At 72.5% G+C, this 89,076-nt stretch carries 79 protein-coding genes and 1 pseudogene (1 of these 80 running past the window's edge); 20 read left to right on the forward strand and 60 right to left on the reverse strand.

Annotated elements, in window-relative coordinates; all coding sequences use genetic code 11:
- The 5 genes from ACZ4E1_RS27765 to argH all read right to left on the reverse strand — a co-directional run.
- Positions 1-1,548, reverse strand: the beginning of a protein-coding gene (locus tag ACZ4E1_RS27765) for a DUF5682 family protein (RefSeq protein ID WP_467544188.1). Its footprint begins 2,283 nt before the window's first position; only the first 1,548 of its 3,831 coding nucleotides appear in the window; it begins with the start codon at positions 1,546-1,548; its stop codon lies off the left edge, out of view.
- A 5-nt stretch (positions 1,549-1,553) separates the two neighbouring features.
- Entirely contained in the window at positions 1,554-2,735 is a 1,182-nt protein-coding gene (locus ACZ4E1_RS27770; protein WP_467544191.1) for an ATP-binding protein, read from the reverse strand.
- Between the two features lie 63 nt (positions 2,736-2,798).
- Positions 2,799-7,862, reverse strand: coding sequence for a hypothetical protein (locus ACZ4E1_RS27775; RefSeq protein WP_467544195.1), 5,064 nt, complete (start codon positions 7,860-7,862; stop codon positions 2,799-2,801).
- Positions 7,859-8,716, reverse strand: coding sequence for a DUF4132 domain-containing protein (locus ACZ4E1_RS27780; protein ID WP_467544198.1), 858 nt, complete (start codon positions 8,714-8,716; stop codon positions 7,859-7,861). Before ACZ4E1_RS27780 ends, ACZ4E1_RS27775 begins: the two co-directional genes overlap by 4 nt.
- Positions 8,717-8,837: 121 nt before the next feature.
- Positions 8,838-10,265 carry an argininosuccinate lyase gene (gene argH, locus ACZ4E1_RS27785; RefSeq protein WP_467544201.1) on the reverse strand — a complete coding sequence of 476 codons (1,428 nt, stop codon included), beginning with the start codon at positions 10,263-10,265 and terminating at the stop codon, positions 8,838-8,840.
- Between the two features lie 129 nt (positions 10,266-10,394).
- Here argH and ACZ4E1_RS27790 point away from each other — a divergent pair, with 129 nt between their 5' ends.
- The 3 genes from ACZ4E1_RS27790 to ACZ4E1_RS27800 all read left to right on the forward strand — a co-directional run bounded on the left by ACZ4E1_RS27790 (position 10,395) and on the right by ACZ4E1_RS27800 (position 12,793).
- Complete coding sequence (locus ACZ4E1_RS27790) at positions 10,395-10,982, forward strand: pyridoxamine 5'-phosphate oxidase family protein (RefSeq protein ID WP_467544204.1); 588 nt, start codon at positions 10,395-10,397, stop codon at positions 10,980-10,982.
- A 3-nt stretch (positions 10,983-10,985) separates the two neighbouring features.
- Positions 10,986-11,708, forward strand: a complete 723-nt coding sequence (locus ACZ4E1_RS27795) for a L,D-transpeptidase family protein (protein WP_467544207.1) — start codon at positions 10,986-10,988, stop codon at positions 11,706-11,708.
- 104 nt (positions 11,709-11,812) lie between these two features.
- Positions 11,813-12,793, forward strand: coding sequence for a bile acid:sodium symporter family protein (locus ACZ4E1_RS27800; protein WP_467544211.1), 981 nt, complete (start codon positions 11,813-11,815; stop codon positions 12,791-12,793).
- Positions 12,794-12,824: 31 nt separating this feature from the next.
- On the opposite strand, the gene ACZ4E1_RS27805 is transcribed toward ACZ4E1_RS27800, so the two are convergent.
- Genes ACZ4E1_RS27805 through argC form a run of 5 tightly spaced genes read right to left on the reverse strand, consistent with a single transcriptional unit; the run spans position 12,825 to position 17,751 of the window.
- Positions 12,825-13,394, reverse strand: a complete 570-nt coding sequence (locus ACZ4E1_RS27805; protein WP_223206201.1) for an arginine repressor — start codon at positions 13,392-13,394, stop codon at positions 12,825-12,827.
- Between the two features lie 16 nt (positions 13,395-13,410).
- Positions 13,411-14,610 carry an acetylornithine transaminase gene (locus ACZ4E1_RS27810; RefSeq protein WP_467544215.1) on the reverse strand — a complete coding sequence of 400 codons (1,200 nt, stop codon included), beginning with the start codon at positions 14,608-14,610 and terminating at the stop codon, positions 13,411-13,413.
- A complete protein-coding gene (gene argB / locus ACZ4E1_RS27815) occupies positions 14,607-15,578 on the reverse strand; it encodes an acetylglutamate kinase (RefSeq protein WP_467544216.1) in 972 nt (323 codons plus the stop codon). Before argB ends, ACZ4E1_RS27810 begins: the two co-directional genes overlap by 4 nt.
- Positions 15,575-16,726 carry a bifunctional glutamate N-acetyltransferase/amino-acid acetyltransferase ArgJ gene (gene argJ, locus ACZ4E1_RS27820; protein ID WP_467544218.1) on the reverse strand — a complete coding sequence of 384 codons (1,152 nt, stop codon included), beginning with the start codon at positions 16,724-16,726 and terminating at the stop codon, positions 15,575-15,577. The genes argB and argJ overlap by 4 nt, the downstream gene beginning before the upstream one ends.
- The gene (argC, locus tag ACZ4E1_RS27825; RefSeq protein ID WP_467544222.1) at positions 16,723-17,751 is read right to left on the reverse strand and encodes an N-acetyl-gamma-glutamyl-phosphate reductase; all 1,029 of its coding nucleotides are present in this window, start codon (positions 17,749-17,751) and stop codon (positions 16,723-16,725) included. Before argC ends, argJ begins: the two co-directional genes overlap by 4 nt.
- Positions 17,752-17,938: 187 nt before the next feature.
- Between argC and ACZ4E1_RS27830 the strand changes: the two genes are divergently transcribed.
- Positions 17,939-20,215 (forward strand): protein kinase domain-containing protein, encoded by a 2,277-nt coding sequence (locus tag ACZ4E1_RS27830; protein WP_467544225.1) that lies wholly within the window; start codon positions 17,939-17,941, stop codon positions 20,213-20,215.
- A gap of 212 nt (positions 20,216-20,427) precedes the next feature.
- Positions 20,428-20,901: a DUF6314 family protein gene (locus ACZ4E1_RS27835; RefSeq protein WP_467544228.1), complete on the forward strand. Its 474-nt coding sequence runs from the start codon at positions 20,428-20,430 to the stop codon at positions 20,899-20,901.
- Here ACZ4E1_RS27835 and ACZ4E1_RS27840 read toward each other — a convergent pair.
- Complete coding sequence (locus ACZ4E1_RS27840) at positions 20,849-21,427, reverse strand: histidine phosphatase family protein (protein WP_399128474.1); 579 nt, start codon at positions 21,425-21,427, stop codon at positions 20,849-20,851. The genes ACZ4E1_RS27835 and ACZ4E1_RS27840 overlap by 53 nt on opposite strands.
- 48 nt (positions 21,428-21,475) lie before the next feature.
- Complete coding sequence (locus tag ACZ4E1_RS27845; protein ID WP_467544231.1) at positions 21,476-22,903, reverse strand: aminotransferase-like domain-containing protein; 1,428 nt, start codon at positions 22,901-22,903, stop codon at positions 21,476-21,478.
- Between ACZ4E1_RS27845 and ACZ4E1_RS27850 the strand changes: the two genes are divergently transcribed.
- The 4 genes from ACZ4E1_RS27850 to ACZ4E1_RS27865 all read left to right on the forward strand — a co-directional run bounded on the left by ACZ4E1_RS27850 (position 22,902) and on the right by ACZ4E1_RS27865 (position 25,690).
- Positions 22,902-23,885, forward strand: a complete 984-nt coding sequence (locus ACZ4E1_RS27850; protein WP_467544233.1) for a DMT family transporter — start codon at positions 22,902-22,904, stop codon at positions 23,883-23,885. The genes ACZ4E1_RS27845 and ACZ4E1_RS27850 overlap by 2 nt on opposite strands.
- Before the next feature lie 38 nt (positions 23,886-23,923).
- The gene (locus tag ACZ4E1_RS27855; protein ID WP_467544236.1) at positions 23,924-24,118 is read left to right on the forward strand and encodes a DUF1918 domain-containing protein; all 195 of its coding nucleotides are present in this window, start codon (positions 23,924-23,926) and stop codon (positions 24,116-24,118) included.
- A 241-nt stretch (positions 24,119-24,359) separates the two neighbouring features.
- Entirely contained in the window at positions 24,360-25,220 is an 861-nt protein-coding gene (locus tag ACZ4E1_RS27860; RefSeq protein ID WP_467544238.1) for a 3-hydroxybutyryl-CoA dehydrogenase, read from the forward strand.
- Positions 25,221-25,432: 212 nt separating this feature from the next.
- Positions 25,433-25,690: a hypothetical protein gene (locus tag ACZ4E1_RS27865; RefSeq protein ID WP_467544240.1), complete on the forward strand. Its 258-nt coding sequence runs from the start codon at positions 25,433-25,435 to the stop codon at positions 25,688-25,690.
- Between the two features lie 15 nt (positions 25,691-25,705).
- On the opposite strand, the gene ACZ4E1_RS27870 is transcribed toward ACZ4E1_RS27865, so the two are convergent.
- From ACZ4E1_RS27870 to infC, 9 genes are all read right to left on the reverse strand, one after another.
- The gene (locus tag ACZ4E1_RS27870) at positions 25,706-26,233 is read right to left on the reverse strand and encodes an NUDIX hydrolase (RefSeq protein WP_467544243.1); all 528 of its coding nucleotides are present in this window, start codon (positions 26,231-26,233) and stop codon (positions 25,706-25,708) included.
- A 94-nt stretch (positions 26,234-26,327) separates the two neighbouring features.
- A complete protein-coding gene (locus ACZ4E1_RS27875; protein ID WP_467544247.1) occupies positions 26,328-27,668 on the reverse strand; it encodes a transcriptional regulator in 1,341 nt (446 codons plus the stop codon).
- A 343-nt stretch (positions 27,669-28,011) separates the two neighbouring features.
- Positions 28,012-30,525 (reverse strand): phenylalanine--tRNA ligase subunit beta, encoded by a 2,514-nt coding sequence (pheT, locus tag ACZ4E1_RS27880; protein WP_467544249.1) that lies wholly within the window; start codon positions 30,523-30,525, stop codon positions 28,012-28,014.
- Positions 30,525-31,661, reverse strand: coding sequence for a phenylalanine--tRNA ligase subunit alpha (gene pheS, locus ACZ4E1_RS27885; protein ID WP_467544251.1), 1,137 nt, complete (start codon positions 31,659-31,661; stop codon positions 30,525-30,527). The genes pheT and pheS overlap by 1 nt, the downstream gene beginning before the upstream one ends.
- A gap of 153 nt (positions 31,662-31,814) precedes the next feature.
- The gene (locus tag ACZ4E1_RS27890) at positions 31,815-32,903 is read right to left on the reverse strand and encodes a sensor histidine kinase (protein ID WP_467544253.1); all 1,089 of its coding nucleotides are present in this window, start codon (positions 32,901-32,903) and stop codon (positions 31,815-31,817) included.
- A gap of 55 nt (positions 32,904-32,958) precedes the next feature.
- The gene (locus tag ACZ4E1_RS27895) at positions 32,959-33,798 is read right to left on the reverse strand and encodes a TrmH family RNA methyltransferase (RefSeq protein ID WP_467544256.1); all 840 of its coding nucleotides are present in this window, start codon (positions 33,796-33,798) and stop codon (positions 32,959-32,961) included.
- 175 nt (positions 33,799-33,973) lie between these two features.
- A complete protein-coding gene (rplT, locus tag ACZ4E1_RS27900) occupies positions 33,974-34,360 on the reverse strand; it encodes a 50S ribosomal protein L20 (protein ID WP_017241732.1) in 387 nt (128 codons plus the stop codon).
- A 98-nt stretch (positions 34,361-34,458) separates the two neighbouring features.
- The gene (gene rpmI / locus ACZ4E1_RS27905) at positions 34,459-34,653 is read right to left on the reverse strand and encodes a 50S ribosomal protein L35 (RefSeq protein WP_003977225.1); all 195 of its coding nucleotides are present in this window, start codon (positions 34,651-34,653) and stop codon (positions 34,459-34,461) included.
- Positions 34,654-34,776: 123 nt separating this feature from the next.
- On the reverse strand, positions 34,777-35,469 hold the full coding sequence (infC, locus tag ACZ4E1_RS27910; protein WP_467544260.1) for a translation initiation factor IF-3: 693 nt from the start codon (positions 35,467-35,469) through the stop codon (positions 34,777-34,779).
- 367 nt (positions 35,470-35,836) lie between these two features.
- On the opposite strand from infC, the gene ACZ4E1_RS27915 reads away from it, so the two are divergent.
- Positions 35,837-36,214: a DUF1844 domain-containing protein gene (locus ACZ4E1_RS27915; protein WP_188339929.1), complete on the forward strand. Its 378-nt coding sequence runs from the start codon at positions 35,837-35,839 to the stop codon at positions 36,212-36,214.
- A 25-nt stretch (positions 36,215-36,239) separates the two neighbouring features.
- Here ACZ4E1_RS27915 and ACZ4E1_RS27920 read toward each other — a convergent pair whose 3' ends face one another.
- Positions 36,240-36,980: an SseB family protein gene (locus ACZ4E1_RS27920; RefSeq protein ID WP_467544264.1), complete on the reverse strand. Its 741-nt coding sequence runs from the start codon at positions 36,978-36,980 to the stop codon at positions 36,240-36,242.
- Between the two features lie 77 nt (positions 36,981-37,057).
- On the opposite strand from ACZ4E1_RS27920, the gene ACZ4E1_RS27925 reads away from it, so the two are divergent.
- Positions 37,058-37,777 carry a serine hydrolase gene (locus ACZ4E1_RS27925; protein ID WP_467544267.1) on the forward strand — a complete coding sequence of 240 codons (720 nt, stop codon included), beginning with the start codon at positions 37,058-37,060 and terminating at the stop codon, positions 37,775-37,777.
- Here the strand turns inward: ACZ4E1_RS27925 and mycP are convergent.
- Complete coding sequence (gene mycP, locus ACZ4E1_RS27930; RefSeq protein WP_467544269.1) at positions 37,761-38,927, reverse strand: type VII secretion-associated serine protease mycosin; 1,167 nt, start codon at positions 38,925-38,927, stop codon at positions 37,761-37,763. The genes ACZ4E1_RS27925 and mycP overlap by 17 nt on opposite strands.
- The gene (locus tag ACZ4E1_RS27935) at positions 38,924-40,117 is read right to left on the reverse strand and encodes a hypothetical protein (RefSeq protein ID WP_467544271.1); all 1,194 of its coding nucleotides are present in this window, start codon (positions 40,115-40,117) and stop codon (positions 38,924-38,926) included. The genes mycP and ACZ4E1_RS27935 overlap by 4 nt, the downstream gene beginning before the upstream one ends.
- Before the next feature lie 202 nt (positions 40,118-40,319).
- Between ACZ4E1_RS27935 and ACZ4E1_RS27940 the strand changes: the two genes are divergently transcribed.
- Positions 40,320-41,522, forward strand: coding sequence for an amino acid deaminase/aldolase (locus ACZ4E1_RS27940; protein WP_467544274.1), 1,203 nt, complete (start codon positions 40,320-40,322; stop codon positions 41,520-41,522).
- A 12-nt stretch (positions 41,523-41,534) separates the two neighbouring features.
- Here the strand turns inward: ACZ4E1_RS27940 and ACZ4E1_RS27945 are convergent, their stop codons facing one another.
- The 5 genes from ACZ4E1_RS27945 to ACZ4E1_RS27965 form a co-directional block, all read right to left on the reverse strand.
- Positions 41,535-42,461, reverse strand: a complete 927-nt coding sequence (locus ACZ4E1_RS27945; protein WP_467544276.1) for a DUF2510 domain-containing protein — start codon at positions 42,459-42,461, stop codon at positions 41,535-41,537.
- Positions 42,462-42,490: 29 nt separating this feature from the next.
- Entirely contained in the window at positions 42,491-43,801 is a 1,311-nt protein-coding gene (locus ACZ4E1_RS27950) for an HAD family hydrolase (protein WP_467544278.1), read from the reverse strand.
- Between the two features lie 67 nt (positions 43,802-43,868).
- Positions 43,869-44,651: a 3-oxoacyl-ACP reductase gene (locus ACZ4E1_RS27955; RefSeq protein ID WP_467544280.1), complete on the reverse strand. Its 783-nt coding sequence runs from the start codon at positions 44,649-44,651 to the stop codon at positions 43,869-43,871.
- A gap of 7 nt (positions 44,652-44,658) precedes the next feature.
- Complete coding sequence (locus tag ACZ4E1_RS27960; RefSeq protein ID WP_467544283.1) at positions 44,659-46,035, reverse strand: aldehyde dehydrogenase family protein; 1,377 nt, start codon at positions 46,033-46,035, stop codon at positions 44,659-44,661.
- Between the two features lie 2 nt (positions 46,036-46,037).
- Positions 46,038-47,402 (reverse strand): glutamine synthetase family protein, encoded by a 1,365-nt coding sequence (locus ACZ4E1_RS27965; RefSeq protein ID WP_467544286.1) that lies wholly within the window; start codon positions 47,400-47,402, stop codon positions 46,038-46,040.
- An 87-nt stretch (positions 47,403-47,489) separates the two neighbouring features.
- On the opposite strand from ACZ4E1_RS27965, the gene ACZ4E1_RS27970 reads away from it, so the two are divergent.
- Both ACZ4E1_RS27970 and ACZ4E1_RS27975 read left to right on the forward strand, forming a co-directional pair.
- Positions 47,490-48,206 carry a FadR/GntR family transcriptional regulator gene (locus ACZ4E1_RS27970; RefSeq protein WP_467544289.1) on the forward strand — a complete coding sequence of 239 codons (717 nt, stop codon included), beginning with the start codon at positions 47,490-47,492 and terminating at the stop codon, positions 48,204-48,206.
- Between the two features lie 153 nt (positions 48,207-48,359).
- The gene (locus ACZ4E1_RS27975; protein ID WP_467544291.1) at positions 48,360-49,058 is read left to right on the forward strand and encodes a gamma-glutamyl-gamma-aminobutyrate hydrolase family protein; all 699 of its coding nucleotides are present in this window, start codon (positions 48,360-48,362) and stop codon (positions 49,056-49,058) included.
- A 560-nt stretch (positions 49,059-49,618) separates the two neighbouring features.
- Here the strand turns inward: ACZ4E1_RS27975 and ACZ4E1_RS27980 are convergent.
- On the reverse strand, positions 49,619-50,623 hold the full coding sequence (locus tag ACZ4E1_RS27980; protein ID WP_467544293.1) for a LysR family transcriptional regulator: 1,005 nt from the start codon (positions 50,621-50,623) through the stop codon (positions 49,619-49,621).
- A 70-nt stretch (positions 50,624-50,693) separates the two neighbouring features.
- On the opposite strand from ACZ4E1_RS27980, the gene ACZ4E1_RS27985 reads away from it, so the two are divergent.
- Entirely contained in the window at positions 50,694-51,806 is a 1,113-nt protein-coding gene (locus ACZ4E1_RS27985; protein ID WP_467544295.1) for a TDT family transporter, read from the forward strand.
- 138 nt (positions 51,807-51,944) lie between these two features.
- Here the strand turns inward: ACZ4E1_RS27985 and ACZ4E1_RS27990 are convergent, their stop codons facing one another.
- The 4 genes from ACZ4E1_RS27990 to ACZ4E1_RS28005 form a co-directional block, all read right to left on the reverse strand.
- Positions 51,945-52,655, reverse strand: coding sequence for a helical backbone metal receptor (locus ACZ4E1_RS27990; protein WP_467544297.1), 711 nt, complete (start codon positions 52,653-52,655; stop codon positions 51,945-51,947).
- Positions 52,656-52,663: 8 nt separating this feature from the next.
- Complete coding sequence (locus ACZ4E1_RS27995) at positions 52,664-53,266, reverse strand: helix-turn-helix domain-containing protein (RefSeq protein WP_467544299.1); 603 nt, start codon at positions 53,264-53,266, stop codon at positions 52,664-52,666.
- Positions 53,267-53,456: 190 nt separating this feature from the next.
- A complete protein-coding gene (locus ACZ4E1_RS28000; protein ID WP_467544302.1) occupies positions 53,457-56,069 on the reverse strand; it encodes an ABC transporter permease/substrate binding protein in 2,613 nt (870 codons plus the stop codon).
- On the reverse strand, positions 56,062-57,210 hold the full coding sequence (locus tag ACZ4E1_RS28005; protein ID WP_467544305.1) for a quaternary amine ABC transporter ATP-binding protein: 1,149 nt from the start codon (positions 57,208-57,210) through the stop codon (positions 56,062-56,064). The genes ACZ4E1_RS28000 and ACZ4E1_RS28005 overlap by 8 nt, the downstream gene beginning before the upstream one ends.
- A 247-nt stretch (positions 57,211-57,457) precedes the next feature.
- Between ACZ4E1_RS28005 and ACZ4E1_RS28010 the strand changes: the two genes are divergently transcribed.
- From ACZ4E1_RS28010 to ACZ4E1_RS28020, 3 genes are all read left to right on the forward strand, one after another.
- The gene (locus tag ACZ4E1_RS28010; RefSeq protein WP_467544378.1) at positions 57,458-58,408 is read left to right on the forward strand and encodes a 5'-3' exonuclease; all 951 of its coding nucleotides are present in this window, start codon (positions 57,458-57,460) and stop codon (positions 58,406-58,408) included.
- Positions 58,409-58,459: 51 nt separating this feature from the next.
- Positions 58,460-59,302, forward strand: coding sequence for a siderophore-interacting protein (locus ACZ4E1_RS28015; protein WP_467544307.1), 843 nt, complete (start codon positions 58,460-58,462; stop codon positions 59,300-59,302).
- Between the two features lie 434 nt (positions 59,303-59,736).
- Positions 59,737-60,717 (forward strand): RluA family pseudouridine synthase, encoded by a 981-nt coding sequence (locus ACZ4E1_RS28020; RefSeq protein ID WP_467544309.1) that lies wholly within the window; start codon positions 59,737-59,739, stop codon positions 60,715-60,717.
- Here ACZ4E1_RS28020 and ACZ4E1_RS28025 read toward each other — a convergent pair.
- From ACZ4E1_RS28025 to ACZ4E1_RS28105, 17 genes are all read right to left on the reverse strand, one after another.
- On the reverse strand, positions 60,711-62,240 hold the full coding sequence (locus ACZ4E1_RS28025; RefSeq protein WP_467544312.1) for a cytochrome P450: 1,530 nt from the start codon (positions 62,238-62,240) through the stop codon (positions 60,711-60,713). The two genes, ACZ4E1_RS28020 and ACZ4E1_RS28025, sit on opposite strands and share 7 nt — an antisense overlap.
- A 61-nt stretch (positions 62,241-62,301) precedes the next feature.
- Positions 62,302-62,952, reverse strand: a complete 651-nt coding sequence (locus tag ACZ4E1_RS28030; protein WP_467544315.1) for a GTP-binding protein — start codon at positions 62,950-62,952, stop codon at positions 62,302-62,304.
- Positions 62,933-63,340 (reverse strand): DUF742 domain-containing protein, encoded by a 408-nt coding sequence (locus tag ACZ4E1_RS28035; RefSeq protein ID WP_467544317.1) that lies wholly within the window; start codon positions 63,338-63,340, stop codon positions 62,933-62,935. The genes ACZ4E1_RS28030 and ACZ4E1_RS28035 overlap by 20 nt, the downstream gene beginning before the upstream one ends.
- Complete coding sequence (locus tag ACZ4E1_RS28040; RefSeq protein ID WP_188339907.1) at positions 63,337-63,744, reverse strand: roadblock/LC7 domain-containing protein; 408 nt, start codon at positions 63,742-63,744, stop codon at positions 63,337-63,339. Before ACZ4E1_RS28040 ends, ACZ4E1_RS28035 begins: the two co-directional genes overlap by 4 nt.
- Positions 63,741-65,345 (reverse strand): sensor histidine kinase, encoded by a 1,605-nt coding sequence (locus ACZ4E1_RS28045; protein ID WP_467544321.1) that lies wholly within the window; start codon positions 65,343-65,345, stop codon positions 63,741-63,743. The genes ACZ4E1_RS28040 and ACZ4E1_RS28045 overlap by 4 nt, the downstream gene beginning before the upstream one ends.
- Before the next feature lie 354 nt (positions 65,346-65,699).
- The gene (locus ACZ4E1_RS28050) at positions 65,700-68,507 is read right to left on the reverse strand and encodes a DEAD/DEAH box helicase (RefSeq protein ID WP_467544322.1); all 2,808 of its coding nucleotides are present in this window, start codon (positions 68,505-68,507) and stop codon (positions 65,700-65,702) included.
- Between the two features lie 50 nt (positions 68,508-68,557).
- Entirely contained in the window at positions 68,558-69,466 is a 909-nt protein-coding gene (locus ACZ4E1_RS28055; RefSeq protein ID WP_467544325.1) for a diacylglycerol kinase, read from the reverse strand.
- Positions 69,467-69,508: 42 nt separating this feature from the next.
- Complete coding sequence (gene tatC / locus ACZ4E1_RS28060; RefSeq protein ID WP_467544326.1) at positions 69,509-70,477, reverse strand: twin-arginine translocase subunit TatC; 969 nt, start codon at positions 70,475-70,477, stop codon at positions 69,509-69,511.
- Between the two features lie 51 nt (positions 70,478-70,528).
- On the reverse strand, positions 70,529-70,825 hold the full coding sequence (gene tatA, locus ACZ4E1_RS28065) for a Sec-independent protein translocase subunit TatA (RefSeq protein ID WP_384619931.1): 297 nt from the start codon (positions 70,823-70,825) through the stop codon (positions 70,529-70,531).
- A 282-nt stretch (positions 70,826-71,107) separates the two neighbouring features.
- Positions 71,108-71,305: a G protein-coupled receptor family protein gene (locus ACZ4E1_RS28070; protein WP_188339901.1), complete on the reverse strand. Its 198-nt coding sequence runs from the start codon at positions 71,303-71,305 to the stop codon at positions 71,108-71,110.
- A gap of 9 nt (positions 71,306-71,314) precedes the next feature.
- The gene (locus ACZ4E1_RS28075; protein WP_467544380.1) at positions 71,315-71,560 is read right to left on the reverse strand and encodes a hypothetical protein; all 246 of its coding nucleotides are present in this window, start codon (positions 71,558-71,560) and stop codon (positions 71,315-71,317) included.
- 115 nt (positions 71,561-71,675) lie between these two features.
- The gene (locus ACZ4E1_RS28080) at positions 71,676-72,638 is read right to left on the reverse strand and encodes a helix-turn-helix transcriptional regulator (protein WP_467544327.1); all 963 of its coding nucleotides are present in this window, start codon (positions 72,636-72,638) and stop codon (positions 71,676-71,678) included.
- A gap of 14 nt (positions 72,639-72,652) precedes the next feature.
- Positions 72,653-73,606, reverse strand: coding sequence for a helix-turn-helix transcriptional regulator (locus ACZ4E1_RS28085; protein WP_399128429.1), 954 nt, complete (start codon positions 73,604-73,606; stop codon positions 72,653-72,655).
- A gap of 200 nt (positions 73,607-73,806) precedes the next feature.
- A complete protein-coding gene (locus ACZ4E1_RS28090; protein WP_161305184.1) occupies positions 73,807-74,181 on the reverse strand; it encodes an FKBP-type peptidyl-prolyl cis-trans isomerase in 375 nt (124 codons plus the stop codon).
- A gap of 64 nt (positions 74,182-74,245) precedes the next feature.
- Positions 74,246-75,274: an FKBP-type peptidyl-prolyl cis-trans isomerase gene (locus ACZ4E1_RS28095; RefSeq protein ID WP_467544330.1), complete on the reverse strand. Its 1,029-nt coding sequence runs from the start codon at positions 75,272-75,274 to the stop codon at positions 74,246-74,248.
- 152 nt (positions 75,275-75,426) lie between these two features.
- Positions 75,427-76,788, reverse strand: coding sequence for a Pup--protein ligase (gene pafA, locus ACZ4E1_RS28100; RefSeq protein WP_399128425.1), 1,362 nt, complete (start codon positions 76,786-76,788; stop codon positions 75,427-75,429).
- A 9-nt stretch (positions 76,789-76,797) separates the two neighbouring features.
- Positions 76,798-78,057 carry an MFS transporter gene (locus tag ACZ4E1_RS28105; protein ID WP_467544331.1) on the reverse strand — a complete coding sequence of 420 codons (1,260 nt, stop codon included), beginning with the start codon at positions 78,055-78,057 and terminating at the stop codon, positions 76,798-76,800.
- 140 nt (positions 78,058-78,197) lie between these two features.
- On the opposite strand from ACZ4E1_RS28105, the gene ACZ4E1_RS28110 reads away from it, so the two are divergent.
- The gene (locus ACZ4E1_RS28110) at positions 78,198-79,238 is read left to right on the forward strand and encodes a LacI family DNA-binding transcriptional regulator (protein ID WP_467544333.1); all 1,041 of its coding nucleotides are present in this window, start codon (positions 78,198-78,200) and stop codon (positions 79,236-79,238) included.
- Positions 79,239-79,298: 60 nt separating this feature from the next.
- Here ACZ4E1_RS28110 and prcA read toward each other — a convergent pair whose 3' ends face one another.
- The 6 genes and pseudogenes from prcA to arc all read right to left on the reverse strand — a co-directional run bounded on the left by prcA (position 79,299) and on the right by arc (position 85,117).
- Positions 79,299-80,081, reverse strand: a complete 783-nt coding sequence (gene prcA / locus ACZ4E1_RS28115) for a proteasome subunit alpha (protein ID WP_467544335.1) — start codon at positions 80,079-80,081, stop codon at positions 79,299-79,301.
- 46 nt (positions 80,082-80,127) lie between these two features.
- Complete coding sequence (prcB, locus tag ACZ4E1_RS28120; RefSeq protein WP_467544337.1) at positions 80,128-80,973, reverse strand: proteasome subunit beta; 846 nt, start codon at positions 80,971-80,973, stop codon at positions 80,128-80,130.
- A pseudogene (locus tag ACZ4E1_RS28125) lies at positions 80,925-81,116 on the reverse strand (endonuclease domain-containing protein); the annotation flags it as partial. The gene prcB and the pseudogene ACZ4E1_RS28125, both read right to left, overlap by 49 nt.
- 110 nt (positions 81,117-81,226) lie before the next feature.
- Positions 81,227-81,445, reverse strand: a complete 219-nt coding sequence (locus ACZ4E1_RS28130) for a ubiquitin-like protein Pup (protein ID WP_031108679.1) — start codon at positions 81,443-81,445, stop codon at positions 81,227-81,229.
- Between the two features lie 134 nt (positions 81,446-81,579).
- Positions 81,580-83,091: a depupylase/deamidase Dop gene (gene dop, locus ACZ4E1_RS28135; protein WP_467544339.1), complete on the reverse strand. Its 1,512-nt coding sequence runs from the start codon at positions 83,089-83,091 to the stop codon at positions 81,580-81,582.
- 259 nt (positions 83,092-83,350) lie between these two features.
- Complete coding sequence (gene arc, locus ACZ4E1_RS28140) at positions 83,351-85,117, reverse strand: proteasome ATPase (protein ID WP_467544340.1); 1,767 nt, start codon at positions 85,115-85,117, stop codon at positions 83,351-83,353.
- A 265-nt stretch (positions 85,118-85,382) separates the two neighbouring features.
- Here arc and ACZ4E1_RS28145 point away from each other — a divergent pair, with 265 nt between their 5' ends.
- Positions 85,383-85,697: a ferredoxin gene (locus ACZ4E1_RS28145; RefSeq protein ID WP_467544342.1), complete on the forward strand. Its 315-nt coding sequence runs from the start codon at positions 85,383-85,385 to the stop codon at positions 85,695-85,697.
- Between the two features lie 75 nt (positions 85,698-85,772).
- On the opposite strand, the gene ACZ4E1_RS28150 is transcribed toward ACZ4E1_RS28145, so the two are convergent.
- The 3 genes from ACZ4E1_RS28150 to ACZ4E1_RS28160 all read right to left on the reverse strand — a co-directional run.
- Positions 85,773-86,351, reverse strand: coding sequence for a hypothetical protein (locus ACZ4E1_RS28150; RefSeq protein ID WP_467544344.1), 579 nt, complete (start codon positions 86,349-86,351; stop codon positions 85,773-85,775).
- 217 nt (positions 86,352-86,568) lie between these two features.
- Positions 86,569-87,474 carry a tRNA (adenine-N1)-methyltransferase gene (locus ACZ4E1_RS28155; protein WP_467544347.1) on the reverse strand — a complete coding sequence of 302 codons (906 nt, stop codon included), beginning with the start codon at positions 87,472-87,474 and terminating at the stop codon, positions 86,569-86,571.
- Between the two features lie 58 nt (positions 87,475-87,532).
- On the reverse strand, positions 87,533-89,076 hold a 1,544-nt coding region (locus tag ACZ4E1_RS28160; RefSeq protein ID WP_467544349.1), incomplete at its 5' end, for a site-2 protease family protein.

The following is an 89,076-nucleotide window of genomic DNA, read 5'->3' on the forward strand; positions in this document are numbered from 1 at the left end:
CGGGCCGGGCAGTCCCAGTTCGGCCGCCTCCCGCTCGACGGCGGGTCCGAGTCCGCCGCGGGGCGCGGCGGGGGTGGGCCGGCCGGTGCGCTCGCCGACGAGCACGCGCTCCATCGCGCGGGCCACGGCGCGGCCCCTCCCGAGGGGTTCGCCCTGGGCGAGCACGGTCTGGAGCGCCTCGACGAGTTCACCGCGGCCGGGCGCGCGCAGCCCGCGCAGGGCGGCGAGGTCCCCGGCGACCCGGGCCACCTCGCGCGCGTCGGCCGGACCGCTCGGGTGCCCCTGGGCGCGGAGGTCGGCGCTGACGGCGACGGCGGCCCGCACCACGGCCTCACGCAGCGCGTCCGGGTCCCCGGCCGCGTCCAGCACCCGGTGCTGCCACTCCGGGTCCCGGATGCCGGCCGGGTAGCCGGACCGGGCGTCGAGCAGCGGATAGGTGTACGGGATGAGGCTGACGGTGCTGCCGGGGCCCGCGGGGGGCGCGGCCTGCGGGGCACTGCCCGATCCTGCCGCGGCGGGCGAGGCCGTGCCGGGGGCGTCGGCGGAGCGCCGTGGGTCCTGCGGTGCGGCACCTGGATCGCTGTCGGCTGCCTCCGGTACGACGCCCGGGCCACTGTCGACCGCCTGCGGTGCGACACCCGAACCGCTGTCCGCCGCCCCCGGCGCGATGGCGGCCGGGCCCTCGCCGGATTCCGGTGCGGCGGCCGGGGCGTCGGGCGCGTGCGGCGCGACTGCCGCGCCGACGACCGACCCCCGTGCGCCACCCGCGCCGTCCTCGGCCGCATCCCGTTCGGCACCCGGCGCCTCCGTGCCCAGGGCCGCCCCCGTCAAGGCCGCCGCATGGAACGAGCCGATCACCGCCGCCGCCCGGCGTCCGTCCCGGGTCGCCTCGCGCAGGCGGGCCCGCATCCAGGACTCGCGGGCGAGGTCGAGCGGGTCGATGCCGGGGCCGTCGGCCGCGTCACGGCGCAGGGCCCAGCCCGTGAGCAGGGCGGCGCGGCGCAGTTCCTCGGGGGTGGCGCCGGGGGCCGGGGCCTCCACGAGGCGGTCCCACAGGTCGTCGCCGTCGCGTCCGGTCAGCCGGTCGCGCAGGGCGTGCCGGAGGCCCGGGCCCGAGGCGGCCGGGCCGTGCTGCCGAGGTTCGCGCCAGGCCCGGTCGGCGAGCGGCAGGTCGCAGGCGAGCACGGGCACGCCCGCGTCCCGGGCCCAGCGCAGCGCCGCCAGTTCGGGCGAGAAGTCGGCGAAGGGGTAGAACGCCGGGCCCCGCCGGTCCGCCGCCGCGTCCGCCCCGGGCTCCGGCTCCGGGACCGCCGCGAGGGCTACGGGCGCGACGGTCTCCTCGTCGGCCAGCCAGCCCAGGAAGTCCTGGGTCTCCGCGGGCAGTTCGACGAGCAGCACGTCGGGCCGCGCCGCGTCGAGCAGCCGGGGCACGGCGGCGGCGAGCGACGGCGCGTGGTGCCGTACGCCGATCAGGTACGGGCCGTCGGGCGCGGTGAGCGCCGCGACGGCCTCGTCCGGGGCCTGCGGCAGCGGCGGCGGGGTGGTCATGCGGGTCAGCCCTCCAGCACCGGACGCAGGTCCCACAGGGTGCGCCAGGTGGCGGAGCCCTCTTCGGCGCGGCGGCGCACGGCCCCGTCCCAGTAGCCGAGCAGCCGGGCCGCGTCCGCCGGGTCGTCCTTGCGCACGACGCCGGTGAGGTGGCCGGGCAGCAGCGCGAGGGGGTCCCGGTCGCCGGGGAAGTAGGCCGTGGCGAGGCCCAGGGCGGTGGCCACGGAGACGGCCTCGGCGGTGCTCATGACGGTGGAGGGCCGCTCGATCTCCCAGCCCTCGGCCGAACGTCCGGTGCGCAGTTCACGGAAGGCGGTCACGAGGATGTCGAGGACCGTGTCGTCGAGCCGGTACTCGGCGCCGGAACGCTCCACGGCGGCCCTGGACTGGCTGCGCACCAGGTCCAGTTCGGCCTCGAAGTCGCCAATGGGACCGACGGTCTCGAAGTTGAACCGGCGCTTGAGCGCGGCGGACATCTCGGAGACGCCCTTGTCGCGGAGGTTGGCCGTCGCGATGACGTTGAACCCCGGGGCCGCGTGCGCCTGGGAGTCCTCGGTGCCGGCGAGCTCGGGCACGGCGACGCGGCGCTCGGAGAGCAGCGAGATCAACGCGTCCTGCACCTCGGGCAGACAGCGGGTGACCTCCTCGACCCGGGCGATCGCGCCGCGGCGCATCGCGGTGAGGACCGGCGAGGGCACGAGCGCCTTCGGGCTGGGGCCCTGCGCGAGCAGCAGCGCGTAGTTCCAGCCGTACTTGAGCTGGTCCTCGGTCGTGCCGGCGGTGCCCTGGACGGTGAGGGCGCTGGTCCCGCTGACGCCCGCCGCGAGCAGCTCGGACAGCATCGACTTGGCGGTGCCGGGCTCACCGACGAGGAGCAGCCCGCGCTCGCCCGCGAGGGTCACCACGCACCGCTCCACGAGCGCCCGTTCGCCGACGAACTTGCGGCGGATCGTCATGCGCCGCGGCGTCCCCTCGGGCACGGCGGCGCCCTCGGGCAGGCTCAGCGGCTGGTCGCTGCCCATGGCGAAGGTGACGACCGCGCGGGGCGTCAGCGCCCAGCCGGGCGGCCGGGGCCCCGCGTCGTGGGCCGCGAGGAACGCCAGCTCCGCCGCGTACAGCTCCTCGGGCGGCACGATCTGGCGGGCCGGTGCGGCGCCGGTCGCCGTGCTCGTCTCGGTGATGGTCATGACCCCGTCTTTCTCACTGTCGTTCTGTCGTTCGAACTGCGCGTCCTGTGGCCGTCCGCGCGGTCAGCCACGCTTGCGGCCCTTGCTGGTGGCGCGGGTGGTCAGCTCCTCGTACGCGGGGACGTCGCCGGAGCGGACCCGCTGCCAGGCGACGGCGAACAGCTCCGGCACGGGCAGCATCGGGACCGCTCTGCTGTCGCCCGGCACCGGGTACAGACCGCTCTTCCACGCCTCCACCGGCAGGGCCGGGGCCTTGTGCGCGAGCCAGCCGCCGGGCAGGAACAGGGCCCGGCCGGCCCGGGCGCGCTTGGCCTCGACGACGAGGTCGGTCGCGGCGAGTTCGGCGCGGGCCTTCTTCAGACGGGCGGGCTTCCAGCCGGTCCAGCGGGCCACGTTGCGGTCCGTGGGGTCGGGCAGGGCGAGCAGCTGGAGGTAGAGGGCCGCGGTGTCGGCGCCGATGCCGTGGGCCTCGGCCACCTCGGCGACGAGCTCGGGCACGCTGCGGGTCGGGTCCTGCGCGTGGCCCTCGAAGCCGCCGTCGGCCGCGAGGGTGCGGGCGAGTTCGTCACCGCGCACGGCCGCGATCCGGCGGACGAAGAGGGCGGCGGAGGGCCGGGCGATGCCCTCGGCCAGGCCGACCGCCGGGTCGTCGGACCCGGTGAGCCCGGCGGGGCGCAGCAGCGTGCCCTCGTTCTCCGCGTACCAAGGGTGGAGGACGAACGCGGTGCCGGCGCGGGTCATACCGTCCGCTTCCGCGCCGCCCGCCTCGGGCATCCCGTAGGCCTTGCGCAGCCGGGCCGCGGTCGTGCGGCGGCCCTCGGCGGCCCAGGACAGATCGGCGTCCAGGAGCAGTGCGGGGTCGGCGAGGCGCTCGCGCAATGCGGAGAGCCCCTCGGGCAGCCGGGCGCGCAGCGGGTGCCCGTACGGGAGTCCGTAGGCGAGGGCGGCGAGGCCCTCGACGGCGCCCGTGAGGGTGCGGCGGTTCGGCACCGCGGACGGGTCGTCGGCGCGCAGCCGCCCGTTCTCGTCCAGGCGCTGGGTGGTGGTGCGGGTCAGCCAGGCCTGCCGGGCGGGGTTGAGGACGGCCTCGGTGGCGGGGAGGTCGGGGACGTCGGCGTCGCCGCCCTCCGGCAGCCGCACGAGGGTGCCGAACCGCTCGGTCCACGCCGCGTGCGCGGCGTCCACGTCGAGGCCGGTGCGCCACAGGGCGCCGAGGTCCTCGGGCAGCAGGGCGGCGGCGACCTCGCAGCGCTCGTCGAGGGGCAGGGCACGCAGCCGCTCCTCGCCGTCCTCGATCTGGGCGCGGGTGAAGCCGGTCAGCTCGCGGCACTCGGCCATGTCCATGGTGGTGACGGTGCCCATGGGCCGGCCCGTGAGCAGCAGCGCGGCCTGGGCGGGTCCGCAGCCGGGGGCGGCGGCGAGCCGGTCGACGGCCTGCGCGTCCCACGACGCGGGCCCGTTCGCCCGTACCAGCATGGCGAGTTCGGTGAGACGCTCAGAAGTCACGCCCGCGCTGACGGGGGTGGCGGCGTGCACGGTGAAGTGGCCGACGGCCCCGAAGGCGCCGGACGGGTCGTGGTCCAGTGCCCGCCAGGCCAGGAACTGCCCGCGGTCCTCCCCGTACAGGGACTCGGCCTCCAGGAAGACGAGGGTGCGCGCGCCCTGGCGGTGCACCTCGCCGCGGCGCTGGGGCGATCCGTTCTTGCCGGGCAGGGGCTCGCGGAGCCGGACGACGCGCAGCGTGCTGCCGCCCGCGCCGAGCGGGCCGGCCGCGACGGCCTCGAACAGGTGGAGCAGCGCGGCCCGTTCGCCCTCGAACAGGGACGGGGCGGCGGCGCGGGTGGCGAACACCGGCAGCCGGTCCAGAAGCTGGGGCCAGCCGCTGCCGGTGGTGGGGACGGTGCCCGGGTCCCGGGTCCAGCCCTCGGCGAGCGGGCGGGTGTCGGGGTGCGGTGCGGGGCCGTGTGCCGGGGTGCCGGCGAGCACGTCGTTGACGGCCTTGATGTGGCGCAGCACGGTCGGCTCGTCGCCCGACCAGTAGCCGGTGACGGTGTGGCCGAGGGCGGCGCGGACGGCGCTCAGCAGGGTGCTGTCGCCGCCGTGCTCCGGCGAGAACTCCGCGTACATGGCCTGCGGCGGGCGCGGCGCCGCCGGGCCGTTCGGCTCGGCCGGCTCGGGGTCGGTGTACCGCCGGGCGGTGGCGCGCAGGCCGACCGGGACCAGGGCGACCGAGGTGACGCCGGCGAGCAGCGCGGGGTCGGTGATGCCGGGCAGGGCGCGGGCGACGGCGGCGGTGGTCGCGGCGGTGAGTTCCTGCCGGTCCTGGGCGCGCTGCTCCTCGCTGCGTGTACCGCTGGTGGCGGCGATGTGCGCGTCGATGATGTCGGCGAGGGTGTCGACCAGGGAGGCGGCGAGCTCGTCCGTGCAGTCCCGCAGCGCCTTGGATCCGGCCTCGTCGCGGACGCGCAGCAGGTGCCAGAACGGCAGCGGCGGTACGAGCACGGTGCCGGCGGCGAACCGGCCGCCCGCGTTCCCGGGCTGCGCGGTGAGGAGCGGACCGGCGGCCTGGGTCGCGCCCTCCTCGTAGAGGGCGGCCAGGCCGCCCTGGCGGGCGAGCACGGGCGCGCTGCCGGGCAGGCGCAGGGCGCCGACCGGGACGGCGCCCAGGCCGTCGGGGAGGCTGACCGTGGTGCCGTCGGGGGTGCCTGCGGTGAGGGTGTCGCCGTCGGCGCGGACCCAGTGGCCGAGGACGGTGCCGTCGGTGCCGAGCGGGGTCTGCTCCGTACCGGGCTGCATCGGCAGCAGTTCGCAGTCGGCGGGACGCAGGGTGCTGCCGTCGCGCACGGCGGCGGCGAAGGTGGCGGGCAGCGAGGCACGGCCGACCGCTCCGGTCGCCGCGTCGTACTCGATCCAGGACGACCCCGCGCTGGTGGTGCGCAGCCGCCAGTGGCCGATGCCGTCGCCGATGACGCGCTCTTCCTCGGTGAGCTGGGTGTCACCGGCGTGCAGCGGACGGCGTCCGGCGGTGCGGCCACCCGTGGGCAGCGGCAGGCTGGCGCCGCGCTCGCGGTGGTGGAAGAAGACGGTGTGCGGGGCGGAGAGGGCGAAGACGTCGCCGGGGCGCGAGGTCCAGTAGGCACGGTCGCGGCCGTCCTCGCGCCACATGACGAGGAGGTCGCCGTCGACGTAGCGGAAGGCGGGGTCGGTCCAGCGGTCCGCCTCCTTCGGGATGCGCAGGTCGTGCTCGAGGAGGACCTGGTCGGGGCCCGCGACGACCGCCTTGTCGCGGTGGGAGACGATCAGGGCGGGCCAGGCCTCGTTGACCCGGATGCCGCCTCGGCCGTTGTCCTTCGGGGCGGGGCCGAGCCGGTCCATCGCCTCTTCGAGCGCGGGCCAGGCGAGCTCGTCGAAGACTCCGGTGCGCAGGGTGCGGGCCAGGTTGCGGGAGAGGTCGTGGCGGCGGACGCGGTCCACGGCGTCCGGGGCGACCTCGGCGGCGACGGCGCGGAAGCGGCGCAGCTGGTTGAGGACCGTCTCGGCGCCGGGCAGTCCGGCGGCGGCCGTGTAGGCGTCGGTCCGCTCGTCGATCCAGGCGCTCAGGACGCCGCGCAGCACCGGGTGTTCGGCGACGGTGCGCAGGTGGAGCTTCTCGTTCCACCGGCTGTGGCCGACGTCGGAGCGCAGCCGCGGGCCGTAGCGCTCGTCGGCGGCGAGGGCGGCCAGGTCGCGGCGTCCCTCGGCGCTGCCGTCGAGCCATTCGCTCAGGCCCAGGTCGCGTCGGCCGCTGTAGGAGTGCGGGTTCGCCTCCGGGGACGGGTCGGTGACGGGGATTCCGAGGGCGAGGCACAGGTCGAGGAGGTCGAGGTCGAGGCGGCTGGCCCACTGGGTGCTCGCCTTGTTCAGGTCCACGGGCCGGCCGTCGGCGATCAGGCGCGGGGCCATGCGCTCGACGAGCGCGTACGTCAGCGGGGTGCGGCGGCGGCCTCGGTACCCGCCGTGGAGGTGGGCTGCCCAGCGGGCCAGCCAGTCGCTCGCGGAGACCTCCGCGCCGGTCGCGGGGCCGGTGAGGAGCTGCTCGGCGCCGGATTCGGCGAGCAGGCCGAGCCACTGCTGCTCGGCGGCGGCGCCGCGGCCCAGGCCGGTGGGCACGAACTCCAGGAGGCGGGCCCGCACTTCGGGCCGCTCCTTGGCGAGGCCGACGAGGGTGGCCTGGTACGCCGTCCAGAAGGAGGCGGGGGCGCGGACGACGGCCGGCGAGGCGAGCAGGTCGGCGAGGAGGGAGGTCTCCTCGGTGACGCGGTCGAGACCGGCCGCCTTGATGAGCTTGCGCGCGTCCTGGGGCAGGGCGGCGTAGGGCGGCATGCCGGCGCCGCAGCGCTCGACGACGAGCTGCCGGTACTGGTGCCAGGCGTCCTCGGCGCTGAGCCGGGCGCTGAGGTCGGCGACGTGCTCCTTGAGGGCCTTGACGGTGAGCGCCCCGGCGAAGGCGAACTCGAGGAACACCGCGCGCCGGCGGGCCTCGTCGACGGCCAGGCTGTGCACCCGCTCGGCCTCGCGGGCCTTGCCGAAGAACTGGGCCGCGTACGTGGTGTTCTCGTGGCGCAGGAAGGCGCGGCCCGCCTCCTCGTAGAACGTGGGCAGGAAGTGGGGCACGGAGCGGCCGAGGCGTTCGCCGAGCGCCTCGAAGCCCTCCTTGGCGGCGCCCGCGCGGGACTTGGCCATGCGGGAGAACCGCTCGACGTCCTTGACGAGGGCGAGCGCGTGGTGTCCGTTGGCCGGGTCGTGGACGAGGGCCCAGGCGGGGAAGCCGAGGGTCTCGCGGCGCACCTGGCCGAGGCCGTCGTGGCGGGCGGTGCGGGTCAGGCCGAGGAAGTCGAGGGCGAGGTCCTCGGCCTCGCCGAGGGTGCCGGGGACGAGGCGGACGACGGTGCGGCCTTCGAGGACGGGGTGTTCGTAGGCGCGCACGGTCAGCTCGTCCGCGTCCTCGCCCCGGTGGGTGCCGGGGAGCAGGACGGCGCCCGCTTCCAGGAGTGCTCCCGTGTCCTGCGTCTGCTCGTCGTCCTTCATCCGCCGGTCCCCCGTCGCGCTGTTCCGTGTGTGCTGGTCGCTGATGCCGTTGGTGCTCACGCCGCCTGCTCCCCGTCCTCGACGTCGCGGCCCGCGTAGAGCGCGGCGGCCATGCGCATGCCCTCGGACCAGGCGACGGGGCCCACCTCGCCGAGGGTGAGGGCGCCGCCCTGGGGGGTGGTCCAGGTCAGCGGGCCCGTCTCGGTCTGTTCGTAGCCCTCGTAGTCGCCGACCCAGACGCGGGCCTCGATGCCGCGGCCGGCTTCCAGGACGGGCAGGACGGCCTGGCCGCCGCGGACGCGGTAGCCGAGGGAGGTGGCGCGGCCGACGAGGAAGCGCAGCTCCTTGAAGACGCCGCCCTCGTAGTCGTCGACGCCCCGGGCGCCCGTGTCGCGGTCGGCTCCGCGCACGTACGTCTCGCGGAAGAGCTGCTGGACGCCCTGCTCGACGCCGAGCTCGACGGCGAACTCGCGCAGTTCGTCGAGGTCGTCGAGGAGGACGGGGTGGGGGATGCGGATCTGCTCGGGGCTGATGCGGACGGTATCGCCGTCGAGGTCGACGAGACCGATGCCGCGCTCGGGGTCGGCGTCGCGCAGGAATCCGGCGACGGCGCCGTCGGGCCCGGTGACGACGAGGTCGCGCAGCGCGGTGCGCCAGGCCGGGTCGGGCCAGACGCGGGCGAGGACGGCGGTGGGGACGGGCAGGGAGCGCGTCATCCAGTTCTCCACCTGGTCGCGGCAGTCGCGCTCGTGGCGCTCCAGCCACTCGGTGAGCTGGCGCAGGCCGATCACGGCCTGCTCGTCCGCGATCTTGGGCGGCACCGACTTGAGCAGGCGGCCCTTCCCGTTCCGGCAGATGACCTTGCCGTTCTCGTCCAGGGCCACCTCGTAGTCGCCCGCGGGCATCCACCCCATCACTGCCTCCCCGACAGCCGTGCTGATCAACTGCCGGGAACTCTAGAGGGGCCCACTGACAACGCGACGCGGCCCGTCCCCCACACGAGGGGCCGGGCCGCGTGAACCGCTGTCGGCGGGGCTACTTCTTGGCGTCCGCCCAGGTCCGCTGGACCGTCAGGTCCTGCTTGACCTCGGCGAGCTGGACCGCGACCGCGCTGGGCGCGGTGCCGCCGCGGCCGGAGCGGGAGGCGAGGGCGCCCGGCACGTTGAGCACCGTGCGGACCTCGGGGGTGAGGTGCTCGGAGATCTTCACGAACTGGTCGTCGGTCAGCTCGTCGAGCTCCTTGCCCTCGGCCTCGGCGACCTTGACGCACTCGCCGGCGACCTCATGGGCGACGCGGAACGGCACGCCCTGCTTGACGAGCCACTCGGCGATGTCGGTGGCGAGCGAGAAGCCGGCCGGGGCCAGCTCCTCCATCCGCTCCCGGTTGACCGTGAGGGTGGCCATCATGCCGGTGAACGCGGGGAGCAGGATCTCCAGTTGGTCGCAGGAGTCGAAGACCGGCTCCTTGTCCTCCTGGAGGTCGCGGTTGTACGCGAGGGGCAGCGCCTTGAGGGTGGCGAGCAGGCCCGTCAGGTTGCCGATGAGGCGGCCGGACTTGCCGCGCGCCAGCTCGGCGATGTCCGGGTTCTTCTTCTGCGGCATGATCGAGGAGCCGGTGGAGAAGGCGTCGTGGAGGGTGACGAAGGAGAACTCCTTCGTGTTCCAGATGATGATCTCCTCCGCGATGCGGGAGAGGTTCACCCCGATCATCGCCGTGATGAAGGCGAACTCGGCGACGAAGTCCCGGGAGGCCGTGCCGTCGATCGAGTTGGCCGCCGAGCCCTGCTCGAAGCCGAGGTCGCGGGCGACCGCCTCCGGGTCCAGGCCGAGCGAGGAGCCGGCGAGCGCGCCCGAGCCGTACGGGGACACGGCGGTGCGGGTGTCCCACTGGCGCAGCCGCTCGGCGTCCCGGGACAGGGACTGGACGTGGGCCAGGACGTGGTGGGCGAAGAGGACCGGCTGGGCGTGCTGGAGGTGCGTGCGGCCGGGCATCGCGACGTCCGCGTGCGCCTCCGCGAGGCCCACGAGGGCCTCCTGGAGGTCGGCGATCAGGCCGCCGATGATCCGGGCGTGGTCGCGCAGGTACATCCGGAAGAGCGTCGCCACCTGGTCGTTGCGCGAGCGGCCCGCGCGCAGCTTGCCGCCGAGGTCCGGGCCGAGGCGCTCGAGCAGGCCGCGCTCCAGGGCCGTGTGGACGTCCTCGTCGGCGATGGTGCCGACGAAGGAGCCGTCGGCGACGTCGGCCTCGAGCTGGTCGAGCCCGGCGATCATGCGGGTCAGCTCGTCCTCGGTGAGCAGGCCCGCCGTGTGCAGCACGCGCGCGTGGGCACGGGAGCCCGCGATGTCGTACGGCGCGAGGCGCCAGTCGAAGTGGACGGACGCGGACAGTTTGGCCAGGGCCTCGGCGGGGCCGTCGGCGAACCGGCCGCCCCAGAGGCGGACATCGCCGGTGTTGCTGCTCACGTGCTCTGCTCCTCAAGCCGGGCGTTCATGCGTGAAAGTCTCATGCATGAGTATGCAGTGCTCTGCATGATTCGTCAATCGTCCTCACGGGCGATGCCGACGGCCGCGAGGACGATCGACAATGCCCGCATGGGAAAGACCTACGAACACATCGACGGACGCCTGCGCACCTTCATCGAGTCCCAGCCCATGTTCTTCACGGCCACCGCACCGCTCGCCGGTGACGGCACGGTCAATCTCTCACCGAAGGGCCTCACGGGCTCGTTCGCCGTGCTGGACGAGCGAACCGTCGCCTATCTGGACTTCGCGGGGTCGAACGCGGAGACGATCGCCCACCTGCGGGAGAACGGCCGGATCACGCTCATGTGGTGCGCCTTCCAGGGCCCGCCCAACATCGTGCGCGTCCACGGCCGCGGCGAGCCCGTCTTCCGCGACGACCCGCGCTTCACCGAACTCCTCACCCGCTTCCCCGACATCGATCCGTCGCAGCACGGCCTGCGCGCCGTGATCGTCGTGACCGCGGAGCTCGTCCGCGACACATGCGGCTACGGGGTCCCGTTCCTGTCGTACGACGAGGACCGCGATCTGCACGGCAAGCGGTTCGGGCGGGAGGACGACGCCTCGCTGGACGCGTACTTCCGGAAGAAGGAGCACATCGGACAGAGCCTGGATGGCCTACCTGGGCTGCCGCTCCCGCTGCCGCCCGCTAATTTCTGACCCATGCGCCGCTCACGAGCAGTCCGTGCGGGCCTCGCCGTCTCCGTCGCCGCCTGCGCGGCGCTCGGAGCGGCCGCGCCCGGCACCCCGCCCTCCGCCCCGCTGCCCGAGCGCCTCGCCGACACGGGCGGCGGCCGCCAGCTGATCACCGCGGAGGCGCCCCGCGCGGCGGCCACCAGCGGCACGGTCAGCTGGTGGGACCGGCGGCCCGACGGCCGCTGGGCGAAGGCCGGTTCGGCCCCGGCCCGCTTCGGGGCGAACGGACTGGTCGAGGGGGCACGCCGCGAGCAGGGCACGAACACGACGCCGGCCGGCCTGTACGACCTGCCGTTCGCCTTCGGTGTCGAGGCGGCGCCGGCCGGCACCTCGGTCCCGTACCGGCCGGTCCGGGACAGCTCCTGGTGGTGCCAGGACAACGACTCGCGCACCTACAACCGCTGGACGGACCCCCGGCCGGCCGACTGCCGCGCCACCGAGTCCGAGCACCTCGCCGACTACGGCACCCAGTACGCGCACGCGCTGGTCGTCGGCTTCAACTACCGCACTCCGGTGCGCGGTCGCGGCGCGGGCATCTTCCTGCACGTCAACGGCCGGGCGGCGACGGCCGGTTGCGTCTCCGTGCCGCGCGAGGCCATGCGCCGCATCCTGACCTGGGTGCAGCCGGCCAAGGCGCCGCACATCGCGATCGGCACCCGGTCCGGTGCCACCGCGATCACCCGCTACTGAGCCCCGCACCGGCCCCGCCGACGACCGCCGGCCCGAAACCCGTGTAGCGACCACATAACGAGACACGGTTGCGGGGCTCCGGGCCGACGGCGTTGCATCGCCGGGTGCAGAGCCGAACCGAACTCCCGTCCACCGAAGCCCCCGCGGCGAGCGCGTCCGCCGACCGCGCGGCCCGTCTCGCGGTCACCGTCTTCCCCGTCCTCGTCCTCGTGTCGGGCGCCTGGGGACTCGCCGCGCCCGGCACCTTCGCCGGCTGGGGCACCAACGTGCCCTATCTCCTCGGCGTCGTGATGTTCTGCATGGGCCTCACGATGACGCTCGACGACTTCAAAGGCGTCGCCAAGCGCCCCTGGGCCGTGGGCCTCGGGCTCGTCGCGCACTACGTGATCATGCCGGGCCTGGGCTGGCTGATCGCCCACGCACTGGGCCTGTCCCCGCAGTTGGCGGCCGGTGTCATCCTCGTCGGCTGCGCGCCCAGCGGCACCTCGTCGAACGTGGTCACCTATCTCGCACGCGGCGATGTCGCCCTGTCGGTGTCGGTCGCCACCGTCTCCACTGTCCTCGCGCCGCTGATCACGCCGCCGCTGACGCTGCTGCTCGCGGGCGCCTACCTGCCCGTCGACGCCGCGTCGATGATGACGGACATCCTGAAGACGGTGCTGCTGCCCGTGCTCGCGGGTCTGGTGGTGCGGCTCGTGCTCGGCCGGTACGTCGACCGGCTGCTGAAGGTGCTGCCGTGGCTGTCGGCGCTGACGGTGGCCGTGATCGTCGCCGTGGTGGTGGCGGGCAGCGCCGAGGCCATCAGGTCGGCGGCCGGGCTCGTGCTCCTCGCCGTGGTGCTGCACAACGGCCTGGGTCTGCTGCTCGGTTACGGCGCCGGCAAGGCGGCGCGACTCGGCGCGCCCTCGTCGCGGGCGATGGCCTTCGAGGTCGGCATGCAGAACTCGGGCCTCGCCGCCTCCCTGGCCACCGCCCACTTCAGTCCGCTGGCCGCACTGCCCGCCGCCGTGTTCTCCGTGTGGCACAACGTGTCGGGCGCGCTGGTCGCGGCCTGGATGTCGTACCGGGCGCGGCGCTCGGCCTGACGCCCGGTACGTACGTCCCGCGGGGGTGCGCTCAGTGGTCGTTCTGCGCCAGCCGCAGCATGTGGTCGGCCAGCGCCTGACCACCGGCGGGGTCGCGGCTGATGAGCATCAGGGTGTCGTCGCCGGCGATGGTGCCGAGGATGACCTGGAGCTCCGCCTGGTCGATCGCCGAGGCGAGGAACTGGGCGGCGCCCGGCGGGGTGCGGAGCACCACCAGGTTGGCCGAGGCCTCGGCGGAGATCAGCAGTTCACCGGCGAGGCGCCGCATGCGCTCCTCCTTCGCCGATTCGCCGAGCGGCGCCTGCGGGGTGCGGAAGCCTCCCTCGCTGGGCACCGCGTAGATCAGCTCGCCACCGGTGTTGCGGATCTTGACGGCGCCCAGCTCGTCCAGGTCGCGCGAGAGCGTGGCCTGCGTGACGTTCAGTCCATCGTCGGCGAGCAGCTTCGCCAACTGGCTCTGCGAGCGCACCGGTTGCCGGTTCAGGATGTCCACGATCCTGCGGTGGCGGGCCGTGCGTGTCTGCGGCACCTGCGGGCCGGATACCGCGCTCAGCGCGAGGTTCTCGGCTGCGCGCAGGTCGTTCTCCGCCTTGCTGCTCATCGTCGTCGTCCCATCCTCAGGATCCTGCTTCCCCGTCGGCCGCGGCCGTGTCCAGTACGGCGGGCAGCGCCGCGAGGAACGCGTCCGCCTCGGCGTCCGTCAGGTTCAGCGGGGGCATGAGCCGGATGACGTCGGGGGCGGGCGCGTTCACCAGGAGGCCCGCGTCCTGGGCCGCCTGCTGCACCTGCGGTGCGCGCGGCCCGGTGAGCACGATACCCAGCAGCAGTCCGGCGCCCCGGACGTGGCTGACCAGTGGGTGCTTCAGGGACTCGATTCCGGCCGTGATGCGCTCGCCGACGCGCCGGGTGTTCTCGAGGAGTCCGTCGGCCGCGATGGTGTCGAGGACGGCGAGACCGGCGGCGCACGCGACGGGGTTGCCGCCGAAGGTGGTGCCGTGCTGTCCGGGCTTCAGGAGCTTCGCCGCCTCGCCGAACGCGACGGTGGCGCCGAGCGGCAGGCCGCCGCCCAGGGCCTTGGCGAGCGTGACGACGTCGGGGTCGACGCCTTCCTCGGCCTGGTGGGCGAACCAGTGGCCGGTGCGGCCGACGCCGGTCTGCACCTCGTCGAGGACGAGGAGGGTGCCGGTGGCGCGGGTGATCTCGCGGGCAGCCCTGAGATAGCCGGCGGGCGGGGTGACCGCGCCGTTCTCCCCCTGGACGGGCTCGATGATCACGAAGGCGGTGTCCTCGGTGACCGCGGCCCGCAGCGCCTCCACGTCTCCGTACGGGACGTGCGTGACGTCGCCGGGGAGCGGGGTGAAGCCGTCCTGCTTGCCGGGCTGGCCGGTCAGGGCGAGGGCGCCCATGGTGCGGCCGTGGAAGCCGCCGGTCGTGGCGACCATGTGGCGGCGGCCGGTGAGCCGGCCGATCTTGAAGGCGCCTTCGTTGGCCTCGGCGCCCGAGTTGCAGAAGAACACCGCGCCGTCGCGGCCGAAGAGCTGCAGCAGCCGCTCGGCGAGGGCGACGGGCGGCTCGGCCATGTACAGGTTGGAGACGTGGCCGAGGGAGGCGATCTGGGTGGAGACCGCGTCGACGATCGCGGGGTGGCCGTGGCCCAGCGCGTTCACCGCGATGCCGCCGACGAAGTCGAGGTACCGCTTGCCGTCGGCGTCCCACACCTGTGCGCCCGCGCCCTTGGCCAGGGCGATGCGGGGTGTGCCGTAGTTGTTCATCAGGGCGCCCTGCCAGCGCTGGGCCAGCTCCGCGGTGCCGGTCATGCCGTTCCCCCCTTTTCCCCGTCCGGCACGACCATCGTGCCGATGCCTTCGTCGGTGAAGATCTCCAGCAGGATCGAGTGCTGGACGCGCCCGTCGATGACGCGGGCGGTGTGCACCCCGTTGCGCACGGCGTGCAGGCAGCCCTCCATCTTCGGGACCATGCCGCTCGCCAGGTCGGGGAGCAGCTTCTCCAGCTCGCTCGCGGTGAGCCGGCTGATGACCTCGTCCGAGTTCGGCCAGTCCTCGTAGAGGCCCTCGACGTCGGTCAGGACCATCAGCGTCTCGGCGTCCAGCGCAGCAGCGAGTGCCGCAGCCGCCGTATCAGCATTGACGTTGTAGACATGGTGGTCGTCCTGGGAACGGGCGATCGAGGAGACGACCGGGATGCGGCCGTCGGCGAGCAGGGCCTCGATGGCGCCGGTGTCGATCTCGGTGATCTCGCCGACCCGGCCGATGTCCACGAGCTCGCCCTCGATGCGGGGCTGGTGCTTGGTGGCGGTGATGGTGTGGGCGTCCTCGCCGGTGAGGCCGACGGCGAGCGGCCCGTGCTGGTTGAGCAGGCCGACGAGCTCGCGCTGGACCTGCCCGGCGAGCACCATCCGTACGACGTCCATGGCGTCCTCGGTGGTGACGCGCAGGCCGGCCTTGAACTCGCTGACGATGCCGTGCCGGTCGAGGGCCTTGCTGATCTGCGGGCCGCCGCCGTGCACGACGACGGGCTTGAGGCCCGCGTGGTGCAGGAAGACGACGTCCTGCGCGAAGGCGGCCTTCAGCTCCTCGTCGATCATGGCGTTGCCGCCGAACTTGATGACGACGGTCTTGCCGTGGTGGCGGGTCAGCCAGGGCAGCGCCTCGATGAGGGTCTGCGCCTTGGGCAGCGCGGTGTGCTTGCGGGCGCCGGCCCTCTTCGGGGACTCGCTCTTCGGGGACTCGTTCTGCGGGGACGTGTTCTTCGGGGTCTCGGTCATGACGAGTACGCGCTGTTCTCGTGGACGTAGTCGGCGGTCAGGTCGTTCGTCCAGATCGTCGCGGCCTCGGTGCCGGCCGCGAGGTCCGCGGTGACGACGACCTCGCGGAACCGCATGTCGACCTGGTCTCGGTCCTCGCCCACGCCGCCGTTCTTGCAGACCCACACGCCGTTGATCGCGACGTTGAGCCGGTCGGGCTCGAAGGCGGCGGAGGTCGTGCCGATGGCGGACAGGACGCGGCCCCAGTTCGGGTCCTCGCCGTGGATGGCGCACTTGAGGAGGTTGTTGCGCGCGATGGAGCGGCCGACCTCGACGGCGTCGTCCTCGCTCGCCGCGTTGATCACCTCGATCTTGATGTCCTTGCTGGCGCCCTCGGCGTCGCCGATGAGCTGCCGGCCCAGGTCGTCGCACACGGTGCGGACGGCCTCGGCGAACTCGGCGTACCCGGGGGTGACTTCGGCGGCGCCGGAGGCGAGGAGCAGCACCGTGTCGTTCGTCGACATGCAGCCGTCGGAGTCGACGCGGTCGAAGGTGACGCGGGTGGCGTCGCGCAGCGCCTTGCCGAGGACCTCGCTGTCGAGGTCGGCGTCCGTGGTGAGGACGACGAGCATGGTGGCGAGGCCGGGGGCGAGCATGCCCGCGCCCTTGGCCATGCCGCCGACGGTCCAGCCGTCGCCCTCGTACACGGCGGTCTTGTGCACGGTGTCGGTGGTCTTGATGGCGATGGCGGCCTTCTCGCCGCCGTGCTCGGACAGCTGGGCGGCGGCGGTCTCGACGCCGGGCAGCAGCTTGTCCATGGGGAGCAGGACACCGATGAGGCCGGTGGAGGCCACGGCGACCTCTCCCGCGTTGAGCCCGAGGACCTCGGCGGCCTTCTCGGCGGTGGCGTGCGTGTCCTGGAAGCCCTGGGGGCCCGTGCACGCGTTGGCGCCACCGGAGTTGAGGACGACGGCGGACACGAGGCCGCCCTTGAGGACCTGCTCGGACCACAGGACCGGGGCGGCCTTGACGCGGTTGGAGGTGAAGACGCCCGCGGCCGCGAGACGGGGGCCGCGGTTGACCACGAGGGCCAGGTCCGGGTTCCCGCTCTCCTTGATTCCGGCAGCGATGCCCGCGGCCTGGAATCCCTTGGCTGCCGTCACACTCACGGCGCGACTCCGATCGTCGAGAGCCCGGTGGTCTCGTCGAGACCCAGGGCGATGTTCATGGACTGGACGGCACCGCCTGCGGTGCCCTTGGTCAGGTTGTCGATCGCGCTGATGACGATGACGCGGCCCGCCGCCTCGTCGTACGCGACCTGGATCTGCACCGCGTTCGACCCGTACACGGCGGCGGTGGCGGGCCACTGGCCCTCGGGGAGCAGCCGCACGAACGGCTCGTCCCCGTACGCCTTCTCGTAGGCGGCGCGCACGGTGTCGGCCGTGACGCCGTCCGTGGCCTTGGCGCTGCACGTGGCGAGGATGCCGCGGGGCATCGGCGCGAGCGTCGGCGTGAACGAGACGGAGATCCGCTCGCCCGCCGCCGCGCTCAGGTTCTGGATCATCTCGGGGGTGTGCCGGTGGCCGCCGCCGACGCCGTACGGCGTCATGTTCCCCATGACCTCGCTGCCGAGGAGGTGGGGCTTGAGCGACTTGCCGGCCCCGGAGGTGCCGGACGCCGCGACGACCACGGCCTCGGGCTCGACCAGGCCCGCCGCGTACGCCGGGGCGAGCGCGAGGGAGACGGCGGTCGGGTAGCAACCGGGCACCGCGATGCGCTTGGCCCCCTCCAGCGCGGCGCGGCCACCCGGCAGTTCGGGAAGGCCGTACGGCCAGGTGCCGGCGTGGGGCGAACCGTAGAACTTCTCCCAGTCCGCGGCGTCCTTGAGCCGGAAGTCGGCGCCCATGTCGACCACCAGCACGTCCGGGCCGAGCTGCTCGGCGACGGCGGCGGACTGGCCGTGCGGCAGCGCCAGGAAGACGACGTCGTGCCCGGCGAGCACCTCGGGGGTGGTCGCCTCGAGCACACGGTCGGCCAGCGGCTGGAGATGGGGCTGAAGGGCACCCAGTCGCTGCCCCGCGTTCGTGTTCGCCGTCAGGGCGCCGATCTCTACCTCGGGATGGGCGAGCAGCAGACGCAGGACTTCACCGCCCGCGTACCCACTCGCTCCCGCCACCGCTGCGCGTACCGCCATGGAACCCTCCTCTTGGATGGCATGACTATACGCCGCACTGCACGTTTATGCAATCGATCACCCAGCACTGCCCCGCGCCCCTCCCTTCCCCTCTCTCGCACGGTAAGCGCGGTGGCCGGGCCCCGCGAGCCCAGCCTGATCCGGACGAAAGGCCCTAGGCTCGGTGGCCGGGACCGAGGAGCGGTCCGTGAGGGGGGACGGGGTGCGGGGGCATCGGCTCAACGGGCGGTACGAGCTCGTGGAGATCATCGGCGCGGGCGGGATGGGCGAGGTCTGGCGGGCCCGGGACCTGCGGCTCGACCGGGACGTCGCGGTCAAGGTCCTCAAGGGCGGCGGCGACGGGAGCGCGGAGGAGTCCGAGGCGCTGGCCAGGTTCCGGCGCGAGGCGCTGGTCGCGGCGGCGCTGGACAGTCCGTACGTCGTGGCGGTGCACGACCACGGGATCGACGAGGCGCGTCCGTATCTGGTGATGGCGCTGGTCGCCGGGCGCACGGTGCAGGAGATCCTGCGCGACGAGGTGCGGGTGTCCGTGGCGGACGCGCTGGAGTGGACGGCGGACGTGTGCCGGGGCCTGGACGTGGCGCATCGCGCGGGCGTCGTGCACCGGGACATCAAGCCGGCCAACATCATGGTCTCGGAGGAGTCCGGGGTCTCGCGGGCCCGCATCGTGGACTTCGGGATCGCGCGCTACGTGGCCTACCGCGCCGCCGATCCGCGGTTGACGCACACGGGGCAGCTGCCGTTCGGCAGCGTGCAGTACATGGCGCCGGAGCGGTTCCGGGACGGGGCCGGGGACGCGAGCGCGGATCTGTACGCCGTGGGCTGCGTGCTGTACGAACTGCTCGTCGGACGGCCGCCGTTCGTGGGCGACGCGGCGGGTGTGATGTTCAACCACCTGAACGACGTGCCGCTGCGGCCCAGCCGGGCGCGGGCCGAACTGACGCCCGCGGTCGACCGGTTGGTGCTCGACCTGATGGCGAAGGAACCCGGGGAGCGGCCCGCCGACGCGCGGGAGGCACTGGAGCGGGTGCTCGCGGCGCGGCCGGGTACGAAGCCGGCACCGGCGCCGCTGGAGAAGGCCGGGCCGGCGCCCGCGCCCACGCGCGCGGTGACGAAGCAGCCCGAGGACGCCGTACCGGCCCCGAAGACCCCGGCACCCGAACCCGAGCCCCAGCCGAGGCCCGCGGCCGAACCCGAACCCGAACCCGTGAAGACGCCGGTGAGCGCCTGGACGCCCGCTCCCCCGGCGCCCCGCCGCCGCCGGCGCGGCCCCCTCCTCGGCGTGGCCGCCGCGCTGCTCGTCCTCGGGGTACCCACCGCGATCGGCCTCGGTGCCGCCTCGGACGGCGAGGGCGGCGACGACGGGCCGGGGCACGGCGGCGCTCCCCCGGCCGCCACGTCGACGGCGCCTCCGGGGACGTACACGATCGGACTCGCCCTGGACGACGACGCGGCGGGGGCCACGGCGAAGGCCCGCGAGCGGACCGTGCGGGCGGCCCTCGACGAGGCGCGCCGGCGCTCGAAGCACAAGGTGCCGCTGGAGGTCGTCACCGTGCGCGCCGACGGCCAGGACGCGGCGGCGACCTTCACCGACCGGTACCCGACGGCGCTCGCGCTGATCGGTGACATCTCGGACCTCGACGACCTCCAGGCGGGCATGCCTGTCGTCAACGTGTGCCGGTCGCGCTGGGCGGACCCGGAGGGCGAGTACGGCGTCACGGCGGACGAGATGGCGTCGGGGCGGCAGGCGGGGCGGTATCTGCGCGGCGCGTTCGGCATGGAGCGGGTCACCGACATCTCCGAGCTGAAATGGGCGTCGAGCCCGGACGACGAGTCGTTCGGCATGGGCCTCAGAGCGGCCGGGCTCACCGCCCGGGACACGGTCTCTCCGCAGGAGGAGCCGGGCGGGAAGCGCGACCAGCTGCTCGTGGTGAGCGACCTTCCCTCCCACGAGGACGAGGACGTCATCGCGGAGCGGAAGAAGAGCGGCGGCCTGCTCGCGGTGCGCGACGCGTACTCGAACGCCTGCGACACCCTCCAGGACCGCGCCATGTTCGACCGCCTCGACGCGAAGCTGCCCGACGGGAGCCTGCGCTTCCGCGCGTTCAACGACGAGCGGCAGAAGCCCGACTGCGCGGACTTTCCGAAGCTGTGCTCGGCGCCCGCCGAGGTGCGCGCGCTGCTGAGGCACCGGGGCACGGCGGAGCTGTACGACACGACGCTGGCCGTCGCGGCGGCGGTCGACCGGGCGCTGGGCGCGCAGCGGCCGACCGTCGGGCAGCTCGACATGGTGCGGGCCGAACTGCGCACGGGGCTCGACGACGTACGGGTGGACGGACTGCTCGGCGCCTACGCGTTCAAGGACCACCGCGCCCAGGACCGCCCCGTGTGGGTCGACCGGCGGGTGAAGGGGGCCTGGAAGCAGCTCGGCACGGTGGAGGGGCTGACCGGCGGGACGTCCTGATGCCGGTGCCCGACGCGGCGGTCCCGGTGGTCGTGGGGGGTCGTGGTCGGGCACCGGGCGCCCTGAGCACGGGAGTTCACGGCGCTCACGACCACGCCGGGCGAGCGGTGGGTGGCGGCGCACGACGAGGCCCGGGCCCGGGTCCGACCCGGGCGCGTCCTAGACTGCGGCGGATCCGGGAGACGGGGCTTCGGCGGGAAGGGGCGAGGGACATGGACGAGACCTGGCCGGTGCCCGACGCGCTCGCGTTCCTGTCCGGGCGCTGGCACGTGGAGCGCACCGTGCGGGACCTGTCCGAGGACGTCACGGGCCGCTTCGCCGGTACGACGGACTTCGGCGCGGCCGGGGACGGCGAGGGCGGGCTGCGGCACTTCGAGTCCGGCGCGTTCACCTGGCGCGGGGTCGCTCGGCCCGCCGAGCGCACGCTCTTCTTCCGGCCCGGTGACGAGCCCGGCACGGCCGTGGTGCGTTTCGCGGACGGCCGCTTCTTCCACGGCCTCGACCTGCGCACGGGCACCCACGTCGCGGACCACCCGTGCGCGGCGGACCTCTACCGGGGCACGTTCACGGTGACCGGCCCGGACGCCTGGCGGTCGGTGTGGCGGGTGCGGGGCCCGGCGAAGGACCTGCTCCTCACGACGGGCTACCGCCGAGCCGCAGATTCCAGCGCCCCGGCTGCCCGCTGACGGTGGCCGTGGACAGGGGGCGTACGTCGATGTTCCAGTACGTCGACGGGGGCGCCTTCAGGGCGTAGACGAGCGCGGCCCGGACGACGGAGGGCTCGGCGATCGCGACCATCCGGGTGCCGTCGTCGGCGGGCCGGGTGTCCAGCCAGGTGCCGACCCGGGAGATGAAGGCGAGCAGCGGTTCACCGCCGTGCGGGGCCGAGCGGGGGTCACGCAGCCAGTGGTCGACGGCGGCCGGTTCGACGGCCGTGACCTCGCCGAGGGTACGGCCGCGCCAGCGCCCCATGTCGCAGTCCCGCAGGGCGGGCTGGACGAGCGGGGCGAGTCCGAGGGCGTCGCCGGTGGCCCGGCTGCGCGGGGTCGGTGAGCAGTAGCGCAGCTCGGCCGCGGCGAGCGCCCCGAGCACCGGCCCCACGCGCTGCACCTCGTACCAGCCGGCCTCGTCGAGCGGGCGGTCGTCGTCGAAGCGCTCGGCGAGCAGGGAGGAGCTGCGCGCGGCGGCGAGAAGCGTGACGCTGAGCTGCATGGGCCCGATCGTGTACTCGCCGGTAGGAGAGGTCAAGGGCCGCGTCCGTCAGGGTTCGGTCCAGGCGGTGGCGAGGCGCCGTACGCCCTCGGTGATCTCGGCGGCCCCGGCGACGGCCACGAAGCTGAGCCGCAGGTACGGGGCCGGGGGCTCGGCCGCGAAGTAGGGGCGGCCCGGGGGCACGGCGACGCCGGCCCGCAGGGCGCTCGCGACGAGGGCCTGCTCGTCGGTGCCGTCCGGGAGCCGGGCCCACAGGTGGTAGCCGCCGGAGGGGATGTGGTCGACGGACAGCCGGGGCAGCCGCTCGGCGATCCCGGCGGCGAGGAGGTCCCGGCGGTGCTTCAGTTCCGCGGCGACGGTGCGCAGGTGGCGCGGCCAGGCCGGGGCGCCGACGAGTTCGAGGGTGGCCTCCTGCAGCGGGCCCGGCACGAAGAGCTGGTCGACGACCTGGATGGCGCGCAGCCGCTCCAGGACCGGGCCGCGGGCGGCGAGGCAGCCGATGCGCAGGCTCGGCGAGGTGGCCTTGGTGAGCGAGCAGACGTGCACGACGACGCCGTCGGGGTCGTCGGAGGCCAGCGGTCTGGGCAGCGGTCCGGCGTCGGCGTGGACGAGCCGGCGCACGAAGTCGTCCTCGACGACGAAGGCACCGGCGGCGCGGGCGATGCGCAGCACTTCGGGGCGCCGCGCGGGGGCGAGGACGGCGCCGGTGGGGTTCTGGAACAGGGGCTGGCAGACGAAGAGGCGGGCACCGGTCGCCTTGAAGGCCTGTTCGAGCAGTTCGGGGCGGACGCCGTCGCGGTCGACGGGGACCGGTACGGGGCGCAGTCCGGCGGCGCGGGCGATGGCGAGCATGCCGGGGTAGGTGGGCGACTCGACGAGGACGGGGGCGCCGGGCGGGGCCAGGGCGCGCAGCGCGGTGGCGAGCGCGGACTGGCCGCCGTTGGTGACGATGACCTCGGCGGCGGTGATGCCGCCGCCGATGCCGCGGGCGAACCAGTCCCGGAGTTCGGGGAGTCCGTCGACGGGCGGGCGGTTCCAGGCGCTGGGGCGGCGGCCGGCCCGGGCGAGGGCGGCGGCCATGGCGGCGGTGGGCTGGAGGGCCTGGTGCAGATAGCCGCCGTTGAACTCGATGACGCCGGGCGGCGAGGCGGCGAGCGTGATGAGGACGCCGGACGCGTCGACCGCGCGCGGGACGGGTTCGCCGGCGGTCTCGGCGCTGAGCGCGACCTCCTGCCAGGAGGTGTCGCCCACGGGCGCGGTGGCGCGCGGTGCGGCCCTGAAGGCGCCGGCGCCCGGGCGGGTCACGACGAGGCCCTCGGCGGCGAGCTGGGCCAGCGCCCGGGAGACGGTCACGGGGCTGACGCGAAAGCGGTCGACGAGGGCCCGGCTCGACGGCAGCTTTTCACCCACTGAGTAGCGGTTGAGCTCGTTCCGGAGCTGTTTCGCCAGTTCACTCACACTGCTACGCTCGTGCATGAGAGCAGAGAATAGCGCTATCGCGTCGAGCGGAGTAGCAGTCGACACCGCGGCGGGCACCTCGCCGGACGGCTCGGCGGCGGCCCGGGCGGGCGCCGGTTCCGGCCGCGGCCTGCTGCTCGCGGCGACCGGGGTCGCCGCGTTCTCGCTGACCTTCCCCGGTACGGCCTGGGGCCTGGAGGGGTTCGGACCCTGGTCGCTGGTGAGCGTGCGGGTGGTGCTCACGGCGCTGATCGCCGGCGGCTGCCTGCTCGCGCTGCGGATACCGATACCTCGGCGGCGCGACTGGGCGGGGCTCGCGGTGGTCGCGGGCGGCTGCGTGCTCGGCTTCCCGATGCTGACGACGCTGGCCCTGGAGACGGCGACGACCGCGCACTCCGCCGTCGTGGTGGGCCTGCTGCCGCTGACGACGGCCGCGGTGTCGGTGCTGCGGACGGGCGCCCGGCCGCCCCGCGCGTTCTGGTGCGCGGCCTGCGCGGGCGCCGCCGCGGTCCTCGGGTTCACGGTGCAGCAGAGCGGCGGCTCGCTCGGCCGCGCCGATCTGTATCTGTTCGCGGCCCTCCTGGTCTGTGCGGCCGGTTACGCGGAGGGCGGGCGGCTCGCGTCCGTCATGCCCGGCTGGCAGGTGATCGGCTGGGCCGTCGTCCTGTCGCTGCCGCTCGCGGTGGTGGGCGCGGCCCTCGCCCTGCCGCACGAGCCGGTGCGGCTCACGGCGCACAGCATGGCGGGCCTGCTGTGGGTGTCGGTCGGCTCGCTCTTCCTCGGGATGGTCGTCTGGTACCGGGGCATGGCGCTGATCGGTGTCCCCCGGGCCAGCCAGGTGCAGCTGGCGCAGCCGCTGCTCACGCTGGTGTGGTCGGTGACACTGCTCGGGGAGCACCTTCCGGTGGCGGCACCGCTCACCGCGGTCGTGGTCCTGGTGTGCATCGCCGTGACACAGAGGTCCGGCCGACGAGGGTCCCGAAAGGGACGAGCGGCCTAAACTGGGCGTACCGACGCGTACGGCGAGGAGGTTCCGTGATGCAGGCAAGCAAGGGCGACCGGCTGCTGGTCCACGGCCGGGTCGTCGGCCAGCACGACAAGGTCGCCGAGATCATCGAGGTGCTCGGCGGCGACAGCGGCCCGCCGTTCCGGGTCCGCTTCGAGGACGGCCACGAGGCGATCGTGTCGCCGGGCCCCGACTGCGAGGTCCGGCACGCACCCACCCCGGCCTAGGTCCCCGTCCGCACCCCCGATCCCCACCCACCCGCACCTCTCACACCGGCGCCTCCGGGGACGTGAGATACGTCCCATGGATGCGCCGGTTCCTTTGTGCCACCGTGTCGCCGGGGCTGTCCGGCCTCAACCCGGGCTCCACTCCCGCCCCTACGACGGGGTAACGTGCAGCACCGACCGATAGACCCCCGATCCCCGGCGACCCCGGTAGATCAGCGAAAGGCACGAGGTGACGGACCCCTTGACTGACATCCAACGCGTCGGAGTGGTGGGCTGTGGCCAGATGGGCGCGGGGATCGCAGAGGTCTGCGCCCGCTCCGGTCTGGACGTGATGGTGGCCGAGACCACCGGCGAGGCTCTGGAGATCGGTCGGACCCGGCTGCTCAACTCGCTGTCCAAGGCCGCCGCGCGCGGCAAGATCACCGATGAGGAGCTGGCGGAGACGCAGGCCCGCCTCACGTTCACCACGGACCTCGGCGAGTTCGCCGACCGTGACCTCGTCATCGAGGCCGTCGTGGAGAACGAGCAGGTCAAGACGGAGATCTTCCAGGTCCTCGACCAGGTCGTGACCCGCCCCGACGCGATCCTCGCGTCGAACACCTCCTCCATCCCGCTGGTGAAGCTGGCCGTCGCCACGTCCCGCCCGGACCAGGTCATCGGCATCCACTTCTTCAACCCGGCCCCGGTGCAGAAGCTCGTCGAGCTGATCCCGGCGCTGACCACGTCCGAGGGCACGATCAGCCGCGCCCAGGCCATGGTGGAGAAGATCCTCGGCAAGCACGCGATCCGCGCCCAGGACCGCTCGGGCTTCGTCGTGAACGCGCTGCTCGTGCCGTACCTCCTCTCCTCGATCCGGATGTTCGAGTCCGGCATCGCCAGCCGCGAGGACATCGACAACGGCATGGAGATGGGCTGCGCCCACCCGATGGGCCCGCTCAAGCTCTCGGACCTGATCGGCCTCGACACGATCGTCTCGATCGCCGACTCGATGTACGCCGAGTACAAGGAGCCGCTGTACGCCGCTCCCCCGCTGCTGCAGCGGATGGTCGACGCGGGCCGGCTCGGCCGCAAGACGGGCTCGGGCTTCTACACGTACCCCTGATCCGTGCCCCGCGGGGCATCACACTCCGTGCTCGCCGACGGGCCCGGTGTTCTTCGGAACACCGGGCCCGTCGCGTTCGCACGGGGCACGCGCGCGTGACCCGCATATGCCCTCCGCACACGCTCCCGCCGCGCCCACCAGGCGAGTTGACTTCCCGTGCGCACCAAGGTGCGTACGACAAGGAAGTGACGGCTACGGAAAGGAGCGGACCCGTGACCACCGACCCGGAGCGTCCCGTGGTCCCCGAGGAACTCGCAGAGTTACGCCGCGTCTTCGAGGTCGGGCTGACCCGCGTCGACGGCCGGCTGGCCCTGCTGGCCCACCGTGACGACGAGACGGCCAAGGACCAGGACGAGTTGAGCGCACGCGTCGCCGCGCTCGAGCACACCCGCTGGCCGCTGCCCGCGGTGGCCGCGCTGGCCGCCGTCGGCGCCCTGGCCGCGGCGGTCTGGCAGCTGCTGGCCCGCTGACGCCGGGGCCCGTCCTCACAGGCGCATGTGATGGAGCAGGAGTAAGGCGGCCGCCATGTTGGCGGCCGGGACCTCACCCCGGGCGATCATGTCGGGGACGAGCTTGAGCGGGACCCATTCCCTGCGGTCCGACTCGAAGTCGTCCTGGGGGTGGCCGATGTACGTCCCTTCGTCGGTCCAGTAGATGTGGTGCCGGGCGTCCGTGAGGCCGTTGGACGGCTCGACACTCATCAGGTGCCGCAGCGGTCCCGGTCGCCAGCCGGTCTCCTCCTCCAGTTCCCGCGCGGCCGCGTACGCGATGTCCTCGCCGTCCTCGACGACGCCGGCCGCCAGCTCCCAGCCCCAGCTGTCGGTGATGAAGCGGTGCCGCCACAGCAGGAGCACCTCGTTCACCTCGTTCACCACCGTGGCCACGGCCACGGGGCGCAGCCGGATGAGGAAGTGGTCGAGGTGCCGGCCGTCAGGGAGTTCGACATCCGCCAGATTGACGCTGAACCACCTGTTTCCATACACAGTTTGTTCGTTCCGTTTCGTCCACTGCACGGTTCTGCCACCTTCCGCCGAGTTGATGGCAATATCGCAGCAGGGATGTGAACGAGCGCCTCTCGAAAGGAACCTGAAGGAATCAGACGGGGGCTCAGAGCGGCACGCGCAGCGCTCCGTCGATGAGCTCGGCGGCCTCGGCCGTACCGGCGCACCCGCTGCGCACCAGGTGCTCGCGGACCGCCCGGAGCCGGTCGCGCAGCCGCTGCGACTCCATCCCGCGGGCCCGCTCGGCCATCTCGACCGCGGTGGCCACGGCCTGTTCCGCGTTGCCCTGGCGCAGTTGGATCTGGCTGAGCACCGCGAGCCGGTGCACCCGCCCGCGGTCGTGCGCCGGGGTGTGCACGGCCTCCTGCGCGTGCTCCTTGGCCCCCGCGTGGTCGCCGAGGCGGAGCAGCGCCTCGGCCACCTGGACGTTGACGAACCCGGGCTGCACGTAGCCCGTCTCGTCCGGTTCGTGGCCGCGCCGGATGCGGTCGGCGGCGGACTCGGCACGCCGGATGCACTCCAGGGCGCTCGTGCCGTCGCCGATGTGCGCGTACGCCTTGGCCTGCATCGCGTACAGGTCGGAGGCGAGCGCCGGGGTGATGTGCCGCCCGGCGGCCCGCAGCGCGGCCTCCGCGAACGCGACGGCCTGCCGGTGCTCGCGCATGTGCAGCGCCTGGTTGACGAGCAGCGCTATCACGTACGCGCCGAGGCCCCGGTCCCCGCTGGCCTTCGCGAGCCGCAGCGCCTGGTGGAAGTAGCGCTGCGCGAGCCCGTGCGCGTCCGAGTCGTAGGCGCAGATCCCGGCGATGGCGACGAGCCCGCCGGTGGCCCGGTGCAGCTGACGGCCCGTCGCGTCGGTGTAGCGACCGCGCAGCAGGGGCGCCGCCTCCGCGTTGAGGAAGCCGACGATGCGGGTGCGGGTCGCGATGCCGCCCGCCTTGCGGTACATCTGCTCGTAGTGGGTGCGCGCCGAGCGCATCATGTCGATGTCGGCCTGGCTGACGGGGTGCCGGCCGCCGCGGGACACGTCGTTGTCCTCCGGCGGGTTCTCCCACTCCCAGACCGGCATCACGGCCGGGGTCCCGGTGACGGCCGGGGCGTCGAGGACGTGCCGGCGCTGCTGCTCGTCGGAGCGCCACAGGGCGGTGGCCCGCTCCACGAAGCCGGACAGGTTCGACCCGTGCGCCGAGGCCGGCTCGCCGGGGATGCCGAGGCCGATGTCGTCCAGGGTGACGTGCCGCTGGAGGCGTCCCGCGAGGACCTCGCAGATCAGATCGGGGACCTGGCCGCGCGGGCGCTGGCCCTTCAACCAGCGGGCGACGGCCGTGTGTTCGTAGCGCAGCGCGAGTCCGCGGGCCTTCCCCGCCTGGTTCACATGGGCGGCCAGGCCGGCATGGGAGATCCCGGCCTCGTCGAGGATCGCGTCGAGCAGGGTGTTGGGCTGCATGGAGGCCCTCCGTTGGCTCGGTGGCGTCAGCCTAGGGCAACCGCCTTCACACGGGGTGTGATCGGAATACCCGACTCCGGCCGGTGTGCACGCTGTTGCTCCCGGTATCCGCCCGCTTGACTGAACTGCCTCGAAAGAGAGGCCGGCCGGGCCGTCGGCTCCCCCTCGTACAGACGACGGCCCGCGCTCGCGCCGTCCGTCCGCTCGCCTGCCCGACAACTCCTGCGGCGGGCGGACGGCGCCGATCCTGCGGCCGGCCTCCGGTCCACGGAAGGTGGTCCCACAGAAGAAGGGGCGCATCCGGTGATCCGGATGCGCCCCTTCGTCGTTTCCTGCCGTGGCGTCAGGCGCCGCGCAGCACCGCGCCCGTGGTCTCGGCCGCGTGGGCGACCGCCGCGTCACGCGCGGCGCTGGCCTCCTCGACCGTCAGGGTCCGGTCGGCGGCACGGAAGCGCAGGGCGTAGGCGAGGGACTTCTTGTCCTCGCCGAGCTGCTCCGCGTTCTCGTACACGTCGAACAGGCGGACCGCCTCCAGCAGTTCACCGGCACCGGTGCGCAGGGCGTCCTCGACGACCGCGGTCGGCACGTCCTTGCCGACGACGAGCGCGACGTCCTGCGTGGCCACGGGGAACGTGGAGATCCGCGGGGCCTGGAGCGCGCCGGTGGAGGCCTGCTCGACGAGGTCGAGCTCGATCTCCATCGCGCAGGTGCGCTCGGGCAGGTGCAGCGCCTTGACGACGCGCGGGTGCAGCTCACCGGCGTGGCCGACGAGCGTCTCCGTGCCGTCCACCGTCGCGTACAGCGCGGCGCAGCGGCCCGGGTGCCACGGCGCGTGCTGGTCGGCGCGGACGGTCAGCTCGACGCCGGCCTCGCGGGCGACGATCCGGGCGGACTCGACGGCGTCGGCCCAGGTGGCCGGGTAGCCCTTGCCCCACCAGCCGGCCTGCTCGCGGGCGCCCGCGAGGACGACGGCGGCGCGGCGCGGCTGGCGCGGCAGCGCCGTGGTCAGCTCGGCGATCTCCTCGTCGGTGGGCCGGCGGTCGACGGGCAGCCGGACCGCCTTGTGCTCCTGGCCGGTCGGCCGGAACACCAGGCCCGTCTCGAAGAGCGCCAGGTCGTGGCTGCCGCGCCCGTCGTTGCGGCGCAGCGCGCCGAGCAGGCCCGGCAGCAGCGTCGTACGGAGCGAGGGCTCCTCGTCGGACAGCGGGTTGACCAGGTCGACCGTGACGCGGCGGGCGTCGTCCGCCTCGATGCCGAGGGCGTCGAGGGCGGCGGCGCCGATGAACGGGTAGTTCAGCGCCTCCACGTAGCCGGCGCCGGCCAGGGCGCGGCCGACGCGGCGGTGCAGCCGCTGGCGCTCGGTCAGGCCGCGGCCCGCGGGGGGCTTCGGCAGGGTCGAGGGCAGGTTCTCGTAGCCCTCGAGCCGGATGACCTCTTCGGCCAGGTCGTTCGGGTCGGTCAGGTCGGGGCGCCAGGACGGCACCGTGACGACCAGCTCGTCCTGCCCGTAGACGTCGCAGCCGACCTGCTGGAGGCGGCGCACGACGGTCTCGCGGCCGTAGGCGACGCCCGCGACCTTGTCCGGGTGGTCGGCCGGGATCGAGATGGTGCGCGGGGCGCCCGGGGAGATGACCTCGGTGACGCCCTCCTCGGCGGTGCCGCCGGCGAGCAGCACCAGGAGGTCGACGACGCGCTGGGCTGCCGCGGAGGCGGCCATCGGGTCGACGCCGCGCTCGAAGCGCTTGGACGCCTCGGAGGTCAGCTTGTGACGGCGCGCGGTGCGGGCGATGGTGATCGCGTCGAAGTGTGCGGCCTCGATGACGACGTCGGTGGTGCCGGCGTCCTCCGAGTGGTCCGCGATCTCCGTGTTCGCGCCGCCCATCACGCCGGCGAGGCCGATGGGGCCGCGCTCGTCGGTGATGACCAGGTCCTCGGCGTCGAGGACGCGCTTGACGCCGTCGAGCGTGGTGAGCTGCTCGCCCTGCGTGGCGCGGCGCACCCCGATCGTGCCCTGTACGAGGGAACGGTCGTAGGCGTGCAGCGGCTGGCCGAGCTCGAGCATCACGTAGTTCGTGACGTCGACGGCGAGCGAGATCGGGCGCATGCCGGCCTTCTGCAGGCGGCGCTGCAGCCAGATCGGCGAGCGGGCCTCGGGGCTCAGACCGGTGACGGTGCGCGCGGTGAAGCGGTCGCAGCCGATGGGGTCGGAGACCTGGACCGGGTAGCCGTGCGCGTTCGGCGCGGGGACGTCCAGGAGCGCCGGGTCGCGCAGCGGCAGCCCGTACGCGATGGCGGTCTCGCGGGCGATGCCGCGCAGGGACAGGCAGTAGCCGCGGTCCGGCGTGACGGCGATGTCGAGGACCTCGTCCACGAGCTGGAGCAGCTCGATGGCGTCGCGGCCGACCTCGGTCTCCGGCGGCAGCACGATGATGCCGTGCGTGCCGTCGTCGCCCATGCCCAGCTCGTCGGTGGAGCAGATCATGCCGTGCGAGGTCTTGCCGTACGTCTTGCGCGCGGCGATCGCGAAGCCGCCGGGCAGCTCGGCGCCGGGCAGCACCACGACGACCTTGTCGCCGGCCTGGAAGTTCCGGGCGCCGCAGACGATCTCCTGGGGCTCACCGGTGCCGTTGGCCTGGCCGACGTCGACGGTGCAGAAGCGGATCGGCTTCTTGAAGCCCTCCAGCTCCTCGATGGTCAGCACCCGGCCCACCACGAGGGGGCCCTTGATGTCCGCGCCGAGCTGTTCGACGGTCTCGACCTCGAGGCCGACCTTGACCAGCTTCTCCTGTACGTCGCGACCGGTCTCGGTGGCCGGCAGGTCGACGTACTCCCGCAGCCAAGAAAGCGGGACCCGCATCAGATCTCCATCCCGAACGGCCGGGTGAACCGGACGTCACCCTCGACCATGTCTCGCATGTCTTCCACGTTGTGGCGGAACATCAGCATCCGCTCGATGCCGAACCCGAAGGCGAAGCCGCTGTACTTCTCGGGGTCGACGCCGCAGGCCACGAGGACCCGCGGGTTGACCATGCCGCAGCCGCCCAGCTCGATCCAGCCCTCGCTGCCGCAGGTGCGGCACGGACGGTCCGGGTTGCCGACGGACGCGCCGCGGCACACGTAGCAGACCATGTCCATCTCGGCGGACGGCTCGGTGAACGGGAAGTAGTTGGGGCGCAGCCGGGTCTTCATGTCGGCGCCGAACAGCGCCTGGACCATGTGGTCCAGGGTGCCCTTCAGGTCGGCCATGGTGAGGCCCTCGTCCACGGCGAGCAGCTCGATCTGGTGGAAGACCGGGGTGTGCGTGGCGTCCAGCTCGTCCGTACGGAAGACGCGGCCGGGGCAGACCACGTACACGGGCGGCTCACGGTCGAGCAGCGTGCGGGCCTGGACGGGCGAGGTGTGCGTGCGCAGCACGACACCGGACTCGTCGCCGACCGTCTTCTCGCGGCCCTCGGGGCCGGCGACGAAGAACGTGTCCTGCATCTGCCGGGCCGGGTGGTCCGGCGTGAAGTTCAGGGCGTCGAAGTTGAACCACTCCGCCTCGACCTCGGGGCCCTCCGCGATCTCGTACCCCATGGACACGAACACGTCGGCGACGCGCTCCATCATGGTGGTGAGCGGGTGCCGGGCGCCCTCGGGCACACGGTCGTAGGGCAGCGTGACGTCCACGGCCTCCTCGACCAGGACGCGCGCGTCGCGCTCGGCCTCCAGCTCGGCCTGGCGGGCGGCGAGGCCCCGGCCGACGGCGGCGCGGGCCTGCCCGACGAGCTTTCCGGCCGCGGCCTTGGCCTGCGGCGGCAGCGCGCCGATCTCGCGGTTGGCGAGCGACAGCGGCGAGGTGCCGCCGGAGTGCGCGACCTTGGCCTCCTGAAGCGCCTCGAGCGAGTCCGCGGCGGCGAAGGCGGCGAGCGCCTCGTCCCGCACGCGCTCGATCTCTTCCGGTTTCAGTGCCTCGACCTCGACAGGGTCGTACGACTTGTTCGGTGCCGACATCTCTTCCCGTGCTTCCGATTGGCTGGCGGATGGCCCCGTCTGCGACGCGTCCCTGTCTTTGGGACGAACCGTCTCTGATCTGGAGACGCAATGTGCCAAAGGACGAGTCTAGCGGGGGTGAGGTGGGTGACTGCGCCCGTGGGGCCGGTCTGCTCAGGCGTTGAGATACGCCGGCGTGGCCACGGGCAGCATAAATCGGAACCGGGCGCCGCCGCCGGGCGCGCGCCCGACCGTGATCGAACCCCCGTGGGCCTCGACGATGCCCTTCACGATGTACAGGCCGAGCCCGGTGCCGCCGCGCTTGCTGCCCCGCCAGAAGCGGGTGAAGACGCGGTTCATGGACTCCTCCGGGATGCCGGGCCCCTCGTCGCTCACGGTGACCGACGCGCCGACGGGGTCGGTGGGCTCGACGTCTATGGTGACGGTTCCCTCACCGTGGCGCACCGCGTTTTCCAGGAGATTGCTGAGGACCTGGTCGACCTTGTCGGGGTCGGCCCACACCCTGGGCAGCGGCTGGGTGACCCGGAGCAGGAACCGGTCGGCGGGCTGTCCGGAGGCGACGTGGGCCTGGATGTGCCGGGAGACGGCGGCCGCCACGTCGACGGGCTGGCGGCGCACCTCCAGCCGGCCGGAGTCGATACGGGAGATGTCGAGCAGCTCGGCGATCAGCCGGGTCACGCGGTTGGCGTCGGCGTCGACGGTCTCCAGCATGAGCCGCTTCTGCTCGTCGGTGAACCGCTCCCACTTCGCGAGCAGGGTCGCGGTGAACCCCTTGACGGAGGTGAGCGGGGAGCGCAGTTCGTGGGCGACGGTGGCGATCAGCTCGGCGTGACTGCGCTCGGTGCGGCGCCTGGCCTCGGTGTCGCGGATCGAGACGACGACCCGGCGCACGGGACCGGTGGGGCGGCTGCGCACGTACCGGGCGGTGACGAGGACCTCCCGGCCGCCGGGCAGCAGCAGGTTCCGCTCGGGCTGGCCGACCCGGATCGCGAGTCCGCCGTACGGGTCGGTGAGCTGCCACCAGCGCCGGCCCTCCAGGTCCTCCAGCGGCAGCGCACGCTCCAGCGGGGCGCCCAGGGCGCGCTCGGCGGGGACGGCGGTGATGCGCTCGGCGGCGGCGTTGAAGCAGACGACACGGCCGCCCTCGTCGGCGACGACGAGCCCGTCGGAGAGGTCGTCGGGGTCCAGGCCGGGTCCCGCGGGGTCGCTCACCCGCGCGGGCCTGCTGGTGCGGACTGTCATCTCCCCGTACCCCACCTCTCGAAACGGCGCAGTGGGCCCCGAGTCCGTCACCCTACTAGCTGGACGTGACGGACCGGCACCCTCCGGGCGCGCGCTGTGCCCGCGCGGACGCGTACAGGCACACGGCGGCGGCGGTCGCGAGGTTGAGGCTCTCGGCCTTGCCGTGGATGGGGACGCGGACGACGGCGTCGGCGAGGGAGCGGGTCTCCTCGGGCAGGCCCCAGGCCTCGTTGCCGAAGACCCAGGCGGTCGGGGTGCCCATGGTGCCCTGGTCGAGTTCGTCGTCGAGGTCGTCGTCCCCGGCACCGTCGGCGGCGAGGATGCGCACGCCGGCGGCCTTGAGTCCGGCGACGGCCTGCTCGACGGGGACGCCGACGGCGACCGGCAGATGGAACAGGGAGCCGACCGAGGCACGGACGGCCTTCGGGTTGTAGAGGTCGACGGAGGCGTCGGTGAGGATCACGGCCTCGGCGCCCGCGGCGTCGGCGCAGCGCAGCACGGTGCCGGCGTTCCCGGGGTCGCGGACGTGGGCGAGGACGGCGACCAGCTTCGGCCGGGCGGCGAGGATCTCCTCGAACGGCGTGTCCAGGAAGCGGCAGACACCGACGAGGCCCTGCGGGGTGACGGTGGTGGAGATGTCGGCGATGACGCTCTCGTCGGCGAGGTGCACCCCGGCGCCGGCGGCGTGGGCCTCACCCACGATGTCGGCGTAGCGCTCCGCGGCGTCGACGGTGGTGAACATCTCGACGAGCCCGCCGTGCGCGGCGGCCTCCCGCACGGCCTGCGGCCCCTCGGCGAGGAACAACCGCTCCTTCCCCCGGAAATTCCGCTTCCCGAGCCGCCGGGCGGCGGAGACACGAGACGACTTGGGAGAGATCAGTTCGGGGCTAACCATGAGGACTCACCTAGGGGCAAGCGCCCCCGAAGGGGCGCGGGGAACTGCGCGACCAGCCACAACGGACCCGCACACGGCAGACGACAACAACGGGGCAGACGGGCTGCCGAACGCACTCGGACCCGCAAGCGCTCGGCTTGCGGGTCCGAATATCACGTCCGGCTCAGCGGAGCGCTCAGGCGGCAGCCTTGGGCGCGTTCACGTCGGCCGGAAGCGCCTTCTGCGCAACCTCGACCAGCGCGGCGAACGCGTTGATGTCGTTGACGGCCAGCTCCGCGAGGATCTTGCGGTCCACCTCGATGTTGGCGGCCTTCAGACCCTGGATGAGGCGGTTGTACGTCATGCCGTTCTGGCGGGCAGCGGCGTTGATGCGCTGGATCCACAGCTGACGGAAGTCGCCCTTGCGCTTCTTGCGGTCGTTGTAGTTGTAGACCAGGGAGTGGGTGACCTGCTCCTTGGCCTTGCGGTACAGGCGCGAACGCTGACCGCGGTAGCCGCTGGCGGCCTCGAGGATCGCCCGACGCTTCTTGTGCGCGTTCACCGCGCGCTTGACGCGTGCCACTTTGTAACTCCTTGTAGCGGGGCCGGGGTTGTCTTCACCCGACCCGAATTCGAATAGGTCCCGGTCAGTCGATGCTCAGGGTGCTCAGCACCCGAGCATCACTTGCCGAGAAGCTTCTTGATCTTCGCGGCGTCGCCCGGGGCCATCTCGGCGTTGCCGGTGAGGCGACGCGTCACGCGGGACGACTTGTGCTCGAGCAGGTGGCGCTTGCCGGCGCGCTCACGGAGCACCTTGCCGGAGCCGGTGATCTTGAAGCGCTTGCTGGCACCGCTGTGCGACTTGTTCTTCGGCATAGCGCCGTTCTCTCCTCGTCAGTGGCGCTCCCGGCCGGTCCGTGCCAGAGGCCCGGACCGGCCGTGGGGGAACGTCAGTTGTGTCAGTTGGTATCCGGGGCGCACAGGCTGTGCGCCGTCGGATCATGCCTCGGCAGGAGCCTCGGCGGGGGCTTCGACGTCGGCCTCGACCTGGGTCTCGGCCTCGGTCTCAGCCGCGTTCTGCGACTTGCCCGGGTTGGCCTTCGCGTCGGCCTTACGTGCGGCCTGCGCCTCACGGGCCTCGGCCATGGCCTCGGTCTTCTTCTTGTGCGGACCGAGAACCATGATCATGTTTCGGCCGTCCTGCTTCGGGTTCGACTCGACGAAACCGAGGTCCTGGACGTCCTCCGCGAGACGCTGCAGCAGTCGGTAGCCGAGCTCCGGCCGGGACTGCTCGCGACCACGGAACATGATCGTGATCTTGACCTTGTCGCCCTGCTTGAGGAACCGGACGACGTGACCCTTCTTGGTGTCATAGTCGTGCGGGTCGATCTTCGGCCGGAGCTTCATCTCCTTGATGACCGTGTGCGCCTGGTTCTTGCGCGCCTCACGGGCCTTCATGGCCGATTCGTACTTGAACTTCCCGTAGTCCATGAGCTTGCAGACGGGCGGACGGGCGTTCGCCGCCACCTCGACCAGGTCGAGGTCGTACTCCTGAGCAAGCTCAAGGGCCTTGGCAAGCGGAACAATCCCGACCTGCTCGCCGCTGGGACCGACAAGTCGCACTTCGGGAACGCGAATCCGGTCGTTGATGCGGGGCTCGGCGCTGATGGATCCTCCTCGGTAGCACCACACGACGGTCTGGCGGACCGCCGCGTAACGTCTGTTACGTAAGTACCAACCGCGCCGAGACACAGAAAATGCCCCGGACGGTACACAGGCGGGGCTCCAAGACTTACCGGAACACCGCCACGGCGGACCGCGGGGCGCTGTTCGGACGGCTCCATCGTCCGTACGGAACGATGGTGGCCGTCTGACCGGTGACCCGCCGCCCTGAGGGCGGCCAGGTGGGAGATCGGAGCCTCCACTTGTGGGCCGGTCACCTGGGTCACGAGGACGTGGGCATCCGGCCGGTCGTCACACAAGGTTAGCAGCACTTGGGCGGTGGTCCCAACCGGGTGCGCGGCGCGACGCCGGCCGCGGTCCGCATATCGTGGAGCCCATGAGTGACGCGACCCCCGCTGCTGCCCCCGACGCCCCCGACACGCCCGACTACGACGCCCTGACCCGCGACATCGCGGAGGTGCCCGCCGTCGAGGTCATCGTGACGGTCGCGGTGAACCTGATGAGCGCCGCCGCGGTGAAGCTGGGCCTCACCGAGGAGGGCGACGCCCACAAGGACCTCGACGAGGCACGGAAGCTGGTGTCCGCCCTCGCCGGTCTGCTCGACGCGAGCGCCACCGAGATCAGCTCGTTCCACGCGGCTCCGCTGCGGGACGGCCTGAAGTCGCTGCAGCTCGCCTTCCGCGAGGCCTCGATCGTGCCGGACGAGCCCGGCCAGGGCCCGGGTGAGAAGTACACGGGCGCCGTCTACGGCTGACGTGAGAACGTGACCCGTGCGCTCCTCAGGGGCGCACGTACAAGGGCTCGCCGGAGGGCGTGGTCCCGGCCGGCAGCAGTGCCAGGTCGAGGCCGCCCACCAGGCGGGCCCTCAGTGTTTCGTCGGCGGCGACGCGCGCCGCGAGGGAGCGGGCGGTCGCCTGGACGTCGGCGTCCGCGTCGAGGACGAGGGCGAGGGTGCCGTCGGTGCCGCTGGAGGGGCCCGGGCCCAGGTGGGCGCGGACGATCGCGGGCTCGGCGGCGACCGCGGTGCGCACCGCCTCCACGACCGCGGGGTCGGCCAGCGGGTCCGTGTCGGTGCGCCCCTCCGCGAGCGCGTACAGGGCGGGGCCCGTCAGCTCGTACGGGACCGGGCCGGCGAGGTCGATGACGACGGTGTCGGCCTTCTCGTGGGCGGCGGCCTGGAGCGCCTGGTGCAGCGGGACGGCGACCGGGCGGGCGGCGGGGTCCCACAGGGCGAGGGACGCGGTCGAGGTGAAGGCGGGCAGCGCCTTGCGGTCGCCGGCCTTGAGGGTCGGGACCGCCATGTCGCTGGTCTTCTCGCGGCGCAGCCCGTTCTCGTCCTCCTCGACCTCGCCGAGCACGGCCACGATGGGCACGAGCAGGCGGGCGTCCTTGAGGGCGGCCAGGACCGGGCCGTGCGCGCTGCGGTCGGCCGACCAGGCGGCCAGGGCCTCGGCGAGACGCGGGTCCGCGGAGCCGTCGTCGTCGGAGTAGCCGGGGTCGGGAATGTTCTTGTTCGCCACGTTCACCGACCCTACCGAGCGGGCCCGGACCGCACCGCGGCGGACCCTCGCACCGGGCGGGCACTACCGTCTGCGCCATGGACTCCGCCCTCGCCGCAGCCGTGGACCCCGTCGTCGAGGGGCACGGTGGGCGGCTGTCGGTCGCGGTGCTCGATGTGGCGGGCGGCGGATCGGCCGCGTACGCGCCGGACGGGGGCACCTACGACACGGCGAGTGTCGTGAAGCTCGGTGTGCTGTGCGCGCTGCTGCTGAGCGCGCAGGACGCGGGGCGGGAGCCGACCGCGCGGGAGCGGGCGCTGGCCGCCGCGATGATCGAGCGCAGCGACAACGCGGCGACGACCGAGCTCTGGGACGCCCTGGGGCGGGCGGAGGGGCTCGACGCGGCGCACGCGCGGCTCGGGCTGACCGGGACCGCGGGCGGGGCCGGGCCCTTGTGGGGGCTGACGCGGACGACGGCCGGTGATCAGGTCGCGCTGCTCCGGCAGGTGTTCGGGGTCGGTGACGGGCTGGTCCTGAGCGCGGCTTCGCGGTCCTGGGTCCGGGAGCTGATGGGCCGGGTCGTGCCCGGGCAGGCGTGGGGCGTGTCGGCGGCCGGCGCCGCCGAGCTGAAGAACGGCTGGCTGCCGCGCAGCACCACCGGACTGTGGGTCGTGAACAGCGTCGGGCGGGTGCGCGCGGACGGGCGGCATGCCCTGGTGGCCGTGCTGTCCGACGGAAGCCCGACGATGGACGCCGGGGTCGCGGTGGTGGAGGCGGTGGCGCGCGCGGCGGTGGGCGTCGTCAGCGGCGGCGGCTGAGGCGGTGGCCTCGCCAGAGGTAGACGGCTGTGCCGAGGAGCAGGACGCCGAGGCCGCCCGCGACCGGGCCGGCCCAGGGGGTGCCCGCGGCGTCGTCCGGGTCGTCGGGGCCCGGGCCGAAGTACCGGTCTCCGTACGCGGCCGAGGTCAGGCCCTTCGGTTTGAGCTTCGCGCCGGCGCGGATCGCGGCGGCCGGGTCGACGAGGCCGTAGCCGCGCGAGTCGTCCCGGCCGCCCGACGGCGGGTTCTGGGCGGTGTCCTCCAGGAGCTTCTTGATCTGGGCGGGGTCCAGGCCCGGGTGCGCGGCGCGGACCAGGGCGACGGCGCCGGATACGAACGCGGAGGCGGCGCTGGTGCCCCAGGCCGAGTAGTACTTGCGGTCGGGGTCGGCGGTGACGATGTTGCGGCCGGGGGCGGCGACCGTGGCGTACCAGCGACGGGTGGAGAACGAGGCGCGGGTGCCGGAGGAGTCGACCGCGGTGGCGGTGATGACGCCCGGGTAGGCGGCCGGGTACGAGATGTGGTCGCCCTTCTCGCCGCCGTTGCCCGCGGAGGCCACGACGGAGACGCCCTTCTTCAGCGCGTACTGGACGGCGGCGTCCTCGTCGGCCTCGGGGTGGGCGGTGTCGGAGTCGTCGCCCAGCGAGAGGTTGATGACGTCGGCGCCGTGGTCGACGGCCCAGCGGATGCCCCGGGCGAGGGCGTCGCCTCGGGTCTCGCGGGCCTTGGCCCGGGCGGGGTCGCCGTCCTCCAGGATGACGCGCACGGGCAGGATCCGCGCTTCGGGGGCGACGCCGACGACACCGTCGCCGTCGCCCTCGCCGTGCCCGTGACCGGCGATGATGCCTGCTATGGCGGTGCCGTGGCGGGCCCAGGGGCGGTCGCCGCGCTCGGCGCCGAATCCGACGAGGTCCTTGCCGGTGAGGACGTTGCCCTCGAGGTCGGGGTGGCGGTCGTCGACGCCCGTGTCGAGGACCGCGACCGTGATGCCCCGGCCCTTGGTGGTGCGCCAGGCCTCCTGGGTGTGCATCGCGGCGAGGCCCCACTGCTGGGCGCGGACCGCGTCGGCGTGCGCTGCGGTCGACGGGACCAGGGCGACGGCGGCCGCGGTGGCGGTGACGAGGGCGATCCGGTGGGCGCGGCGGGTCATGACGGCTGCTCCATGGACTTCTGGACGGCCTTGCGCAGCCCGCGCTCGATCCGGTCGGCGACGCCCTGGGCCTCGTGGCCGAGTCCGGCCTGGGCGGGGGCGCTGCCGGCGCCCTGCTTCATGGCCTCGGCGGCGGGCTGCGGGTCGGCGACGGTGCGTCCGTCGGCGAAACCGGAGACGGCGTAGACGACGACCGGGGCGTCGGTGAGGACGTGGATCGTCCAGGAGGCGCGCTGGGCGTCGCCGAAGCCGGCGGCGGGGGTGCCCTCGGCGGCGTAGGGGCGGGGCATGAGGTCGTCGCGGCGGTCCAGGCCCTGCTCGGTGAACCGGCCGTGCAGTGCCTGGGTGGCCTCGGCGTCGGCCTTGGTGAAGAGCAGGCCGACGGTGGTGACGCTGCTCTGGGTGGCGTCGACGTAGGTGGCGCGCAGCAGGCGCAGGCAGCCGGCGGAGCGCAGGGCCTTGTGGAGCAGCGGGTCGAGGGCCTTGGCGCAGCCGCTGTCGGGGGCGACGGCGATCCGGGTCCAGGTGCGGTCGGAGCCGCCGGGGCCCGCGCCCTCGCCCTTGAGCGTGCGCGGGAACAGGGTGTCGACCGGGACGCTGTGCCACAGAGCGGCGGCGTCGTGGTACGTGGTCTGCGCGGAGACGGCGGGGCCGTCGTCCTCGCCGGTCAGCAGGAAGCCGGTGGTGGCGCCGCCGAGCAGGCCCATGCCGAGCACCAGGCAGGCCGCGGCGGCGGCAGCGCGGGGTGCGATGCGGTGGGTCAGGTGGCCGAGGGGGCGCAGGCGGGTGGTGCGGTCGTCGTACTGGCGCGGAGGGGGTGGTGAGGGGACGAAGGGGCGGCCCGCGGTGGTCGGGTCCGGGGTGAGGTCGACGCGGCCCGGGGCCCGGCGGGGCGGGGGCGGGGTGTGCGGGCCCGTGCCCGGGTGGGGCGGGATCGGGCGCAGGCGGGTCGTGGTCTCGGTGGCGGGGGCCTCCGGCGGGAGCGGGACCGACTGCGCGCCGTGAGAGGTGGGTGCGGCGCCGGCGCGGCCGGTCGCGCTCCTGGCGGGGCTGTCCGTGCCCGGCGCCGGTTGCGGAGGGGTGTCCGGGAAGCGGGAGGACGGGGTGGGGGGAGGAGGCGTCGCCGGGCGCTTCGGGGCGTCGTCCGGGAAGCGCGAGGAGGCGGTGGGGGGCGGGGGCGTCGAGGGCAACGGGGGGACCGTCGCGGGAGGTTGGGCAGGGCGTGGCGGGACGCGCCGGGCTTCCGTGCTCATGCCTCCCCGTTTCGTCAGCCTGCGTGCGCGTCACTCTAACGGGCCAGGGCAGGTCAGCGGGTCCCCAGGCGGCGGGCTCGGCCGATCTGCCCGGATCGTCCCTCTACCCTGCGGTAATCAGGTCTGGCAGGCTTCGGCCATGACACCGCGCGCCGCCGACCGCGCCCGCTTCGACCGGGCCACCGCACATCTCGACGCCCCCGTGGCGATCGTCGACCTCGACGCCTTCGACGCCAACGCCGAGGACCTGGTCCGCCGTGCGGCGGGCAAGCCGGTCCGGGTGGCGAGCAAGTCGGTCCGGTGCCGGACCCTGCTGGAGCGGGTGCTGGCGAAGGACGGGTTCGCCGGGGTCATGTCGTTCACGCTGGCCGAGTCGATCTGGCTCGCGCGCTCGGGCGTGGAGGACGTGCTGCTCGCATACCCGTCGGCGGACCGGAGCGGTTTCGCGGAGCTCGCGCACGATCCGAAGCTGGCCGGCGCGGTCACCGTGATGGTCGACGACCCGGCGCAGCTGAAGCTGATCGACGCGGCGCGCGACGGCGGTCGCGAGGAGATCCGGGTGTGCCTGGAGCTCGACACGTCGTGGCGGGTGCTGGGCGGTCGGGTCCGGATCGGCGCGCTGCGCTCTCCGCTGCGCACGCCGGAGCAACTCGCCGAGCTGGCCCGTGTGGTGGACCGGCGGCCCGGGTTCCGGCTGGTCGGCCTGATGGCGTACGAGGGCCATGTGGCCGGGGTCGGGGACGCGGTCGCGGGGCGGCCGGTGCGCTCGCGGGCGATCCGGCTGATGCAGGCGGCGGCGCGCAAGGAGCTGGCGGTGCGCCGGGCCGAGGTGGTGCGGGCGGTGCGCGCGGTGGTTCCGGACCTGGAGTTCGTGAACGGGGGCGGCACGGGCAGCGTGCAGCACACGGCGGCCGAGGACGCGGTGACGGAGATCGCGGCCGGGTCGGGGCTGTACGTGCCGCGGCTCTTCGACAACTACACGTCGTTCAGCGCGCGTCCCGCCGCGCTGTTCGCCCAGCCGGTGGTGCGCCGGCCCGGGGTCGGCGTGGTGACCGTGCTCGGCGGCGGCTATCCGGCCTCGGGCGCGGCGGGCCCGGACCGGCTGCCGGTGCCGTATCTGCCGGAGGGGCTGCGCTACGACGCGCAGGAGGGCCCGGGCGAGGTGCAGACGCCGCTGCTCGGCGCGGCGGCCGACGATCTGCTGATCGGCGACAAGGTGTGGTTCCGGCACGCGAAGGCCGGTGAGCTGTGCGAGCGGTTCGAGGTGCTGCACCTGGTGTCCGGGGACACGGTGACGGAGACGGTGCCGACGTACCGCGGCGAGGGCTACACGTTCCTGTAGCCCTCCGGGTGCCTACTGGCTCGGGCCGACGGTGCTGCCCACTCCCCCGCCGCCGGTGCCGTCGACCGCGCGGATGCCCTTGACGATCTTGTCGAGGTCGGTGAGCGGCGGGGACTCGGAGCTCACGTCGAGGGTGCAGCGGACCGCGACGAGCGCCTCGGAGCCGGAGCTGGACGGGAAGACCACGGACTGGACGTAGCCGCCGGCGCCCTCGGCGGTGGTGACCTTCCAGCGCACGAGCCAGCCCGCGCGCCCGGCGACCCCGATCTGCCGGGACGCGACGACTTTGTGTCCGGTCATGCCGCCGAAGGGGCGCCGCCCGATGGAGTCGGTGTCGTAGGCCCGGTCGGCGGCATCCTTGACGTCGTCCTTCGCCAGCTTCTCGGGGTCGGTCTCGTCGGTGCTGGTGACGGTGTGCGTGGAGACAGTGCCGCGGCGGCACATGCCCTGGTCGAAGGGGCAGTCGTAGGTGTCCGGCGTGGTGATGAACGTGTAGTCGTCGGCGACGTTCTCGGCCTTCTGCCAGCCGTCCAGGACGGGCAGCGTGATGCCGTTGAGCTCGTCGGTGACGCGTGAGGGGTCCTCGCTGGGCGAGGGCGCCGGGGCGCTGCTCACGGCCTCGGAGGACTGCGGCGGCGCGGAGGGCTGCGCGGACGAGGGGGCCGTACGGGTCTTGGGGTCCTCCTCGTCGCCCCCGAAGGCGACGATGCCGCCGGCGACGATCGCTGTGACGAGGGCGACGCCGGCGGCGATCACGGCCACGACCTTGCCGCGCCCGCCGCCGGAGGACGGCTGCGGCGCGGGCGGGGGCGGGGGCGGCGGAGGTCCCTGCGGGGCCGGCTGCCTGCGGTGCTGGGTCCACGCGGCCCCGTCCCACCAGCGTTCGGTGGACGGGGCCTTGGGATCCGGGTACCAGCCCGGCGGCGGCGTCATGCTCATCCCGGCACTCTAAGGCGCCGCCCTGATGATCAGTACTCCGTCACCGCCTGGTACGCGGAGTCGGCCTGATCCGGCACCGTTGTGCCGTCCTCGCGCAGGAGGGGGCCGAAGCCGCCCTCGGGGCGGTTCCAGGCCGCCGTGGAGCACGGGTAGGTGCCGGACTTGCGCGGCAGCGGCTCGATGAACATCGGGTTGGCGACCCAGCGTCCGTCGGCGTTGTCGTAGGCGCGGCACATGATCTCGTTCTTGTTCCGGTTCAGGACGAGGTGCGCGCCGGTCGCGTCGCCGACGAAGGTGACGTCGGTGTCTGCGTCGCCGCCGCCGAGGGCGATGCGCTTGCCCCAGCGCTGCTGCTCCCAGGCCGCCTTCCCCTTGATGTGGAAGATGTCCTGGTTGATCCAGCAGCGCTTGCCGTCGATGTACGGGATGGCCTCGCCCTTGTTGATCGGGACGCCGCCGCAGCCCTCGTTGTACGGCGTGATGCGGCCTCGCTCGTCGAGGACAGAGCGGATGGCGATGGTGTGCGCGCGGTCGATGCCGACACCCTTCGACCACACCTCGGTGACCGGTTCGGAGCCGGCGGAGACGATGTAGACGTCGAACCCGGCGCGCTGGAGCGTGCGGATGAGGTCGCGCTGCTGTTCGTAGTAGCGGACGTAGCCGGGGATGGTGTGGGTGCCGAGTTTCTGGGTGGCGCCGACGGGGGCGGCGAGGGCCTCCTCGCGGGCGGCGGCCGCGTAGGACTCGAGCTCGGGGACGGTGTGTCCGGCGAAGAGCTGCGGGACCCAGGCGTACTGGGGCACGGTGCGGCGGTGGTTCCACGTGCCGGCGAAGGCGGCGGCGCCGCTCATCGTCCTGCCGGACTCACGGATGTTGAAGATCTCGTCCGTGCAGTCGGTGTCGGTGGAGGTGGGCAGCGGGGCGCCGACGGGCACGGCGGTGCCGCACGCGGCGGTGAGCGCGCGGTCGGCCTCGTCGGTCATCCAGCGGCTGGTGTCCTTCCAGCGGCCGGGGCGCAGGATCTTGTCGTGCTTCAGCGACCAGGCGATGGTCGCGTCGGTGACGTCGTTCTTGGAGACGGTGTTGTCCCAGTCGAAGGCGGCGACGGGGCGCGGGCCGCGGTGGCCCGCGCAGGTGCCGCGTTCGTCGATCACGCGCTGGAGCTTCGCCCGGTTGTCCCCGTACCAGGGGAGCTTCTGCGACAGCTGCGGGCAGTGCCGGGCGGTCGTGGGGGTGGTGGGTGCGGACGTGGCGGCGGCCGCGGGGGTGGTCAGGGTCGCGGCCGCCATGAGTGCGGCGACCGCGGCCGAAGTCCACGCGGCAACATGTCTGTTACGCATGCGAGTGGACCGTACATGAACCTGTGGGGCGTGCCGAGGGTGCCGACTCCGTGTGTTGCGGCGGGGTCTAGAGAGGCGTCACGTACGCGCCGGCGATGCCGCCGTCGACGAGGAAGTCGGTGGCGTTGACGAACGAGGAGTCGTCGCTGGCGAGGAAGGCGACGGCCGCCGCGATCTCGTCGGCCCGGGCGAAGCGGCCGACCGGGATGTGCACGAGGCGGCGCGCGGCGCGCTCCGGGTCCTTGGCGAACAACTCTTGCAGGAGCGGGGTGTCGACGGGTCCGGGGCACAGGGCGTTGACCCGGATGCCCTCGCGGGCGAACTGGACGCCGAGTTCGCGGGACATGGCGAGGACGCCGCCCTTGGACGCGGTGTAGGAGATCTGGGAGGTGGCGGCGCCCATCCGGGCCACGAAGCTGGCCGTGTTGATGATGGAGCCCCGGCCCTGTTCCCGCATGTAGGGGATGGCGGCCTTGCAGCACAGGTAGACGGAGGTGAGGTTGACCTCCTGGACGCGCTTCCAGGCTTCGAGGCCGGTGTCGAGGATGGAGTCGTCGTCGGGGGGCGAGATGCCGGCGTTGTTGAAGGCGATGTCGACGGAGCCGTAGGTCTCGTACGCGGTGCGGAACAGGGCCTCGACCTGTTCGGCGTCGGTGACGTCGACCTGGACGAAGGTGCCGCCGACGGCGTCGGCCGCGCTCTTTCCGGCGGCGGCGTCGATGTCGCCACAGACGACGTGGGCGCCTTCGGAGGCGAGGCGGTGGGCGGTGGCGAGGCCGATGCCGCTGCCGGCTCCGGTGATGACGGCGGTGCGGCCGACGAGACGGCGGCAGACGATGTCCTTGGTCATGGGGTGATCAGGCCTCCGTGCTCAGGAAGACGTTCTTGGTCTCGGTGAAGGCGGTCAGGGCGTCGGGGCCGAGTTCGCGGCCGAGGCCGGACTGTTTGAAGCCGCCGAACGGGGTCCAGTAGCGGACGCTGGAGTGCGAGTTGACGGACAGGTTCCCGGCGCGGACGGCGGCGCTGACGCGCAGGGCGCGGCCCACGTCCCGGGTCCAGATGGAGCCGGAGAGGCCGTACGGGCCGGCGTCGGCGAGCCGGATCGCCTCGGCCTCGTCGGTGAAGGGCAGCAGGACGGCGACGGGGCCGAAGATCTCCTCGACGGCGGCCTGGGAGTCGGGCGCCTCGCCGGTGAGGACGGTCGGCGGGAACCAGAAGCCGGGACCGCCGGGCGCGGTGCCGCGGACGGCGGGGGCGTCGTCGGCCACGAAGTGCCGTACGCGGTCCAGCTGTTGGCGGGAGATGAGCGGGCCCATCTGTGTCTTCTCGTCGAGCGGGTCGCCGACGACGACGGCGCCGATCGCGTCCGTGAGGCGGGCGACGGCCTCCTCGTACACGGATTCCTGGACGAGGATCCGGGTGCGGGCGCAGCAGTCCTGGCCGGAGTTGTCGAGGAAGGAGAAGGGGTCGAGGGCGGAGCCGAGGTCGGCGTCGGCGAAGACGATGTTGGGGCTCTTGCCGCCGAGTTCGAGGGTGACGGGCTTGATCCGCGCGGCGCAGCGCTCCATGACCTCGCGGCCGGTGCGGGTCGAGCCGGTGAAGACGATCTTCGCGACGTCGGGGTGGTCGACGAGGGCGCGGCCCGTGACGCTCCCGTGGCCGGGCAGCACCTGGAACAGGTGCTCGGGCAGGCCGGCCTCCAGGGCGAGCTCGGCCAGGCGCAGGGCGGTGAGCGGGGTGGTCTCGGCCGGTTTGAGGACGACCGCGTTGCCGGCCGCGAGGGCGGGGGCGGCGCCCCAGGCGGCGATCGGCATCGGGAAGTTCCAGGGGGCGATGACGCCGACGACGCCGAGCGGTTCGTGGAAGGTGATGTTCCAGCCGCCGGGGGCGGGGATCTGCGCGCCGTTGAGGCGTTCGGCGCCGCCGGCCGCGTAGAGCAGCAGGTCGCGGACGTTGCCCGCCTCCCAGCGGGCGTTGCCGACGAGGTGTCCGGCCTCGCGGACCTCCAGTTGCGCGAGTTCTTCGAGGTGGGCGTCGACGGTGTCGGCGAAGCGGCGCAGGAGGCGGGCGCGGTCGGCGGGGGCCGCCGCGGCCCAGGCGCGCTGGGCGGTGACCGCGCGGCGTACGGCCCGGTCGGTGTCGGCCGCGTCGGCGGCGGGGACGGTGGCGACCACCTCTTCGGTGGCGGGGTTCAGGACGGTCAGCGTGCTCGGGTCGGTGTTCCGGTCGGACAAGGTCACAGCCTCTCGAATCCTCGGCGGAGCTCCCAGTCGGTGACGGCGGCGTCGTACGCGTCGAGCTCGACCCGCGCCGTGTTCAGGTAGTGGGCGACGACCTCGTCGCCGAAGGCGGCCTTCGCGACCGGGCTGTTCGCCCACAGTTCGGCGGCCTCGCGCAGGGTGGTGGGGACGTGCTCGTACGCGGCGGCGTACGCGTTCCCCGGGCAGGCGTCGGGGAGTTCGAGGCCCTGCTCCACTCCGTGCAGTCCGGCGGCGATCAGGCCCGCGACGGCGAGGTGCGGGTTGACGTCGCCGCCGGGCAGCCGGTTCTCGAAGCGGAGCGAGCGGCCGTGGCCGACGACGCGCAGCGCGCAGGTCCGGTTGTCGTGGCCCCAGGCGACGGCGGTCGGCGCGAAGGAGCCGGGCTGGAACCGCTTGTACGAGTTGATGTTCGGGGCGTACAGGAGGGAGAAGTCGCGCAGGGCGGCGAGCTGGCCCGCGAGGAAGTGCCGCATGAGCGGGCTCATGCCGTCGGGGTCGTCGCCCGCGAACGCGGGGGCGCCGTCGGCGTCGGTGAGCGAGAAGTGGATGTGGCAGGAGTTGCCCTCGCGCTCGTTGTACTTCGCCATGAAGGTGAGCGAGGCGCCTTCCTGCGCGGCGATCTCCTTGGCGCCCGTCTTGTAGATGGCGTGCTGGTCACAGGTGACGAGGGCCTCGTCGTAGCGGAAGGCGATCTCGTGCTGGCCCGGGTTGCACTCGCCCTTGGCGGACTCGACGGTGAGGCCCGCGCCCGCCATCTCGTTGCGGATGCGGCGCAGCAGGGGTTCGATGCGGCCGGTGCCGAGGACGGAGTAGTCGATGTTGTACTGATTGGCCGGGGTGAGGCCGCGGTAGTTCGCGTCCCAGGCCTGTTCGTAGGTGTCCTTGAAGACGATGAACTCCAGCTCGGTGCCGACCTGGGCGGTCAGGCCGAGCTCCGCGAGCCGGTCGAGCTGGCGGCGCAGGATCTGCCGGGGCGCGGCGACGACGGGCGAGCCGTCCTCCCAGGCGAGGTCGGCGACGAGCAGGGCCGTGCCCTCGTTCCAGGGGACCCGGCGCAGGGTGCTCAGGTCGGGGTGCATCGCGAAGTCGCCGTAGCCGCGGTCCCAGGAGGACATCGCGAAGCCGTCGACGGTGTTCATCTCGGTGTCGACGGCCAGCAGGTAGTTGCAGCCCTCGGTGCCGTGGTGGAGGACCTCGTCGAGGAAGAAGCGGGCGGCGAACCGCTTGCCCTGGAGCCGGCCCTGCATGTCGGGGAAGGCCAGGACGACCGTGTCGATCTCGCCGCTCGCGACCAGGGCGTGCAACTCCTCGACGGTCAGCGGGGGTGTGCGGTCTGCCACGGTGAAAGCCTCCTCGGGGATGCTTCTGGACGGCCGGGAGTCATAAGGTATTGCGCGCAACCATTGCTGGGAAGGGGACCCGTCCATATGTCGCTCGACAGGTCGTACGCCGCGGTGCTGCGGCCGGTGCGCGCGGGGAACGGGTTCGAGGAGGCGCTGGAGCAGATCCTCCAGGTCGTCCGGCTCGGTCTGGTGCCGGGGGGTGAACGGCTGCCCGCCGAGCGGGAGTTGGCGGAGCGGCTCGGCATCAGCCGGGTGACGCTGCGGGAGGTCCTGAAGGTGCTGCAGGACCAGGGCCTGGTCGAGTCGCGGCGCGGGCGCTACGGCGGCACGTTCGTGCGGCCCCGGCCGGAGGCGGCGGGCGAGACCGAACTGCGGCGCCGGGTCGAGGGCGTCGACGTGGAGGACACACTGCGCTTCCGTGAGGTCCTGGAGGTCGGCGCGGCCGGGCTGTGCGCGGCGCACGGACTCGCCCCGGAGCAGGCCGGCCGGCTGCGGGCGGCGCTCGCCGGCACCCATGACGCTCCGCTGGCCGAGTACCGGCGCCGCGACACGCTCCTGCACCTCACCCTCGCGGAGCTCTCCGGATCCCCGTCCCTGGCCGCGCAGTACGCGGCGGTCCGCGCCGGGGTGAACGACCTGCTCGACTGCATCCCGCTGCTCGTGCGGAACCTGGAGCACTCGCAGCGCCAGCACACCGCGCTGGTGGAGGCGGTGCTCGACGGGGACGCGGACGGCGCGCGTGAGGTGATGCGCGAGCACTGCGCCGGCACGGCGGCGCTCCTGCGCGGCTTCCTGACCTGACCAAAGGTACGGGTTCAGGCCATTGCCCGACCGGCGCGGTGACCGCATGCTGAACGCGACCGCGCCCCGCACGGCGATCTCGTACCCTCGGCCCCTGACCGGCCCTGAAGGGCAGTTCGAGGGCGCGGCGACCGACCCGGGGAGCACAGCACGATGGTGAGCAGGCCGCTGATCGGCATCAGCACCTATCTGGAGAACAAGGCCAGTTGGGGCGTGTGGGAGCTGCCCGCGGCGCTGCTCCCGGCCGGCTATCCGCAGATCGTGCAGCGCTCCGGCGGACTGGCCGCGATGGTCCCGCCGGACGATCCGCGGCACGCCCCCTCGGTGGTCGCGCGGCTCGACGGACTGGTGGTCGCGGGCGGCCCGGACGTGGAGCCCGGCAAGTACGGGGCCGCGCGCGATCCGCGTACGGGGCCGGCCGCGCCCGAGCGGGACGCGTGGGAACTGGCCCTGATCCGCGCCGCGTTGACCTCCGGCACTCCGCTGCTGGGGATCTGCCGGGGCATGCAGCTGCTGAACGTGGCGCTCGGCGGGACGCTGACGCAGCACATCGAGGGGCATGTGAAGGAGACCGGCGTGTTCGGCCGGCACACGGTGACCTCGGTGCCGGGCACCCGGTTCGGCGAGCTGGTGCCCGAGCCGTCCGAGGTCCCGACCTATCACCACCAGGCCGTCGACCGGCTGGGCCGGGGCCTGGTGGCCTCGGCGCACGCGGCGGACGGCACGGTGGAGGCCGTCGAACTGCCCGGCATGTCCTGGGTGATCGGGGTGCAGTGGCATCCGGAGATGGGCGAGGACGCGCGAGTCACCGAGGGCCTGGTCCGCGCGGCCTCGGCCCCACACGGGTTCTGACCCACCCCCCGGGGGGCCTGGGAAGTCGGCCGCTGCGAGGCGTTCACGCCGGGCCCCCTGGCTCCGCACCCTGGCGGGCCTCAGCCCAGACCCGGCACGTCGCCGGCGTACGGCGCCTCTCCCACCCTGCGGCGAAAGCTCCGCGCGCCTGGAATCGTCCGCGGCCCCGGGACCGGCCCGGACCCAAACGGTGCGCCGACCATGGGTCCGCCCCCGGCCGCGCCGAGACATCCGCGCCGGGCCCCACGATTCCGCGCCCCGGCGGGCCTCAGCCGTCCGTGCGGATCAGACCCGGCAGGTCGCGGGCCTACGGCGTCACTCCCGCCCTGAGACAAGCTCCGCGCACCCGGACCCTCGCGACGCGCAGACCACAGGCCCGCGCCCCGACGCCCACCCGGGACCGACGACTCCGCGCCCTGGCGGGCCACAGCCGTCCGTACGCAGATCGCGGGCGTACGGCGTCACTCCCGCCCTGAGGCCAAGCTCCGTGGGCCCGCCCCCGGCCGCGCCCAGGCGGCCACCCGGGCCCGGGCCCCACCACTCCGTACCCCGGCCGGGCCTCAGCCGTCCGTGCGAGTCAGGCCGAGGAGGTCGCGGGCCGGGCCCACCGGGGGGTGGCCCGTCGGCCAGACCGCCCGCAGTGAGCGGGTCAGGGTCGCGCCTTCCAGCGGGATGCGGACCAGGCGGCGGGACGCCAGTTCCTCGCCGACGGCCAGTTCGCTGAGTACGGAGGGACCGGCGCCGCCGACCGCCGCGGCCTTCACCGCCGTGGTGGAGGACAGTTCGATCAGCGGGCGGGCGAGTCCGCCGAGCGCCGCCTCCAGGACCTGGCGGGTGCCGGAACCCTCCTCGCGCAGGATGAGCGGGGTCGCGGCCAGTTCCTCGGCGGCGAGCGGCTTGCGGCGGCGCGACCACGGGTGGCTCGGGGCCGTCACGACGATCAGCCGGTCGTGGGCGACGATCGCCGAGTCCAGGCCCGCCGGCACCGACAGCCCCTCGACGAAACCGAGGTCCGCCTCACCGGCGAGGAGCCGCTCGGCGACCGCCGTCGAGTTCCCCGCGAGCAGGGAGACCGCCGTGTCGGGCCGCGCGGCCCGCAGGGCGAGCAGCCAGCGGGGCAGCAGATACTCGGCGATCGTCATGCTGGCCGCGACCCGCAGCCGGGAGTCGCGGCGCACGCGCAGCGCCTGCGCGCCCGCGTCGAACTCCTCGGCCGCCTCGACGATCCGCCGCGCCCAGTCCGTGACGAGGGCGCCGGTCTCGGTGAGCCGGGAGCCGCGCGGCGAGCGGTCGACGAGAGCGAGCCCCAACTGGCGCTCCATCGAGCGGATGCGGCTGCTGGCGGCGGGCTGGGTGATGCCGAGGCGGCGCGCGGCGGCGCCGAGGCTGCCGAGGCGGGCGACGGCGAGCAGCAGTTCCAGCGCGCCGAGGTCGGGGACGCGATGGGAGAGGACTCCCGGTGGCGCCGGTGCCGTCTCCCCCGCCGCGTCCTGCTCCGTGCCCGACGTGCCCGGTGTGCCAGATGTGCCCGTACCGCGCTCGCGCGCGCCCCGCTCCTTGCTCATAAATCCAGCTTATGCCGTGATAGCGACAAGGTCCCTGGTGGGGCGGGGCCCGCCGGGCGACCGTGGAGGCATGGTCACCGCCGTCCACCCCGCGCCCCGCTCCACCACCGGCCCCCGCGCCGCCGCCGTCCGTCACCTCGGCCCGAACTGGTACGCCGCCGTGATGGGCACCGCCATCGTCGCGAACGCGGGCGCGACGCTGCCGGGCCACGTCCCGGGCCTGCGCACCGCCTGCACGCTGGTGTGGGCCGTCTCGTTCCTGATGCTGCTCGCCCTGCTGGCGGCGCGGACCGCGCACTGGACGCACCACCGGGACCAGGCCCGCGCCCATCTCGCCGACCCGGCGGTGGCCCCGTTCTACGGCTGCCTGTCGATGGCGCTGCTCGCGGTGGGCGCGGGCACGCTGACCGTGGGGCAGGACTGGATCGGGGCGGGCGCGGCGCTCGCGATCGACACCGTGCTGTACGTCGCCGGTACCGCGATCGGGCTGGCCGCCGCCGTCACGATCCCGTACCTGATGGTCGTACGGCATCGGATCGAGCCGGGGCAGGCGTCTCCGGTGTGGCTGCTGCCCGTGGTCGCGCCGATGGTGTCGGCGGCCAGCGGGCCGCTGCTCGCGGCGCATCTGCCGGAGGGGCAGGCGCGGGCGACCCTGCTCCTGGCCTGCTACGCCCTGTTCGGCCTGAGCCTCCTCGCGACCCTGGTCATGCTTCCCGTGATCTTCGCGCGCCTGGTCACCGGCGGACCGCTGCCCCTGGTGCTGACCCCCACCCTGTTCCTGGTGCTCGGCCCGCTGGGTCAGTCGACGACGGCCACCGGCAAGATCGCCGACGCCGCGCAGGGTGTCTTCCCCGCCTCGTACGCGCACGCGTTCGGCGCGTTCGCCGTGCTGTACGGCGTGCCCGTGATGGGCTTCGCCCTGCTGTGGCTGGCGCTGGCCGCCGCGATGGTGGTGCGGGCCCGGCGCGCCGGCATGGGTTTCGCGATGACGTGGTGGGCGTTCACCTTCCCCGTCGGCACGTGTGTCACGGGCGCGGAGAGCCTGGCCGCCCACACCGGCCTCGCCGCGTTCGACGTGCTGACGGTGGCGTTGTACGCGCTGCTGGTGGCGGCCTGGGCGGTGGCGGCGGTCCAGACGGTACGGGGCCTGACCTCGGGCCGCCTGCTCGCGCCTCCGGCGTGAGGTGCGAGGCAGGGTCCGGTGGAGGTGGGTGGCGGTTCGTCGCCGGGTGCGCCTTCGGTGGGGGCTGGTCGCGCAGTTCCCCGCGCCCCTGAAATGCAGGCGCTTCGCGCCGCATTTCCCCGATGTTCGCGCGGCGCTCTAGCGCCCGGACAGGGAGGCTCCCAATACCTTTGGGGCCGTAGCCAGCGAGGGCCCGTACCAGGTGAGGCTGCGGCCGTCGACGAGGGCGGCGGGGGCGGTGAAGGCCTCCGGGCCGTCCTCGGCCGTGAAACGGTACGGCTCGTCGGGCAGCACGACCAAGTCCTTCTCGACGGCCTCCAGTTCGTCGAGCGGGACGCGGGGATAGCGCTCGCCGGCGTCCGCGTAGACGTTGGCGACGCCGAGGCGGGCGAGCAGATCCCCGGCGAAGGTGTCGCGGCCGAGGACCATCCAGGGGCGCCGCCAGATCGGGACGACGGCCCTCAGCGCGGGTTCGGGCGGCGGCAGGGCGCTCCAGGCGGCCTCGGCCTCGTCCAGCCAGCGCGGACGCGAGCGCGCCCCGCACGCGTCGAGGACGCGGTCCAGCTCGCTGAGTGCCTGCGGGAGCGCGCGGATCTCCGTGACGAGGACGGGTACGCCCGCGGCGCGCAGCGCGGCGAGGTCGGGCTCCCGGTTCTCCTCCTCGTTGGCCACGACGAGGTCGGGGGCGAGCGCGGTGATCGCGGGGACGTCGGGATTCTTGGTACCGCCGATCCGGGGCACGTCCAGCCCGGCGGGATGCGTGCACCAGTCCGTCGCGCCGGCCAGGACACCCGGCAGCGTCACCGCGATCGCCTCCGTGAGCGACGGGACCAGCGACACGACCCGCACGGCGGCGGCTACTTCGGCCCCGGCTCGTCGACGGCGTCGATGTGCTCGGCGACGGCCACGACGAGTACCCGGGTCTCGGGCACGGTCGCCCGCCAGCGGTGCCGTACGCCACCGGTCAGGTACAGGGTGTCACCGCGTCCGAGCCGGTAGGCGCGGCCCTCCGCCTCGACCTCGACGGCGCCCTCGGTCACGTAGAGCATCACGTCGTTGCGCAGCTGGAACTCGCGGCCCGGGTCGTGGTCGCCGACGAACTCCTGGGCGTGCATCTGGTGGTGGCCGCGCACGAGGGAGCGGACGACGCTGTCCCGGGGGCCCTCCTCGACGGTGCCGTCGTCGGCGCGGACCAGGTCCACGGTGCGTGCCGGGTCGGCCGCGGCGAGGAGTTCGACGGCGGTGGTGCCGAGGGCGTCGGCGACCTTCTCCAGGGAGCGGCGGCTGGGGCGGGCCCGCTCGTTCTCCACCTGGCTGAGGAAGGGCACGGAGAGGCCGGTGCGCTCGGCGACGGCGGAGAGGGTCAGCTCCAGGGAGCGGCGGCGGCGCCGGACGGCTGCGCCCACACGCAGTGTCTCCTTGTACTTGTCGTGCTCGTTGTACTTGTCCTGCTCGTCCATGACATCCGCTCCCTCCCACTGCTCCGGTTGTGCTGTACGTCTCAATGCACCCTACGCATGTTCGTCAAACAGTTTCATCCGATGGCCGAAGCCGTGGGGCGCACGAGGGGGCTCAACGGGGCGAGGGGTGGCCACGGCGCGACGCGGAGTCGTGCCGTGGCCACCCCTCGGGGAGACCCTGCGGACCAGGTCAGGAAGCGGTCATCCGCTCCGCGACGTCCTGGTGCTTCGCGAGCCAGGCGGCGACGGCCGCCTCCTCCTTGCCCTGACCGCGGTTCTTGATCTCGGCCTCCAGGGAGCCCAGTTCGTCCTCGCTCAGCTTGAAGTCCTTGAACCACTTCGTGAGCTGCGGGAACTTCTGCGGGAACTCCTTGTTGGCGATCGTCCGGATGGTGTTGCCCTCACCGAACTTCTTCTCCGGGTCGGCCAGCTTGGTCAGCTTGTACTCGCTGTACGCCCAGTGCGGCGACCAGAGCACGACCGCGATCGGCTCCTTCTTCGCGTAGGACCGCTTGAGCTCGGCGAGCATCGCCGGCGTGGAGCCGTCGACGACCTTGTACTCCTTGTCCAGGCCGTAGCCCGGCAGCACGTCCTTCTTCAGGAGGTTCATCTCGCCGGTGCCCGGCTCGATACCGATGATCTTCCCGTCGAAGGTCTTGCCCTTGCCCTTCAGGTCCGCGAGGGACTTGACGCCCTTCACGTACGAGGGGACGGCGACCTCCAGCGAGGTCGGGCTGTACCAGCTGCCCAGGTCGACCAGGTTCTTCTTGCTCTTGTCCCAGTAGTTCTTCTGCGCGTACGGCAGCCAGGCGTCGAAGTTGACGTCGAGGTCACCGCTGGCGAGGCCGGTGTAGACCGGGCCCACGTCCATCTGCTTCAGGTTCAGCTTGTAGCCGCGCTTCTCCAGGACGTTCTTCCAGAGGTACGTGACCGCGACGTCCTCGTCCCAGGGGAACCAGGCCACGTCGACCGGGTTCTTGGCCTCGGCGGGCGTCGACTGCTTCTTGACGGGGGCGAGCTTGTCGACCAGGCCCGGGTTCTGCTTCAGCCAGGTCTTGACGGCCTCCTGCTGCTTGCCCTTGCCCGTCTTGTTGATCTGCGCCTCGAGGCTCGTCAGCTGCTTCTCGTCGAGCTTGAAGTCCTTGAGCCACTTGCCGACCTCGGGGAACTCGGAGCCGAATCCCTTGCGCGCCAGCGTGTGGATGCCGTCGCCCTTGCCCCAGGCACCCTTCGGGTCCTTGAGCTTCTTGAGCTTGTAGTCGTTGTACGCCCAGTGCGGCGACCAGAGCGGGACGACGATCGGCTTCTTCTTGGCGTAGGCGCGCTTCAGCTCGGCCAGCATCGCCGGCGTGGAGCTGTCGACGACCTTGTACTCCTTGTCGAGGCCGTAGGTCTTCAGCACCTTGCTCTTCAGGAGCGCCGACTCACCGGCGCTGGCCTCGATACCGGTGACCTTGCCGCCGAAGAGGTCGCCCTTGCCCTTGAGGTCCGCGAGGGTGTTCACGTCCTTCATGTAGGCGGGCACAGTGAGCTCGAGCGAGGTCGGCCCGTACCAGGACCCGAGGTCCTCCAGGTCCTTGCCGTACTTCTTCCAGTACTCGGCGTGCGTGACCGGCAGCCACGAGTCGGTCTGGAAGTCGATGCCGCCCTGCGCCAGCGAGGTGTAGAGCGGGCCGGCCTCGAACTGCTTGACCTCGACCTGGAAGCCGCGCTGCTCAAGGATCTCCTTCCACAGGAAGGTGGAGGCGACGCCCTCGTCCCACGGGATGTAGCCGATGGTGACCTTCTTGCCGTGGCCGACGTTCGTGGCGTCGCCGCCCGAGGCCGTCGAGGACGTCGAGCCGCCGAAGACACCCATGCCGCCGCCGACGAGCGCCAGGATCACCACACCGATCACGGCCACAGCCGGGCGGGGGCGGTAGGACCAGATGTTCAGGCCGCGCGCGGCGCGCAGCTTGGCCAGGGCGCGGCGGCCGAGCGGGGAGACCTGCTGGCCGAGCGCGCTGGTCATGCGGTCGAGGTAGATCGCCAGGATGACGATCGCGATGCCGGACTCGGCGCCCAGGCCGACGTTCAGCTGGCCGATCGCGGTGTTGACGTCGCCGCCGAGGCCGCCGGCGCCGACCATGCCCGCGATGGCGGCCATGGACAGGCCCAGCATGATGACCTGGTTGACACCGGCCATGATCGTCGGCAGGGCGAGCGGCAGCTGGACGCGGAGCAGGATGTTGCGCGGGGTGGTGCCGAACGCCTCGGCCGCCTCGACGAGTTCCTGGTCGACCTGGCGGATGCCCAGCTCGGTCATGCGCACGCCCGGGGGCACGGCGAAGATCAGGGTCGCGACGATGCCGGCGGGGGCGCCGGAGCCGAAGAACAGGATGGCCGGGATCAGGTAGACCATCGCGGGCAGCGTCTGCATCAGGTCGAGGACCGGCCGGAACAGGCCGCTGACCCGGTTCGAGCGGGCCGCCCAGATACCCAGGGGCACACCGATGATCAGGGCGATCACCGTCGACACGAGGACCAGCGACATGGTGTCCATGGCGTGGTCCCACAGGCCCAGGTTGTCGATGAACCACAGGCCGGCGAAGGTCAGTACGCCCGCGACGGTGCCGCGCAGCCAGAAGGCGACGACGGCGAAGATGCCCGCCATGATGAGCGCGGGGGGCGCCTGGAGGACGTCGGTGAGTCCGTTGTTGACGCCTTCGAAGCAGCTCTGGAAGAAGTCGAAGAGCCACGACATGTGGTGGAGCAGCCACTCCACGCCGTCGTTGACCCAGTCGCCGAAGGGGATCTTAGGCATCGGCGTTCACCTTCTCCACGGGACCGTCTTCCTCGCCGCGCGGCGCCGGGACGGTGTCCTGCTCGACGAGGCCCGGGGCCGCGCCGTCGTTCTCGGCGTCCGACGCGCCGTCCTGCGCGGTGATCGTCTCGCCGAGCACGGCCAGCAGCCGGGCCCGGGTCACGACACCGGCGAGCTCGCCGTCCTCGCCGGTCACGGCGACGGCGACGCCGCTCGTGGAGCACGGCGTGAACAGGTCGATGATCGGGGTGGCGGCGGTGACCGTGGCCGGGGCCTCGGTCGGGTCGTAGCCCTGCTCCGGCTCGCTCATGATCGCGCCCGCGGTGAGCACCCGGGCCCGGTCGACGTCCTGGGTGAAGGAGGCGACGTAGTCGTTGGCCGGCGTGACGAGGATGTCCTCGGCGGTGCCTATCTGGACGATGCGGCCGTCGCGCATGACGGCGATGCGGTCGCCCAGGCGCATGGCCTCGTTCAGGTCGTGGGTGATGAAGACGATCGTCTTCTTCAGGGTCTTCTGGAGCTCCAGGAGCTGGTCCTGCATGTCGCGCCGGATCAGCGGGTCGAGCGCGCTGAACGACTCGTCCATGAGGAGCAGGTCGGCGTCGGTGGCGAGCGCGCGGGCCAGGCCCACGCGCTGCTGCATGCCGCCGGACAGCTCGTCGGGGAAGGACTTCTCCCAGCCCTTGAGCCCGGCGAGTTCGAGCGCCTCGTGGGCCCGCTTCTCGCGCTCGGGGCGCGGGACGCCCTGCACCTCGAGCCCGTACGCCGCGTTCTCGAGGACGGAGCGGTGGGGGAAGAGCGCGAAGTGCTGGAAGACCATGCTGATCTTCTTCGAGCGGACCTCGCGCAGCTCGCGGGGCGAGAGCTGCGTCAGGTCCTCCCCGTCGAAGCGGACGTGCCCGGCAGTGGGCTCCAAAAGTCCGTTCAGCATGCGCAGAAGGGTGGACTTGCCGGATCCCGACAGACCCATGACGACGAAGATCTGCCCGGGCTCGACGGTGAAGGACGCGTCGATCACGGCGGCAGTGGTGCCGTCGGCGCGCAGTTCCTCACGGTCGGCTCCGCGGCGGAGCTTCTCCACCGCCTCATCGGGTCGTCTGCCGAACACCTTGTACAGGTCTTCGGCTTCAAGCCTGGACACATACACCTCTCGGGTCGAACCAAGACGGCCCGCCTCCCCCGCCGGCGGGCCGTGGAGCGTGCGGGGTCGGCCCGCCGAACCGGACACCCGACTTTCAGCCAGTAGTTGAAAGTGGGACCGGGTTCGCTCCGGCTCGTCGCCTGCCCCGGCTTATGCGGAACAAACAGAAGAGTGGCCCAGTTCACACGGCGTTCACCGCTGCCCACGTTTACCGCACGACCGGTGAGTGTCGGTGGGGTGCGGCATGATGCGGAGCGTGACCCAGGACAACTCCGCATCCCAGCGCCTGATGCTGCTCGACACCGCGTCCCTGTACTTCCGGGCCTACTTCGGAGTGCCGGACTCCGTGAAGGCCCCGGACGGCACCCCGGTCAACGCGGTGCGCGGGCTGCTCGAATTCATCACCCGGCTCGTCCACGACCACCGCCCCACGCACCTGGTGGCCTGCATGGACGCGGACTGGCGCCCCCAGTGGCGCGTCGACCTCATCCCCTCCTACAAGGCACACCGCGTCGCCGAGGAGACTCCGGTGGGCACGCCGGACGAGGAGGAGGTGCCCGACACACTGTCTCCGCAGGTGCCGGTCATCGAGGACGTGCTCGACGCGGTGGGCATCGCGCGCGTGGGCGTGGCGGGCTACGAGGCGGACGACGTGATCGGTACGTACACCGCCCGCGCGAGCGGCCCGGTCGACATCGTCACCGGCGACCGGGACCTGTACCAGCTCGTGGACGACGAGCGGCAGCGCCGGGTGCTCTACCCGATCAAGGGCGTCGGCACCCTCCAGATCACCGACGAGGCCTTCCTGCGGGAGAAGTACGCGGTGGACGGTCCGGGCTACGTGGACATGGCGCTGCTGCGCGGCGACCCGAGCGACGGACTGCCGGGCGTGCCCGGGATCGGCGAGAAGACGGCCGCGAAGCTGCTCGCACAGTTCGGCGACCTGGCCGGGATCATGGCCGCGGTCGACGACCCGGCGGCCAAGCTGACACCCACGCAGCGCAAGCGGCTGGACGAGGCGCGACCGTACATCGCGGTGGCGCCGAAGGTGGTGCGGGTCGCGGACGACGTGCCGCTGCCGGACGTGGACACCGCGCTGCCGCACGCGCCGCGCGACCCCGGCGCCGTCGAGGAGCTGGGTGCCCGCTGGGGTCTGGGCGGATCCCTCCAGCGACTGTTGACCACGCTCGCGAACTGAGGTGCTAACTTAGGCATACCTAAGTTCACGTTGCACCGAGGGAGACCGCACATGGCCGAGCGCCCCGCACGCCCGCCCCGCAAGGCCCGCTCCGCCCAGGTGGTGCGCGCCGAGCACGTCACCCCGCACATGCGCCGGGTGGTCCTCGGCGGCGAGGGCCTCGCGGACTTCCCCGACGAGCTCCCGTACACCGACCACTACGTGAAGCTGCTCTTCGCCCCGGCGCCGGACGTGACGTACGCGGAGCCGTTCGATCTCGAGCGGATCCGAGCGGAGCTGCCGCGCGAGCAGTGGCCGGTGACGCGGACGTACACGGTGCGGGCCTGGGACCCGGCCGCGCGCGAGCTGACCCTCGACTTCGTCGTGCACGGCGACGAGGGCCTCGCCGGGCCGTGGGCGGTCGGCGTCGCCCCCGGCACCACGATCCGCTTCATGGGTCCGGGCGGCGCCTACCGCCCGGACCTCACCGCCGACTGGCACCTGCTGGCCGGCGACGAGAGCGCCCTCCCGGCGATCGCCGCCGCCCTCGAAGCTCTCCCGGCCGGCACCCGCGCCCACGCCTTCATCGAGGTCGAGGGCCCCGAGGAGCAGCAGAAGGTCGACTCCCCCGTCGAGATCACCTGGCTCCACCGCGCGGGCCGCCCCGTCGGCTCCCTCCTGGTCGAGGCGGTCACGGGCCTCGACTTCCCGGCCGGCCGCCCCCACGTCTTCGTGCACGGCGAGGCCGGCTTCGTGAAGAGCCTCCGCCGCCACCTGCGCATCGACCGCGAGATCCCCCGCGAGCACCTCTCGATCTCCGGCTACTGGCGCCTGGGCCACAACGAGGACGGCTGGCAGGCCTCGAAGCGCGACTGGAACGCCCAGGTAGAGGCCGAACAGGAAGCCTCCGCCTGACGGATCAGCACTGGGCGCGGGCTCTATCCGATCAGCGGCTCCGCCGCGGGGGCGCGACCAACGGGCCCCTGGAGGCGCACGAAGTGTGCCTTTCAGGGGCGCGGGGCTGTATCCGATCCGCGACTCCGCCGCGGGGCGCGACCACCGGGCCCCCGGGACACGCGGAGCGTGCCTCTGGGGGCGCGGGGCTGTATCCGATCCGCGACTCCGCCGCGGACCGCGACCACCGGGCCCCCCGGGACACGCGGAGCGCGCCTCTGGGGGCGCGGGGCTGTATCCGATCCGCGACTCCGCCGCGGACCGCGACCACCGGGCCCCCGGGGCACGCGGAGCGTGCCTCTGGGGGCGCGGGGAACTGCGCGACCAGCCACGACGAAACCCGCACCCGGCACCGCTCAACACCCCCCGCGGCGCGAACCCGTACCGTTACCCCGGTGACCCGCCGCAGCCGCCGCACCCCCACCCCGCCCCTCCCCCAGCGCGACGGAATCGACCCCGTCCACGTGAGGCTGCCGGTCACCGGCGACTGGCGCACCGTGCGGGACCACCTCGTGGAGCGGCTCTCCGCCCACGCGGAGACGATCGACACGATGATCGACGCGGGCCGGATCGTCACGGCGGACGGCACCCCCATCGGGCCCGACACCCCCTACACCCCCGGAGGGCACGTCTGGTTCCACCGGGACCTCCCGGCGGAGCCCCCCGTCCCGTTCCCGATCGAGATCGTGCACCGCGACGACCACCTCGTCATCGCCGACAAGCCCCACTTCCTGGCGACGACCCCCCGCGGCAGCCACGTGAGACAGACCGCCCTGGCGAGGCTGCGCCGCGAACTCGACCTCCCCCGGCTGGGCCCGGCGCACCGTCTGGACCGCCTGACCGCCGGCCTCGTCCTGTTCGTCGTCCGCCCCGAGGACCGCGGCCGCTACCAGACCCTGTTCCGCGACCGCCTGGTCCGCAAGGAGTACGAGGCGATCGCCCCGTACGACCCGGCGGTCGAACTCCCCGTCACCGTACGGAGCCGGATCGAGAAGGAGCGCGGGGTGCTCGCCGCACAGGAGATCCCCGGCGGCGAGCCGAACGCGGAGAGCGACATCCGGCTGGTCGAGACGCGCGGCCCTCTCGGCCGCTACCGCCTCACCCCGCACACGGGCCGCACCCACCAGCTCCGCGTCCACATGAACCGCCTCGGCCTGCCGATCCTCGGCGACCCGATCTACCCCGACATCGCCCCGCCCACCGCCCCGGACGACTTCCGTCGCCCCCTCCAACTCCTCGCCCGCTCCCTGGAGTTCAGGGACCCGGTGTCCGGCCGCGAGTTCCGCTTCACGAGCGGGCGGGACCTCGCGGCCTGGACGTCGTACGAGGACTGGGCGGACGGCCGGGTCCCCGCCGGCCCCGGACGGGATCAGTAGCCGCGCCACCACCGGAGGAACCGCTGCCAGGCCCCGAGCCGCTCCCCCTGAGGCGGAGCCTGCACCCCGGCCGGCGCCGGAGCGGCGGCCGGAGGGGGCGGCCCCGGCTGCGGCGGCACCATGGCGCCGGGCTGCCCCGGCCCGGCGGCAGGCTCCGGCGAGGACACCTGCCAGTCGGTCCGCTGCGGCGACGACATGCTCGGCACCGACACAATGTCCTGCTGGCCGCGCGGCGTGAACTCCACCGGCAGCGCCACGAGGTGCTGCGACAGGATCGTCGACCGCCACCTCAACTCCGACTCAGGCACGGCCAGTTCGGCGTCGGGCAGCCGCATCAGGAACGCGTCGACGCCGATGTCGGCGATGGCACGCCCGATGTCCTGACCGGGACACTCGTGCGGGCCGCCGCCGAACGCGAGGTGCGAGCGGTTGCCCATCATGTGGGCGCCGGGCTCGGGGCGGACGACCGGGTCGGCGTTCCCCGGCTGGATGCCCATGATCAGTCCGTCGCCGGCCCGGATGTGCTGCCCGCCGAGCTCGGTGTCGACCTTCGCGAAGTACCCGACCATCGCGCTGAACGGCGGCTCGTCCCACAGGGACTGCTCGACCGCCTCCGGCACGGTCATCTGCCCACCGTTCAGCTGGGCGCGGAAGCGCGGGTCGGTGAGCACGACGCGCAGCACGTTGGCGATGAGGTTGGCCGTGGCCTCGTAAGCGGCGATGAGCACGAGCCGCAGGTGCTGGCCGACCTCGTCGTCGGTGAGCCCCGCCGGGTCCGTGATCAGCGTGCTGGTGAAGTCGTCCTCGATCGGGTCGGCCCGGCGGCGCACGGCGAGTTCCATGAGGTGGCCCATGATGAACTCGTTGCTCGCGATGGCCGTCTCGGTGCCCTTGATCATGTCGCGGGCCGCCTGGACGAAGCGCTCGCTGTACGCCTCGGGCGCGCCGAGCAGGTCCAGCATCACCATCATCGGCAGGTGCTCGGCGAACTCGCTGACGACCTCGCAGGTGCCGCGCTCACAGAAGCGGTTGATGATCACCTGGGTCGACTTGTTGATGGTGCGGCGCAGGCTGCGGGCCTCGATCGTGGCGATCGCCGCGCTGACCGCGCCCCGCTGGCGCAGGTGCTCCGCGCCCTCGGCCATGGAGCAGATGGGCTGCCAGCTGAAGACCGGCGCGAGCGGGTGGGTCGGTTTGACCGTGCCGTTCTTCAGGGCCGTCCAGTTGCGTGCGTCGCGGTTGTACTGGGAAGTGCTGCGGACCATGTGCAGGTTCTCGCCGTGGCCGAGGACCGCCCACATGCGGACGTCGTCATGGATCAGCACGGGTGCGACGGGACCGTGCTCGGCGCGGAGTTTCTCGTACACGCCCGCGAGGTCCACGTCGGCCTCGGGGCCGTACAGCCTGCGCAGTCCGTCCGGGCCGAGCGCGTGCGCGGGGCAGCCGGGCGGCGGCGCGAGCGAGGGGTCCCCCAGGGCGTCGTATCCGGCGGGCGGCTGGGAGGGCTGGGAGGGAGGCGTCACGGTGATCGCTCCGGTGGTGTGGTCAGCTGGGTGAGTCGGGTCGGGCGGGGTGCGGCACGGCTCAGGCGCGGGCCAGCGCCATCTCGTGCAGGTAGCGCATCAGGGTCATGAGGACGTCGCGGCTGGAGGCCCGGCGGCGTGCGTCGCACTCGATGATCGGGACGTGCGGGTCGAGGTCGAGCGCGTTGCGCAGTTCCTCGTTGGGGTAGCGCGGGCCGTCCGGGAAGGCGTTGTTGGCGATGACGAAGGGCACGCCGCGCTCCTCCAGACGCCCGATCACGTCGAAGCTGACTTCGAGGCGTCGGGTGTCGATGAGCACGACGGCGCCGAGGGCGCCCTCGAACAGGCCGTTCCACAGGAACCAGAAGCGTTCCTGACCCGGGGTCCCGAAGAGGTACAGGACCAGTTCGTCGGTGATGCTGATGCGGCCGAAGTCCATGGCCACGGTGGTGGCGGTCTTGGTCTCCGAGCCGTAGTTGTCGTCGACGCCGATGCCGGCCTGCGTCATGGTCTCTTCGGTGGTGAGCGGCCGGATCTCGCTGACGGAGCCCACCATGGTGGTCTTGCCGACGCCGAAGCCGCCGACGATCACGATCTTGACGGCCGAGGTGACCGTGTCGGGCATCCGGTCCTCGGCCCGCGGGCCGGGGATGTGCAGGCCCCCGACGGCGGTCTCCGTCCCGGCCCTGCTGTCAGAGCTTCTGTAGTCCATGCATCACCGCTTCGAGGAGGGAACGGTCGGCCACGGCGCCGCGGATGACGGGTGCGCGCGCCTGGACCAGTTCGGCCGCGAGGAGTTCGCCGAGCAGCACGGTGACCACGCTGAACGGCAGGTTGAGGTAGGCCGAGATCTCGGCCGTGGAGAGGGGGTTGCGGCACATCCGTAAGACGGCGGCCTGTTCGGGCGGGGCCGTCGGGGGCGGCTCGGAGCGCGCCACGATCAGGGTGACCAGATCGAGGGGCGCCCGCTCCGTGCCGTCGGTGCCGCCGGTGATCACGTACAGCCGCTCCGGATCGCGCTCGTCGGCGTTCGAGCCGGGGCGGCGCTCGCGCTGGGGCGGCTCTTCCCTGAAGGAGGGGTCGGGGGGGCGGAGAGTCATACAGTCTGGCCGTTGCGTCGGGGCGGGCTGGTCAGGTGGGCGCCGATCCGGATGACGAGGTCGCGCATCTGGTGGCTGATCATTCCGGCGTCGACGAACTGGTCGGCGAGGACGGCGAGATAGGCGCCCTTGCCGGCCGCCATCAGATAGAAGAAGCCGCCGTCGACCTCGATGATGACCATGTTCATCTTGCCGCTGCTGTCGGGGATCTCCGTGGCGACGGCGGAGGCGAGCGACTGGAGTCCGGCGCAGGCCGCGGCGATCCGGTCGGCCGCGTCGGGGTCTCCGCCGTACCGGGCGATGCGCAGGCCGTCCGCGGAGAGCACCACCACCTGGCGCACGTTGGAGACGCTCTCGGCGAGCTCCTTGAGCATCCAGTCGAAGTTGGCCCTTTGCTGGATCACTGGTGATCTCCCTCTTCGGCCTGCTGGTTGTACGCGTCGTCGTGCGGCTTGTCCGCGCCCGCCCCGTCCGGGGTGTCGGGCTTGAGCCCGTTCATGAACGCCTCGACCCACAGGCCCGGTTCGGGCTGCGCGGGCCGCTCGTGCTCCGGCTGGGCCGGGGGCAGCGGGGCAGCCGCCGCGGGCGCGGGCAGGGAGAGGTCGGGGTGGCGCGGGGTGACGATGATCTGGTTGTCGATGACCTTGGTGTCGACCTTGCGCCGGCGCTGCGGGAGCCCGTTGGCCCGCCATTCGGTGACCACGGGGACGTCGTCCTCCATCGCGACGAGCGGGGCGGAGGGGCGCGGTCCCGTGGTGGGGCGACGCGTCTTCTTCAGCCGCGGCTCTTCCTTGACCGGTACGCCGTTGTGGTCGACGCGGGGCACGGCGCTGGCGCCGATGCCGTGGGCGCGGCCGGGCGCGGGTCCGGAGCTCATCATCTCGCGGGGCACGATCAGCACGGCGCGCACGCCGCCGTACGCGGACTGGCGCAGCGAGATCTTCATGTCGTACATGGCGCAGAGCCGGCCGACGATGGCGAGGCCGAGTCGGGGGCTCTCGCCCAGGTCGTTCAGGTCGTAGCCGGCCTGGGCGCGCTCCAGCATCCGCTCGACGCGGGCGCGCTGCTCCTCGCCGAGGCTGACGCCGCCGTCCTCGATCTCGATGGCGATGCCGGTCTGCACCTCGACGGCGGTGACGTGCACGCGGGTCTGCGGCGGCGAGTAGCGCGTCGCGTTGTCGAGGAGCTCGGCGCAGGCGTGGATGAGGGGTTCGACGTGGATGCCCTTGATGGCGACGTCGCAGATGGCGTGCAGGTCGATGCGCGGGTACTCGAGGATGCGCGACATGGCGCCGCGCAGCACGCTGTAGAGCTTGACGGGCTTGGGCCACTGACGGCCGGGCCGGGCGCCGCCGAGGACGGTGACGGAGTCGGCGAGGCGGCCGATCAGGGCGGTGCCGTGGTCGATGCGCAGGAGGTCGTCGAAGACCTCGGGGTTGCGGCCGTGGTCCTCTTCCATCTCGCGCAGTTCCTGGGACTGCTTGTGCACGATGGCCTGGACGCGGCGGGCGACGGAGACGAAGGAGCGCTGGGCGCCGTCGCGGAAGGCGGCCTCCCGGTCGATCTCCTTCAGGCAGCGGTAGAGCAGTTCGCGCTCGCCGCGTGTGACGTCACGGAAGGCCGCTTCGGAGTCGCAGGTGTCGCGGACCGCGTCGCGCGGGTTGGCGCCCTTGCGCATGCGGTAGAGGGCGTGCGGCAGGACTTCCTTGGCGACGCGCATCGTGAGCTGCTCGTGGCCGTCGACGCGGGCTTCCAACTCGGCTACGTGCTGGGCGTATTGGGTGCGCAGGCCCTTGAGGATGCGGCCGCGGCGGACGGCCTCGGCGGCGACGGCTACGACCAGGAGCGTGCCGAGGGCGCCGCACAGGGCGACCGCGAGGCGGGCGGGCTGTGTGACCACGGCGACGGCTGCTCCGGTGGCGGCCGCCATGACCATGGCGGGCAGCAACAGCACGCGTGTGTAGGGGACTTCTCGGCCACCGGGAGGCGATTGAACACTCACCATGTATGCCCTCTAAAGACAATCGGGTCGGGGAATTCGCAGTGGTCCGTCGCACTTCGTACCGGGGCTCGACGCGAACCATCCACGCATAGGGGAACAAGCGCCCGAATCCATCTCAACTCGGTGCGCTGCGGGCGAGCTTAGTCCGACCGGATCATCGCCGAGTCATATTCAGCAAGGCCCTGCGCGACCCCCCGCGCCGGGCATACACTCGCTCCCATTTGCACGCTCCGCTCCAATTCGAACGCATGGAGTGATCGCGTCCGGGTGCGTGAATCCGGGCCCCGCCTCCCACCGCCCCGGGGCATGCGAAAGGGCGCCGCCCCTCCGGACGGCGCCCTTCTGACGGAGCGTCGGCTAGCCGACGGACGAGTACGCGACGACGCCGCGCAGCAGTCCGTCGACGGCCTTGCGCGCGTTCTTCGCGACGGTGGAGCCCTCCTTGGGGGCGGCCGCGGCGATCTGCCCGAGCACGTCGATGACCTGCTTGCACCAGCGCACGAAGTCGCCCGCGGGCATCTCCGCCTCGCGGAGCACCTCGTCGAGCCCCTTGCCCGAGGCCCACTCGTACGCGGCCCAGGCGAAACCGAGATCGGGCTCGCGCTGCCCGACGCCCTCGGTCTGGCTGATCCGGAAGTCCTCCTCCAGCGCGTCGAGCCGGCCCCAGATGCGGACCATCTCGCCAAGTGCGGCCTTGGCGCGGCCCGAGGGCAGCTTCGGGGCGAGCGCGTCGTCGGCGGCTCGCGCCTCGAACACCAACGCCGAGACGCACGCCGCCAGTTCGGCCGGGTCCAGGCCCTCCCAGACGCCGTCGCGCAGGCACTCGCTCGCCAGCAGGTCCAGCTCGCCGTAGAGCCGGGCCAGCCGCTTGCCGTGCTCGGTGACCTCGTCGCCGCGCAGATAGTCCATCTCGGTCAGCAGTTTGACGATGCGGTCGAAGGTGCGGGCGATCGTGTTCGTCCGGCCCTCGATGCGGCGCTCCAGCTGTGCGGTGTCCCGCTTGAGCCGGTGGTAGCGCTCGGCCCAGCGCGCGTGGTCCTCGCGCTCGGAGCAGCCGTGGCACGGATGGGCGCGCAACTCGGCACGGAGCCGGGCGATCTCGCGGTCGTCCGCCGCGGCCGAGCGGCTCTTCCTGTGCCGGTCGGGCACGATGTGGCCGGCCTTGGTGCGCAGCGCCGAGGCGAGGTCGCGCCGGGACTGCGGCGAGCGCGGGTTGAACGACTTCGGGATGCGCATCCGCTCCAGCGCCTCCACGGGCACCGGGAAGTCGATCGACGCGAGCCGCTTGACCTGCCGCTCCGCGGTGAGCACCAGCGGGCGGGGGCCGTCGTGGGACTCGAAGCCGCGGTGCCCGTTGGACCGGCCCGCGGGCAGGCCCGGGTCGAGGACGAGCGCGAGGCCCGCGAACTTGCCGGTGGGCACGTGGATGACGTCGCCCGGCTTGAGCTTCTCCAGGGCGGCGGCGGCCTGGGCCCGGCGCTGGGCCGCGCCCTGCTTGGCCAGGTCCGTCTCACGGTCCTTCAGCTCGCGCCGCAGCCGCGCGTACTCGTCGAAGTTCCCGAGGTGGCAGGTCATGGACTCCTTGTAGCCCTCGAGCCCCTCCTCGTTCTTCTGCACCTGCCGGGAGATGCCGACGACCGACTTGTCCGCCTGGAACTGGGCGAAGGAGGTCTCCAGCAGCTCGCGCGAACGGTGCCGCCCGAACTGCTCCACCAGGTTCACCGCCATGTTGTACGACGGCTTGAAGCTGGAGCGGAGCGGGTACGTGCGCGTGCCGGCCAGCCCGGCCAGGTGCTCGGGGCTGAAGCCGCGCTGCCACAGCACGACGGCATGGCCCTCGACGTCGATGCCGCGGCGCCCGGCACGGCCGGTCAGTTGCGTGTACTCGCCCGGGGTGATGTCGGCGTGCTGCTCCCCGTTCCACTTGACGAGCTTCTCCAGGACGACCGAGCGGGCCGGCATGTTGATCCCCAGCGCCAGCGTCTCGGTCGCGAAGACCGCCTTGACCAGGCCCTTGACGAAGAGCTCCTCGACGACCTCCTTGAAGGTCGGCAGCATGCCCGCGTGGTGGGCGGCGATGCCGCGCTCCAGGCCCTCCAGCCACTCGTAGTAGCCGAGGACGTGCAGGTCCTCGTCGGGGATGGACGCCGTGCGCTCCTCGACGATCGCGCGCACCTTGGCCCGCGCCTCCTCGTCGTTCAGCCTCAGGCCCGCGTACAGGCACTGCTGGACGGCCGCCTCGCAGGCGGCGCGGCTGAAGATGAACGTGATGGCGGGCAGCAGTCCCTCGGCGTCGAGCCGGTCGATCACCTCGGGGCGGCCCGGCGTCCAGATGCGGGAGCGCTGGCGGCGCTCGCGCTCCCGGTCCGCCTCGCGCATGGCCCGCCCGCGCCGCCGGTCCTGGTAGGACGGCCGGCTCGCCTCCATGCGGGCCATCCGCGTCAGGTCCGGGTTGACCGCCTTCTTGTGGCCCTCGCCCTCCTCGAAGAGGTCGTACATGCGGCGCCCGGCGAGCACGTGCTGGAACAGCGGCACGGGCCGGTGCTCGGAGACGATCACCTCGGTGTCGCCGCGCACGGTGTCCAGCCAGTCGCCGAACTCCTCCGCGTTCGACACCGTCGCCGAGAGGGAGACCAGGGTCACCGACTCCTGGAGGTGGATGATCACCTCTTCCCAGACGGCGCCGCGGAAGCGGTCGGAGAGGTAGTGCACCTCGTCCATGACCACGTAGCCGAGGCCCAGCAGCGAGCGGGAGCCCGCGTACAGCATGTTCCGCAGGACCTCGGTGGTCATGACGACGATGGGCGCGTCGCTGTTCACACTGTTGTCGCCGGTCAGCAGGCCGACCTTGTCGGAGCCGTAGCGCTTGGCGAGGTCCTGGTACTTCTGGTTCGACAGCGCCTTGATGGGTGTCGTGTAGAAGCATTTCTTGCCCTGCAGGAGGGCGAGGTGGACGGCGAACTCGCCGACGATCGTCTTGCCGGAGCCGGTGGGCGCCGCCACCAGGACGCCCTTGCCCGCCTCCAGCGCCTGGCAGGCCTCGATCTGGAAGGGGTCGAGGCCGAAGTCGTACATCTCGCGGAAGGTCGCGAGCGCGGTGGCCTGCTCGGCGGCCCGCTTACGGGATGCCGCGTACCGCTCGGCCGGTGAGAGGTCCTCTGTCATCGTGCTTTCGAGCCTACCGGCCGCCACTGACATCGGACGATCATTATCCGCTAAGCACTCGGGCCCGGGCCTCGGACCAGGACGCGCACAGCCCCCGGCACGCATTCCGCGGCCAGCGGCAGCGCCCCCACCGGCTCGCCGTCCGCGTAGGCCGTGATGTCGGGCGCGGCGAGCTCGACGCGGCGCGCGCGGTACACGGTCACCTTGGGGTGGGTCAGGTGGGTGCCCTTGTAGACCCGCGGGAAGACGCGCAGCAGGGTGGTGCGCGAGCAGTCCCCCACGACGGTCACGTCGAAGAGGCCGTCGTCCATCTGCGCGTCGGCGCATATCTGCATGCCGCCCCCGTAGGAGGTGCCGTTGCCGACGGCGACGAGGGTGGCGGGGACCTCGCGCACGGAGCCGTCGTCGAGCGTGAGGCGGAAGGGAACCGGCTTGAACGCGGCCAGTTCGAGGGCGATCGCCAGGTCGTACTTGAAGCGGCCGAGGGGCAGCCGCATCCGGTTGCCGCGGTCGTTGACGCGGGAGTCGAAGCCGCAGGCGAGGACGGTGCCGAACCAGTGGTCGCCGATCCGTCCGAGGTCGATCTCGCGGATCTCCTCGCCCTTGAGCGCCTCGGCGACGAGCGCGCCGGCGGCGGCCGGGTCCCGCACGGGCAGTCCGAGGGCGCGGGCGAAGTCGTTGCCGGTGCCGACGGCGACCACGCCGAGCGGGGTGCGGGTGCCGGCGACGGCCTGCAGGGCGAGGTTCACCAGCCCGTCCCCGCCGACGGCCACGAGGGCGCCGGTGCCCTCGGCCACCGCGGCACGCGCGCGTGCGAGGGCGTCGGCGGCGTCCTCCCCGATGACCGTGCGCACGGAGAATCCGGCGGCCCGCAACGCGGAAGCGGCCGGCTGCGCAGCGTGTGCGCCCCGGCCGCGGCCCGCGGTGGGATTGACGAAGAGGGTGATGTCGCTGCTCACGGCCGGACCCTAGCAAGTGCCCTGCCGCGAACCGCGGTTACCTCAGGTCACATCGTCGTAACCGTTGATCCGGTCCTGTTCGCCGGTGGACTGCTCGGGCACGGAACGGCTGGCGCTCACGGTCTCGACCTCGCCGATCTCCTCGGGCGTGAGGTCGAGCTCGGACGCCTCGTCGTCATCGGGGCCCGCCGCCTCGATGCGCCGCTTGCGCCGGTCGTTCAGGAGCGAGAAGCCGGTCGCCGCGAAGTAGAGCACCCAGATCGGTCCGGCGAGGGCGAGCATGGTCAGCGGGTCGGTGCTGGGTGTGGCCACCGCCGCGAAGACGGTGATGCCCATGATCATCCCGCGCCACCAGCCGAGCATCTTCTTGCCGCTGAGCACGCCGGTGAGGTTGAGCATGACCAGGAGCAGCGGCAGCTCGAAGGAGAGGCCGAAGACGATCACCATGCGGGTGATCAGGTCCAGCAGGTCGTCGAGCGGCAGCTGGTTGTCGATGTTCGCCGGCGAGAAGTCGAGCAGCACCCGCGCCATCGTCGGCAGCGTCTTGTACGCGAAGAACGCGCCGCCGAAGAACAGCGGAACGCCGGTGCCCACGAACCCGTAGGCGTACTTCTTCTCGTGCTTGTGCAGGCCGGGCGCGACGAAGCCCCACAGCTGGTAGAGCCAGATCGGCGAGGCGCCGATCACACCGGCCATGAGGGAGACCTTCAGGGCGAGCGTGAAGGGCGTGATCAGGCCGTTGAGCACGATGCGGGCGCACTGCTCGTTGGCGTCCTTGTTGTCCGCCGCCTTGGCCGTCAGCTCGGCGAAGGTCTTGTCGCAGCCGACCGACTCGAGGACCGGGTTCGTGAAGAACTCGATGATGTCCTTGTAGTAGAAGGCGGCGACGATCGTGACGACGAGGATGGCCAGGACGGCCTTCCCGAGTCGGTTGCGAAGCTCACGCAGGTGCTCCGCGAGCGGCATCCGCCCCTCGGGGTCCTTCTCCTGCTTGCGGGCAGACTTGAGCAACCCACGTCCTCATCTCGTGCGACAGGCCGCCGTTACCGGGGCGGCCTTGGATCAGCTCTGCGTCGTCTGGTTCGTCTGCTCGGTCACCGGACGCGAGCTGCTCACGTCGCCGGGAGCGGCCTGGATGGTGCGCTGGGCCGGAGGCTGCTCGCCCGTCTTCGGCGGGTCGGACGGAGCGGCATCCTTGTTGCCACCCTCGCTCTTCATGGCCTTCGCCTCGCTCTTGAGGATGCGGGCGGACTTGCCGAGCGAGCGCGCCATGTCCGGAAGCTTCTTCGCGCCGAACAGGAGGAGGATGACCACGAGCAGGATGATCAACTCGGGGGCGCCGATCTTTCCACCGAACATATGCGTTTACCTTCTCACTGAGGCGGCAGGGGCGGGGCTGCCGGTACCGGCCGGACTTCGGACTGTTGTCCGACCACCGTGCTGGCAGCGATCGTATCCCGTGGGGGTGAACACGGGGCAATCCCCGTGCGTACTCCCGCTTGCGACCCGCGCCTCGCTCCCAGGTCGCGTAAGCGAGCGTACCCGGCGGACCCCGCGCACCGACAGGCCACGGGGGTAAAGCGCTTTCCATCGCCGCTTCCTGCGGACGTCCGCGTCCGCACCGGGACGCGCGACACGATGTCAGACCGCGTCGCCGCCGGCCTTCGCGACACTCACGGCGGCGCGCTCCAGCTCTTCGGCCGCGCTGTTGATCCGCCGTGTCGTGTCGGCGACTTGGCGGCTCAGGCGCTGCGCCTCGACGAACACCCTCACCGCGAGAACCGCCAGGACGGCGAGTCCCACGAACCCCACGGCCACCGCCAGCATCGCCCAGAACATGCGCCGAGCCTAGACGGTCTGGTGGAGGCGCAGGGTGCGCACCCCGCCGCCGGTGAGGAGTTCGACGATGCGCTCGCCGGCCGGCTTGCGCACGGCGCTGGAGCAGTCGGGGCAGGTGAAGGAGTAGAAGGTGGTGCGGCGGCTGCCGCCGATCACCAACCGGAGCGCGGACGCGGCCAGTTCGAAGCGGGCCCGGCAGTGCGGGCAGGCGGCCTTGAAGACCACGGGCGCCGGGATCCCCGCCACGGCGGACATTCCGGAGACGCCCATCAGTCCGGTCGCTCCACCCATGTCGCCCACCTCACACCCTTCTCTTACCTGTCGCCCGACGTTCCGCGTGTCGCCTGCACCGCCTGGGATGCGACCGACGTCACAACTCGTACGCGGTGAGGGCCTCGCGGGCCGCGTCGCGCGCGCTGTCGGCCAGGTCGGCGGGGGCCACGATGTGCCCGTCACCGCCGAGCCGCAGCGCGAGCCGGCGCAGCGAGGACGGGTCGGGGGTGCGCAGCGTGATCCGCAGCCCGCCGTCGGGCAGCTCCTCGGCGCTGTCGTGCGGGTAGTACTCGGCGACCCAGCGTCCGCCGGGGCCGACCTCCACGACGACCTCGGGGTCCTCGGCGGCGGGCTGCACGAGCGCCTCGGACAGGTCGCGCAGCTCGATCTCCGGCGGCGCGGACGCCTCGTCCAGGACCCGGATCTCGGCGACCCGGTCGAGCCGGAACGTGCGCCGGGCCTCGGAGCGGCGGCACCACGCCTCTACGTAGGTGTGGCCGACGCTGACGAGCCGGATGGGGTCGATCTCCCGCTCGGTGAGCTCGTCGCGGGCGGGCGAGTAGTAGCGGATCCACAGCCGGCGCCGCTCGGAGATCGCCCGGTCGACGTCGGCGAAGACGCCGCCCTCGGACTCGAAGGTCACGTTCAGCCGGGCGCTGGCGCCGGCCATCTCGCCGGCCGCGGTCTCCAGCTTGGCGGTCGCCCGCAGCAGCGCGAGCCGGTCGCTCTCGCGCAGACCCGGGAGGGTCGCGACGGCGCGCGCGGCGACGAGCAGCGCGGTGGCCTCGTCGGAGGCGATGCGCAGCGGCTCGGCGGCCTCCGCGGACAGGGCGGCCGGGTTGTGCCACCAGATGCGGTCGCCGTCGGTGTCGATGTCGAGCAGGTCACCGCCGCGGAAGCTGGTGCCGCACAGCGGCAGCACGTCGAGGTCGGAGATCAGCTCGTCCTCGGTGATGCCGAAGGCCCGCGCGACGTCGCTGACGTGGGCGCCGGGGCGCTCGCGCAGATACGTCACCAGGGAGAGCATCCGCCGGGTCTGGTCGATGGCGTTGGCAGCCATGGTCGTACGTCCCCTCAGCCCTTGGCCACGGCGCGCAGCCGCTCCACCACGTCGGCCCGCAGCTCGGCGGGCTCGAGCACGACCACGTCGGGGCCGAACTCCACGAGCCAGGCGTCGAGCCCGTGCCCGTACGGGATCTCCACCTCGTCCCAGCCGTCGCCCAGGTCGCGTACGGAGACGGCCTTGGCGCGCAGCGGGTAGCCGGCGCCGGCCCGCAGGCGGATCAGGGCGGAGCGGTCGGCGGTCTCGCCCGCCCAGCTCGCGACGGTCTCGCGCACGGTCACCACGTCCGGTACGGGTGCCTTGAAGCGGCCCGCGCGGGAGCGGACCTTGCCGGTGATCCGGGAGAGGCGGAAGACGCGCTCGGCCTCCCGGTCGCGGTCCCAGCCGGCCAGGTACCAGTGGCCGCGCCAGCACTCCAGGGCCCACGGCTCGACCTGGCGCTGCTCGGGGCGCGCGGCGGTGGCCTTGCGGTAGTCGAAGACGACGGGGCGGCGGTCGCGGCAGGCCAGCATCAGCGGCTCGAAGGACGCCTCGCGCACCGGGATGCGGGGCTCCAGGGCGCCGTGCGGCTCGTACGGGTCCACGTCCTCGGGCATGCCGGCGGCGCGCAGCTTCTGCAGGGCGCCGCTGGCGGCGCCGGCGAGGCGGGCCTGCTGCCACACCTTGGCGGCGAGGCCGAGGGCCGCGGCCTCCTCGGCGTCGAGGGCGATGGGCGGCAGCCGGTTGCTGTCGCGGCGGGCCTGGTAGCCGATCTCGCCGTCCAGGTTCTCCACGGTCTCGATGACCAGGCCCAGCTCGCGCAGATCGTCCTTGTCGCGCTCGAACATGCGGTTGAAGGAGTCGTCGCTGCCCGCCTCCAGGTAGGCCTCGATGGAGCTCCGCAGCTCCCGCTTGCTGAGCGGTCGGCGCGTCCCGAGCAGACACAGCGCCAGATTCATCAGCCGCTCGGCCTTGGCAATGGCCATCGACGCCCTTTCGTCCCCGGAGGCTCCCCGCGCGCTCCCTCAGTGCTCCCGATCGTCGACCGTACCGCCCCGGGGTGTCGCGGCAAAAGCCAGGGGCAAAGCCGAGGCAAAGCGGCGGGGCCGGCCGGCGGGAAGGCGGAAGGGCCCGTGCCAGGTGGCACGGGCCCTTCTCACGACGTTCGGCTCGCTCGCGCGGACCGTCAGACGGCGACGAGGTCGCAGACGAAGATCAGCGTCTCGCCCGGGGCGATGCGGCCGCCGCCGGCGCCGCGCTCGCCGTACGCAAGGTGCGAGGGGATGGTCAGCTCACGACGACCGCCGACCTTCATGCCCTGCACGCCCTGGTCCCAGCCCGCGATGACCTGGCCGGCACCGAGCTGGAACTCCAGCGGGTTGCCGCGGTTCCAGGAGGCGTCGAACTCCTCGCCGGTGGAGAAGGCCACGCCCACGTAGTGGACCTTGACGAAGTCGCCGGCCTTGGCCACGGCGCCGTCGCCCTCCCAGATGTCCTTGATCTGGAGGTCCGCCGGCGGCTCGCCGACCGGGAAGTCGACCTCGGGCTTGTCGATGCTCACGTGAAGTGCTCCTGCTTGTTGGCTGTCGGACAACCGGGACAGTCTGCCACTTGTGACGACGAGGTCAGTGCGCGGCGAGGATGTCCACGACGAAGACGAGGGTGGAGTTGGCCGGCAGGGCCTTGCCCTGGTCCTTCTCGCCGTAGGCCTGCTCCGGCGGGATCACCAGCAGGACGCGGTCGCCGACGTGCTTGCCGACGAGGCCCTTGTCCCAGCCCTGGATGACCTGGCCCTGACCGATGGGCGTGGTGAACGGCTGGCCGCCGCGGTTCCAGGAGGAGTCGAACAGCTCGGCCTTGGCCTTGCCCTCGTTGATCTTCCAGGCGGCACCGCTGTACTGCATGCTGACCGTCTGGCCGTTCTTGACCTCGGCGCCCTTGCCCTTGATCAGGACCTGCTCGACGAGCTTCTTCGGCGGGTCGTTCTTCGGGACGGAGATCGTGGCCGGCTTCTCCTCGTCGGCCTTGATCTGCGGCAGGTCGGACGGGATCGCGGCCTGCGTGCCCTCGACCTTCTTCGGGACGACCTTGCCGACGTCGACCGCGAAGACCAGCGTGTCCTCGCCGGAGACGCCCGCCTGCGGGTTGCCCTGGGCGCCGAAGCCGGCGGCCGGCGGCGCCACGACGAGCACCCGGCTGCCCTCCTTCTGCCCCACGACGGCCTGCGCGAACGCGGGCAGCTGGCCCGCGGCGCCGGCGGTGACCATCTGGTCGCCGCCGCCCTGCTTGCCGTACGTGGTGCCGAGGTCCTTGCCGCCCTTCCAGACCTTGCCCGTGAAGTTCATCGTCACCAGGTCGTTCTTCTTGACCTCGGCGCCGTCGCCCTCGGAGAGCGTGTGCACGACGAACTTGCCGCTCGGGTCGGCCTTGGGCACCGTGATGGACGCCTTCTTGCCGACGTCACCGGCGACCTTCGGCATCGGGTTCGCGGTGTCGACGGGCTTGGGCACCTCGGCCGACTTCGGCGCGGCGGAGGAGTCCGCCTTGTCCGCCGAGTCCTTCTTGCCGTCGTCGCTGCCACAGGCCGCCGCGGTCAGCGCCAGTGCCGGAACGATCAGTAGAGCTGCAAGTCGCCGTCGCACAGTGATCCTCATGTCGCTCGAATACGGTCCGGCCACTCTAGGCCCTCCGGCAACTGTGCCACGGGCAGCGGAAGGGCCCCGTACGAATGATTCGCACGGGGCCCTTCCTGAACGCCTCGAACACCCCTTTGGGGCGGTGTGGCGCGCCGTTCTTCACGCCGGTCCTACATACCGGCGATCAGCTTCTCCACCCGGTCGTCCACGCTGCGGAACGGGTCCTTGCACAGCACGGTGCGCTGCGCCTGGTCGTTCAGCTTCAGGTGCACCCAGTCGACCGTGAAGTCACGGCGCTGCTCCTGGGCGCGCCGGATGAAGTCGCCGCGCAGCCGCGCGCGCGTGGTCTGCGGCGGCACGGACTTGCCCTCGAAGATCTTCAGGTCGTTGCAGATCCGGGCGGCCTGTCCCTTCCTCTCCAGGAGGTAGTAGAGACCACGACGGCGGTGGATGTCGTGGTAGGCGAGGTCTATCTGCGCGACCCTCGGGTGCGACATGGTCATGTTGTGCTTGGCCCGGTACCGCTCGATGAGCTTGTACTTCATGACCCAGTCGATCTCGGTGCCGATGCGGTCGAGGTCCTCCTCCTCGATCGCGTCGAGCGTGCGGCCCCACAGCTCGAGGACCTGGTCCACGGTGCCGGTGCGGATGCCCCGGCGCTCGCAGAAGTCCACGGCCTTCTCGTAGTACTCGCGCTGGACCTCCAGGGCGGAGGCCTCGCGGCCGCTGGCCAGGCGGACCTTGCGGCGGCCCGTGATGTCGTGGCTGACCTCGCGGATGGCCCGGATCGGGTTCTCCAGGGTCAGGTCGCGCATCACCGTGCCGGCCTCGATCATGCGCAGCACGAGGTCGGTGGCACCGACCTTGAGGAGCATGGTCGTCTCGGACATGTTCGAGTCGCCGACGATGACGTGCAGCCGGCGGTAGCGCTCGGCGTCCGCGTGCGGTTCGTCACGGGTGTTGATGATGGGCCGGGAGCGCGTCGTCGCGGAGCTGACGCCCTCCCAGATGTGCTCGGCGCGCTGGCTCACGCAGTACACCGCGCCGCGTGGCGTCTGCAGCACCTTGCCCGCGCCGCACAGCAACTGACGGGTGACCAGGAAGGGGATGAGAATGTCCGCGAGTCGCGAGAACTCCCCGTGCCGTGCCACCAGGTAATTCTCGTGGCAGCCGTAGGAGTTTCCCGCCGAGTCGGTGTTGTTCTTGAACAGATATACGTCGCCTGCGATTCCCTCCTCGTGCAGGCGGCGTTCGGCGTCGACGAGCAGGCCTTCCAGAATGCGCTCGCCCGCTTTGTCGTGGGTGACCAGCTCGGTCACGTTGTCGCATTCGGGTGTTGCGTATTCCGGATGCGAACCCACGTCCAGATACAGGCGTGCGCCGTTCCGCAGAAAGACATTGCTGCTGCGGCCCCATGACACGACACGGCGGAAGAGGTACCGCGCCACCTCGTCAGGAGACAGGCGTCGCTGTCCCCTGAACGTGCATGTGACGCCGTACTCGTTCTCCAGCCCGAAAATGCGGCGGTCCATGACTGAACATTACGCCCGATCCCCCGAGCTGAAACGGGGTTGGACGGCACGGTTCGGATCATTTTCCGATGAGAGCGCGACACGCCCGGACGCGTGCGGCGCGCTCAGGACCCGCCCGGTGGCCAGCAGGACGAGCAGCGCGAGGGCGCCCGTCACGGCCGGCACGGCGAAGCCCCACCGCGTGCCGCCCCACTCGACGACGGGGCCCGCGACGGCCGTTCCGACGCTCGCGCCCACCGTGAACGTCGTCACGAGCCAGGAGAACGCCTCGGTGACCGTCCCGCGCGGGGCGTGCCGGTCCACGACGATGAACGCGCACGCGATGCAGGGCGCGAGGAACACGCCCGCGACCGCCGTCAGCGCCACCATGGCCACCGGCCCCGGCACGATCGCCAACGGCACGTAGAACAGCGCCAGAAGCGCCACCAGCCACCGAAGTCGCCCCTCGGGAGCCCCACTCCACTGCCGCGCGCCGTAGACCGCTCCGCCGACGAGCGCGCCGAGCCCGAGCGCCGCCATCATCCAGCCGTACACGGCGTCACCGCCGTTGCCGTCCGCGTACGAGACACCCGCCACGGTGATGGAGCCGAGGGCGAGCCCGATGAACAGGAAGGCGGCCAGGAGCACCAGCAGCCCCGGCGAGCGCAGCGCGCCCAGCCAGTGGGCCTCGCGGGGCGCGCTGCGCCACGCGCGCGAGGGCTTCGACAGCACCACGGAGAGGGCGCCGAGCACGCCGATCACGTTGAGGACGATGAGTGCGGCCTGCGCCGACCACAGCGACACACACACGGTCACGAGCAGCGGGCCGACCGTGAACATGACCTCCTGCGCGATGGCGTCCATGGCGTACGCCACGTGCACCTGTTCCTCGCGCGGCAGCACACTCGGCCACAGGGCGCGCAGTCCGCCCTCCAGCGGAGGTGTGAACAGGCCGGCGGCCGCCACGGCGAGATACGCCACCGCGGGTGTGCCCGTGCCCACCAGCGCGAAGACGCTCATGGCGAGCGCCGACAGGACCGCGGCGGGCAGCTGCACCTTCGGCTGGCCGCGCAGGTCCACGAGGCGGCCGAGCACCGGCTGCCCCACCGCGTTCGCCACGCCGTACACCGCGGCCAGCGCACCGGCCAGGCTGTAGGTACCGCCCTCCTCGCGCACGAACAGCACGATCGCGATCGCCGCGATCGCGTTCGGCAGCCTGCCCACCAGGGTGCCCGTCAGCAGCCGCATCGCGTGCCGCGCCCTGAGGATCTCCGCATAACCCGCGGCCATCGCCCCGCCCTCACCTGAAGTTTTACGTATAACGTCGTGACGTCATACGTACCACGCGCCCGGCCCCGACAGCCACCCGCTACCGTCGTGAACCGGGCCGGACCGGACCGGGCCGGCCCAGGAACGACACGGAGGCACCAGTGACCAGCGGCACCGAGGGCCCGGCGACCACCCGCCCCACCAGCCGGGACGTGGCCCGCGCGGCCGGCGTCTCGCAGGCCGCCGTCTCCCTCGTCATGGGCGACAAATGGCGCGGCCGCGTCGCCGCCACCACCGCCGAGCGCGTCCGCGACGCCGCGCGACAGCTCGGTTACCGGCCGAATCTCGCCGCCCGCAGCCTCCGCATGGGCCGCACCCGCACGGCGCTCCTGGTCGTCCCGGCGCTCACCAACGAGTTCTTCGCGGGGGTCTACACCGGCGCCGCCCGCGTCGCCGCCGAGCACGACTTCGGCGTCGTCCTCTACCCCTCCCCCGAGGGCACCGGCCCCGCCCGCGACCCCTTCCCGTCCTCACAGGCCGCGCTCGACGGCATCCTCGCCTCCTCCATGGCCGCCGACGCCGTCACCACCCTGCGCGGTGACGACCTCCCGCTCGTCATGCTCGACAGCGACCCCGGCGACCCCGCCACCACCACCGTGAACCTCGACCTGCCCGATGGCGTCCGGCAGCTCACCGAACACCTCCTCGGTCTCGGCCACCGCCACTTCCTGCACCTCGCCTCGGCCGTCGACTCCTGGACCTTCGACGTCCGCGCCCGCGAACTCGCCGCCCGCACCCGGCAGGTGCCCGGCACCACCCTGCGCACCGTGCGCTCCCCCTTCACCGTCGAGGGCGCCCAGCACGCCGCCGAGCGGGCCCTGCGCACCAGCGGCCTCCAGACACCCACCGTCATCGTGTGCGACGACGACAAGATCGCCGCCGGCGCCTGCAAGGCCGCCCGCCGGCTCGGCCTGCGCGTCCCCGACGACCTGTCCGTCACCGGCTTCGACGACCTCTCCCTGGCCACGGCACTCGAACCCGAACTCACCACCGTGCGCCTGCCCGCCGAGGACTTCGGCGCCCGCGGCATGGCCGCACTCCTCGCCGTGCTCGACGACCGCGCCCCGGACACCTCTCCCCTGCCCGTCCGGCTCGTCCCCCGCGGCTCCACCGCCCCGCCGCCGCACACCACTGCCCCCTGACACACGTGTGCCCCGGCCGGTCACCACCGGTCGGGGCACACACCTGAAGGAATCCGCGCGCTACGCCTCGGAGTCGGTGTCCGCGTCGGAGGACGTGTCGTCGGACACGGCCTCGGACGCCGCCTTCGAGACCTCCGCCGCGCCCTCGGCCGTCAGCAGCCGCTCCAGCTGCCGTCCGGCGATCCGCTTGAACTTGCGCTGCTGCGGCCGGGTACGGTCCAGGACCGCCACTTCCAGGCGCTCCGCGGGGATCTCCCGCTCGCTCCCGTTCGTGTCCCTCGACAGGGCCTGCACCGCCAGCTTGAGCGCCTCGGACAGCGTCATGCCGTCCTGGTGGCGCTGGTCCAGGAAGGTGCTGATCTGCTCCGCGTTGCCACCCACCGCCACCGAGCCGTGCTCGTCGACGATGGAGCCGTCGTGCGGCAGCCGGTAGATCTGGTCGCCGTCGGCGGACTCGCCCACCTCGGCGACGACCAGCTCCACCTCGTACGGCTTCTCGCCCGCGCTGGAGAAGATCGTGCCCAGCGTCTGGGCGTACACGTTCGCCAGGCCACGGGCCGTCACGTCGTCGCGGTCGTAGGTGTAACCGCGCAGGTCCGCGTACCGGACACCGCCGATCCGCAGGTTCTCGTACTCGTTGTACTTGCCGGCCGCCGCGAAACCGATGCGGTCGTAGATCTCGCTGAACTTGTGGAGTGCACGGGACGGGTTCTCGCCGACGAACACGATGCCGTCGGCGTACTGCAGCACCACCAGGCTGCGACCGCGCGCGATGCCCTTGCGCGCGTACTCCGCGCGGTCGGCCATCGCCTGCTGGGGAGAGACATAGAACGGTGTCGACACCGGCTATCCGTCCCTTTCTGTCAGTGACTCAGTGATTGGGATCGGCTCAGAGCAGGGCGGCGCGGGGGCCGTCCGGCTGCTCGAGGCGCCGCTCCAGGATCGAGCGGGCGATCGCGGACGACTCCTCCTCCGTCAGCCTCCGGAACCCGTCCTCCGTGATCACGGTGACGATCGGGAAGATCCTGCGGGCCATGTCGGGACCGCCCGTCGCCGAGTCGTCGTCCGCCGCGTCGTACAGCGCCTGCACGACCAGCGTCGTCGCCTGGTCCTCCGTCAGATCGTCGCGGTAGAGCTTCTTCATCGCCCCGCGCGCGAAGACCGAACCGGAACCCGTGGCCGCGTACCCGTGCTCCTCGCTGCGTCCGCCCGTCACGTCGTACGAGAAGATGCGGCCCTTCGCGCGGCCGACGTCGAAGCCGGCGAACAGAGGCACGACCGCCAGGCCCTGCATCGCCATGCCGAGGTTCGACCGGATCATCGTGGACAACCGGTTCGCCTTGCCCTCCAGCGACAGCTGGGCGCCCTCGACCTTCTCGAAGTGCTCCAGCTCCAGCTGGAAGAGCTTCACCATCTCCACCGCCAGACCGGCGGTTCCTGCGATGCCGACGGCCGAGTACTCGTCCGCCGGGAAGACCTTCTCTATGTCGCGCTGCGCGATGACGTTGCCCATCGTGGCCCGCCGGTCACCGGCGAGCACGACCCCGCCGGGGAACGTCACGGACACGATCGTCGTGCCGTGCGGGGCCTCGATGACGCCCTGGGTCGGCGGCAACTGCCGCTTGCCCGGCAGCATTTCGGGCTGGTGCTCGGCCAGGAAGTCCATGAAGGACGACGAGCCGGGCGTCAGGAAGGCAGCCGGCAGACGCCCGGTGCTACGAGGGTTGGCTTCCACGCGTTTCCTTCCGGGTAGGCGGCGGCTCGGTTCACCGCGTCGGGGGTGTCCCCCAACTGGCCGAGGCCGGTATTGCAGTTGAAGCACAGTACGCCAGGGACCCTACCCGTCTCGCGGCGGTGATCCACATGTACTGGCGAGGCATCGGAGAACGGCACGTGCGGCCCGGCCCGGCCGCGCCGCACGCAACGTTTCACCCGAAGCTCACTCGGCACAGAACCCACCTCACCTTCGATGTGAAGGCGAGAGGCGACTACTGGCCGCCCTTCTGAACGAAGGAGCGCACGAAGTCCTCGGCGTTCTCCTCCAAGACGTCGTCGATCTCGTCCAGAACCGAGTCGACGTCGTCGCTCAGCTTCTCCTGGCGCTCCTTGAGGTCCTCGGAGCCCTGGGCGTCCTGGGCCTGCTCCTCGACCTCCTCGGTGGAGCGTGTCGCCTTCTGCTGCCCGCCGCCGGTGTCCTTGGTTGCCATGTCCAGCTCACCCCGCTCGGTTCGAGATACAGCTCGTTCGTGATGATCAGACCCTACAAGTCCGGTCCGACATCGGCCCCGCAGTTTCTTCAACGTACGGGGCCCACCTCTGTGATTCCCCGGCGCCCGGTGTTTCAGCCGCCGGACAGGACGCGGACCAGATCTTCCGCCGTGCGGCAGCGGTCCAGCAGCTCCTTCACGTGGTTACGCGTTCCGCGAAGCGGTTCGAGGGTTGGCACCCGCTGGAGCGAGTCGTGGCCCGGCAGATCGAAGATCACGGAGTCCCAGGAGGCCGCGGCGACGTCGTCCGCGTACTGCTCCAGGCAGCGACCGCGGAAATAGGCCCTGGTGTCCTCCGGAGGCTTCGTACGGGCCCTGTCGACCTCGGTCTCGTCCAGGAGGCGCTTCATCCTGCCGCGGGCCGCCAGACGGTTGTACAGGCCCTTCTCGGCCCGCACGTCGGCGTACTGGAGGTCCAGGAGGTGCAGCTTCGCGGCGTCCCAGTCCAGGCCGTCGCGGCGCCGGTAGCCCTCCATGAGCTCCCGCTTCGCCACCCAGTCCAGCTCCCCGGACAGGCTCATCGGGTCGGACTCCAGGCGCCCGAGGACGTCCTCCCAGCGGCTGAGGACGTCCTTGGTCTGATCGTCCGCGTCCGCGCCGTAGCGCTCCTCGACGTACTTCCTGGCCAGCTCGTAGTACTCCATCTGGAGCTGCACCGCGGTCAGCGTGCGCCCGCTGCGGAGCGTGATCAGGTGCTGGAGGTCCGGGTCGTGGGAGACCTCGTGCAGGGTGCGCACCGGCTGGTCCACGGCCAGGTCCACGGCGATGAAGCCGTCCTCGATCATGGCCAGGACCAGGGACGTCGTGCCGAGCTTGAGGTAGGTCGAGATCTCCGAGAGGTTCGCGTCGCCGATGATCACGTGGAGCCGGCGGTACTTCTCGGCGTCCGAGTGCGGCTCGTCGCGGGTGTTGATGATCGGGCGCTTGAGCGTGGTCTCCAGGCCGACCTCGACCTCGAAGTAGTCCGCGCGCTGGCTCAGCTGGAAGCCGTGCTCGTGGCCGTCCTGGCCGATGCCCACGCGGCCCGCGCCGGTGACGACCTGGCGGGACACGAAGAACGGCGTCAGGTGCCGCACGATGTCCGAGAAGGGGGTCTCCCGCTTCATCAGGTAGTTCTCGTGCGTCCCGTAGGAGGCGCCCTTGTTGTCGGTGTTGTTCTTGTAGAGGTGGATCGGCTGGGCGCCGGGCAGCTGGGCGGCCCGCTCGGCGGCCTCGGCCATGATCCGCTCGCCGGCCTTGTCCCACAGGACGGCGTCCCAGGGGTTCGTGACCTCCGGGGAGCTGTACTCGGGGTGGGCGTGGTCGACGTAGAGGCGTGCGCCGTTGGTCAGGATGACGTTGGCGAGGCCGATGTCCTCGTCGGTGAGCTGGCTGGAGTCGGCGTTCTCCCGGGCGAGATCGAAGCCCCGGGCGTCCCGCAGCGGGTTCTCCTCCTCGAAGTCCCAGCGGGCCCGGCGGGCGCGGTGCATCGCGGCCGCGTAGGCGTTGACGATCTGGGACGAGGTGAGCATGGCATTGGCATTGGGGTGGCCGGGGACGGAGATTCCGTACTCCGTCTCGATGCCCATTACTCGCCGTACGGTCATGCGGCCCTCCTTGCCCGGCGGCGCCCTCGGTCGGGGGCGTCGCTCAAGTCCTCCGCTGGTTCTCCGGTGCGTGTGCGGTGCCCGTCCCCGCACGGCGCGACTCGGCGGCATGGAAGAGCCTAGAACGCCTTTGCGCTGGTGGGGAGATCATTTGCGTCATTGCTTCGCTCCGACGTCGGGCGGGTTCTTCCGGGACAATGCGCCCGGAAAACAGTGGGCTGCGGGTACCCGGTCCGGGCACCCGCAGCCACCCTGCTTTTTACAGGTACTGTCCGGTGTTCGCCACCGTGTCGATGGAGCGTCCGGTGTCCGCGCCCTGCTTTCCGGTCACCAGGGTGCGGATGTACACGATCCGCTCGCCCTTCTTTCCGGAGATCCGGGCCCAGTCGTCCGGGTTGGTGGTGTTCGGAAGGTCCTCGTTCTCCTTGAACTCGTCGATGCAAGCCTGGAGGAGATGGGCGACCCTGAGGCCCTTCTGGTTCTGCTCGAGGAAGGCCTTGATGGCCATCTTCTTGGCGCGCCCGACGATGTTCTCGATCATTGCGCCGGAGTTGAAGTCCTTGAAGTAGAGGACTTCCTTGTCGCCATTGGCGTACGTGACTTCGAGGAAGCGGTTCTCCTCGGATTCCGCGTACATGTGCTCCACGGCCGTCTGGATCATGGCGTGGACCGTGGCGGCCTTGTCGCTGCCGTGCTCACCGAGGTCGTCGGTGTGCAGCGGGAGACGCTCGGTGAGGTACTTGCCGAAGATGTCCTTGGCGGCCTCGGCGTCCGGACGCTCGATCTTGATCTTCACGTCGAGCCGGCCGGGGCGCAGGATGGCGGGGTCGATCATGTCCTCGCGGTTCGAGGCACCGATCACGACCACGTTCTGCAGGCCCTCCACGCCGTCGATCTCGGCGAGCAGCTGCGGGACGATGGTGTTCTCCACGTCCGAGCTGACGCCGGAGCCGCGGGTGCGGAAGAGGGACTCCATCTCGTCGAAGAAGACGATGACGGGGGTGCCCTCGCTGGCCTTCTCGCGCGCTCGCTGGAAGACGAGGCGGATCTGGCGCTCGGTCTCGCCGACGTACTTGTTGAGGAGCTCGGGGCCCTTGATGTTGAGGAAGTAGCTCTTGCCCTGCGCCTGTCCGGTCACTTCCGCGACCTTCTTGGCGAGGGAGTTGGCGACCGCCTTGGCGATGAGCGTCTTGCCGCATCCGGGGGGCCCGTACAGGAGGACGCCCTTGGGCGGGCGCAGTTCGTGCTCCCTGTAGAGGTCCGGGTAGAGGTAGGGGAGCTCGACGGCGTCGCGGATCAGCTCGATCTGGTTGCCCAGGCCGCCGATCTGCTCGTAGCCGATGTCCGGGACCTCTTCGAGGACCAGCTCCTCCACTTCGCTCTTCGGTACGACTTCGTAGACATAGCCGGATCGGGGTTCGAGAAGAAGGGCGTCACCGGGACGGATGGTGATGCCGCGGAGCGGTTCGGCGAGCCGCACCACCCGCTCCTCGTCGGTGTGCCCGGTCACGAGGGCGCGCTCGCCGTCCTCGAGGATCTCCTTGAGGGTGACGATGTCGCCGACGCTCTCGAACTCCATGGCCTCGACCACGTTGAGTGCTTCGTTGAGCATCACTTCCTGGCCGCGCCTGAGCTCTTCGAGCTCGACGCTCGGGCTCACGTTCACCCGGAGCTTGCGGCCGCCGGTGAAGATGTCGGCGGTGCCGTCCTCGTTCGCCGAGAGGAAGACTCCGAAGCCGGCCGGCGGCTGTGCGAGCCGGTCGACCTCCTCCTTGAGGGCCACGATCTGGTCGCGGGCCTCACGGAGCGTGCCGGCGAGCCGCTCGTTCTGCGCCGAGACGCCGGCCAGGTTGGTCTGCAACTCGACGATCCGCTCTTCGAGAATCCTCGTATGCCGCGGAGAGTCGGCGAGCTTGCGCCGCAGGACGGCGATTTCCTGCTCGAGATAGGCAATCTGACCGGCGGGGTCGTCGGACCCTCGTCCCGGGCGGATGCCGCGGTTGATGTCGTCGTCGTGGGCTGCCACGGTCCTCACCTCCTCCAAGGGGAGCTGGACGCTTCCAGACCCTACCTGGGCGGGTGTCGATTGAAACCCCTAGATCACAAAGACGTCGGGGTGTGTCCGATCTTCACCCTTGCGCTCTCCCTCACGCCAGGGGAATACCCACCCATGAAGATCCGAAAGCCGGTGGTTATAGGCTCGACACCGTTCAACACCCGTCAGGCCTGGCCCGACTTGCTCCGGCGAGGTCGGTTTTTCCCGGGCCGCGACGAAGGAAACGGCAGGAGACATGACCGTGCAGCAAGAGGCCGAATCCGGCACCGGGACCGGCGTTCCGCTGGAGGTGTGGATCGATCAGGATCTGTGCACCGGGGACGGGATCTGCGTCCAGTACGCGCCCGAGGTCTTCGAGCTGGACATCGACGGTCTCGCATATGTGAAGAGCGCGGACGACGAGCTGCTCACGGAGCCGGGTGTGACCACGCCGGTGCCGTTGCCGCTGCTCACGGACGTGGTGGCCTCGGCGAAGGAGTGCCCGGGCGACTGCATCCACGTGCGGCGGGTCGCGGACGGCGTGGAGGTCTACGGGCCGGACGCCGACTGAGCGCCGCGTACGTGTGAGGGGCCCCGCCCGCCGGAGTGACCGGTGGACGGGGCCCCTTCGCGCGCGGGGAGCGCGTCAGACGCTGTGGGCCTCGGCGGGGGTGGAGCGGACGAACGCGCCGCCCTGCCACTGCCACTTGGCCTTGTCGTGGACGTCGGGGCGGTAGCGCGGGACGTCGGGCGACGAGTAGCCGTCGAGGTTCGCGGTGACGGCTCCGTCGCGTACGGTCACCTCGCTCGCGGTGAAGCGGTCCTTGGGGTCGACGAGGGTGGCGACGACCCGGGCGGCGGCGCCCGCGGGCTGGGTGAGGACGTAGACGCCGTCGGGCGGGGTGCCGGAGCCGGCGTCGCAGCGGACGACGGCCACCGTTTCGGGTCTGCCGTCCCCGTCGAGGTCGCCGGTGGCCTTCGCGCGGACGAGAGCCTTGACCGGGCCGCACTCGATCGGGAAGTCGACGGCCGAGGGGTCGGGCGGGACGGCCGCGTGCGCCTTGGCGGTGACGTGCGCGCCGCCGCTCGTCGGTGCGGCGGTGGCGGAGCCCGGCTGCAGGAAGCCGGAGACCGCGACGACCGCGGCGACGGCTGCCGCGGTGGCCAGCCAGTGGATGGGACGGGTGGTGGTGTGCGCCAGTTCCGGGACGGCGGGTTGCTGCACTAGGAGCGTCTCCTGTGAGGGCTGTGCCGGTGGGGGTGGCCAGCATCGTGCCACAGGTCACAGTGCGGGGGAACGGCGGGGTCCGTCGTTTCTTCGCGGTCGTGGGAAGGCGTGGTGCTGCCGCTGGGTCAACGTACGGACGCCGCCGTCGAGTTCCCGTGCGGTGCGGGGAACTCGACGGCGGCGTCGGTGCGTTGTGCGGTCGTGCGGGGTGGGGTCAGCGGCCGCGGGATCCGCCGTCGGCGTTGGGGCCGTCGTAGTCCTCGCCGTAGGCACCCTTGGCGGGGCGGCGGCGGCGCATGGGCGGCTCGACGCCGTCCGCGAGGCGGCGGGCGGTGAGGAGGAAGCCGGTGTGGCCGATCATCCGGTGGTCGGGGCGGACCGCGAGGCCCTCCACGTGCCAGTTGCGGATCATCGTCTCCCAGGAGGTCGGCTCGTTGAAGCAGCCGATCTCGCGGATGGACTCGACGGTGCGCGCGAGCTGGGTGGTGGTGGCCACGTAGCAGCACAGGATGCCGCCGGGGACGAGCGCCTTGGAGACGACGTCGAGGCATTCCCAGGGGGCGAGCATGTCGAGGATGACGCGGTCGACGTCGGCGTCGGACAGGTTGTCCTGGAGGTCGCCGACGGTGAGCTGCCACGCGGGGTGGGGGCCGCCGAAGTAGCGCTCGACGTTGCCCTTGGCGATCTCGGCGAAGTCCTCGCGGCGCTCGTAGGAGTGCAGCATGCCGTCGTCGCCGATGGCGCGGAGCAGGAAGCTGCTGAGCGAGCCGGAGCCCACGCCCGCCTCGACGACGCGGGCGCCGGGGAAGATGTCCGCGAAGGCCAGGATCTGCCCCGCGTCCTTGGGGTAGACCACGGCGGCGCCGCGGGGCATGGACAGGACGTAGTCGGGGAGCAGGGGGCGCAGCGCGAGGTAGGCGACGTTTCCGGTGGTGCGGACAACGCTGCCCTCGGGTGCGCCGATCAGCTCGTCGTGCGGGAAGGAACCCTTGTGGGTGTGGAAGTTCTTTCCCTCTTCGAGCGTGAACGTGTAGTGGCGGCCCTTGGGGTCGGTCAGCTGAACCTGGTCCCCGACCTTGAAGGGCCCGCGGCGGCGGGCGGCACCGGTCGGTTCGGACATGTGACCAGCCTACCGGGCCCGGCGCGGGCCGCCGACCACGCGGGGTCCCTTGCGGGGGCTACGAGGGCCTGGCCATGGCCTTGACGAAGGCGCGCTCGACGTCGGCGGCGGACAGGACGCCGTAGATGGCGCCGTTGTCCTCGACGACGAGGTACTCGGTGGCGGGGGTGGCCCTCAGGGTGTCGAGGAGGTCCTCGCCGGCGAGCTCGGCGGAGACGCGCATGCCGTCGGTGAGGTCCTGGGCGAGGCCGCTGACGGCGACCCAGGGGCGGCGGTGCTCGGGGACGCCGACGATGGCCGCCTCGCGGACCAGGGAGCGGGGTTCGCCGTCCGCGTCGACGACGACGAGGGCGCGGGCGCCCGCCTCGTTGGCCCGGCGGAGGGCTTCGGAGAGCGGGGTGGCGGGCTCGACGGGGACGGCGCGGCGGGTCAGGGTGCGGGCGCGCAGTTCGGGGAGGTGCTCGCGCAGGCGGGCCATGCGCAGGCTGTTGCCGGCGCCGGTCCAGATGATGGCGGCGAGGATCGCGGCGAGCAGCGCGTCCATGACGGTGTCCATGCCGCTGACGTCCTCGGCGTCGGGGCCGAGCGCGCCGGACTGGGTGAGCAGCGGCAGGCCGATGAGGACGCTGACGGCGAGGGCGCGGCCGACCCAGGCGGCGGCGACGGTGCCGCTCATGGGCTTGCCGGTGATCTTCCAGACGACGGCGCGGAGCATCCGACCGCCGTCCAGGGGCAGGCCCGGGAGGAGGTTGAAGGCGGCGACGATGAGGTTGGAGATCATCAGGCCGGCGAGGAGGACTCCGGGGACGGTGCCGGGCTCGACGACCTTGAGGCCGAGGTAGAAGGCGCCGGCGAGGACGAGCGAGAGGAGCGGGCCGACGAAGGCCAGGACGAACTCGCGGCCGGGGGTCTCGGACTCCTTCTCGATCTCCGAGACGCCGCCGAAGAACTGGAGCTGGATGCGGCGGACCGGGAGCTTGTAGCGCAGGGCGGCGACGGTGTGGGCCAGCTCGTGCACGAGTACGGAGGCGTAGAAAGCGACCGCGAAGAAGAGGGCGACGAGGTAGCGCAGGGCGCCGAGCTCGGGGAGCACGCGGTCGAGCTGCCCGCCGAACACCCAGGTGATCAGCGCGGCGACGAGGAACCAGCTGGGGGCGACGTACACCGGCACGCCGAACGGCCGCCCCATGAGCAGCCCACCGCGGGGCTCGGGCGGTTTGGCGGGGCCCTTGCGCTTCCCCGAGGTGGCGGCGGCGCGCTCGGGGTGCCGGTCGAAGGGCGATGCGGGTGATGACTCCGGCGACCCGGCGGGCGGGGCGACCGGGGTGGTCTCGCCCTTCGGCGAGGTGGGCCGGGGTACGTCGGCGGGAGCCGGTTCGGCCGGTGACGGGGAGTCCGGGGTCGCCTCGCTGGCGTCCGGACCGGGGCCCGCGGACGCCGGGGAGTCATCCGCGGCCTGCGCCTCGCCCTTCGGCGACACGGCCGGTTCAGCCTGTGACGGGGAATCCGGGGTCGCCTCGCTGGCGTCCGGACCGGGGCCCGCGGACGCCGGGGAGTCATCCGCGGCCTGCGCCTCGCCCTTCGGCGACACGGCCGGTTCAG

Source organism: Streptomyces sp. NPDC025806 (genome assembly GCF_055558275.1).

What these genes read in the sequence shown, in the direction of transcription:
- ACZ4E1_RS28155 (WP_467544347.1), bottom strand. Translation starts at nt 87,474, where the DNA reads ATGTCCGAACCGACCGGTGCCGCCCGCCGCCGCGGGCCCTTCAAGGTC.
- ACZ4E1_RS28080 (WP_467544327.1), bottom strand. Translation starts at nt 72,638, where the DNA reads ATGGCTGCCAACGCCATCGACCAGACCCGGCGGATGCTCTCCCTGGTG.
- ACZ4E1_RS27855 (WP_467544236.1), top strand. Translation starts at nt 23,924, where the DNA reads ATGCAGGCAAGCAAGGGCGACCGGCTGCTGGTCCACGGCCGGGTCGTC.
- ACZ4E1_RS27795 (WP_467544207.1), top strand. Translation starts at nt 10,986, where the DNA reads ATGCGCCGCTCACGAGCAGTCCGTGCGGGCCTCGCCGTCTCCGTCGCC.
- ACZ4E1_RS27780 (WP_467544198.1), bottom strand. Translation starts at nt 8,716, where the DNA reads ATGGGGTGGATGCCCGCGGGCGACTACGAGGTGGCCCTGGACGAGAAC.
- ACZ4E1_RS28105 (WP_467544331.1), bottom strand. Translation starts at nt 78,057, where the DNA reads ATGGCCGCGGGTTATGCGGAGATCCTCAGGGCGCGGCACGCGATGCGG.
- argB (WP_467544216.1), bottom strand. Translation starts at nt 15,578, where the DNA reads ATGACCGAGACCCCGAAGAACACGTCCCCGCAGAACGAGTCCCCGAAG.
- rpmI (WP_003977225.1), bottom strand. Translation starts at nt 34,653, where the DNA reads ATGCCGAAGAACAAGTCGCACAGCGGTGCCAGCAAGCGCTTCAAGATC.
- ACZ4E1_RS27890 (WP_467544253.1), bottom strand. Translation starts at nt 32,903, where the DNA reads ATGACAGTCCGCACCAGCAGGCCCGCGCGGGTGAGCGACCCCGCGGGA.
- pafA (WP_399128425.1), bottom strand. Translation starts at nt 76,788, where the DNA reads ATGGACCGCCGCATTTTCGGGCTGGAGAACGAGTACGGCGTCACATGC.
- ACZ4E1_RS27850 (WP_467544233.1), top strand. Translation starts at nt 22,902, where the DNA reads ATGAGAGCAGAGAATAGCGCTATCGCGTCGAGCGGAGTAGCAGTCGAC.
- ACZ4E1_RS27915 (WP_188339929.1), top strand. Translation starts at nt 35,837, where the DNA reads ATGAGTGACGCGACCCCCGCTGCTGCCCCCGACGCCCCCGACACGCCC.
- ACZ4E1_RS28030 (WP_467544315.1), bottom strand. Translation starts at nt 62,952, where the DNA reads ATGGACTACAGAAGCTCTGACAGCAGGGCCGGGACGGAGACCGCCGTC.
- ACZ4E1_RS28075 (WP_467544380.1), bottom strand. Translation starts at nt 71,560, where the DNA reads ATGTCCGCCGTGGCGGGGATCCCGGCGCCCGTGGTCTTCAAGGCCGCC.
- ACZ4E1_RS27975 (WP_467544291.1), top strand. Translation starts at nt 48,360, where the DNA reads ATGGTGAGCAGGCCGCTGATCGGCATCAGCACCTATCTGGAGAACAAG.
- ACZ4E1_RS27840 (WP_399128474.1), bottom strand. Translation starts at nt 21,427, where the DNA reads ATGCAGCTCAGCGTCACGCTTCTCGCCGCCGCGCGCAGCTCCTCCCTG.
- ACZ4E1_RS28145 (WP_467544342.1), top strand. Translation starts at nt 85,383, where the DNA reads ATGACCGTGCAGCAAGAGGCCGAATCCGGCACCGGGACCGGCGTTCCG.
- ACZ4E1_RS27810 (WP_467544215.1), bottom strand. Translation starts at nt 14,610, where the DNA reads ATGACCGGCACCGCGGAGCTGGCCCAGCGCTGGCAGGGCGCCCTGATG.
- dop (WP_467544339.1), bottom strand. Translation starts at nt 83,091, where the DNA reads ATGACCGTACGGCGAGTAATGGGCATCGAGACGGAGTACGGAATCTCC.
- ACZ4E1_RS27875 (WP_467544247.1), bottom strand. Translation starts at nt 27,668, where the DNA reads ATGCAGCCCAACACCCTGCTCGACGCGATCCTCGACGAGGCCGGGATC.
- ACZ4E1_RS28010 (WP_467544378.1), top strand. Translation starts at nt 57,458, where the DNA reads ATGCGGAGCGTGACCCAGGACAACTCCGCATCCCAGCGCCTGATGCTG.
- ACZ4E1_RS27970 (WP_467544289.1), top strand. Translation starts at nt 47,490, where the DNA reads ATGTCGCTCGACAGGTCGTACGCCGCGGTGCTGCGGCCGGTGCGCGCG.
- ACZ4E1_RS28035 (WP_467544317.1), bottom strand. Translation starts at nt 63,340, where the DNA reads ATGACTCTCCGCCCCCCCGACCCCTCCTTCAGGGAAGAGCCGCCCCAG.
- ACZ4E1_RS28015 (WP_467544307.1), top strand. Translation starts at nt 58,460, where the DNA reads ATGGCCGAGCGCCCCGCACGCCCGCCCCGCAAGGCCCGCTCCGCCCAG.
- ACZ4E1_RS28085 (WP_399128429.1), bottom strand. Translation starts at nt 73,606, where the DNA reads ATGGCCATTGCCAAGGCCGAGCGGCTGATGAATCTGGCGCTGTGTCTG.
- ACZ4E1_RS27835 (WP_467544228.1), top strand. Translation starts at nt 20,428, where the DNA reads ATGGACGAGACCTGGCCGGTGCCCGACGCGCTCGCGTTCCTGTCCGGG.
- ACZ4E1_RS28070 (WP_188339901.1), bottom strand. Translation starts at nt 71,305, where the DNA reads ATGTTCTGGGCGATGCTGGCGGTGGCCGTGGGGTTCGTGGGACTCGCC.
- ACZ4E1_RS28050 (WP_467544322.1), bottom strand. Translation starts at nt 68,507, where the DNA reads ATGACAGAGGACCTCTCACCGGCCGAGCGGTACGCGGCATCCCGTAAG.
- ACZ4E1_RS27995 (WP_467544299.1), bottom strand. Translation starts at nt 53,266, where the DNA reads ATGGACGAGCAGGACAAGTACAACGAGCACGACAAGTACAAGGAGACA.
- ACZ4E1_RS27955 (WP_467544280.1), bottom strand. Translation starts at nt 44,651, where the DNA reads ATGACCAAGGACATCGTCTGCCGCCGTCTCGTCGGCCGCACCGCCGTC.
- ACZ4E1_RS28095 (WP_467544330.1), bottom strand. Translation starts at nt 75,274, where the DNA reads ATGAGGATCACTGTGCGACGGCGACTTGCAGCTCTACTGATCGTTCCG.
- pheS (WP_467544251.1), bottom strand. Translation starts at nt 31,661, where the DNA reads ATGTCGGCACCGAACAAGTCGTACGACCCTGTCGAGGTCGAGGCACTG.
- ACZ4E1_RS27945 (WP_467544276.1), bottom strand. Translation starts at nt 42,461, where the DNA reads ATGAGCATGACGCCGCCGCCGGGCTGGTACCCGGATCCCAAGGCCCCG.
- ACZ4E1_RS27895 (WP_467544256.1), bottom strand. Translation starts at nt 33,798, where the DNA reads ATGGTTAGCCCCGAACTGATCTCTCCCAAGTCGTCTCGTGTCTCCGCC.
- mycP (WP_467544269.1), bottom strand. Translation starts at nt 38,927, where the DNA reads ATGACCCGCCGCGCCCACCGGATCGCCCTCGTCACCGCCACCGCGGCC.
- ACZ4E1_RS27770 (WP_467544191.1), bottom strand. Translation starts at nt 2,735, where the DNA reads ATGACCATCACCGAGACGAGCACGGCGACCGGCGCCGCACCGGCCCGC.
- argC (WP_467544222.1), bottom strand. Translation starts at nt 17,751, where the DNA reads ATGGCGGTACGCGCAGCGGTGGCGGGAGCGAGTGGGTACGCGGGCGGT.
- pheT (WP_467544249.1), bottom strand. Translation starts at nt 30,525, where the DNA reads ATGCGGGTCCCGCTTTCTTGGCTGCGGGAGTACGTCGACCTGCCGGCC.
- ACZ4E1_RS27985 (WP_467544295.1), top strand. Translation starts at nt 50,694, where the DNA reads ATGGTCACCGCCGTCCACCCCGCGCCCCGCTCCACCACCGGCCCCCGC.
- ACZ4E1_RS28130 (WP_031108679.1), bottom strand. Translation starts at nt 81,445, where the DNA reads ATGGCAACCAAGGACACCGGCGGCGGGCAGCAGAAGGCGACACGCTCC.
- ACZ4E1_RS28045 (WP_467544321.1), bottom strand. Translation starts at nt 65,345, where the DNA reads ATGGTGAGTGTTCAATCGCCTCCCGGTGGCCGAGAAGTCCCCTACACA.
- ACZ4E1_RS27845 (WP_467544231.1), bottom strand. Translation starts at nt 22,903, where the DNA reads ATGCACGAGCGTAGCAGTGTGAGTGAACTGGCGAAACAGCTCCGGAAC.
- tatA (WP_384619931.1), bottom strand. Translation starts at nt 70,825, where the DNA reads ATGTTCGGTGGAAAGATCGGCGCCCCCGAGTTGATCATCCTGCTCGTG.
- ACZ4E1_RS27980 (WP_467544293.1), bottom strand. Translation starts at nt 50,623, where the DNA reads ATGAGCAAGGAGCGGGGCGCGCGCGAGCGCGGTACGGGCACATCTGGC.
- ACZ4E1_RS27925 (WP_467544267.1), top strand. Translation starts at nt 37,058, where the DNA reads ATGGACTCCGCCCTCGCCGCAGCCGTGGACCCCGTCGTCGAGGGGCAC.
- ACZ4E1_RS27950 (WP_467544278.1), bottom strand. Translation starts at nt 43,801, where the DNA reads ATGCGTAACAGACATGTTGCCGCGTGGACTTCGGCCGCGGTCGCCGCA.
- ACZ4E1_RS27790 (WP_467544204.1), top strand. Translation starts at nt 10,395, where the DNA reads ATGGGAAAGACCTACGAACACATCGACGGACGCCTGCGCACCTTCATC.
- ACZ4E1_RS28000 (WP_467544302.1), bottom strand. Translation starts at nt 56,069, where the DNA reads ATGCCTAAGATCCCCTTCGGCGACTGGGTCAACGACGGCGTGGAGTGG.
- ACZ4E1_RS27805 (WP_223206201.1), bottom strand. Translation starts at nt 13,394, where the DNA reads ATGAGCAGCAAGGCGGAGAACGACCTGCGCGCAGCCGAGAACCTCGCG.
- ACZ4E1_RS27940 (WP_467544274.1), top strand. Translation starts at nt 40,320, where the DNA reads ATGACACCGCGCGCCGCCGACCGCGCCCGCTTCGACCGGGCCACCGCA.